Origin of the sequence: Streptomyces inusitatus, assembly GCF_014651115.1 — a bacterium.
GTDB classification, from domain to species: Bacteria; Actinomycetota; Actinomycetes; order Streptomycetales; family Streptomycetaceae; genus Streptomyces; species Streptomyces amakusaensis.
In genome coordinates, this window is sequence record NZ_BMWG01000007.1 from 171,033 (window position 1) to 286,375 (window position 115,343).

The following is a 115,343-nucleotide window of genomic DNA, read 5'->3' on the forward strand; positions in this document are numbered from 1 at the left end:
GTGACGGTCTCCATATCCGCGAACGGCATCAACGCGGTCGACAACTTCGCCGCCGACGCCGGGGCGCAGGCCCGTTCGTCCCTGGTGCGGCTGCATCTGGCGCGCTGGGCGGAGTGGGGCGCGAAGCCCGCGAAGGCTCCGGAGGCGGTGCGCGCGGTGGATCCGGCGGATCTTTCGAAGGTGCTTCTGGTCGGTCATTCGCGGGGCGGTGAGGGTGTCAACCGGGCGGCTCTCGACAGTGTCTCCCCGCCGCCGAGGGCGGAGGACGGGTACCGGGGGCCGGTGGGCTGGCGGATCCGTGGCACGGTTCTGATCGGGCCGACGCTCTTCGGCCAGAATCCCGCGCCCGATGTGCCCTCGGTGACGATCCTGCCGGGCTGCGACGGCGATGTGAGCGATCTCCAGGGGCAGATGTATCTGGATGCCTCCCGGGGTGTGGGCCGGGGTACGGCGCTGCACAGCGCGGTGTACATGGTCGGGGCCAACCACAACTACTTCAACACCGAGTGGACGCCCGGCCAGGCCGAGGCCCCGGCCTTCGACGACGCCTCGGACCACGAGGACCCCGTCTGTTCGGTGAACGCGAAGAGCCGGCTGAGCGCGAAGCATCAGCAGACGGCGGGCACCGCCTATGTCGCCGCCGCGGCGCGGCTGTTCCTCACGGGTGACGACAGGGTCCGTCCGCTGCTCGACGGCTCCGGCCGCCGTGCGCCCTCGGCGGGTGCGGCCCGGGTGCTGACCCATGCCGTCGGCGGCCGTCGCACCCCGGCGATCCTGCCCGACGCCCCGCTCTCGGTGACCAACGGACGCGTGTGCCAACAGATCACGACGAGCGAGACCCGGGCCTGCCGGACGGGCTCCGAGCCCGGCCGGTCCCCGCACTTCGCGCCTTGGTCGTTCTTCGAGAACGAACCGGGCCGCAACGCGGTCAGGGCCGACTGGGCCGAGCCGGGCGCCCCGGTGAGACTGACGCCGAAGCGCGCTTTCTCCCTGGCGGGCTCCGAAGCGCTCGCCCTGCGGGTGATCGTGCCGCCGGACACCCGGGGAACCCGGCTCGACATCGCCGTCACCGACACCTCCGGCAAGCGCGTGCGCCTCGGCCGGGTCACCGTCGACGGCCTTCCGGGGCCCAGATGGACGGCCGCGCACTGGGCGAGTGAGGTCCGGGTCCCGCTGAAGGCCGCCGCCGCTGCCGGTGTCGACCTGAAGCGGATCCGCTCGCTGGAACTCACCCCGCGCAGCGCGTCCGGCGAGCTGTGGCTGATGGACGCCTGGGGCTGGCGGCCCGGCACCCCGGCGGTCCGGCCCGCGGCGCTTCCCCGCGTCGACATCGGCCGGCTGAAGGTCGAGGAGGGGGACTCCGGCACCCGTACCTACCGGGTACCCGTCCAGGTCACCGGCGAGGGCACCGGCGTCATCAAGCTGGCCGTCCTCGACCCGGACACCTACCGGTCCACGGTCCGTACCGTGAAGGTGAAGGACGGCGGCTCCGCGGAGACGGAGATCACGGTCCGGGGCAACTCCCGCTATGACATCGACCTCGGCCACGAGATCGCGGTCAAGGCCGTACGCGGCACGGCGGTCGGCGGCGCGATCGGGGGCGTCCTCGTCGAGAACGACGACCCCATGCCCACGGTCACCGTGACCCCGGTCGCCGACTCCGTCACCGAGGGCGGGAAGCTCAGCTGGAAGGCGGCCCTCTCCGAGCCCGCCGACACCACCGTGGAAACGCGGCTCGACCTCCTGCCGGTGCCCGAAGGCACGGAGCTGTCCACGAAGGATGTCGACAAGGAGTGGCTCGCCGGCATCGGCGGGGACGCGGACCCGGAGCGGCCCCTGTCCAGGGACACCCCCTCCCTCTGGGTCGCCTTCCCCGAGGGGGAGACGAGCGCCGATGTGTCCGTGCCCACGGCCGCCGACACACTGACCGAGCCGGAGGAGTCCCTGCGGATGCGGATGTCCTATCTGAAGGGGCACGAGTGGATGGAGGGCCCGCTCCTCACGGGCGGAGTCATGGACGCGCCCCGGCGCTGACCCCCGTACCCCGGCCTGGCCTGGCCCGGCCTGGCCCGGCCTGGCCCTGAACGGTAGCCGCGCCCCCCGTTCAGGCTTCCGGAAGCCGCAGCGCCAGGCCGGGATCGAGGAACCGGCGCGCGTCGTCGGTCAGGGCGCGGGGGCGGTAGCCGTGCCGGTACGCGAGTGCGACGACGGCGCAGACATGGGGGTCGAAGCAGGGGTAGCCATGGGGTTCAAAGAGATCCCACTGCTCGTCCTCCAGGGTCCAGAAGTCGACCAGGGTCTTCAGCGCCGCCTCGGTCCGCTCGTGTTCGCGCAGCGGGATGCTCGCCAGCAGGCTCAGCCAGGTCTTCTCCAGTTCGTCCGGATTCGCTTCGGTGTCCAGCGGGGCGCCGGAGCCCAGCGCCAGCTGCCAGACGACCGTCCGCGACGGTGGCTGAGGGCCGGACGGCGGGGGGAACGCGCGGAGATGTTCCCAGTCGCCGCCGAGCACCGCGTAGGCGGCGGCTTCGAAGACATCTCCGCGCAGGGCGGAACCCCAGGAGGTCAGCGAGGACCATTCACGCCAGGAGTCATGGGCCGCGCCCGCCGCGTAGAGATAGGAAGTGATCTCCAGGGAAAGATCGTGCGCGTAGAACAGGGGATCGTTGACGCTGTCGGTCGACAGGGCCCCGGCGAGCCAGTCGACGCCCTCCAGCACGGGAGCGAGCGAGGCGTCGAACCGGTCCTCCGGGGCGACTCGGCGGCGTGGCCCCGAAGGCGCGAGCAGTCCGGCGGCGTCATCGATGACCAGGGCCGCGTAGGCCCTCGGCGTCAGGACCATTCCTTCAGCCCTCCTTGGGGCTCGGCCTTGCCGCGCGCGTCCTGCTCGCCCTTCTCGGCCAACTGCTGGACGGTCTCCGCGGCCGTGGCGTCGTGCTGCGCGACCAGATTCTTGCCGGGGACGACACCGGAGAACGTGGCCTCCCCCTCATGGATGAGACGGGCCCTCAGCTTGATCTTATTACCGGCCAGTTGCGAGATATTGGCGGGATCCTGCTTCTGGATGTCCGCCGCGCTGAAGAGATAGACGAAGAGCCGCCCGACGATGCCGTCGGAGCGCTTCTCATGGGCCTCGGCGAACTTCTCGCCCTTGGCGTAGCGGGCCGAATGGATGGCCTTCTTCGACGTGGAGATGAAGGGTACGTCCATCAGCTTCCCGCCGATCTTGGGATTCTTCACCTCCTGCGAGAATTTGTTGTACGAGTTGATGTACCGCTGGAGCAGGGCGAAGTATTCGCTCTCGAACTGCATTTTCAGCTTCCCCGGCCACCACTGCATGACCGATCTCGGGCTCTTCGTCTTCTCGACCATGGTGACGACGATCTCCGCCTTCTCCAGCAGCGTGCTCTCCGGCACATCGGATCCGTCGGGCTTCGTGCTTCCCGCCATCCTCATGGCGGCGGCGCTGAAGGTGGGCTTGCCCACGAGGTTCTGCTTGAGGATCTCCTGGTACGCCTTCGGATCCCAGGTGAGCTTGAAATGGATTCCCCGGTACGCCGCGAGCATGCCGGTGATCTTGGCATCGGTCTTCGCCTCGGTGTCGGCCTTGTCCGAGGGGTTGATCCGGCCGTAGACCGCCCAGTTCTCCCCGTTCTCGAAGAGCCGGAGTTCGGCGAGTCCGTGCCGCACACGAATAACGGTGAGAAGAGGGCGGAGGATGCGCCCGGCGACAGGCCGGCCGCGGTACTTGTTGACCGCGTCGACCGCCGCCTTGAGCGCTTTGGCGAGCTGCTCCTTCTTCTTCTCCGGGCTGTCCCCCGAGCGGCCGTCCTTCCCCTTGCCCTTCCCCTTTCCCATCCCCCTGCTTCTGCTCCAGCGGGCCCACACCTTCTTCACCAGGCCGATGATCTTGTCGATGACCCAGTCCACCGCCTTGTTCACCGGCCGGGCCATGGCCTGGATGATCTGCTTGACCCGGGCCGCGATCCCGCCGAGTCCGAGCAGCGCGGCGAGGAAGCCGAGCAGGGTGGGGATGGAGCGGGCGAGGGCGCGTTCGACGAGTGAGGGGACGCCTCCGCTGCCGCCCTTGGCGATGGCGATGACCGCGTCGAGGACGGCGTTGACGAAGTCGATGATCTGGCGGGCCTGCGTGACGACGAAGGTGACGATGTCGATGATCAGCTTGACCGCGCGGACGAAGGCGGACGCGGGGTTGAGCAGGGAGAGGATCCAGGTGATCCCGGCGGTCACGATGGCGGGCGTCACATACCCGATGATGTTGTCGAGCAGGGTTCTCCGCAGGTCGCCCACACGGGTCTTGAGGTCTTCCCACATACCGGCGACGCCCCGCTTGCGGACCTCTGCGACCAGGGGGACGGCGGTCTCGGCGACCGCCACCGCACGCTCCGGCACTCGGCGGACGATACGGGCCCGGATGGCGGGCCAGGTCAGACCGAGGAGCGAGGCGAGCATGGTCAGCACGCCCCGGACGTCGAAGGCGGCCGGGATCTGGATGCCCGCCTCGGCCGCCCGGCCCAGCAGCCAGGACATGATGCCCTGCCGCAGATGAGTGCCGATGTTCTTCAGGAACTGCCGGAGCCCGGCCCCGACGGCGGAGACCAGATTGCGCAGGAAACCGATCGGGTCCGTCAGGATCATCAGGACCGCCTGGGCGGCCTTGGCGAGGACCGCCAGCAGTAGCCGCTTCAGCTCCAGGATGGTGTCGATGACGCCCATCACCGCGTCGATCGCCTTGGCCACCAGCCCCTTGTTCTTCTCCCGCTCCGCGGCGATCTCGTCGTCGACGGCCTTGAGCGCCTCGGTGTACTTGGCGGCCAGGGTGTCGACCAGCTCGGTGCCCTTGTCGTCCACGGACTGGGAGAGTTCGGCGAACTTGTCGGAGAACTCGGCGGCCGCCTGTCTGCCGATCGACCGGAGGTCGGCGGGCAGCTTCCGCACCGCGTCCTGGATCTCGGCACGGCCCCGCGCGATCCGCAGCTTGGCCCGGTTCAGCTCCCCGGCGATCACAGTGGCGACATCGGCGATGACCTGCCGCATCCGGCGGAGATAGCCGTCCCTGGCCTGCTCGAAGATCTTGTCGGCCTCGGCGGGCAGCCCGGCGAACAGATCCCGTACCCAGCGCCACGCGCCGTCGAGGCCCGAGTACCGCCGGTCCTTGTACTCGTCCATCTTCCGCCGGTGCTCGGCGGTGAAGGCCTCCCTGGCCTCCTTCTCCCCCTGGGCGAACCGGTCGTCGACCAGCTTGTCGAGACCGCCCAGAATTCCTTCCACCTCCGTCTTCATCGTGTCGAAGACGCCTTGCAGCACCGCTGTGACCTGGGCCCGCTTCTCCTCGTCCCGCCCCTTGGCGCCGGTCTTGCCGACATCGACCCGCTGCCCGGTCAGCGCCCGGCCGGCCCCCATCGCACCCATCGCCGCGCCGCCGAGGCGTCCCGCCCGGTCCGTGGCGGCCCGCAACTCGCCCGCCTCATGCCCGCGCAGCCGCCCGGGAGCGGCGGCGGAGTGCTGTTCGGCGGCCTTCTTCCCGCTCAGGGCCTTGGCGAAGGCGGGCTCATTGGCGCGGCGCAGCTGGGTCTCCGTCACCTTCGCGTCCGCCATGTGCCGGTCGACCTGCTCGGGCCCCGCCGACATGTCGGTGGCCGAGGCGGGCAGCCGGTCCGGGACCGCGTTCCTCGCGTCGGGCGCTCCCGGGGCTCCGGGCGGGCGGTCGGCCGTCAGCGGGACCACGGTCTTCGGCACCGCCGCCGAGGTGTCGGGCGCGGCGGCGGTCGTGGTGGCGATCTGCTCGGCGGACTCTGTCTTTCCCGCGCCGACCTGGCCCCGCACCTCGGTGCGTACCTCTTCGGCCTTGCCGGAGCCGGCGAACTTGTCCGCCTCGTCGAGGTTCTTCGGCGCTCTGTCGGCGATCGCCTTCTCGACGGCCCTGATGAACGCGGCCTTGTCGAACTCGCCCGGCCGGGCCTCGTTCATCTTCTCCGCGTTGGCGGTCTTGCCCTGCGCCTCGGCGTCGTCCTTGGGCGGCAGGGCCGCCGCCGAGGCCGCCGAGGCCTCGGTGTCCGGCGGCCGGTGGGAGGTCGCCACCGAGCGCTTCTTGCGGTGGACCTCCTTCTTCAGCGCGCCGAACTTCGGATCGGACTCGGGCCCCCGCCGACGGCCCCCCGCCCCGGCGAACCCGGCGACCCCGGCGGTCTTCGCCGAGGCGGCCCGCGCCGGGGCCGGTGCCGAAGCTCCGTCCGTGGCGGCCCGTGCCGCCGCTGCGGCGGGCCGTGCTCCGCGGGCCGCAGCGACCGCCCCATTGCCGACCGTGTTCTGCGCGGGGAGCGAGGACCGCCCCGTCGGCGGCGCGGCGGCCTGTCCCGCCTCCGTGGCTGTCCCGCCCGCCAGCGCCGCCGCCGTCGCGGCCGCGTTGGACAGGGGGAAACGCGGCCGGGGCGCGGGTGTCCGTACCGCCGCGCGGTTCCCGGGTACGACGGAGAGCGCGGCCGTGGCCCCCGGCCGCGGCGCGTGCGTCTTCGGCGATGCCATCGAAAAACCGCCTCCCCGCGCTCTTCCCGCCGGCCGGTGGTGAGGTGGTTCATGACCGGCGGGCGCTCCCCGTGCCAATCTGGCAGTGCCGCCGTGGCGGGGCCGTCACCGCGACGACACCGACGGGTCGCGGCGGGCGCTCACCCCACATGGATCCTGGGCCGCCGGGCGGGATCCGGCTCCGCGCGGCGCAGGACCTCGCGGGTGACCGGCGCGGTCTCGCCCTGGCCGAGGAAGAGGAAGCTCAGCAGATGAGCGACCGGCGACCCCTCCGTCCAGGTGAAGTACGCGTGCGGGACCCGGCCCGTGCGCTCCCGGATCGCGAGCAGGACGGCCGCGATCGTGTTGGGCACGGTCGAGCCCTCCACCCGCAGTCTGCGCACGCCGTACTTCTCGTCGCCGCGCACCAGCAGATCCGCCGTGAAGTCGGACGAGTCCCGTACGAACGCCTCCAGGAAGAGCACCGGCCGGCCGCCCGGGATATGGGTCTCCTGCCGCTGGCTGTACTCCTTGACGCGGTACTCCGCCGTGCTGTGCTCCGACGGCTCGTTGGCGATGATCCGCAGTGGGCCCGAGGCGACCATGTGGTCGATGTAGTGGGCCGCCGTCTCGTCGAAGACGACGTCCGCCGCGCGCAGTTCGAACGCGCGGTGCACCCGTGAGGCGAAGGACGTCAGCAGGATGGCGACGATGAACAGCGATGCGATCTTGATGCCGTCCGGGCGTTCGATCACATTGGCGACGGTGGTGTAGAGGAAGACCGCGGTGATCGCGCAGAACCCGGCGGCGGCCCGCCGATGGCCCCGGCGGCGGGCCGCGACCGTGGAGGCGAAGGCCGCCGAGAGCATCAGGACCAGCACTCCGGTGGCGTACGCGCCGCTCTGCTTGTCCACGTTCGCGTCGAAGTAGAGGGTGATGCCGACCGCGATCGTCACGAACACCAGCACCAGCGGGCGTACCGCCCTCGTCCACTCGGGGGCCATGCCGTACCGGGGCAGGAATCTGGGGACGAGATTGAGCAGGCCGGCGAGGGCCGAGGCCCCGGCGAACCACAGGATGCAGATGGTGGAGATGTCGTAGGCGGTGCCGAAGACCTCGCCGAGATGGAGGTGGGCGAGATAGGCGAGCGCCCGGCCGTTCGCCGGGCCGCCCGCCTCGAAGTCGGCCTGGGGGATCAGCAGGGTCGTCGCGAGGCTGGAGAGCAGCAGGAAGCAGCTCATGATCAGCGCGGCGGTGGTGAGCAGCTTGCGGGTGTCGCGGATCCGGCCGGCGGGGTTCTCGTACGTGTCCGAGGCGTCCCCCCGGATCTGCGGCATCACGGCGACGCCGGTCTCGAAGCCGGACATGCCGAGCGCCAGCTTCGGGAAGACGAGCAGCGCCACCCCGACCATCACCCAGGGGGAGGAGTGCTCGGCGGTCATGGCGTCCCACCAGTTCGGGACCAGCACCGGTTCGGAGACGACCTGCCAGGCGGCGGCGGCCAGCACCACCACATTGAGGGAGAGATAGACGGCCACCAGGACCACGGCGATGCCGATCGCCTCCCGGAAGCCCTTGAGGAAGACCGCGCCGAGCAGTCCCAGCAGGACCAGGGTGATCCAGAGGTTGCCGCCGTGCACCCATTCGGGGGCGAAGGGGTTCTCCACCACATGCGCGGAGGCGTCGGCGGCCGAAAGGGTGATGGTGATGATGAAGTCGGTCGCGGCGAAGCCCAGCAGGACCAGCACCAGCAGCTTCCCCGACCACCAGGTCAGCAGCCGCTCCAGCATGGCGATCGAGCCCTCGCCGTGCGGTGACTCCCTGGCCACCCGGCGGTAGACCGGCAGCGCGCCCAGCAGGGTCAGGGCCAGCAGGACGAGGGTGGCCAGCGGGGAGAGCAGGCCGGCCGCGAGCGCCGCGATGCCGGGCTGGTAGCCGAGGGTGGAGAAGTAGTCCACGCCGGTCAGGCACATGACCCGCCACCAGCGGTGGCCCTTGTGCTCGGCGGGCGGGGTGCCGTGCGGCCCGGGAAGGCGGGCCGAGGTCTCGCTCAGGCCGTCCAGCAGCCAGGCACGGCAGCGGCGGGCCGCACCCCCCGGGCCGCCGGGCCCCGATTCGGAGCCGGGTCCCGGGCCGGGGTCGGGCCCGGTTCCGGTTCCGGTCCGCGTGCCGGTCATGAGCGCGCACTCTCCCTGTCCCCGCCCGGACGACGCCCGGACGGATCCTCTCTCCGGGCCCTCGACGGGCGGTTCTGGGCCATCCTCACCCGGGCGCTCATCCCCGGCAGCCCGTACAGGTTGCGTCAAGAGCGCGGCCGGTGCCGTAAGGGACGCATCAACGGGGGCCGTGCGGCCGTCCGCAAAGGGTTTCCTCGAACAGTCAGATTGTCCGAGCAGGTCGGTATCCGGCGGATCCGTCCGCAGGTACGTTTCCGGCCGGCCGAATCCTCATCCATTCAGGAGTTCGCGATGGCCGATGTGGCCTTCGTTTTGATCACGATCGCGGTTTTCGCGTTGGTGGCTGTTGTGGCCAGGGGGGTGGCGAAGCTGTGACTGCCGAAAATGTGGTCGGTCTGATCGTGGCTGTCGCCCTGCTGGGCTATCTCGTCCTCGCTCTTGTGTACCCGGAGAGGTTCTAGCCCGGATATGAGTCCTGTTCTTGCCGGTGTGCTTCAGCTGCTGGCTCTGATGGCCGCGCTCGGCCTGGTGTACCGCCCTCTGGGCGACTACATGGCGCGTGTCTACTCCTCCGACCGGCATTGGCGGGTGGAGAAGTGGATCTACAAGGCGGTGGGTGCGAACCCCGACACGGGGATGCGGTGGCCCGCTTATCTGCGGGGGGTGCTGGCGTTCTCCGCGATCGGTGTCCTCTTCCTCTATCTGTTGCAGCGGGCCCAGGGGTCGCTGCCCGGTTCCCTGGGTTTCCAGTCGATCGACCCCGACCAGGCGTTCAATACGGCGGCGTCTTTCGTGGCGAACACGAACTGGCAGTCGTACTACGGCGAACAGGCCATGGGCCACGTCGTGCAGACCGGCGGACTGGCCGTGCAGAACTTCGTCTCCGCCGCGGTGGGCATATCGGTCGCGGTGGCCCTGGTCCGCGGTTTCGCCCGGTCACGCACGGGTGAGTTGGGGAATTTCTGGGCCGATCTGGTCCGCGGCACGGTACGGATCCTGATCCCGATCTCCGTGATCGCGGCGGTGCTGCTGGTGGCCTGCGGGGCCATCCAGAACTTCGCCGGGATCCACGGAGTGGGGCAGTTCTCCGGCGGTGTCCAGGAGTGGAACGGCGGCGCGGTCGCCTCGCAGGAGGCGATCAAGGAGCTGGGCACGAACGGCGGCGGTTACTTCAACGCGAACTCCGCCCACCCCTTCGAGAACCCGAATGGACTCTCCAATCTGCTGGAGGTGTTCCTGATCCTGGTCATCCCCTTCTCGCTGACGCGGACCTTCGGCCGGATGGTGGGAAGCGTCCGGCAGGGATATGCGATCCTCACCGCGATGGTGACGATCTGGGTCGGTTTCACCGCGCTGATGATGTGGACGGAGTTCGCCCACCCGGGCCCGGCGTTCCAGTCGGCCGGCGGTGCGATGGAGGGCAAGGAGACCCGGTTCGGAATCGCCGGTTCGGCCATCTTCGCGGTGGCGACGACCCTGACGTCCACGGGCGCGGTGAACAGCTTCCACTCCTCGTACACCGGTTTCGGCGGCGGTATCACCATGCTCGGCATGCAGCTGGGCGAGATCGCGCCGGGCGGAGTCGGATCGGGGCTCTACGGAATGCTCGTGATGGCCGTGATCGCGGTCTTCATCGCGGGACTGATGGTGGGCCGCACACCGGAATACCTCGGAAAGAAGATCGGCACCCGGGAGATCAAGTTCGCGGCGCTCTACATTCTGGTCACACCGGCCCTGGTCCTCTGCTTCACGGCGGCGGCGATGGCGCTGCCCACCCCGGGCGACTCGATGACCAACTCCGGCGCGCACGGCTTCTCGGAGATTCTGTACGCCTACACCTCGGGCGCGAACAACAACGGTTCGGCGTTCGCGGGGCTGAACGCGGACACGCAGTGGTTCAACACGACGATCGGTCTGGCGATGCTTCTCGGCCGGTTCCTGCCGATGGTGTTCGTCCTCGCGCTGGCGGGCTCGCTCGCGGAACAGAACCCCGTACCCGAGACCTCCGGAACGCTCCGCACGGAGAAGCCGCTCTTCAGCGGTCTCCTCGTCGGCACGATCCTCATCATCACCGGTCTCACCTACTTCCCGGCCCTGGCGCTGGGACCGCTCGCCGAAGGGCTCGCGTCATGAGCAGCGACACACAGAACTCCGGGGTGACCGGTTCCGGAACCACCCGGACCGCGGAATCCGGCCAGGCCCCGATACCCGCACAGAGACCGGAGTCCGGACAGCCGTCCGGCCCGGCCCCCCAGCCGGACCCGTCCGGCTCGGGCCGGGTCGCGGGAGGCGTGTTCGACCCGGGGCAGCTGCTGAAGTCGTTCCCGGAGGCGGTGCGCAAGCTCGACCCCCGGGTGATGGTGAAGTCGCCGGTCATGTTCGTGGTGCTGATCGGATCGGTCGTCACGACCGGCCTGGCGATCAGCGATCCGGGGAATGTCTTCGGATGGGCGATCACGATCTGGCTCTGGCTGACCACGATCTTCGCCAATCTCGCGGAGGCGGTCGCCGAGGGCCGGGGCAAGGCCCAGGCCGACACCCTGCGCAGGGCGAAGACCGACACGGTCGCCCGCCGGCTGAAGGACGGCGTGGAAGAAGCCGTTCCGGGGACCGGTCTCGGCATCGGGGACCTGGTGGTCTGCGAGGCCGGCGACATCATTCCCGGCGACGGGGACGTCGTGGAGGGAGTGGCCTCGGTCGACGAGTCCGCCATCACGGGCGAGTCGGCACCGGTGATCCGCGAGTCCGGCGGTGACCGCAGCGCGGTCACCGGCGGTACGAAGGTCCTCTCCGACCGGATCGTTGTGAAGATCACCACCCGGCCGGGCGAGACCTTCATCGACCGGATGATCAGCCTGGTCGAGGGCGCCTCCCGGCAGAAGACCCCCAACGAGATCGCCCTCAACATCCTCCTGGCCTCGCTGACGGTGGTGTTCCTGCTGGCGGTGGTCACACTGCGGCCGTTCGCCGTCTACGCGGGAGCCGGGGAGGAGACGTCGCTGATCGTGCTGACCGCCCTCCTGGTCTGCCTCATCCCCACCACGATCGGCGCGCTGCTGTCGGCGATCGGGATCGCGGGCATGGACCGCCTCGTCCAGCGCAATGTGCTGGCGATGTCGGGCCGTGCCGTGGAAGCGGCGGGAGACGTGTCCACGCTGCTGCTCGACAAGACCGGAACGATCACCCTGGGCAACCGTCAGGCCTCGGAGTTCGTCACCGTCGACGGAGTCCGGGAGAGCGAACTCGCCGAGGCGGCGCAGCTCTCCTCGCTCGCCGACGAGACCCCGGAGGGCCGCTCGATCACCGCCCTCGCCACCCGGAAGTACGAGGTGCCGGAGCGCCGTCAGGAGGATCTGAAGGACGCCGAGTGGGTCATGTTCACCGCCCAGACCCGGATGTCCGGTGTCGACACCGGCGGGCGCGGCGTCCGCAAGGGGGCGACGGCTTCGGTGGTGTCCTGGGTGCGGGAGCACGGCGGAACCGTCTCGGACGAGACCGACCGGGCCGCCGACCGGATCGCCGGCGCGGGCGGCACCCCCCTCCTGGTCGCCGTCCGCGACGCGGACGGGGCCCGGGTCCTGGGCGTCATCCACCTCAAGGACGTCGTCAAGGACGGCATGCGGGAACGATTCACCGAACTGCGGCGCATGGGCATCCGCACCGTGATGATCACCGGCGACAACCCGCTCACCGCGAAGGCGATCGCCGAGGAGGCCGGCGTCGACGACTTCCTCGCCGAGGCCACCCCCGAGGACAAGATGGCCCTCATCAAGCGGGAGCAGGCCGGCGGGAAGCTCGTCGCGATGACCGGCGACGGCACCAACGACGCCCCGGCGCTCGCCCAGGCCGACGTCGGCGTGGCGATGAACACCGGCACCTCGGCCGCCAAGGAAGCCGGGAACATGGTCGACCTCGACTCCAACCCGACCAAACTCATCGAGATCGTGGAGATCGGCAAGCAGCTCCTCATCACCCGGGGCGCGCTCACCACGTTCTCCATCGCCAACGACGTCGCGAAGTACTTCGCGATCATCCCGGCGATGTTCGCCGCCGCCTACCCGGGCCTGGACAAGCTGAACATCATGCAGCTGTCCTCACCCGACTCGGCGATCCTCTCCGCCGTCATCTTCAACGCGCTCGTCATCATCGCGCTCGTCCCCCTCGCCCTCAAGGGCGTGCGGTACCGGCCGTCCGGCGCGGACGCCATGCTGCGCCGCAATCTGACCGTCTACGGACTGGGCGGGCTGATCGCCCCGTTCATCGGCATCAAGATCATCGACCTGATCATCTCCCACCTCCCTGGCATCGGGTGACCTCCATGAACACCTCCGTACGCAATACCGGACGTCTCCTGACCGCCGCGCTCCGCGCCCTGCTGGTGCTGACCGTGGTCTGCGGGATCCTCTACCCCCTCACCGTGACCGGGGCGGCGCAGCTCCTCTTCCCGGGCAGGGCCAATGGCTCCGAGGTGAAGACCGACGACGGCAAGGTGGTCGGGTCCTCCCTGATCGGGCAGTCCTATCTGCTGCCGAAGAAGGACCCCGACGACCCCGACGAGGTGGCCGAACCCGACCTCCGCTGGTTCCAGCCCCGGCCCTCCAACGGGCTCGGAACCAACTCGGTCAACACCCAGTACTCGCTGATCCTGTCCGGCGCGACCAACCGCTCCGGCGACAACGAGGATCTGATCCAGTGGGTCAAGGACGCGAAGGAGGCCGTCGTCCGGGACAACTCCGTCCCCGGCCACAAGGTCCGGCCCGCCGACGTCCCGGCCGACGCCGTCACCTCCTCCGGATCCGGCCTCGACCCCCACATCTCCCCGGAGTACGCGAAGCTCCAGATCCACCGCGTCGCCGAACGCCACAACCTCGGCGTCGAACGGGTCGAGAAGCTCGTCGCCGACCACACCGACGACCGGATCCTCGGCTTCATCGGGGAACCCCGGGTCAATGTCCTCCAGCTCAACATCGCCCTCAAGAAGCTGACCGGGGTGTAGCCCCGGCGTGCGGTCCACCGCCGCGCACCGGCTGAGGCACTGGCTCCGGCCGGCGGCCGTTCAGCCGGTGCGCAGCCGGTCGCCCGGTGTCGGGAGGCCGGGAGGCTTGTATCCGTCATGGTCCTTGGGGTCGTGGGCGCGCCCGTCGTCGAGCAGTTGGTCGGGAAGGAGGAGGACACGGGCCGTGCCGGACAGGTCCGGGTCCGGGGCGGAGTTGGGCCCGAGCGAGGAGTCGCCCTTCTCCACGCCCGGGCTGTCGATGTTGTACACATTGATGGGGCCGCACAACAGCACGACATCCGCCGAGTCCACCGCGCACGCGGCGAGTTCGATCCTGACTTCCACCAGGTCGTCGGTTTTGGTGATGTCGTAGGTGAAGTGCACCGCGTTTCCCCGCTCGGGCACCTGGGGGTGCGGTGCCACCTCCCAGCCCGTGACCCTGACGGTCAGAGGGTAGGTGTCATCGCCCCGGACCACGGTGACCTCGGTTCCCGCCGGACCGGGTGGGCTCTCCCCGCGATTCCCCTCCTCCCAGACGCACCCGGCGAGGGCGGCGGCCGCACAGACCGCCATCGCCGCCCGCGCCGCCGCGCGGGCACGCCCACGAGTTCGCTGTGCCACTTCCACTTCCGCTCCCCTTCGCTCGTGCTCCCCGGCCGACCCCGGGCCGCTACTCGTCGCCGAGCGCGTCGACCAGCGTCGCCAGCGCCCGCGCGAGGGACTCCAGCCCCGGGCCGGGCGGTCCGCCGGGCTCCCGCATATAGGTGTCACGGCGGATCTCGATCATCAGCGCGCTCACCCGGCGGTCCGCGCCGTAGAACTCCAGGGGCACATACGTACCCGCGAAGGGGGAGTCGGTCCCCGTACCGCCGAACCCCGCGAACGCCTCCTCGGCGCGGGCGAGCAGCCCCGGCGGGGTGTGGAAGGCGTCGGTGCCCAGGCAGACGGGCGGGCGGGGGCCCTCGCCGTGCAGTTCGTACGGGAGCCGGGCGGTCGGGTACGAGTGGACGTCGACGACGACCGCGCGCCCGGTCGCCGCCAGCCGGCCGGCCACCGCCGCCGTCATGGCCCGGGCGTACGGGGTGAAGTACCGGTCGATCAGCGGCTTCGGGTCCGTCCCCGGGGGCCGCAGCGGCTCGCCGTGCGTGGTCCGGGTGTAGACCGCGCCCATGCCGGCCGAGAGCATCTCCTCGCGCTCGTCGGGGAACCGCTCGGGGTCCACGACCAGCCGCGAGAGCCCGTTGACGAACCGCCAGGGGGTGACCGCGCAGCCGTGCGCCGCGGCGGCGGCCAGCTCCGCCGTGTGCGCGTCGGTGATGTGGTCCAGCTCCTCGTCGAGCGCCCGGTCGTCGAGCGCGATCCCGGCGCGCACCGGCGCGGGAATCCTTCGGGAGGAGTGGGGGACATGCAGGATCACCGGCGATTTCGCGGAGCCGGGGAGCAGTTGGAAGGGTTTGGGCTCAGCGGTCATGGAGTGTCTCCGGGCTCGCGGTCGAAGGCTTGCTGTGTCGAGCCGGTAACTCCCACCTGCGCCGGGCGGTTCCCCGGGCCCGGCGGCCCCACGGCGAAGCCCCCGCCCGCTCCCGGAGAGGGGGCGGACGGGGGCTTCACCCGTGTGTACGGTTCAGTCCTTCTTCCCCGGTTCGCCCTCGGCGGGCGCGGGCGGAACCGTCACCGCGGGCGGGGCCGGCGGGGCGTCGACGGCGGTGCTCACGGACGGGTCGACGGCGGTGTCCGCGGACAGGTCGACAGACAGGTCGACGGACGACGGGTCGACGGACGGGTCCACGGCGGTGCTCGCGGACGCCGAAGCGGCGGTCTCCTTCCTCCGGGAGCGGGACTCGCCCAGGCGGGTCAGCAGCGGCTCGGTCCAGCGCGCCGCCAGCGGGCCCACGATCACCAGGATCAGGACGTACGCCGTGGCGATCGGACCGATCCTCGGCTCCGTGGCGACGGCCAGCCCCGCGATCACGATCGAGAACTCGCCGCGCGCCACCAGTGCGCCGCCCGCCCGCAGCCTGCCGCGCGGACCGATGCCCGCGCGCCGGGCCGCGTACCAGCCGGTGAGGATCTTGGTGCCGGCCGTGACCACGGCGAGCAGCAGCGCGGGCAGGATCACCGGCGGGATCTGGGTGGGGTCGGTCGACAGACCGAAGAACACGAAGAACACGGCGGCGAAGAGGTCCCGCAGCGGGGTGAGCAGCTTGCGCGCGCCCTCGGCGACCTCGCCCGACAGGGCGATGCCGACCAGGAACGCGCCGACCGCGGCGGAGACCTGGAGCTCCTGGGCGACACCCGCGACCAGCAGGGTCAGCCCGAGGACCACCAGCAGCAGCATCTCCGGGTTGTCGGAGGAGACCGCGCGGCTGATCAGCCGGCCGTGCCGCAGCGCCAGATAGAGGACGATGCCGACCGCGCCCAGCGCGATCAGCAGGGTGACGCTGCCGCCCGCCAGGCCCACACCCGCGAGGAGCGCGGTGAGCAGCGGCAGATACACCGCCATCGCCAGGTCTTCCATCACGAGGATGCCGAGGACCACCGGGGTCTCCCGGTTGCCGAGCCGCCCCAGATCGGTGAGGACCTTGGCGATGACGCCGGAGGAGGAGATCCAGGTGACACCGGCCAGCGCGACCGCGGCCACCGGACCCCAGCCGAGCAGCAGGGCCGCCGCCGCGCCTGGCAGCGCGTTGAGCGCGAAGTCCACCGCGCCCGACGGGTACTGCGTCTTGAGGCTGCCGACCAGCTCGGAGGCGCTGTACTCCAGACCCAGCAGAAGCAGCAGCAGAATGACGCCGATCTCCGCGCCGACGGCGACGAAGTCCTCGCTCGCGCTCATCGGCAGCAGCCCGCCGGTTCCGAACGCGAGCCCGGCGAGGAGATAGAGCGGGATGGGGGAGAGGCCGATGCGTCCGGCGACGCGGCCTATCAGCCCCAGGCAGAGGATGATCGCCCCGAGTTCGATGAGCAGGGCGGTGGTCTCGTGCACGATCAGCCTCCGGCGATGATCTCGGCGAGCGCGTCCACGCCCTCGCGGGTGCCGACCGCCACCAGGGTGTCCCCGATGGCGAACCGGAACTCCGGTCCCGGCGAGGGGTGCGCGCTCGTCCGGCGCAGCACGGCGACGATCGACGCGCCGGTGCGGCTGCGCGCCTGTGTGTCGGCGAGCAGCCGGCCCGCGTACGGGGAGCGGGAGCCGACCGGGATGTGCTCGGTGACGAGGTCGATCCCGTCGGTGCGCACGGCGTCGATGGGGGCCGGGTCGATCAGATGCGCCAGCGCGGTCGCCTCGTCGGACGAGAGCGGTACGGCCAGTTGGCAGGCGTCGGGGTCGTCGGACGCGTAGAAGCCGAGGAAACGTCTGCCGTCGTGGTGGACGACCACCGAGATGTGGCGGCCCTCCTCGGTGGTGAAGTCGTACTGCGTACCGACTCCCGGCAGTGAGGTGCGACGGGTGCCCATGCTCGCCTCCCGAGGCGTGGGTCGTCCTCTCACCGTGGGCGGGTGAGCGGTGGATGGGGTTGATGTGTATCGGCCATTCTACGGAAGTGGATCAGGCCAGGTCGTCGGCGGGTCGGCGGTGCGGGCCGGTTCGGACGCCCCGTACTCGACTACCCCGGCCGTCACTTCCGTACCCGGCCCCGGGTGACGCGGTCTCAGGAGAGGAGGGTGCCGCCCGCCCGGTCCAGCACCCGGACGACCCGCTCCCAGGTGGGAATGTCCCGTTCTGTCGCGGGCAGTTCGGTCCCCTCGCCCGCTCCCCAGCCGATCGCGAGCGCGACCGGGTCCTCGCCCGTCGCCGCGCTCGCCGCGAGCGCCGCCGCGCCGGTGGCGACCGGTTCCCGGCCGTGGGGGAGCAGCAGCGGGCGGCCGGAGAGACGGCGCACGGTCTCCACCCAGTGGCGGCCGGCGGCCCCGCCGCCGATCAGCCGCAGCGGGACGTCGGCGGCCCCGGGCCCGGCGGGGTCCTGGCCGCAGGCGCGCGACACCTCGTCCAGGGCGCGCAGCACGGTGACGACCGCGCCCTCGTAGGCGGCTCCCAGCAGTTGTTCGCGGCTGGTGATGTGGCGCAGCCCGGTGAGGAGCCCGGAGGCGGCGGGCAGATCGGGGGTGCGCTCCCCGTCGAGGTAGGGGAGCAGGACCACTTCGCCGCCGGGCTCGGCCGCCTCGCGGTCCAGACCGAGGAGGGCGGCCATCTTGTCGACGGCGAGCGTGCAGTTGAGGGTGCAGCCGAGCGGGAGGAAAGTGCCGTCGGTCGCGGCGAATCCGGAGAGCGCGGGGGAGACGGGCCGGGCGCGGGTGGCCGCGTACACCGTCCCCGAGGTGCCCAGGCTGAGCACCGGACGGCCGAGGAGCCCCGCGCCGCCGAGGCCCAGACCGACCGCCGCGGCCATGTTGTCGCCGGTGCCCGCCGCGACGGCGATGCCCGGCAGAAGTCCCAGCGCGGCGGCGGCCGACGCGGTGAGCGGGCCCACCCGGGTCGCCCCAGTGGGGGCGATCTCGGGCAGCAGCACCGGATCCAGGCCGATGTGCTCCAGGGTGCGGCGGTCGTACGCGCCGGTCCCGGTCGCGTACCAGCCGGTGCCCGACGCGTCGCCGGGGTCGGTGACCGCGGTGCCGGTGAGCCGCTCCGTGAGGAAGTCGTGGGGCAGGCGCACGGCGGCGGCCGCGTCGGCGGCGCGCGGCTCGTGCTCGCGCAGCCACTGCCACTTGGCGGCCGTGACAGCGGCGACCGGCACCGATCCGGTACGGGCGGCCCAGCCGGCCGGACCGCCGAGCACCCGGGCGAGGGCGGCGGCCTGCGGGGCCGCGCGGGTGTCGTTCCACAGCGCCGCGGGCCGCAGCGGACGCCCGGACCGGTCCAGCACCACCAGCCCGTGCTGCTGCCCGGCGACCGCGATGCCGGTCACGGCGGCGGCCGGGACACCGGCCCCGGCGAAGCCTTCGGCGACCGCCTCGCACAGCGCCCGCCACCACCCCTCGGGGTCGCTCTCCCGGGCCCCCGCCTCCCCGGTCACCCGGTGTTCGGCCCGCCCCGCGGCCAGGATCCGGCCGGTGGCCGCCTCGACGAACACCGCCTTGGCGGACTGGGTCGAGCTGTCCACGCCGATGACGACCTCCGGTGCCGGCATTCCGTCGCCCTCCGTCTTTTTTGGCCGCGGTCCAAACAAATGACGCCGAGCCCCTTCATACGGGGAGGCGGCTGTGCTTCATTCATCGGGAAGGGCGGGGAAAAGGCAAGGAGAAGAGAGCAGAGAGCACGGACCGAGCGAAGGCGGTCACAGCGATGACGGACGGCATCACCCCGGCGGCGCGCCCCGGCCCCGGCACGCGCGATCTCACCCCCGTACCCGGTGACCGTTTCAGCTTTGGCCTCTGGACGGTCGGCTGGCAGGGCCGTGACCCCTTCGGCGACGCGACCCGGCCGCCCCTGGACCCGGTCGAGACGGTGCACCGGCTGGCCGGCCTCGGGGCGTACGGCGTCAGCCTCCACGACGACGACCTGATCCCCTTCGGCGCCTCCCGCTCCGAGCGCGAGGCCCGGATCGCGCGCTTCCGCGCGGCGCTGGACCGGACCGGTCTGGTGGTGCCCATGGCCACGGTCAATCTCTTCACCCACCCCGTGTTCAAGGACGGCGGCTTCACCGCCAACGACCGCGGCGTACGCCGGTACGCGCTGCGCAAGACCCTGCGCGCCATCGATCTGGCCGCCGCGCTCGGCGCTCGGGTCTTCGTCGTCTGGGGCGGCCGGGAGGGCGCGGAGTCCGGCGCGGCCAAGGATGCGCGCCGGGCCCTGGACCGGCTGAAGGAGGCGTTCGACCTGCTGGGGGAGTACGTCACCGAGCAGCGCCTCGACCTCAGGTTCGCCATCGAGCCCAAGCCCAATGAGCCGCGCGGCGATCTGCTCCTGCCCACCGTCGGCCACGCGCTCGCCTTCATCGAGCGGCTGGAGCGGCCCCGGCTGTACGGGGTGAACCCGGAGGTCGGCCATGAGCAGATGGCCGGACTGAACTTCCCGCACGCCGTCGCCCAGGCGCTCTGGGCGGGCAAGCTCTTCCACATCGACCTCAACGGGCAGAACGGCGCGAAGTACGACCAGGACCTGAGATTCGGCGCGGGCGATCTGCGCTCCGCGTTCTGGCTGGTGGACGTGTTGGAGTCGGCGGGTTACGACGGTCCCAGGCACTTCGACTTCAAGCCGCCGAGGACCGAGGACGCCGACGGCGTGTGGGCCTCGGCGGCGGGGTGCATGCGCAACTATCTGATCCTGCGCGAGCGGACGGCGGCCTTCCGCGCCGATCCCCGGGTCCGCCTGGCCCTGCGCGCGGCCGGGCTGGACGAGCTGGCCCGGCCCACCGCCCCCGACGGGCTCCCCGGACTGCTGGCCGACCGCGCCGCGTTCGAGGAGTTCGACGCGGACCGGGCGGGGGAGCGCGGCACCGCCTTCGAGGAACTGGACCAGCTGGCCCTGGACCATCTGCTGGGCGCGGGCTGACAGACACGACCTAGTGCTGTGACCGGAAAGGTTTGCCGTGGGCCGGTGAACCTTTCCGGTCACAGCACTAACCCGCCGGGACGCGTTCCCCGTACGCCAGGGGGTCCGTCAGCACGTCCCGCACCACCAGTGCCGCCGCGCCCCTGGCCGCGTCCGCCGCCGGGGAGGAGGCGCGGAGCCGGACGCCCTGGCAGGGCCAGAGGCCGGAGACGACCCGGGCGGAGAGTTCGGCGGCGGCGCGCGGGATCAGCCAGGGGGCGAGGGGGCGGTAGATCCCGCCGAGCACCACCGCCGCCGGGTCGAAGAGATTGACCGCGCCGGAGAGCACCCGGCCCAGCATCAGCCCCGCCCGCTCCAGCGCCGCGAGCGTGCGCTCGTCGCCCGCGCGGGCCCGCCGCTCCAGCTCGGCGACGGCGCTCGCGCCATGGGTCTCCTCGACGCCGGCCGCCCTGAGCATCGCCGACTGTCCCGCGTACTGCTCCAGACAGCCGCGTGCGCCGCAGCGGCACTCGGGGCCCTCGGCGGACGCCATCGCGTGGCCGATCTCCCCGGCGAAGCCGTGCGCCCCGCGCAGCAGCTCCCCTTCGAGGACGAGAGCGCCGCCGACGCCGATCTCGCCGGAGAGATAGAGAAAGGTGCGTACGGGGCCCAGCGCGCCGAACCACAGCTCGGCGAGGGCCGCGAGATTGGCCTCGTTCTCCGAGCGGACCGGCAGCGCGGGCAGCCGGGGGCGCAGCGCGGCCAGCGCGGTGGCGAAGGGGCCCTCGGCCGGGACGCCCGACCAGCCGAGATTGGGGGCCTGGCGGACCGTGCCGCAGGACACCAGGCCCGGCAGGGCCAGCGCCGCGCCGACCGGGCGCAGCTCCTGCTCCCCGGCCGAGGTTAGCGCCCGGGCGGCGGTCCGCGCCGCGCGGTGGAGCACCTGCGCGGGCGTGGCGTCCCGGTTGTCGAGGTGTTCGACGAGGCGCACCCGGTCGGTGCCCGCGAGGTCGACCACGCAGACGCAGACATAGTCGACGTTGATCTCGACGCCGAGCCCGGCGACTCCGGTGCGGGCCACCTTCAGCACGGTGCCGGGGCGGCCGGCCTGGCCGCTGAAGGTCTTGCCCGACTCGGAGAGGAAACCGCACTCCAGCAGCTGTTCCACCAGGGAGGAGATCGCGGCGCGGGTCAGTCCCACCCGGGCGGAGACCCCGGCCCTGGTGGTCTCGCCGGAGTCCTTGACCGCTCGCAGCACCAGGCTGAGATTGTGGCGGCGCACCGTGTCCCGGCCCGCCTTGGGCTCCAGGGGGTCCCGGCTCACCGCGCCGTTCAGTCTGGCGCGAGCGGTCTTCTCCACGGATCAGCCCTGGGGCCCGCGGTATCCCAGGGACGCCTCGATACGCCCGGCGAGCCCCTCCCGCCGCTTGGGGCCGCGGCCGGTGGAACCGGCGAGCCAGGAGCGGCACTTGCTGCCGAGCAGCAGTCCAAAACTCTCGGCCTCGTTCTCCTCGCGCTGGTCGAAGCGGGTTCGCGCGGCGACCTTGAGGACCGTGGCCTCAAGGTCGGCCTCGTCCGAGAGCAGCCGTGCCGCGACCGCCGCGCCCCCGATGTCGTGGGTGCAGTGGCCGGCGTTCATGTGCCACAGCTCATGGCCGAGGATGACCAGCTGGTGGTCGGGGGCGGTGCGCTCCTCGATGACGATCAGGTCCTGGTCCTTCATGTCCAGCCAGAGACCGCTGGCGGTGCCCGGGGGGAAGGTGGCCATCCGGTAGCGCACCGGACGGCCGCGGCGGCCGCTCATCTGGCCGCACAGGGCGGCGTAGAGATCGGCGGGCTCCGCCGGGGCCGGCAGAGTGAGTCCGGCTACCAGCTCGCCGCAGAGCCGACGCATCTCCTTGCCAATGCTCACCGTTCTCCTCTCCCCCGCACCAGCCGCCTGCACATGTGCGGCCTCAACCCTGCACTGACATCAGCCCGTTTCTGAAGTCATCTTTCCGTCGGCTTTGGCGAATCTCGTGGTTCCACCGGCTTGACGCTCTCCAGCAGCAGATCGAGCCATTCGGTGACCTTGTCCCGGTGCTTGTCGGTGGGGAGCTGGGCGGCCCGCCAGGCGATGCCCCGCACACCGTGGTCCTGGAGCAGCCGCTCCAGCGGATCGACGTCCCCGGCGCAGTTCTGGAGCAGCCGCTGCTCGGTGCGCTGGAGCGCGCTGTTGAGCGCGTCGGCGTCCCCGGCGGTGAGAAAGCCCGCGTGGACCCGGAAGAACCGCTGGATCGCGTCGCAGTGCTCCATCGTCGGGCGGCGGTCGCCGTTGATGAGCGCGCCCGCCTGCTGCCGGGACATCCCGGCCCCGTCGGCGATCTCCTGCTGGGTGTACCGGCGGCCGTTGGGTTTGAGCCGCGTGCGCCGCAGCAGGTCGAAGCGCTGGAGGAACCTTGCCTGGAGGTCGGGTTCGCCCGCGGCGCGGCCTTCCAGCAGCGCGCCGACCACCTCGGGAGGCACGCCCGAGGCATCGGAGAGTTCGTGCACGTCGAAGACATCACTGTGGCCCAGCCCCAGTCTGCCTGCGAGTTCGGTGACGCGGGCGACCGAAGCCGCCAGCGGGCCTGCGGCAGCCGGGCCCGGAACCGAGAAGCCGTCTGTCACCAGTGGGTCTCCTAGATCACGCGAGATGGCTCCGCACACGGTTGGCTGCCCGGAGATTAACTGTTTCCCGGACGTACAGCCAGGACTTGCCACAGCTGTGGCGCGATCTATGCGTTCAGCGCCGCCGAATGCCACGATAGTTGACATGGCCGCTCTTCCGGTAGCAGGATCGCCGGGCGGGGTGAAGATCCAAAGGGCGCTGCCGCAGCGGTACTTCGAGAAGGGTGGCGTTCTCGATGACACATGAGGCGGGTTACGACCGTTCTGGTGTCCAGGTGCGCCGGGGGTGCGTCGGCACCGGCCGGGGCACGCTCCGGTCGAGAAGACTGACCGACATACTGCGCGAGCGCAGGGAAGAGCTGGGACTGAGCGTGGCGGAAGTCGCCGCCCGGCTCGACATCAGCACCGGCGTCTACGACACCTGGGAGGGCACGCCCTCCGAGGACTGGACCGAGGACCGGCTGTACGCGCTGGTCAAGGCCCTGGAGATGACCGATCAGCAGGGCGGCTGGCTGTTCCGGCTCGCCATAGACCGGGAGCCGCCCGCGGCCCTGGCGGGCCGGTCGGTGCGGACCGCCTCCCCGATGGGCCCGGCCCGGCCGTCCGGCCCGGCCTTCCCGTCCGGGCTGATGCGGCCGTACGCCCCGGTGGCGCCGCCGGTGCGGCCCCCCGAGCCCGCGGGCCCGGTGCGGACCCCGCTTCCGCAGGATCCCGGGGCCCAGGACTATCTGCGGGATTACGCGGCGATGATGGACGCCGTCCCGCTGCCGTCGGTCCTCTTCGACCGCCGCTGGGACGTGGCGCACGTCAACCCGGCCTTCCAGGCGCTCTTCCAGGGCATGGGGGAGCACCCCACCGCGATGCCGGACCAGAACTTCCTGCGCTTCGTGCTCTTCCACCCGGACGCGGGCGCGGTCCTCGGCGACCGCGAGACGAGCTGGTGCCTGCCGCTGCTGGCGCAGCTGGAGTCGGCCCTGGAGTGTTACGAGGACGACGGTGTGCTTCAGGCCATTCGCGGGGAGATCGCGGACGACCCGATCATGGACGCCGCCTACCGCTGCGGGCTGCCGCACTGGATGCGGGTGGCCGGGGCCGCCGCCGTCCACCACGACGGGGCCCTGCGCCCCCTCCACCACCCGGACCCGAGGTACGGGCGGTCCGAGTGCCGGATCGTGGACGAGACCCCGGCGACCCTCCAGGACCGCGGCTACACCCGGATGACGATGGTGCTGCGCGAGCGCAGGACCGGCTCCACGCCCAACCCCCGGCGGGGCAAGTCCCATCTGAGAGCCGTCTCCAGCAGCTGAGGCCCGACCCGTAAGCCTTCGCGAGCCCTGTACGCCCCCGGTCGCCGCCGGGGGCGTACTCGCCGTGCGCCCGGGCCCGTCGGCTGTGCCCGGCGGCCGGACCCGGACCGGGTCCGGACATGAGAGTGGCGGTACGCCAGGGCCCCCCAGCCCCGGCGTACCGCCTTCCTCGGCCCGTCGCTCCGGCCACCCCCCATACCCCGCGGCCGGACCCGGACCGGGTCCGGGACCAGGCCCCCGGCTTCCCCCGCGCGGGGGCCTGGTCCCTCCCCCTGATTCCCCCGTGTGCTCAAGGCCGGCGGGCCGCTTCGGCCCGGCGGGGTCCACACCGTCAGCGCAGCGACGCGACGGCCCATTCCGCCGCCACCGCGAGGGCGACACAGGCTCCCAGGGCGACGGTCGCGACGCGGGTGCGCCCCTGCCGGCTCAGCACCAGCGCACTGCCCGAGAGGATCAGGGCTATGCCGTAGAAGCCCACGGTCAGGAACGAGTGCGTGCTGCCGATTCTGAGAACGAGCGCCGCTCCCACCGCGGCCATGACGACCACGGAGAGGACGGTGCGGACATGACGTGCCTGACGTGGGGTGAGCCCTTGGCGTTCCGGGCCCAGGTTCGCTTCCGACATGCCCGGAAGGGTATCCGCACCGGCTCCGCTCAGGCGGTCGGAGACGGCGGCCGAGGTGCTCACGGCGGTCATGCGGGCCCGCCGACGCCGGCGGTCCACAGGGGAGCCGTCCCGGTCAGCTGACAGGCCATCAAATAGAGTGGGATGGGCGGTGTGTAGGGACTGTTGTCGTCGGGCCAGCTGATCAGCCGGGGATCGGTCCCCGGCACCTGTGCCCCCTTGGCGTAGTGCGAGGGCAGTGGCCAGGTCAGCTCCAGGTCGGAGCCGGCCGGGACGATCCACCACCACCAGTCGGAGTCCGCGAAGACGCAGCCGTTGCGCGGCAGCCGCCCCAGCAGACGGAATCCGTGGCGGGCGGGGAAGCCCACCGCGTCACAGCCCAGTGTGGGCACGATCGAGGACGGCAGCTCCAGCCGGACCAGCCCGCCGCCGCGGAACTCGCGCCCGCCCCGGATCGAACGGGGCGCGAGATGCCTCAACACGACCGCTCCGTACCGAAGGGCGACCCCGAACGGCGGGGGTCGGACCCCGGTGTCTGCGAGGCCCCCGAGCCCTCGGCGCGCGCCGACTCGGCGCGGGCGTGCGGTCTGCGGGCCTCCGGCGCTCCGGCGCGGCCCGGGCGGGCCGAGAGCCTCGGCGGCTCGGCCGCCGCCGGGAGGTCCGCCCCGTACGGACCGGCGGTGTGGGCCAGCTCGGCCCAGACGGTCCGGCCGCTGCCCCGGTGGCCCGCGTGGGCACCCCAGGCGCTGGACAGGGACTCCACCAGCAGCAGCCCCCGGCCCCGCTCCTCCGCCGCCTTGGTGTGGCACACATGCGGGCCGGTGGGGGCGCACCCCTGGTCCCGCACACTGATCCGCAGCCGCTCGACGCCGTTGAGCAGCTCGCAGGAGATGAGATGGCTGCCGCTGTGCACGACCGCGTTGGTCACCAGCTCGGAGACCACCAGCATCGCCGTGTCGTGCACATCGCCGCCTATGCCCCAGCAGTGCAGCCGGTCACGGGCGAGCTTGCGGGCTCTGGAGACGTACTCGACGCGCGCCGGCAGCTCGAAGCCGTACCTGTGGTGGTCGGCCCCCGAGCACGGGTCCATGAGTGGGGCGTGGAGCGCGTCACGGTTCACCCGACCACTGTCGCTCTGAAATGGACACCTTGGCAAGAGCCACTCTGAATTTTTCAGAGTGGGCATATTCATCGTTGCGGGCGCGTGGCAGACTGCTCGCATACAGCACAGTGGGGAGGTCTCGAAGTGAGCGAACCGCGGTCCGCCCCCACCGTGGGGCAGGTCGTCCTCGGCAAGCGCTTGCAGGATCTGCGCGAGCGGGCCGGGCTCAAGCGCGAGGAAGCCGCCAAGGTTCTTCGCGTCGCCGCGGGCACCATCCGCCGCATGGAGACCGCCGAGGTCGCGTTGAAGATCCCGTACGTCCAGCTGCTGCTGAACGCGTACGGCATCGGCGACGAGGAGTCGCGCGGCTTCATCGAGCTGGCCGAGGAGGCGAACAAGCCCGGCTGGTGGCAGCGGTTCCACGATGTGCTGCCCGGCTGGTTCAGCATGTACGTCAGCCTGGAGGGCGCGGCCAGCCTGATCCGCTCCTACGAGCCCCACTTCGTGCCCGGTCTGCTCCAGACCGAGGAGTACGCGCGGGCCATCATGCTCAGCGGCGCGGTCGGACAGACCGATCCCGAGGAGATCGAGCGCCATGTGGCGCTCCGTATGGAGCGGCAGGCGCTGCTCACCCAGCCGGGCTCCCCCCGGCTGTGGGTGATCATGGACGAGACGGTCTTCCGCAGACCCGTCGGCAGCCCCGCCGTGATGAGAGGCCAGATCGACCGGCTGCTCGAAGGCGCCCAGCTGCCCCATGTCACCCTTCAGGTAGCCGAATTCGCCTCCGGGCACCACCCCGGCACCTACGGGCCCTTCGTGCTGTTCCGGTTCGCCGTCCCCGAGCTTCCGGACATGGTCTACAGCGAGTATCTGACCGGCGCCGTCTATCTCGACGCGCGCCCCGAGGTCGCCTCGCATCTGGAGGTGCTGGACCGCATGGCGGCCCAGGCCGCGACCGCACAACGCACGAAGGAGATCCTCAAGGGTCTCCGCAAGGAGCTGTGAATGGAACACATCTACAACGGGATGCCGGCCACCGAGCTGGGCGACGTGGGCTGGCACAAGCCGTGGAGCGGGGGCAACGGCGGCAACTGCTTCGAGACGATGAAGCTCGCCGACGGCCGGGTGGCCGTGCGCCAGTCCGCCGACCCCGACGGCCCCGCGCTGATCTACACCCCCGGTGAGATAGCCGCGTTCATCCGGGGAGCCAAGTCCGGACAGGCGGACTTCCTGCTCACCTGACGGACGGACCGGAACCGGGAAGTCATGCGTTCCAGCGATCACTTATCGGCCGCCGTCCCCACGGCGGGACACCTCGGAGAACGGCGTGCGGGCACCCTCCCCGCACGCCGTCGTCGTTCCCCCGCCGCGCGGGGAGCCCGCCCGGCGCCGCGCTACCGTGGAAGGGCCGCCGATCTTCCAGGAGGGTGAGCATGAAAGACCGGGAAACCGCCTCCGATGCGCCGGGCGGCTTCGTCCGCGACGGGATCTGGCACTCCGTACCCCCGCTGCCCGCCGCGACCGGACCGGCGCAGGCACTCATCCTCGTCGACGCCCAACGGGCCTTCCTGACCGGGAGCGACGCCGTGCCGGACGCGGAAGAGCTCGTCGAGCGGCTCTCCGCGCTGCTGGACCGGGCCAGGGCGGCCGGCGCGCTCGTCGCGCACCTGCGCAACGACGGCGAACCGGGAGCCGCGGACGAGCCCGGCACCCCCGGCTGGGAACTCCACCTCCCCGTACGGCTGTCGCCCGACGAACACCTCGTACCCAAGGACGGCGACGACGGCTTCGAGGGAACCGCGCTCGGCGCGCTCCTGGACGAGCGCGGAGTGCGCCGGGTGGCGATCGCCGGCGTCCTCTCCGAGATGTGCGTCAGCGCCACCGCGGCCGCCGCCCTGGAACACGGACTCGAAGTGGTGCTGCCCCGCGACGGGCACGCCACCTACGGCCTGGACGCCATCCCCGCCTCCGTCGTCTCCCGCGTCGCCGAGCACGCCCTCGGCTCCGACCCCGAGTTCGTCCTCTCGGCGGACGCCGTCGCCTTCACCGCGCCGCGCGGCCGCTGAACGACATCGTCCGCCCGGATGCACCCTCTCGGTGGATCCGACCTGTTTCACCGCGATAAGGGTGATTCGCGTGGTAGACCGGAAGCGGAACGGCGGCTGAGGTCAGGGGTGCGGCGGTGCGGACACGGCGACTGGTCAGCTACAGCGACGCGGTGACGATCCTGACGGGAGACAGCGCGGGGCTGGCCGCCGCCGACCGGATGCTCGGCGGGGCGCTGACGGTGGCGACCGGCGGGGTCAGCGACGTCCTGCTGAGCGCCCTCGACGCCCAGGGCCGGATCCTGCGGCTCGGCCGCGATCTCACCGCCGGACTGCGGGACAACCTCCACGGGGCCGACCGCGCCACCCGCACCGAACGGATCGCCGCCGCCCACACCGTACTGGTGATCACCGCCTTCTTCGACGCCCTCGGAGAGGAGGGCAGCCTCCCCTTCCGGCTGGAGGAGCTGGAACTGACCCGCGACGAGCAGATCGCCATCGCGGGCGGGGCGGGCCGCGACCTCCTGGCCGCACTCCTCACCACGGGCGCGCCCCAGCCCGCGCCCCACACGCCCTACGAGAGCCTGCTCGACGAACTCCGCCACTGGTACTGGGCGCGCGGCGACGACCTCACCGACTTCATCCATGGACTGGCCGTCTGGGACGGCCTCACCGACCGGCAGCGCGACGCCGTCGACCACCTCTTCAGTGACGGCGTCTTCGCCTGGACCGCCGTCGAGTGCTATCAGGAGCTGTACGGCAGACTCGCCCTGGAAGTCCCCGAATTCGGGCTCTGGTCGGGCCGGCTGGACCACCAGGCCACCCGGGTCGCCGTCCGCCAGGCGCTCGGCGGCATCGAGAGCGCCCTCGCCGGACTCAGCTCCCCCAGTCCGCTCAGGGCGGTCGCCGACTCCCTCGCCACCGGCTACCGCGCCGCCCTGCCCCGGCCGATGCTCTCCGAGGGCCAGGCCCCCACGGGCGTCCGGCTGCCCACCCTCGGCGAGGGCTATGTCGACCCCGACTTCCGGGTGCGCCCCGTCCTCGACGGAGCCCAGGGCCCGGCCGAGGAGGGCTGGTGGGAATCCGCGCCCGTACGCTCCGACCTCACCGAATATCTGGCCGGCACCCTCACCACCGTCGCCGCCGCCACCGCGCCCCTGATCGTCCTCGGCCAGCCCGGCGCGGGAAAGTCCGTACTGACCAAGATCCTCGCCGCCCGGCTCACCGGCGTGGGCTATCTGCCCGTACGGATCGTGCTGCGCGAAGTCCCCGCCGACACCGACATCCAGGACCAGATCGAGCACGCCGTCCGCACCGAGACCGGCGAACGCGCCACCTGGCCCGAACTGGTGCGGGCCGCCGGCGGGGCCGTCCCCGTACTCCTCTTCGACGGATTCGACGAACTCCTCCAGGCCACCGGCGTCAGCCAGTCCGACTTCCTCATCCGCGTCGCCCGCTTCCAAGAACGCGAAGCCGACCAGGGACGGCCGGTGTTCGCCCTGGTCACCAGCCGCACCGCCGTCGCCGACCGGGCCCGCTACCCCGACGGGGCCGTCGCCCTGCGGCTGGAGCCCTTCAACCGCCCGCAGATCGCCCGCTGGCTCCAGCTGTGGAACCGGCTCAACGAACGCTCCCTCGCCGAACGCGGACTGCGCCCGCTGACCGCCGACATCGCCCACCGCCACCAGGCCCTCGCCTCCCAGCCGCTGCTGCTGCTGATGCTCGCCCTCTACGACTGCACCGACAACGCCCTGCGGCGCGGCGCGGGCGGCGACGAACCCCTCGGCGAGGCCGAACTCTACGAGGAGCTGCTGGCCTCCTTCGCCGTGCGCGAGGTCAGCAAGTCGGCCGTCGCCTGCACGACGGGAGAGCTGCGGGAGCGCGCCGAACAGGAGTTGCAGCGGCTCTCGCTGATCTCCTTCGGGATGCTCAACCGGCACCGCCAGTGGATCACCTCCGCCGAGGCGGAGGCCGACCTCGCCGCCCTCCTCGGCAGACCCGAGCCCGCCCAGGACGGCTTCCGCGCCCCCCTGGGGCAGGGCGAGATCGCGCTCGGCCGCTTCTTCTTCGTCCAGCGCGCCCAGGCGGTCCGCGAGGGCCGAAGGCTGGCCACCTACGAGTTCCTGCACGCCACCTTCGGCGAGTACCTCGCCGCCAGGCTCGCCGTACAACTGCTGGCGGGCCTGCTCGACCAGCGGCCCGCGCTCGCCCTCGGCCGGGTCGGCGTCGACGACGACCTGCTCTACGCGCTGCTCTCGTACGCCTCGCTCGCCTCCCGGCAGATGCTCCGCTTCGTCGGCGCGCGGATCGACGGGATCGCGCCCGACGCCCGCCACCGGCTCGGCGAACTGCTGCTGGTCGTGATGGCCGACCACCACAACCGCACCGAGCACCACTACACCGGCTACCGCCCCGGCGTCCGCGCCACCGCCGCCCGCCACGGCGTGTACTCCGCCAATCTGCTCATCCTCACCCTGCTGGTCACCGGGGGAGTGCGCGCCAGCAGACTCTTCCCCGACGTCCAGACCTGCGCCGCGATGTGGCACCGGCGGGTGCAGCTGTGGCGGGCCGCCTTCACCGAACCGGAGTGGACGGATTTCGCGCTCGCCCTGAGCGTCCGGCGGATCTGGGACGGGGAGGACCGCGACCTCGACATCCGCCCCGCCCAGGAGCTGCCGGACCCGCCCGAACCGGTCGACGTGTACTGGCTGCACGGCCTCTCCCCGGCCCACGAGGACCGAAGCCGCGCCGTCAACCGGGTCCGCCCCTACGCCGAGCAGATCCGGCACAAGACGGCGGTCTCCTCAGGCGCCGACGACGCCATCGTGCTCCACGCCGTCGACCCCCTCCTCACCTGGCTCGCCCCCGCCGTCACCACCTTCGTCGGCACCCCCGACGGCACCGCCGTCTCCGTCGCCCACGGCCTGACCTCGCTCTGGCTCGCCAGCGGCCTGGGCGCGCCGGAGGACGAACTCGCCGCCCAGTACGAGCACTGCGCCACCTTCATCGGCCCCGGCGGCGGACTCGACGACACCTCCCAGCGCTGCGTCATGCGCCTGATCCTCCGACAGCTCGCCACCGACGCGGCCCGGCTCCCGGCGAGCGTCGCCGCCCGGGTGCTGGCCGCCGTCGAATCGGGCGCGCACGACACCGTCGGAGTCGCCCTGATGGCGCGCGTCGCGCTGAGCGTCCTGGAGGCCCACGGCGAGGACACCGGGGTACGGGAGTGGGCCGAGGCGGCCCTCGCCCACGCCTCGGCCGCCTGCCCCGACCGGCTCCTCGCGCTCTGGTCCGAACGGCAGGGCTCCGCCGACGCGCGCGCGGCGCTCGGGGCGGCCGTCGCCGAACTCCTGGCCACCGGCTCCCGGGAACAGCTCGCCGCGGTGGACCCCGCCCTGCTCGACCGCGCCCGCCGGTACGCCGCCGACAGCCCCGGCCGCCGCCCGGGCCCCCTCTGCCCCCAGCCGAGGGCCGAGGAACCACAGCCCCGCCGGCCGGACCGCGGCCGGGACGGCCCGGGGCGACCCCGGCCCACGGGCGCGGGACAATGAACCCATGTCCCGACGCACCCCCCGCACCCGGCGCGCCCCCGCCGACGCCCTCACCGCCGTGTCCCCCTGCCCGTGCGGACTGCCCGCCGCCTACGGCGAGTGCTGCGGGCGCTTCCACCGGGGGGAGGCCGCCGCGCCCACCGCCGAACTGCTGATGCGCTCCCGCTACAGCGCCTTCGCGGCCCAGGACCCGGCCTATCTGCTGCGCACCTGGCACCCCGCCACCCGGCCACAGACCCTGGAGCTGGACCCGGCCATGCACTGGAGCGGCCTGGAGATCACCGGAACCACCGAGGGCAGCGCCTTCCACACCACCGGGACCGTCACCTTCCGGGCCCGCTACCGCCACCACGGAAAGCGCGGGGAACTCTGCGAACGCAGCACCTTCGAGCGCGTGGACGGCGCCTGGGTCTATGTCGACGGCTCCTTCCTGGACTGACCCGGCCTGCGTTGCTTCGAAGACGCTCCCTCGGCGAGATCCTCCGCCAGCAGCCGCTTGGCGATCGCGTCGGCGGCGGCGCACAGCTCGGGCCCCGGCGGGCGGCCCAGATCGCGCTCCAGCTGATCCTCCAGCCACCGCTGCCAGGCCCGGGTGATCGCCGCCGCCTCCCGCCGCCCCGCCGCCGTGTGCGAGAAATAGTTCCCCTCCCGCGTCAGATACCCCTCGTCCACCATCCGGGCGAAGACCGGGACCAGCACCTCCGGCGGCAGCCGGCGGCGCGCCGCGATCAGCCCCGCGCTCGCGTGGCCGACCGTGCGGGTCATCACCTCCACCTCCATCACCGCCCACGCGCCCGCGACATCCAGCCGGGTGTCGGAGCCGGTGACGACCCGGCGCGCGGTGTCCGCCCCCGTCCGCGCCACGATCGTGGCCACGGCCCCCTCCAGCAGCTCGGCCGAGTCCCCGGCGGTCGTCGGCGAGGAGAAGGCGTCGCCCATGTCGGTGGAGGCGATCCGGGCCGTGTCGCGCAGCGGCACCTCCTTCAGGAGGAGCGAGACGACCAGACCCAGCACGGCCACCGGCACCGTCCACAGGAAGACCGTGTGCAGGGTGTCCGCGTACGCCGTCACGATCGGCTCCCGCAGCTCGGGCGGCAGCCCGTGCAGACCCTCCGGGGAGCGCGCCAGCCGGGCGATCACCTCCGGGTCCGCGCCGCTCGCGCCGGCCGCCTCGGCGACGCCCCGGGTGAGGTTGGGGGTGAGGGCGTTGGCGTAGATGGTGCCGAAGACCGCCGCCCCGAAGGCGCTGCCCAGGGTGCGGAAGAAGGTGACGCCGGAGGTCGCGGTGCCGAGATCGGCGTACTCCACGGTGTTCTGCACGGCGATCGTCAGCACCTGCATCGCCAGCCCGATGCCGGTGCCGAGGACGAACATGTACAGCGATTCCAGCCATGCCCCGGTGCCCGGACCCATCAGGGAGAGCAGATACAGGCCCACGCCCATCACCAGGGTGCCGACGATGGGGAAGATCCGGTAGCGGCCGGTCCTGCTCACCGCGTTGCCGCTGAGGACGGAGGCGATCAGCAGTCCGGCGACCATCGGCAGGGTGCGCACACCGGAGAGGGTCGCCGAGTCGCCGTCCACGTACTGGAGATAGGTCGGCAGGAAGATCAGCGCGCCGAGCATCGCGAAGCCCACGATGAAGCTGAGCACGGAGCAGACGGTGAAGACGGGGTTGGCGAACAGCCGCATCGGCAGCATGGGTTCGGCGGCCCGGGTCTCCACCAGACAGAACAGCGCCAGCGCGAGCAGCCCGCCCGCGAAGAGCCCGATGACGACCGGCGAGCCCCAGGCGTACTCGTTGCCGCCCCAGCTCGTCGCCAGGATCAGCGCGCCCGCGCCGACGGTGACCAGCGCGATGCCCGCGTAGTCGATCACCGGGCGGCCCGCCGTGCGCACCGAGGGCATGGTGCGGGCCGCCGCGAAGACGACGGCGATCGCGATCGGCACATTGACGTAGAACGCCCACCGCCAGGTCAGATGGTCGGTGAAGAGCCCGCCGATGAGCGGCCCGATCACCGTGGAGATGCCGAAGACGGCCCCGATCGCGCCCTGGTACTTGCCCCGGTCGCGCAGCGGGATCACATCGGCGATCAGCGCCATCGAGGTGACCATCAGACCGCCCGCGCCGACGCCCTGCACCCCGCGCCACACGATCAGCAGCGTCATATTGGTGGCCAGGCCGCAGAAGAACGATCCGGTGATGAAGACGACCGCCGAGATCTGGAAGATCAGTTTCCGGCCGAAGAGATCGCCGAACTTGCCGACCAGCACCGTGGCGACGGTCTCCGCCAGCAGATACGAGGTGACCACCCACGACATGTGCGCGCCGCCGCCCAGCTCCGCGACGATCGTCGGCAGCGCGGTGCCCACGATGGTCTGGTCGAGGGCCGCCAGCAGCACCCCGAGCATGATGGTGCCGAAGACGATGTTCCGCTGCCGCGCGTCGAGCACGGGCGGCAGGGCGGCGTCGGCCGCGCGCTCGGAGGTCGTCCCGCTGCCGGTGGTCACCCAGACAGCGTCACACCGTCGTCGGCCCGCCGCATGCGGTGGGAGTCCGCCCGGAGTACGGGTACGGGTACGGGTACGAGTACGAGGGTGTACGGGTCAGTAGCGGCTGCCCGGCCTGATCACCAGCCGGGGGTGGTGCGCGGCCAGCACCTTGTTGGCCCGGGCCAGCACCGAGAGGGCCTGCTCGCGGTCGGCGCGGTCGTCGGCGCAGAGCGGGTCGCGGAAGAGGCCCACCTCGCGTACGGCGGTGTCCGCCTCGATCTCCGCGCGCAGCACATGGGCGGGCATACAGGATCCGATCAGCACGGCCACCCGGTCGGGGATGGGCACGGGAATGAGGGGGGAGGCGGTCACGTCGTCATCCTTCTCTGCTGCTTCAGCGGCCCGCGCCGGCGCACCGGCGGGGTCTGTCCCCCCATTGGAGCGGAGCGGCGTCCGCGTCCGGCGGCGGGAGTGTCCCGATGGGGCAACCGCCGTCGGCGGCCCCGGATGAATTCCCGCGGCGGGCCCGGCGGACGGGTCCCGGTCGTGGGCGATGCGGCTGCCCGCCGGTTCCCCGTTCGCCGCACCGCGGACGGGGAGTGCCGATCACGGGCCCGTGGGGCGGGCCGGGGATCCGGCGCGCGGCGGGACCGCGCGCGGCCCGCCCGGGCTGTGCCCCGGGCAAGCACCGGCGACACACCATACGCGAATGCCCCGCCCTCACCCGAATCGATCAAGTGGCGCGCCCCGGAGGGCGGTTGGCCGCTTCGCTACAGGCGCCCGCTCCCGCCGTACCAGCGGCCGTAGCGGGAGCCCAGATACGCGGCCGAGCAGCCGTGCAGCAGAACGCTGAGCGCCACGGTCACGGCGATGACGCCGCTGAGGGTCTCCGTCCCCGGGAGCGCCTCTTCGAAGGCGATCAGCCCGAACACCACGGACGCGAGTCCGCGCGGCCCGAACCAGCCGATGTAGGCGACGGTGGGCGGGCGCAGCCCGGCGCCCGCGAGGGCGAGGACGACGGGGAGCATCCGGACGACGGTGAGGCTGAGCAGCGCGTAGAGAAGCATCCGCCAGTCGGCGTGCCGCAGGACGGGGCCGAGGACCACCGCGCCGAACAGCAGGAAGCTCAGCGCGGTCAGCAGTTCGCCGAGGCGGTCGGTCAACTCGACCTCGTGGCCGACGCTCGCGTCGGCCGCGGCGTCGGTCCCGGCGGCGGCGGTCGCGGTCGCGGGGCGGCCCGCGGCCGCCTTGGCGCGTCCGACGGTGCCGAAGGCGAGTCCGGCGGTCCAGGCCCCGATGAAGCCGCTTCCGTCGACGGCGACACAGAGCGCGTAGGCCGCGGCGGGCACCAGCAGCACCAGGATCTGCCGCCAGGCGGGGGTGCTCGCGTCCCGCGCCGCCGACCGGCCGAGGAGTTCGGCGCCCAGCCATCCGGCCGCCAGCCCGATGGCCCCGCTGGCCACGAGGGCGAGCAGGAAGACGGCGGCCGGGCCCTGGTGTTCCGCGTGGCCCTCGCCGGCCGCCGCGAGGGCCAGCAGGAAGAACGGCAGCGCGATGCCGTCGTTGAGGCCGGACTCGACGCTCAGCCCGTGGCGCACCGGCGCGGGAACGCGCTCGTCCGAGACCGCCTGCTGTCCGAGCGCAGCGTCCGTGGGGGCCAGGACGACGCCGATCACCGCCAGTTCCCACAGGCCGAGACCGGGCAGCACGGCCCATGCCAGCAGCCATCCCAGCGCCATGGTGAGCGGCAGCCCGATCGCCAGCAGCCGTACCGGCAGCGAGCGCTCGCGGCGCAGATCCCGCCGCCGGACGGCGGAGGCCCCGGCGAAGAGCACCAGCGCCAGCGCGCTCTCCAGCACCGCGCGGGTCACCTCGGCGTCCTGGCCCCGGTCGACGAGATCGAGCCCCAGCGGGCCCATCGCCAGTCCGCCGGCGACGCAGACCATCGGGCCGGAGACCACCGTCGTCGACAGTCTGCGCGACACCACCGCGTACCCGGCGAGCAGGGCCGCCGCCACGACGACGGCCCAGGGGTTCACCGCGCCCCCCGTCTCAAGGCCCCGCCAGCACTTCGGCGAGGTCGTACCGCACCGGCTCCTCCAGCTGGGCGTAGGTGCAGCTCGCCGGGGTGCGGTCGGGACGCCAGCGCCGGAAGCGCGCGGTGTGGCGGAAGCGGTCGCCCTCCATGTGGTCGTAGGCCACCTCCACCACCCGCTCGGGGCGCAGCGCCACCCACGACAGATCCTTCTTGCCCGTCCAGCGGCTCTTCGCGCCGGGCAGCCGGGCCCCCTCGTGGGCGCTCTCCTCGGCCCAGGCCGCCCAGGGGTGTCCGTCCGGGGGGTCCATCCGCAGCGGTTCCAGCTCCTCGATCAGCTCCGCCCGCCGCTTCATGGGGAAGGCGGCGCAGACGCCGACGTGCTGGAGCGCTCCGGTGTCGTCGTACAGCCCCAGCAGCAGCGAGCCGAGGATCGGACCGCTCTTGTGGAAGCGGTATCCGGCCACCACGACGTCCGCCGTCCGCTCATGCTTGATCTTGAACATCAGCCGGGCGTCCGGCCGGTAGGGCAGATCCAGCGGCTTGGCGACGATCCCGTCGAGCCCGGCCCCCTCGTACTGCTCGAACCAGCGCTCGGCGACGGCCGGGTCGGTGGTGGCGGGGGCCAGATGGACCGGGGGAGCGGCGGGGCGGAGCGCCTCGGTGAGCAGGGCGCGCCGCTCGAAGAGCGGGGTGTCCAGCAGGGCGGTGTCGCCGAGCGCCAGCAGATCGAAGGCGACGAAACTGGCCGGGGTCCGCTCGGCGAGCGTCCGCACCCGGGAGGCGGCGGGGTGGATCCGCTCGGAGAGCCGGTCGAAGTCGAGCCGGCCGCCGTGGGCGACGACGATCTCGCCGTCGACCACGCAGCGGCCGGGCAGATTGGCGGTGAGGGCCTCGGCGAGTTCGGGGAAGTAGCGGGTGAGCGGCTTGCCGGTACGGGAGCCGATCACCAGCTCGGAGCCGTCGCGGTGCACGATCGCCCGGAAGCCGTCCCACTTGGCCTCGTACTGCATCCCGGGCGGAATCGTCTTCACGGCCTTCGCGAGCATCGGTTTCACGGGCGGCATCACCGGCAGATCCATAAAGGAATTGTCCGATATGCAATGAATGTCGGCACGGCATACGCTGACCCACATGGCCGGAGCGGTGGAACTGGAAGTGGGCACCCGGACCGTACGCGTGTCCAATCCCGACAAGGTCTACTTCCCCGAGCCCGGCTACACCAAGCTCGACCTCGTCACCTACTACCTCGCCGTCGGCGACGGCATCACCCGCGCCCTGCGCGACCGCCCCACCACCCTGGAGCGCTACCCCGACGGAGTGACCGGCGAGTCCTTCTTCCAGAAACGCGCCCCCAAATACCTCCCCGACTGGATCCCCACCGCCCACATCACCTTCCCCAGCGGCCGCTCCGCCGACGAGCTGTGCCCCGCCGAACCCGCCGCCGTCGCCTGGGCCGCCAACCTCGGCACCGTCACCTTCCACCCCTGGCCGGTACGGCGCGAGGACACCGACCACCCCGACGAACTGCGCATCGACCTCGACCCCCAGCCCGGCACCGACTACGCGGACGCCGTGCGCGCCGCCCACGAGCTGCGCGCCGTCCTCGATGAGGCCGGGCTGCGCGGCTGGCCCAAGACCTCGGGCGGGCGCGGCCTCCACGTCTTCGTCCCCATCGAACCCCGCTGGACCTTCACCCAGGTCAGACGGGCGGCGATCGCGGTGGGACGCCGGCTGGAGCAGCGGATGCCGGACCGGGTCACCATCAAGTGGTGGAAGGAGGAGCGCGGTGAGCGGATCTTCGTCGACTACAACCAGACGGCCCGCGACCGCACCATCGCCTCCGCCTACTCGGTGCGCCCCCGCCCGCACGCCCCGGTCTCCGCGCCGCTGCGCTGGGAGGAGATCGACGACGCCGTCCCCCGGGACTTCGACATCGTCTCGATGACCGCCCGGTACGCGGACGTCGGCGATGTCCACGCCGACATGGACGAGCACCGCTTCAGCCTGGAGACCCTGCTGGAGGCGGCCCGCCGCGACGAGGCGGACCACGGCCTCGGCGATCTGCCCTATCCGCCGGAGTACCCCAAGATGCCGGGCGAACCCAAACGCGTCCAGCCGAGCCGCGCCCGCCGCCCGGAGTGACGGCGGACGCGGCTCCTGCCGGCACCGGCACCCCGCTACAGCTCCTGGATCCGGATGTCGCGGTACGAGATCACATCCGCCGTGCCGTGGACCTGGAGCCCGATGTACCCCGACGCGTAGCGCCTGCCGTCGCTCCCCGGGTCCCCGCCGCGCGGCGGGACGAAGTCCTGGCCGCCGGTGTTCTCGAAGCTGTTGATCAGCACACCGTCGCGCAGCACCGAGTACGTCTGGCCGACCACCCGGATCTCGTAGTCGTTCCAGGCGCCCTTGGGCGTCACCCCGGCCCCGGCCAGCCCGACCCGGTCGAAGCCGTACACCGAACCGGTCTTGTACAGGTCTCCGTCGGGCCGGTCGAGGATCTGCACCTCATGGCCGAACATGACGGCCACCCACTCGGGGCGCGGCTCCTCCGGGTGGTCGTGCACCCCGGGGAAGCGGACGAGGACCCCGCTGTTGGCGTTCCCCCCGCCGGGGGCGTCGTCCCGCCACTGGAGCTTCAGCGAGAAGTCCCCGTACCGCCGCTGGGGGAACCACAGCATCCCCATGCCGCCCCGGTCGGTGCCGCTGGTCATCGAACCGTCGGGGTTGAGGGCGAAGGAGCCGCCGCCCACGTGCTGCCAGCGGTCGAACGAGGAGCGCGTGCCGTCGAAGAGGCTCCGGTAGCCGGTGTTCTGACCGGGCCGGCCGATGCCGGACCGCTCGGCCGCCGCCCGGATCTCCCGCCGCTCCCGCGCGTCCAGCACACCGTCCGAGAGCAGCCCGTCCAGGACCGTGCCGACGTGCTTGAGGAAGAGCGCGTGCGAGGACCAGGACTTCTCGTCCTCGATCAGCTCGTTGACCGTGCAGCGGGACCGGGTCATCCGGTTGGGCACCCCGCTGTCGACCGTACCGACGATCACGGTGAGCCGCTCGTCCCACTCGGGGCACCCGGGAGCCGGCACCCCGCCGCCCTCGGCTACCGTGAAAGTCGTCCGCCGCGCCTGTGAGGTGTTGCCCGCCCCGTCCGTCGCCCGGTGCAGCACCGTGTGGAAACCCACCCGGTCGACGAGCACCGGAGCCGTGTAGGCCAGATAGGGGCCGCCGTCGAGCGAGTACTCGACCCTCGCGACCCCCGAGCCCCCGGTGTCGGCCGCGTTCACCGTCACCCGCGCACTCGTCACATGGGCACCGTCCGAATTCAGCCGCCCGGCCACCTCGGCGGCCGTCACCGGCGGCTCCCGGTCCGGCGCGGGCGTCGCGACCACGGTGAAGTGGACGGACTGTTCGGCGGAGGTGTTGCCGTCGCGGTCGGTGGCCCGGTAGCGGATGGTGTGGGTGCCGGTGGTGTTCACCACGACCGGTGCGGTGTACGCCTGCCAGGGCCCGTCCGCCCCCGTCGCGTACTCGATTCGACCGACCCCCGAACCGGTGTCGGACGCGGTCACGGTCACGGTGGCCGTGTCCAGATACCGCCCCTGGTCGTCGCGTTCGCCGCCGACCGTCCCCGAGGTCTCCGGAGGGGTGGTGTCCCCGCTCGGCGGGGCCGCCACGGTGAAGTGGACGGACTGTTCGGCGGAGGTGTTGCCGTCGCGGTCGGTGGCCCGGTAGCGGATGGTGTGGGTGCCGGTGGTGTTCACCACGACCGGTGCGGTGTACGCCTGCCAGGGCCCGTCCGCCCCCGTCGCGTACTCGACCCGGTCGACGCCCGAGCCCTCGTCGGTCGCGGTCACCGTCACGGTGGCGTGGCCGAGGTACGCGCCGTCCGTGTCGCGGTCGCCCTCGACCCTCGCCGAGACGGCGGGCGCGGCGGTGTCCCCGCCGGTGTTCTCCGTGACGGTCAGGATCCCCCGCATCGCCCCATGGCCGGGAATGGCGCAGTGGAAGCGGTACCGCCCGGGGGTGAGGGTCACCTCCGCCGTGTACCGGCCGCCCCGCGCGTCGTCGGGCGAGGCGAGGATGTTCAGGGGTACGTCGCTGTTGAACTCCGGGTCCGACACCTCGAAGGTCAGGGTGTGCGGCATCCCCGTCGTATTGCCCGTCGCCCGGCTGTTCTCGAAGACGATCGCCGTCCGCCCCGCCACCGCCGTGGCGGGGGCGGAGAGATAGCGGTCCACCGGATCCCCGGCCGTCCAGGTCAGCACCTGCTCCGCCGCCCGGGCCCCGGATCCGCCCGGCACGGGCCGGGCGGCGGCCGACCCGGTCAGCCCGGTCAGCAGCCCGGCGACCAGCGCCACCGACGCCACCAGCGCCGTCCACAGCCGCCCCGGCCCCTGCCCCTGCCCCGGCCCTTGCCTCTGCCTCTGCCTCTGTCTCTGCCTCGACGGATGCCTCATCGGGTCGCCGCCTTCCGCGCCAGCCGGTCCGCGGCCGGGGTGGGTCCGCCGCCGTGGTAGGTGATCCGCCAGAGCGCCGACCGGGAGTCCGAGGTGAAGAACCCCCGCCCGTAGTCCAGGACATAGAGCGAACCGTCCGGCGCGAACTTCCAGTCCATGAGATTGCGGATGCCGTTCGCCCCGACCGGGACGATCCTCTTCAGGGACTCGGCGTGCACCGGGACACCGCCCCTGCCCACCGTCCTGGGATCGGTGAGCACCGCGTGCCGCGGCTGGTCGCCGTCGTAGAAGTCGCCGACGAACCACTTGCCGTCCCAGTACGCGGGCCACTTCACCGCGCTGGCGCTCGCCGCGTCGTGGCGGTAGACGGGGCCGTTCATCGCCGCCTGCCCGCCGCCCTTGAGCCAGGGCAGCAGCAGCTTCTGCTCGGACAGCAGATAGGAGGGGACGCCGTTCGCGTCGCGCGGGAAATCGGGGCCGCCGCCCTGGGGCGCGTACCAGACGGTGTTGGAAGTGACCGGCGGCAGCCGCACCAGCCCGTCGTTGTTCGGGGACTCGTTCCTGGGGGCGGCGCAGTCGTACCAGCCCCGGGGGACGGCCGGATCGGGCAGGGCGCGGTCCCGGTAGGGCTGGTTGTTGCCCATGCAGAACGGCCAGCCGTGGTTGCCCGCCCGGGTGATCGCCGCGAAGGTGTCGTACTTCGCCGGACCCCACACCGGGGACGGCGAACCGGCGTCCGGGCCGACCCACCCCGCGTACAGGATGTCCGTCCGGCGGTCGACGAAGATCCGCGCCGGGTTGCGCACCCCCATCACATAGATCTCGCCCCGGGTCTTCCCGCCGCCCTCGTCAGGCTCCCGGCCGGTGAAGAGATTGCCCTCGGGGAGGGTGTAGGCGCCGTCGTCCTCGGGGTGGATCCGCAGGATCTTCCCGTTCAGATTGTTGGTGTTGCCGGAGGTGCGCCGGGCGTCGGCGAAGGACAGACCCCGGTACGCGGGCTCCGGATTGTTGCCCGAGTAGCCGCCGCTGAAGCCGGAGGAGTTGTTGTCCCCGGTGGCGATGTAGAGATTCCCCCGGGAGTCCCAGGCCATCCCGCCGCCCGCGTGACAGCAGCTGTGGATCTGCACCTGCCAGGAGAGCAGCACCTTCTCACTGGCGAGGTCGAGCAGGCCCGAGGCGTGGTCGAAGGTGAAACGCGAGACCCTGCGGTCGGCCGTCCGCCGCTCGCGGTCGATCCGCTCGTGCGGTGTGTAGTGCAGATACACCCGGCCGTTGGAGCTGAAGCGGGGGTCCAGCTCGATGCCGAGCAGCCCCTCCTCATTCTTGACCAGCTCACCGCCGCCGCCCTTGTTGCCGAAGACGCTCAGCTCCCCGGCGAGGGTGACCCGCTTCGTCGCCGGGTCGTACACATGGATCTGGCCCTTGCCCCTGCCGACGTCCGGGCTGTTCCAGTCGGTGACCACGGGCCGGCCGGCGTCCGCGCCGCCCCGCCCGATGTAGAACACCTTCCCGTCGGGCGCGACGACCAGGCCGTGCGGCTCCCCGATCTGGTCGTTGAGCCCCGGCTGATTGGGCCGGGTGACCCGCTCGGCCGTGTAGTTGGCGTCGATCGTCGCCGAGCAGTCGGCGCGCGAGAGCCGGGCGGTCCAGGCCAGCGCGCCGCGCAGATGCTCCCGGAAGTCGGTCTCGGCGAAGCTGTCGGCCGTACCGCCCATCCCGGTGTAGAAGGAGCGCCCGCCGTCGTAGTCGCGACACCAGGAGATCGGGTGGTCCCAGCCGTTCGCCCCGGGGCCCGGGGTGTACGAACTCTCCCTGACCCGGGCCACCGTGTGCACCCGGCCCGAGGGGTTCACCGCCCAGTCGAACCACTTGTCGGGCCGCTTCCACTGGAGCGGCAGCCCCGCGGTGGCCGGATGCCGGCGGTCGCCGACCTCCACCACCGCCCGCGACACGGCGCTCGCCGCCCCCGCCGGGCGGGCGCCGACCAGCCCGGTGAACCAGTCGGAGTACGGTTCCGTCCTCGCCGCGTCATGGATGCCGAGGAAGCCCCCGCCCGCCTCCATGTACGCCTCCAGGCCCGCCTCCTGCTCCGGGTCGAGCACATCGCCGCCGCCGGTGAGGAAGACCACCGCGTGGAAGGAACCGAGCCGCGCCGCGTCGGTGAAGACCGAGGGGTCGTCCGTGGCCCTCGTCGCGAACCGCCCGGCGGCCGGGCCGCTCAGCCCGATGGACTCGATCGCCGCGATCCCCGCATCGACCACCGGCGACTCGGCGGTCGCGGAGGCGTGGAAGACCAGCACCGTGACCTCCGCGCCACCCGGCGGCGAGGGAAGGGACAACGTTGTCCGTCTCGGTTCCGGCGGCTGCCCTGCGGACGCCTCCGTACCCCCGGCGAGCAGGGAGACGGTCAGGGCCCCGGCTCCGAGAAGCGCCGCCAGGGCGCGTCCCGGCGATCTCGACCCGCGACGCGGTGTGCGCTGCATGGGCCACCCACCCCTCTGTGGTGATGACAACAGCACTGGAAGCTAGACCTCTTCGCCCGCCTCGCCAAGAGGTAAGGACGCAAAAGAACGAACTTTGTCCTGAGCGTGGAAAAACGAGGGACCCCCGGCTACCGTATGGCCGTCCCGGGCCCGAAGACCCGTCAATGACCGGGATGGAGCGGAGAGTTCGGCATGGACGTGGGCATGGACATGGACGTGGACATGGGCCGACGGAGCTTCGGCCGGAGGCTGCTGGCGGGCGGCACCGCCGCGGCCGCCGGGGTGACATCGTTGTCGCTTCCTGGCTCCCCCTTGACCGGGACCACCTTCGCCGCCGGCGCGCCGAGGACCGCCCCGGCGGGCGGCCGGGTGCGCCATCTGCGGCTCTACGCGGAGCGGCTCGCCGACGGGCGGATGGGCTACGGCACGGCGAAGGGCGCGGCGACCGTCCCCGGCCCGCTGATCGAGCTGAGCGAGGGCGACACCCTCCACATCGAGTTCGAGAACATCACGGACGTCGCCGTCAGCCTCCACGCCCACGGCGTCGACTACGACATCGCCAACGACGGCACCCGCCTCAGCCGCAGCCATGTCGAGCCCGGCGCCACCCGCACCTACACCTGGCGCACCCATGCGCCGGGCCGCCGCGCCGACGGCACCTGGCGGCCGGGCAGCGCGGGCTACTGGCACTACCACGACCATGTGGTCGGCACCGACCACGGCACGGGCGGCATCCGCAAGGGGCTCTACGGGCCGGTGGTCGTCCGGCGCGCGGGCGACATCCTCCCCGACAAGCAGTTCACGATCGTCTTCAACGACATGACGGTCAACAACCGGCCGGCGCACACGGGCCCCGATTTCCGGACCACGGTGGGTGAGCGCGTCGAGATCATCATGATCACGCACGGCGAGCTGTACCACACCTTCCATCTGCACGGTCATCGCTGGGCCGACAACAGAACCGGTCTGCTCCAGGGCCCCGACGACGTCAGCCGGGTGATCGACAACAAGATCACCGGCCCGGCCGACTCCTTCGGCTTCCAGATCGTCGCGGGCGAGAACGCGGGCGCGGGCGCGTGGATGTACCACTGCCATGTGCAGAGCCACTCGGACATGGGAATGGCCGGGCTCCTGCTGGTCGCGAAGCCGGACGGCACGATCCCGGGGTACGAGCCCCACCACGGCCCCTCCGGTTCCCGCTGATCTCCACCCCTCCGTATCGGATGCGGATGCGGTCCCGTCCGTTCCGCAGCAGACTCGAAGGAGAGGGCCGAACGCGACCCCCCGCCCCGAGGAGCGCGCCCATGCTCACCACCCGGTATGTCACCGGCTCCCCCAACTGGCTCGATCTGGGGACGCCGGACGTCGCGGCGGCGGACCGCTTCTACCGGGGGCTGTTCGGCTGGATCTTCGAGTCGGCAGGCCCCCAGGCCGGCGGCTACGGAATGTTCCGGCTGGACGACACCACCGCGGCGGGCGGCATGACCGTGCCCCCCGAACAGGCCCCGGCCTCCTGGCACGTCTACTTCCAGTCCCCGGACGCCGACGCCACGGCCGAGGCGGTGCGGCTGCACGGCGGCACGGTCCTCTTTGAACCCATGGACGTCTTCGACTTCGGCCGCATGGCCGCCTTCACCGACCCCTCGGGCATCGGCTTCGGCGTCTGGCAGCCCCGCGACTACAAGGGCCTCGGCGTCGTCGGCGTCCCCGGCAGCCTCTGCTGGCTGGAGCTGTACACCCCCGACACCGACGCGGGCCTCGCCTTCTACACCCAGGTCTTCGGCTGGGAGACCTCCTCGATGCCCTACCCCGACGGATCCGGCTCCTACCCGCTCGCCCACCCCTCCGGCACGGGCGGGGAGGCCATGTTCGCCGGAGCCGTCCCCGTCTCCGCCGACCCCACCGGCTCCGGCCCCCACTGGCTGCCCTACTTCGCCGTCCTCGACTGCGACGCCACCGCCGCCCTGGCCCGCGAGACCGGCGGCACCGTGCACCTGCCCCCCGTCGACCTGCCCGGCGTGGGACGATTCGCCCGGCTCACCGACCCCGCCGGGGCGAAGTTCGCCGTGATCCAGGGCGAGCCCCAGCCGGAGTGAGACCGTCCGCCGGGGACGTTGATGCTTCATTGAGCTGCCGTTTATCCGACTGGTGAAGGGTGAACGGCATGCCGATCACGCCGATCAACACCACCGTCGACGACGACCTCTCCTGGCAGGAAACCGCGCTGTGCGCGCAGACCGGACCGGAGTTCTTCTTCCCGGCCCCCGGCTCCTCCACCCAGGAGGCGAAGCTGCTGTGCGGGGCGTGCGAGGGACGGGTGGAGTGCCTGGAGTACGCACTGCGGCACGACGAGAAGTTCGGGGTCTGGGGCGGCATGTCCGAGCGCGAGCGCGACCGCCTCAAGCGCGCCCGAGCCTGACCTCCGCCCTCCCCCCTCACGTCCTCCTGACCCTCCCCCCCTTCACCAACTCCGCCCGCTCCGCGAGCACATCCGCCGCCGTCCCCCCTCCCGGCGCGCCGCCCCCGGGGGGCTCGGGGACCACCCGTACGGGGAAGTGGCCGCCGACGGGGGAGATGACGCCGCCGTAGCGGGGGTCGCCGGCGAACCAGATGAGGTCGGGGGAAGGGTTCTGTTTTTTGGCGAGGTCACCGGAGTGGAGCGCGAGGCGCAGAACGGGTGTGTACGCCTCGGAGAACTCGATCACGATGGCTTTCGGGCTCTCCACGCTCCGGCGCGGATACGTGCACGGGTACGCCTGCCATGGATACAGGGCGAGGATCCTGGCCATCCGCCGGGTGCGCCGGAGCGCCAGGCCGGTCACGAAAAGACATGGCGGATAGCAGACAGCGAGGATCACCAGGAATCCGGGCAGCTGTGAAGGCGTCTGCACGGTGGCGCACCAGCCGGCCCCCGCTCCCAGGAGGACCACGGCGATCAGCCAGGATGTCCGCCTGGCGACCAGGCGCCGGTGGCCCTCCGCCGTCGCGGGGTGCCGGAGGGCGCTGGAGAGCGGTGGGCGGTGCGGTCCCGGGCTCATCAGAAGAGGTCCCGGATTCGGGAGGTGGGACGTGGCGCGGGCTCCGGGGTCTCCACCGGCTCGGAGAAGCTCATGGTCTGGCCGATCCCTTCGAGGATTGATGTATACGCTTCGGAATTGCGGACGGCGGCGCTCGTGAGGTCGGCCACGGCGATGTGCTCCCCGGTGGGGCACGGAATCGTGAGCCGGGCCTGGAAGACGCCTTCGAAGTCCGCGGTGATGCCCAGCTCTTCCAGCGACTCGTCCGGTGGACTCACCAGAGTTCCGGCGACGAGTGCGGCCGGCAGTCCGCTGGAGAGTGTGAGGAGCCGTCCGGTGCTCTCGCTCCAGAGCGGGGAGTTCATCTGGGCGAGTGCGCACTGGGCGACTGCCAGCCCGGCCGTCCGTGACGCGATGCCCGCCATCGACAGCGAGAACAGGGAGACCGAGGCACCGTGCTCCCCGTCGGGATGAACGCCGATCGACATGTGCGCGGTCTCGCTGGTCCACATCGCGGCCAGCAGGTTCGTCAAGGTGCGTGTGTCCCGGAGCGCGGGGCCCAGAAGGCCGGTTCCTTCGAGAAGGGGTGTCAGGACCGGAGACGCGGATCGTTCGATCAGGGGGAGGTCGAGCGCGTCCAGTGAGTGGTAGCCGGGTGGAAGCCGGAACCAGAGCGGTGGAGCGGGAGTCGGCACAGGGTTTTCCCGTCGGTCGGGTTCAGCGGTTCAGTGACGTCCATACGCGGGCCGCCTTGGCGGCGGAGCCAGGGCCGTCGTCGAGAGCGGCCCGGGCTCCGTCCACGGCGGTCGCACCGTGCGAGACCGTCTCGTCGTCGCTCCAGGGGCCGTAGTGACTCATGGCTGTCGCGGCGCCCGACGCGGGGAGGGCGTACTTCACCGTTCTCTGTACCGGCTCGGGTGTGCGCCGCAGGGCCCAGGAAGTCAGTGGGTTCTCCACCTGGCGCATCTCGTCCATGGCGGAGACCGTTCCGTTCCCGAAGCCCTGAGCGCCCGCGCGTGTCGTCGTGGTGATTCCGGAACCGGCGACCGCCTGGGCGGTGTGCGCCGCCGCCGTCGCTGATTTGGCGCCTTGGGCGATCGACGCCAGGCCGGGAACCGACCCGAGGGCATCGCCCGTCAGGGTTACCGCGTTGTCCCAGAATTCGGCGTCGAACTCACCTTTGGTGAAGCCGTTCTTGAGTGACCGCTGCACCTTGGGGTCGGTCGAGTGGAGCGCGAGCGCCCCGAGGCTGGCACCCGTCGCGACGAAGAGCAGGGCCAGCCCGGCGGGCGCGAAGAACGGTCCGATCACCAGGGCGAGGAATCCGGCGATGGCGGAGACGTCCGACAGCAGGTCCCCCAGATCCTCCTCCACCCACTTCAGAACCTTCCCCAACACCCCCGGCTCCTCCGGAGCCAACCTCTCCACCGCCTCGTCCAGGGACTTCGCGATGCGTCTTGCCCGCGCGTGGTGTTCCTCCTCCAGTTCGCGGGCGAGGCGGAGGACGGAGTCCAGGGCGTCCTGGGCGTCGGTGACGGCGGTGGTGGCGGTGCGGAGGGTGTGGGGTGGGGTGGAGGGGGCGGCGCGGAGGTGGAGTTCGTGGGTGCGGGCGTGGGTGAGGGTCTGGGCGCAGAGGCCGGCGCGGGTGTCGTAGCGGCGGGCGGTGGCCTGGAGGCTGAGGAGGTCGTCGTGCCAGCGGGAGAGTTCGCGGGCGGCGTGGGAGACGGAGCGGTGGGCGTCGCGGAGGTAGCGGGGGAGTTCGCCGTCGAGGGCGGTGCGGAAGGCGTCGGCGGCCTGGCCGTGCCAGAAGGAGCTTTCGCCGAGGAGCTGGTCGAGCAGCCGGTGGGCGGTGGCGAGGGAGGCGGCGGAGGAGGCGAGCCCGGTGCGGAGGGCGGCGATCGCCGGGGGGCTGCCGGGGGTCGGGTTCCAGCCGAGGTGGGGGTGGTCACTCATGGGGGGCCACCGCGCGGAAGGAGGCCGCGACGGCCGCGTTGACCTGGGTGTAGCCCTGGTGGCTGAGCCGCACCCCGTCGTGGATCGAGGCGATCCGGTCCCGTAAGCGCTCGGCCCCGTACGCCCAGCGCTCCTGGAAGGCGTCGCAGGCCGTGTCCAGCTCGCCGGTGCCCAGCTGGTCCGCGCGGGCCCGGCTCAGGGCCCGTCCGGCGTCGGTGAGCGAGGACAGTGACCGCCTCAGCGCACGCGAGAGACGGTCCAGTTCATCGGTGTCCACCTGGAGATCCATGGCGGAACACCCTGGCAGATCATCGGGCCGGCTCCCCAACCGCTGTCCCCCGCACGGGTGACGGGGGAGACCGGCCGGTGGGTTCAGCCGGCGGCGCGGGCCGCCATCCGGGCCTTGCGGGCGGCGAGCTTCTCGTCGAACTTGCTGGCCTCGGAGTCCAGGCCGTTCATGTACAGACCCAGCTCCTCCTGGGCCTTGAGCCCCTCGGGGCCGAGCCCGTCGATCTCCAGGACCTTGAGGAAGCGCAGCACCGGGGCGAGGACGTCGTCGTGGTGGATGCGCATGTTGTAGATCTCGCCGATGGCCATCTGGGCGGCTGCCCGCTCGAAGCCGGGCATGCCGTGGCCGGGCATCCGGAAGTTGACGACGACGTCCCGCACCGACTGCATGGTCAGATCGGGGGCGAGCTCGAAGGCGGCGCCCAGGAGATTGCGGTAGAAGACCATGTGGAGGTTCTCGTCGGTCGCGATCCGGGCCAGCATCCGGTCGCAGACGGGGTCTCCGGACTGGTGGCCGGTGTTGCGGTGGGAGACCCGGGTGGCCAGCTCCTGGAAGGCGACGTACGCCACCGAGTGCAGCATCGAGTGCCGGTTGTCGGACTCGAAGCCCTCCGCCATGTGCGCCATCCGGAACTGCTCCAGCTTGTCCGGGTCGACGGCGCGGGAGGTCAGCAGATAGTCGCGCATCACGATGCCGTGCCTGCCCTCCTCCGCGGTCCAGCGGTGCACCCAGGTGCCCCACGCGCCGTCGCGGCCGAAGAGGGTGGCGATCTCGTGGTGGTAGCTGGGGAGATTGTCCTCGGTCAGCAGATTGACCACGAGGGCGATGCGGCCTATGTCGGTGACCTTGGACTGCTGCGGCTCCCAGGCCTCGCCGTCCTCGAAGACGCCGGGGAAGTTGCGCCCGTCGGTGAAGGGGACGTACTCGTGCGGCATCCAGTCCTTGGCGACCTTGAGGTGCCGGTTCAGTTCCTTCTCCACGACCTCTTCCAGCGCGTACAGCAGCCGTGCGTCGGTCCACGTGTCCGAGCTGCCGAGGTGGGGAGAGGTGATGGTCACGGGTGGCTCCTGAAAACGGGGAGAAGTACCTACGGGTTCGTAGGTTACGAAACCGTAGGTTAAGGGCGCTGTAAGCCCGCTTCCAAGTCGGCCACCTGTTCGTCTCCCTCCCGGCCGATCACAAAGGGTTATGAACCCCAGGTCAGGGCCTTGGCCGACCGGCGCGCGGCATACTCTCCGCGCTCCAGGAGGAGTCGGGGCGACACGCGTCACACCCCCTTTCGGGTCACTCGGACCGTCCGGCGGGCCCCAGGGCCCGGCGCAGATACTCCGCGGTGAAGGACTCCGGGTGCCCCAGCAGCCGCGCCGGGGTCCCCTCGAAGACCAGCTCGCCGCCGTGCTTCCCGCCGTCCGGCCCCAGATCGATGATCCAGTCGGCGCGCTTGACCACTTCCATGTCGTGCTCCACGCAGATCACCGAGTTCCCCGCGTCCACCAGCCGGTCCAGCAGCCCGAGGAGGGTGTCCACATCGGACAGGTGCAGCCCGGTCGTCGGCTCGTCCAGGACATAGACGCTGCCCGTGCGGTGCAGCTGGGTCGCGAGTTTCAGCCGCTGGCGCTCCCCGCCGGAGAGCGAGTTCAGCGGCTGGCCGAGGGTGAGATAGCCGAGCCCCACCTCGTCGAGGGTGCGCAGCTTCCGCAGCGCCGCCCGGTCCGCGAGCCCGGTGGCGGAGTCCGAGAAGAAACCGGCCGCGCGGACCGCCGTCATGTCCAGGACATCGACGATGGAGCGGCCGTCCACCCGCAGCTCCAGCACCTCGTCCTTGAAGCGCCGCCCCTCGCACACCGGACAGCCGGTCGTCACCGGATCCATGAACGCGAGATCGGTGTAGATCACCCCGCGCCCCGCGCACTCCCGGCACGCCCCCTCGGAGTTGAAACTGAAGAGTCCCGGCCGGACGCCGTTCTCGCGGGCGAAGACCTTCCGTACGGTGTCCATCAGGCCCAGGAACGAGGCGGGCGTCGACCGGGGGGACGCGGTGATCGCGCCCTGGTCGATCACGACCGCCTCCGGGTACGCCGCCGTGAACACCTTCGACACCAGGGTCGACTTGCCGGAGCCGGCGACTCCGGTGACCGCCGTGAGCACACCGGTGGGGAAGCGCACATCGATGCCCTTGAGGTTGTGCAGATCGGCCCCGGTCACCGGCAGCCAGCCGGAGGGCGACCGGAACGACTCCTTCAGCGCGGTACGGCGGCGCAGCCGGCGGCCGGTGCGGGTGTCGGCGTCCCGGAGCAGCGCCCCCGGCCCCTGGTAGACGATCCGCCCGCCGTCCGCGCCCGCTCCCGGGCCCATGTCGACCACATGGTCCGCGATCGCGATCACATCCGGGTCGTGCTCCACCACCAGCACGGTGTTGCCCCGGTCCCGCAGCCGGACCAGCAGTTCGACCAGACGGCCCACGTCGCGCGGGTGCAGACCCACGCTCGGCTCGTCGAAGATGAAGGTCAGCCCGGTCAGCGAGGAGCCCAGATGGCGCACCGTCTTGAGGCGCTGGCCCTCGCCGCCGGAGAGGGTGGTGGTCTCCCGGTCCAGGGACAGATAGCCGAGCCCGATGTCCACCAGCCGCTCCAGCCGGCTCCGCGCGGCGGCGGCGACCGGGCCGGCCACCGGATCGTCGATCCGGCCGAGGACCTTCACCAGGTCGGCCACCTCCATACGGGTGTAGTCGGCGATGCCCAGCCCGTCGATCCGGGTGGCCAGCGCCGCCTCGTTCAGCCGGGCCCCGCCGCAGGCCGCGCACGGCAGCCGGGTCACGAAGCGGTCCGCCGCGGCCCGGCGCTTCTCGGAGAGGTCGGCGGTGTCCCGCTTGAGATGGAGCCGGGTGAACCGACTGACGATCCCCTCGAACCGCGCCTCGGCCGAGCCCGACTTCATCTCCAGCCGGACTGTGAAGCCGGACCCGTGGAGCAGCAGCTCCCGGTCCGCCGCGGAGAACTCGCCGACGGGCCTGTCCGGATCAAAGCGGCCGGACTCGGCGTACAGCTTCCACTCCCAGCCGCCCACCGAGAGCCCGGGCAGCAGCAGCGCGCCCTCGTTCAGCGACTTGGTCCAGTCGACCGCCCGCTCGACATCGAGATGCAAGGTCTGGCCGATGCCGTCGCAGACCGCGCACATACCGGACGGATCGTTGAACGAGTACGCGGTCGCGGTCCCCGCGCTCGGCGAGCCGTGGCGCGAGAACAGCACCCGGAGCACCGAGTTGATGTCGGTCATGGTGCCGACGGTCGAGCGCGCGTTGCCGCCCACGGGACGCTGGTCCACCACGATCGCCACCGACAGCTCGTCGATCTCCTCGGCCTGGGGCCGCTCGTGCTTCGGCAGCCGGTTTCTGATGAACCAGGAGTAGGTCTCGTTGAGCTGCCGCTGCGACTCGACGGCGATGGTGTCGAAGACGATGGAGGACTTGCCCGAGCCGGAGACGCCGGTGAAGACGGTGATCTGGTTTCTGGGCAGGGTCAGGGAGACGTCCTTGAGGTTGTTCTCCCGTGCCCCGACGATGACGATGTTCCGGTTCATGCCGCCGAAGCTAGCCGGGAATCCAGACATCTTCTGTCTGGATTCCCGGCAGGATTCACAAGGGACCCACTACACCTCCGGCCGGTGCAGCCTGCCCGCGCGGACGTCCTCCGCGGAGATGTCGTGGAGACCGTCGTCCAGCAGCAGCCAGCGGGTGATCCCGATCGACTCCAGGAACGGCACATCGTGGCCGGCCACGACGAGTGCGCCCTCGTACCCCTCCAGCGCCGCTGTCAGCTTCCGGACGCTCGCCATGTCGAGATTGTTCGTCGGCTCGTCGAGCAGCAGCAGCCGGGGCGCGGGATCCGCCAGCAGCTGGGCCGCCAGGGCGGCCCGGAAGCGCTCGCCGCCGGAGAGTGTCCCGGCGGGCTGATCGGCACGGGACCCCTTGAAGAGGAAGCGCGCCAGCTGCGCCCTGATCCGGTTGTTGGTCGCGGTGGGCGCGGTACGGGCGACATTCTCGGCCACGCTCAGCTCGTCGTCGAGGACATCGAGCCGCTGGGGCAGGAAGCGGAGCGGTACGTGTGCCGTCGCCTCGCCCGCGACCGGGGCCAGCTCGCCCGCGATGGTGCGGAGCAGGGTGGTCTTGCCCGCGCCGTTGCGGCCCACCAGGGCGATCCGCTCCGGGCCGTGGATCTCGAAAAGGCCCTCGACCCGGCCGCCGTGCCGCAGTTCGAGACCGTCCAGCCGCAGCACGCCCTGGCCGGGGTGGACCGCGGTGTGCGGCAGCTCGATCCGGATCTCCTCGTCGTCGCGGACCGCCTCCACCGCGTCGTCGAGCCGCTCCCTCGCCTGGGCGAGTTTCTCGTTCTGAAGGACCTGGTAGCGGCCCGCCGAGACCTGGGCGGTGTGTTTGAGGCCGTTCGCGACGATTTTCGGCACCCGCTTCTGCTCCTGCATCTTCTTCCCGAACCGCTTCCGGCGGGCCAGCTTGACCTGCGCGTCCTCCAGATCGCGCCGCTGCCGCTGTACATCGGCCTCGGCGACGCGCACCATGCGCGCGGCGGCCTCCTGCGCCATGGCGAGGGCCTCCTCGTACGCGGTGTAGTTGCCGCCGTACCAGGTCACCTCGCCGTCGTGCAGATCGGCGATCTGATCGACCAGCTCCAGGAGTTCACGGTCGTGACTGACCACGATCATCACCCCGGGCCAGGAGGCGACCGCGTCGTACAGCCGCCGCCGGGCGTACAGGTCGAGATTGTTGGTGGGCTCGTCGAGCAGCAATACGTCCGGCCTGGCCAGCAGCAGCGCGGCCAGCCGCAGCAGCACGCCCTCGCCGCCCGAGACCTCGCCGATGGTGCGGTCGAGACCGATCCGGCCGAGGCCGAGCTGTTCGAGGGTGGCGCGGGCGCGCTCCTCCACGTCCCAGTCGTCGCCGACGGCCGTGAAATGCCGCTCGCTCGCGTCACCCGCCTCGATGGCGTGCAGCGCGGCGCGGGTGGCGGCGATGCCCAGCACCTCGTCCACCCGCAGCGCGGTGTCGAGGACCACGTTCTGCGGCAGCCAGCCGATCTCGCCGGTGACGCGGACGGTGCCTTCGGCCGGGGTCAGCTCCCCGGCGAGCAGTTTCAGCAGTGTTGACTTGCCCGACCCATTGAGGCCGATGAGCCCCGTACGCCCGGGGCCGACGGCCAGCTGGAAGCCGTCGAAGACCTCGGTGCCGTCGGGCCAGGCGAAGGAGATCGAGGAGCAGAGAACATGAGGTGCGGTGGTAGCCAAAACGGGTCTCCCGGTTGCGTGGAGTGGATGGGGGCAACAGGTGGAGACACCGGGGGTCGCGTACGACGGGGCCGAGGATTCGCCGAGGGTCACGGCAGGGGACGGAGAGTGTCCCGGCCGGAAGGAACGGCTCGAACGCCGAGGTCGCACACATCGCGCACACGCCGGATACGGCGGTGACGCACGGTGTCCCAAGACCTCAGACGAGCAACGTCCTTCTCCAATCGGCGGCAACAGAAGCGGTTCCACCGTAAGGAGGGGCGGGGGCGGGTGTCAAAGGATTAATTTCCGGCCCCGGCGGATCCCGGCCCCGCACGCACCACCGGAGGTCGGTCAGCGGGCGTCGCGCAGCAGCTCGGTCAGATCCTGGTCCAGATCGAGAAGGAGGTGCTCATGGCCGCCGGGGACGATCCCCTCGGCGCGCCGCAGAAACCGGCGCAGCTCGCTGGTGCGCACATGCACCAGTGCCACCCCCTCCTGGGCGTGGAACTCCAGCACCGTACGGCCGTAGCCGTACGGCGCCACCCTTACGTCGCCGACCCCGGCCGACTCCTCGATGCCGGCCGCCAGCAGCTCCCGCCCGAACCGCCAGGTGATGTCGGTCCCCTCCAGCGTCGCCTGCGCCGGGAAGTCGATCCGTACGGCGAAGGGGTCCTTCCGGTCGTAGCGGAGCGTGGCCGGAACGGTCTCCATCCGGGGCGCGGAGGCGACCAGTCTGGCCTGCACGGCCTGTTCGATGACGGTGGACAAAACCGGCTCCTTCTCACGCGGCTGACGTAAAACGCACTCAACGGACAGTGGAAGAGACGTCGGGCGGGACCGTCGCGTCATCGTGTGGCCGGGTGAGCTGTGTCACCGCCCGGTACGGGAGTGCCCAGGCCGCCCCGCCCCTCTGGACGGGCTCCGGCGGGTGGGCTAGCTTCCAGCGCCATGACGTCCATGGGGAAGACGAGACGAATGGTGTCGGCAGTGGTGTGCGCGGCGGCGGTGGCCGCCGTGCTCGCCGCTCCGGCACGGGCCACGCCCGCGCCCGCGCCGACGGCGGCGGCGGACGAGGGCCGGGCGGGTCCGGGGTGGAGCCTCAAGGAGACCGGCACGGACGCGCGCTTCCGGGGGCTCGCGGCCGTCAGCCGCAGCACCGCCTGGGTCGCGGGCTCCCGGGGAACCGTGCTCCGGACCGCCGACGGCGGGCGCACCTGGCGCGATGTCTCACCGCCCGAGGCGCGCGGGCTGGAGTTCCGCGACATCGAGGCCTTCGACGGCGACCGGGCCGTGGTGCTCGCCATCGGGGAGGGCGAGGCGTCCCGCGTCTACCGCACCACCGACGGCGGAAACACCTGGACCGAGACGTTCCGCAACACCGATCCCAGAGCGTTCTACGACTGCGTCGCCTTCTTCGACCGCCGCAACGGCCTCGCCATGAGCGACCCCGTGGACGGCAAGTACCGCATCCTGTCCACCCGCGACGGCGGCCGCTCCTGGCAGGTGCTGCCCACCGCCGGGATGCCCGAGGCCCAGCCGGGCGAGGCCGGGTTCGCCGCCAGTGGGCAGTGCCTGGTCACCTCGGGCGCCAAGGACGTCTGGCTGGCGACCGGCGGCGGGGCCACGGGCCGGGTGCTGCACTCCGCAGACCGGGGAGTGACCTGGACCGCCGCCGAATCGGGCATCCCGGCCGGGGACCCGGCGCGCGGAGTCTTCGCGCTCGCCTTCCGCGACCGCGCGCACGGCATAGCCGTCGGCGGCGACTACCGCACCGGACAGCCGTCCCTCCGGGCCGCCTCGGTCACCCGCGACGGCGGCCGCACCTGGCAGGGGTCGGCCCAGCCGCCGCCCGCCTACCGCTCCGGTGTCGCCTGGCTGCCCCACACCCCCGCGACCGCCCTCGCGGTCGGCCCCACCGGCACCGATCTCACCCTGAACGGCGGCCGCACCTGGCGCACCGTCGACACCGGCTCGTACGACACCGTCGACTGCGCCCCCGGCTTCGGCTGCTGGGCCTCCGGTGAGAAGGGCCGCGTCGCCCGTCTGGAGGCGGGCGCCGAACCCCGGGACCGGCCGTAGGACCACTCCCGCCGGGTATTCCGGGAAGCCCGCACCCGGAATACCCGGCGGTCCGATATCCGTATCTTCTCTCTGGCGACACGCGACACGCGACACGCGACACGCGACACCGTGGCACGTGGCACACGGTCCGCACCACGACCAGAGACGGAAGAACCCCCTATGGCCCCCGACACCCTTTCGCCCGCCGTCACCACCGCCCGGCCTGCCCGGGCCGCCCGGGCACGAACATGGGCCTGGTACGGCGGGCTGGCCTGCACCGCGCTGACAGCCGGTCAGCAAGTCCTTCTGATCGCCGGGGGCGGCGGCCTCCTCCCCGGATGGCAGCCCTGGCCGCTGCTGCTGCTCGCCGCACCGCTGCTGTGGTGGGGCCGGGGCCGCCGCCGCGCTCCGGCCGCCCGGCACGAGCGGCTCCGGGCCGTCGCCGCCCGCGTCCCGGGACGAGCGGCCTTAGCCCTGGTCCTCGCCATGGCCGTGGCCGTGTGGGCCGCGCTCCAGAACCATGAACCCTGGATCGGGCACGAGGAGTCGGTCTACGCGAACAAGGCCCGCTCCTGGGCCGACCCCTCGACGCCGGCGGCGGGCTGGGGCCCCTACCGCCCGCCGGGACTGCCCCTGCTCGGCTCGCTGGCGCTGCGCGTCCACGCCGATGTCGGGGCCCTGCGCGCGGTCGGTCTGCTGCTGGTGCTGGCCACCCTCACCCTGGGATACGCGATCGCCGCCCGCTGGACCACCCCCCGGCGCGCCGCCCTGGCCATGCTGCTCGTCCTCGGCGGACTGGGCTTTCTACGCAGGATGCCGGCGTTCCTCAACGACACGGGCAGCACCGGCCTGTTGCTCGTCACCGTCTTCATCCTGGTCAGGACCGTCGAGAACCCCGGACCCTCCCGTGCGCTCCTCGCCCTGCCCCCGGTGGTGCTCGCCGCGTTCTATCTCCGCTTCGGAGTGGTGGGCAATCTGTGCGCCATCGCCCTGGCCGCCCTGCTGGCCTACGGCCCGCGCGCCTGGCTCGCCCACGGACGGCGTCTCGCGGCGGCGGGCGCGGTCATCCTGCTGGGCCTGACACCGCACTTCGTGTACGCCACCCAGGTCACCGGATGGCCCCTCGGGCTCATCACCTGGGCCACTTCCCAGGCCGAGCGGAGCTTCATGGGCGACGGACTCCTCTACTACCTGGCCATATTCCCCTACCGGCTGGCCGGGGACCTCGGAGCCGTCGTCATGTTCGCCGGGCTGGCGGCGACCGTCCGCGCGGCCCGGGCCCTGCGCGCCGCCCGCCGCGAACACGGCGCGCCCGCGGGCCCTGCCGGTCCTGTCGGCCCTGCCGGCCCTGCGGTGAGGGACCGCCGGATTCTCTTCCTCGGCGCCACCGCCGTGCTCGTCCCCGTACTCCTCGGATTCGCGACCGACGGCGAGCCGCGCTTCATCTACCTCTCCGTCATCCTGCTGACCGTCCTCGGCGTCGACGCCCTCGCGACCCTCGCCGACGGTGTGGCACGCCCCGTCCTCGCCGCCGTCACGGCGCTCGCCCTGCTCGCCGTCCCCGCCACCGCCCAGGTCGTGGCGCACGGAGCGATGCCCGGACCCATGTCCCAGCACCGCTCCACCGTCCCGGTGGCCCGCGCCCTGGCCGCCGCCGGGGGCGCGCCCTGTCTGCTGGTCACCGGGTACGAGCCGGAGAGCGGCTGGTACTCCGGGTGCGACGCGATGACCTACCGCCAGTACCGCGCCCTGGACGGACCGCCGTCCGGCACCCGCGTCAGCTTCATACGCTACGAACGGGGCCGCCTCCAGCCGAGCGCGGCGGGGGTCGAACGCCTCGTCGGCGGCCGCCCGTCCGAGAAGCGGCGCATCCCCACCGAGGGCGTCCTCGGCACGGCCACGGTCGTCACCGTCGGATGACACCGGCCCGCGCCCGTCCGGCGGAGCGTCAGAAGCCCACGGCGGTCAGCGAACGGTGGTGCCTCGGGTTCTCGATCTCGTCGACGAGCGCCACAGCGAGGTCCGCGTAGGAGAAGACGGCCGTGTTCTCCCCGGCGGGCAGCACCCGGCTGTCGCCGGTCCGGTAACGGCCGGTGCGCGCCGCCCCGTTGTCCAGGACGACGGGCGGCGGGGCGAGCACCAGCCAGTCGACGCCGGTCTCGGCGGAGCGGAGCGCTTCGAGCCCGGCCGAGTGCCCGAGGGAGAAGGCCCGTGCCTCCGCGGGGAAACCCGGGGTGTCGTGGAAAGGCACCCCGGGGGCGGTCTCCAGCGTGGTCCCGATGCCGATCAGGACCAGCCGGCCGACCTCGGCACGGGTCAGACCTTCCAGCAGGGCGCGCGCGGCGTTCACATAGAACAGCTCCGACGGGGTGTCGAGCCGGGCGGCGGCGTTGATCGCCGCGTCATGGTCCGCCGCGACCGCCGCGACGCCGGCCGCCAGGGTGACGTCCCCGGCGGCCACGACGACACCGGGGCCGGTCAGATCCCGGTGCCCGGCCGGATCCCGTACGACCGCGGTGACCTCGTGGCCCCGGGCGACCGCCTCGGCGACCGCGTGGCGGCCCGCTCGTCCACCGGCTCCGAAGATGACGATTCTGCTCATGAGGGCTCCGCCCGACCGGGCCGGCGGAGTGCCGGCCGACGCGGTGAACGCTAGGCGGCGGCCCCTTGGTTACCGCAAAGATAGTTACGTACCCTCGCCAGGGTGAGCCAACCACTCGACCCCGAGATGTTCGCCGGATGCACCCACGCCGCCCCGCCGATCCGCGTCGGCGGCAAATGGACCGCGAAGGTCATCAGATGCCTGGAAACCGGCCCCCGGCGCTTCTCCGAGCTGCGAGTCCCGCTGCGCGGCATCACGCCGAAGGTGCTGACCGAGACGCTGCGGGCGATGGAGCGGGACGCGCTGATCACCCGTACCGTCCACGCCGAGATCCCGCCGAGGGTCGAGTACGAGCTGACCCCCCTCGGCCGCACGCTCCTCGTGCCCTTGAACGCCGGCTGCGCGTGGGCCCAGGCGCATCTGACCGAGCTGCTCGACGCCCGGGACGCGCACGACGCCCGCGAAGTGGTACCTGAGATGTAGAACCTGGGGCGGGTAATTCATTGTCCCTCCTTATGGAGACCGATAAGGAAATTACCCGGCCGGGTCCTTGATGAGTACTGCTTGATTTGTACATCACGTGAACTCTGGGAGCCCGTCGTGGAATGGGTCAATACTGCGGATCGATGGATGGGGCGGAGAATTCTCCGCCCCGCCGATTCGATTGTCTCCAGGGAGAGATGTGAGCAGAAGCAGGAAAAGAGCGTTTGTCTCCATCACGGCTGTAGCGGTGGCCGTCGCACTGTCGGCGGGAATGGCCGGACCGTCCTCGGCCGAGGGGAGCGCCGGGAAACGGGCCGTGGGGGAAGGGTCTGTGGGATCCGGGCAGAAGGGCTTACCCGGGCATCGGATCACGCTGATCACCGGCGACCGGGTACAGGTCGACGCCCGGGGCCGGGTCGTCGGCGTCGAGCCCGCCCAGGGGCGCGAGAAGGTGCCCATGCACACGCGGACGGGGCAGGGGCGCACCCTGGTGATCCCCGCGGACGCGCAGCGGCTCATCAGCGACGGCACGCTCGACGAGCGCCTCTTCGACATCACCGAACTGAACAGCCGCGAGAGCCGGGCGGTCTACGGCGACGGCGTCAAGGTGATCGTCGGCTACCGGGGCACGGCCGGCCGGGAGGCCGGGAGCGGGATCCGCGCCGCCGCCGGGACCACGGCCCGAAGCCTCGCCTCGCTGAACGCGGACGCCGTCACCGTGCCCGCCCGCGACGCGGCCGCCTTCTGGGAGACCCTCACCCGTACCGCCGACGGCGGGCACGGGCGCACCGCGGCCGCCGGGGTCGACCGGATCTCGCTGGACGGGGTGTACACGGCTCGCTTTGACCCCGGTAAGGCTCGGGCCGATGCGGCCGGGTCCGGGGCGCGGGTCCGGCGGGCGGGGTACGACGGCACCGGGGTGAAGATCGCGGTACTGGACTCGGGGGTCGACGGGACCCATCGGGATCTCGCGGGCCGGGTCGTCGCCGAGCGGAACTTCTCCCGCTCCCCGGACAGCGAGGACCGTTACGGGCAGGGCACTCAGGTCGCGTCGGTCGCGGCGGGCACCGGGGCGGCGTCGAACGGTGTTCACCGGGGGGTGGCCCCCGGGGCCGAGGTGCTCAGCGGCAAGGTGCTGGACGACGGGGGCAGCACCACGGTTTCGGCGGTCATCGCCGGGATCGACTGGGCCGTGGCCCAGGGCGCGGACATCGTGAATCTGAGCTTCAGCGCGAGCGGCCGGCCCGAGAGTGACCCGCTGGAGACTCATATCGACCGGGTCACCGCCGAGCGGGGTGTGCTGTTCACCGTGATGGCGGGTGACCGGGGCCCGAAGCCGCGCTCGATCGAATCACCGGGCCGGACGGAGGGCGCGCTCACCGTCGGCGCGGTGGACGGGCAGGACCGGCTCGCCGGCTTCTCCGCCGTCGGTCCAGGTCTCGGCGGCGGGATCAAGCCCGATCTCACCGCCCCCGGTGTGAACATCACCGCGGCTGCCACCGCCGGCACCCCGAACCAGAATCCACCCGGCTATGTGCCCCTCTCGGGTACGTGGATCGCCGCCCCGCACGTCGCCGGTGCCGCGGCCCTGCTCAAGCAGCGGCATCCGAAGTGGAAGTCCGCCGAGCTGAAGAGCGCGCTGACGGGCTCGGCGAAGAACGGCACGCACCAGCACACGCCGTTCGAGCAGGGGACCGGCCGGGTCGCGGCCGATCGGGCCCTGGAACAGCGGGTGTTCGCCGAGCCGTCGACCGTGACGTTCGGAACACAGCGCTATCCGCACACCGACGACACCCCCGTGACCCGCTCGATCGCCTACCGCAACATCGGCGGCGAGGACCTCACCCTGGATCTGACGGTGACCTCGGTCGGACCGGACGGCAAGCCCGCTCCGGAGGGCTTCCTCACCCTCGGCCGGAACCGGATCACCGTCCCGGCGGGCGGCACCGCCTCGGTGGAGCTGACGGCGGACACCCGGCTCGGCGGGGACGTCAACGGCGTCTACGCCGCGACCGTCGTCGCGAGCGGCGGCGGCCAGAGCGTGCGTACCACCGCCGGTGTGGAGCGCGAGGTCGAGTCGTACGATCTGACCGTCCGGCACATCGACCGGCACGGGCAGCCGGGCCGGGACTTCAGGACCTGGATTCGCCCGGTCGGCACCGGGGGCAAAATAGACAAGGACTGGCTGAGGCCGGGAGACGGGTCCGGCACTGTCACCACCCGGCTGCCCCGGGGCGCGTACACGCTGGATTCCGTCAATGAAGTGGATCCCCTTGATTCCACCAAGGGTTTGGACGTGCTTTCGCGGCCCGAACTCTCCGTGGACCGGGACATGACGCTCACCGTCGACGCCCGCACTGCCCGGCCGGTCGACATCACACCCCCGGACGCCGGGGCGAAGCCGTTCAGTGTGTCGATGCACAACAGAATAAAGGTCCCCGGATTTGACTCGATCGGCAGCTCCTTGGCTCTCCCCTCCTTCGAGAACTTCAGGACCGCGCACCTGGGGCCGGACATCACCGACGGTTCGCTCACCCAGTCCTGGACCGGCCACTGGAGCAAGGGGGATTCGGTTCAGTACAGCACTGTCCACGGCGGTGTCGTCCAGCGGCTCGCGACCGGCCATGTCAAGCGCTTCAAGGACCGGGACCTTGCCAAGGTACGGCTCCGACTCGGCGCATCGGCCCCCGGCAAGCGGGCCGGTGTCTGGGTGATCGGCGATCTGCCCCACCAACTGCCCGGCTTCGCGCGCACCATGCCGCCTCAGCGGGCTCCCGGTGTCCGGACCCTGTATCTCTCCGGCGGCGACGGAGCCACCTGGACGCTTTACGCCAGTCAGTTCGGCGAGATCAAGGGCAAGGCCGAGGACGAGCCCGAGACCACGTACCACCTTCCGCGCGACGAGACATTCCGGCCGGGGAAGACCTACACGAGAACGATGAACACCCCGGTCTTCGCACCGCGGATCACCGAGGGCGAGGGAGTCTTCCGTGAGGAGGACAGCATCACCGGCGCGCTGCGGGTGTTCTCGGACGGCGCCGGAAACTACGGAGGGTCCAAATACTCCTCGGTGAAGACCACCCTCCACCGGGGCAAGACCAGGATCGGTGAGAACACCGATCCCCTCACCGGCGACGAATCGTTCGCGGTCGGCCCCGCCGACGCCCCCTACACCCTGTCCACCTCCGTCACCCGCTCGCCGGAGCTGGCGAAGGCCGGCAGCCGTATCGACGCGAGCTGGACCTTCCGTTCGCAGCGGCCCGGCACGGAGGAGAAGGTGGCGCTGCCGGTGTCCGTCGCCCGGCTGAAGGCGGCCGTAAGCCCGGACGGCACCGCTCCGGCGGGCCGTACCCAGCGGGTGCCGGTCACCGTGCAGGGCGCGGCGGCGGGCGGGAACCTTCGCTCGCTGGAGGTCTCGGCCTCCTACGACCACGGCAGGACCTGGAAGAAGCTCCCGGTCACCCGGGGCGGGGTGACGGTCGGGAATCCGGCGAAGGGCAAGGCGATCACCTTCCGTTCGGTGGTCACCGACAAGAAGGGCAACAAGGGGACCGTGACGCTCTACAACGCCTACTTCGGCAAGTAAATCCCCTTTTCTCCCGCTGAGCGTTGATCCCCGTCGTCGGGTCCGAGCCCGGCGGCGGGGATCAGCCCGTGATCCTGCCGAGCACCAGCATCAGGACCAGCAGCACCGTGAGTACCGCCAGACCGATGCAGCCCGCCCGGCCGCCGCGCCGGGCCGTGAAGATCCCCAGAACCGTCACCAGTGTGGCCAGTGGCACTCCGTACCGCGCGATCGCCGTCAGCGTGCCGATGAAGCGGACGGAGCCCCGGACGCCGTCCTGGCAGGAGTCGCAGGCGATCGCGAGCAGTGGTCCCACCAGCCACACCAGACCGCCGAAGACCACCACCGCGAAGGCGAGAAGGACCAGCAGGCTCTTGGGGAGAGGGGCCTCGAAGGGGTCGGGAGCGGCGGCTTCGGCAGCGGTGCCGGTATCGGTGTCGGTGTGATCCATGGGGCGGACGCTACGCAGCCTTCCGCCCGACCGGTATCCGCGCCCGTACTCAGCCGACCGGGCCCCGCACCCGAGTACCCCCGCCCTCCGGGGTGTTCCGGGCCCGCAGCAGCTCGAACACGCTGGAGAAGCTGTCCTGTCCGTGCCCGTCGGCCGACCGCCGGTCCAGCAGGGCCTTGAGGGGATCGTGTACGTCGGTGGCGACGCCGCCCGCGGCGCTGAGCCGGATGAGGTTGTCGACCGCGACCCGGTTCAGATCGACGGTGGAGACGCCCTCCGCGTACGCCCCCGACCCCGCCTCCCGTGCCAGCTCGGGAAGGAAGGCGGCCATGCCGTTGAGCCATCGGGCCGCGAGCGGGGCGAGGACCTCGGGCGGGGTGCCCACCGAGTCGAGCAGCGCGGCGGAGTGCAGGAATCCGGCGAGGGCGGCGTAGCCGGTGCCCAGCACGGCGAGGTCGTGGATCTCCGCCGCGCCGGGGTCGGCGCCGAAGTAGTGCGCGGGCGACATCACCTCCAGCTCGGCACGGAAGGAGGTGAAGGCCTCCTGGGAGCCGCTGTAGAGGAAGAAGCCGTCAGGGGTCGCGACCGTCTGGGGAAGGGCCATCATGGCCCCGTCGAGATAGTCGGCGTCGTGCTCCGCGACCCAGGCGGCGATCTCCCGGGCCTCGTCGGGGGTGCTGTTCGCCAGGTTGACCACGGTTTTGCCGGGCAGCGCGGCGGCGGCCGGGCCCAGCGCCTGCCGTACCGCTTCGGGGCCGAGGAGGGGCACGACCACCAGCGGGGCGGCCGCCACGGCCCCGGCGGCGGTGGCCGCGCGCAGAGCGCCCCGCGCCACCAGGGGGTCCGCCTTCGCGGCGGTACGGTTCCACACGGTCACCCGGTGACCGGCGTCGAGGAACGCGCCCGCGATCGCCGCGCCCATCCGGCCGAGCCCGAGGACCGTCACGGGCTGCTTCGTACGCTCAGACATTCCGCTCGCCCTTCGCGATGGTCGCGACGACGCTCGCGACACCGCTCGTGCCGTGGCCGTCCGCCGCCGCCCGCTCCAGCAGGCTCTTGAACAGGTCCGGCACCTCGGTGCCGATGCCCCGGCTCCCGCTGGTGTGCTGAAGATGGTCCATCGCCGCCCGGTGCACCTCCACGGTGCCGTCGTCGTCCGGGAATACGCCGTCCTCGATCTGACGGGCGTGCTCCGTCATCAGCGAGGTGACGAAGGACATGTGCTCCCCCGCCACCGCCGTGAAGACGGTCGGGTCGACGCCCGCCGTGCCCACCAGCGCGACGGAGTGGTAGAAACCGGCGAGTGCGCCCCAGACCAGGCCGAACAGTGCGGTGTCGTACACCGGGGCCAGCGCCGGGTCGCCGCCGAGGTACACCGCGTTGCCCAGGCTCGCCAACTCCTCCCGGTGCGCGGCGAAGGCGTCCTCGGAGCCGCTGAAGACGAACAGCGCCTCGGGGCGGCCGACCAGCCGGGTGCCGCTCATGGCGGCCCCGTCGAGATAGCCGACGCCGTGCTCCGCCGCCCACCCGGCCACCCTGGCGGCGTCCTGGGGAGTGCCGGAGGTCAGATTCACCAGCGTCCGGCCGCGCAGCCGGTCCGCGACCGGGCCGAGCAGGCCCTCGACGGCCGGGTAGTCCGGCAGGCACACCACGACCAGAGGGCTCGCGGCGACCGCCGCCGCCGGATCGGCCGCCGGGGCGGCTCCCTGCGCCGCCAGGGCGTCGGCCTTCGCGGCGGTACGGTTCCACACGGTCGTGGTGTGGCCCGCGCCGAGGAACGCCTGGGCGAGCCGGGTCCCCAACTGGCCCAGGCCGATCACCGACACCGCCGACTGCTCGTGGTTCTCGTTCACGTTCTCGTTCACGGTCACTCCTCGACTCCTTCGCTTCTGAGCCGTTCTCTTCGGCCGGGTCCCACCTTCCCCGTCCGCGCTGTCGGGCCCCTGTCGGACCGCTGTCGGCCCCGCACGGCTACCGTGCGGTCATGTACTTCTCCGTGCTGGGCCCCCTCACCGTCTCCACGGCGACCGGCGAACGGGTCGACGTCCCCGAGGCGAAAGTCCGCGCGCTGCTGGCCGCCCTCCTCGTTCACGAGGGACGTACGGTCTCGTCCGACCAACTGGTGGACCAGCTGTGGGGCGAGCACGCGCCCCGGAACCCGGCCGGGGCCCTCCAGACGAAGATCTCCCGGCTGCGCGCCGCGCTGGCACGGGCCGGGACGGGGGCCGGAGCGCTGGTGGAGTCGAGGGCTCCGGGATATCTGCTGCGGACCGCGCCCGAGCGGGTGGACTCCCGCCGGTTCGCCGCCCTGACCGCCGAGGCGTACGACACCGGATCCCCGCGCGCCAGGGCGGATCTGCTGACGGACGCCCTGGCGCTGTGGAAGGGGGACGCCTTCGCCGGTCTGCGAGAGGTCGAAGTCCTCCGCACGGCGGCCGAGGTGCTTGAGGAGCAGCGGCTGACCGCGCTGGAGGCACTCGCCGAAGCCCGGCTGGAACTGGGCGAACACCACGCGCTCACCGGGGAGCTGGGCGAGCTGGCGGACCGTCACCCGCTGCGGGAGCGGCTGCGCGCCGTCCACATCCGGGCGCTGTACCGGGCCGGCCGGCAGTCCGAGGCGCTGGCCGCCTACACCGGGCTGCGGAAACTGCTCGCCGACGAGCTGGGGGTGGACCCCGGCCCGGAGCTGGCCGCGCTCCACCGGTCGATCCTCCGGCACGACGACGAGACGCCCGAGCGGGCCCCGGCCGCCCGCGAACGCGGTGACAGCGCCCTGCCGGCCCCGCTCACCGGGCTCATCGGCAGGGCGGAAGCGGTGTCCGCCGTGACCGGACTGCTCACCGCGCACCGGCTGGTGACGCTCACCGGTCCCGGAGGCGTCGGCAAGACCCGGCTGGCCGAGGAGGTCGCCCGCCGGGTGGCCGCCGACCGCCCCGACGGCGTCCGGACCGTCGGCCTCGCCGGATCCATGGACGTCGCCGAGCAACTGAGCGCCGCCCTGGGCATCCGCGAGGAGGGCGCGGCGGGCATCGAGGACGCGCTGCGCTCCCGGCGGCTCCTGCTGCTGCTGGACAACTGCGAACATGTCATCGACTCGGCCGCCGACGTCATCCGCCGGATCCTGGCCGCCGCTCCCGGGCTGAGCGTCCTGGCCACCAGCAGGGAGCCGATCGGGCTGGCCGGGGAGACGGTCTGGACGGTGCCGCCCCTGCCACAGGCCGACGCCGAGCGGCTGTTCGCCCAGCGCGCCGCTGCCGCCGCCCCCGGATTCACGGTGACCGCGCGGAACGCGGAGGCCGTCGCGGAGATCTGCCGCCGCCTCGACCGGATACCCCTCGCCCTGGAACTCGCCGCCACCCGGGTCCGCGCGCTCGGCGTCCACCAGCTCTCCGCCCGGCTGGACGACCGGTTCCGGCTGCTGGCGGGCGGCCGCCGGGGCGTGCCCGCCCGCCAGCGGACCCTGCGCGCGATGATCGACTGGAGCTGGGAACTCCTCGGCGAGGACGAACGGACGGTTCTGCGACGGCTGTCCGTCTTCGCCGACGGCTGCGCCCTCGAAGCGGCCGAGGCGGTCTGCGGCGGCGAAGACGGCGAAGACGGTGACGGTGGTGACGGTGGTGACGGTGGCGACCAGGACGTTCTGACCCCGCTGATCCGGCTGGTGGACCGCTCACTCGTCACGGTGGCCGACGGCCCCCGTTACCGGCTGCCGGAGTCCGTGGCCGCGTACGCCCTGGAACGCCTCGCGGAGGCGGGCGAGTCCGAGACCGTCGGCCGGCGCCACCACGCCCACTACGCCCGGCTGATGGAGCGGGCCGGGGCCCGGCTCCACGGCCCCGAACAGCTGGGCCTGCTGACCCGTCTCGACCAGGAGAGCGCCAATCTGCGCACGGCGCTGGAGTGGGCCGTACGGAGGAAGGACACGGCCGGGGCGGCCCGCATGGCGCTCGCCTCGACCTGGTACTGGTTTCTGCGCGGCCGTCTCAGCGAGGCCCGGCGCTCGCTCGGCGACACTCTGCGCGTCATCGGGGAGACGGGGGACGCGGGGGAGAGCGGGGAGGCGCGGAGTCTCGCCCTGTGGCACGAGGGCTTCGCCCTGCTGGCCGGGGATGCCCGGAAGGCTCCGGTACCCGGGGCCGGGGAAGCGGAGGAGCGCGCCGACGACCCGGACCCGAAGGCCGGCACGGCGCGGGCGCTCTGGTTCCTCGGCGACGCCGCGCTCAGGGCGGGGGAGGACCTGGCCCGCAGCGAGACCCTCGTGGACCGGGCCCTGACCGGCTTCCGCACGAACGGCGACCGCTGGGGAACCGCCGCCGCGCTGAGCACCCGGGCCACCCAGTCGCTGCTGCGGGGCGACCTCGCCGCCGTGCGGAGCGACGCGACGGACGCCCAGGCGCTCTTCGAGGAGCTGGGCGACCCCTGGGGGCAGCTCCAGACCGCCTATCCGCTGGCGGCACTCGCCACCATCAACGGCGACTACCCCCACGCCGAGCGACTGCACGAACAGGGTCTCCGACTCGCCGAAGAGCTGGGATTCCGGGCGGACGCCGCCGACCGGCTCACCGGACTCGGCCGCGTCGCCCTGCTGACCGGCGACTTCGCCCGCGCCGCCGAACTCCACCGCGACGCCATGGCCCGCGCCGCCGAGCACGGTTACGCGGCCGGGGAGATCCACGCCGAGATCGGCCTCGCCCTCGGGGCCCGCCGCGCCGGCGATCTCGACCTCGCCGAGAAGCATCTCCGCAAGACCCTCGCCTGGCACCGCGAAGTCGACTTCGGCCCCGGCCCCGCGCTCCTCCTCGCCGAACTCGGCTTCCTCGCCGAACAGCGCGGCGACGCCACCGAGGCCCTCACCCTGCACCGCCGGGGCCTCACCGTCGCCCGCGCCGGCGGCGACCCCCGGGCCGTCGCCCTCGCCCACGAAGGCCTCGCCGGAGCCCACTCCCTCGCCAACCACCCCACGCGCGCCGCCCGCCTCCTCGGCATGGCCTCCCGCGCCCGCGCCGCCTCCGGAGCCCCCCTGCCCCCGGCCGAGCGAGCCGATGTGGACCGCGTCACCGCCCGTGTCCTCGCGGCCCTGGGCAGAGAGGCGTTCACCGCCGAATTCTCGACACCCGACGCCCCGGAAGACGTCTGGGCGGACGGACAGGGCTTCGAAAGCGTGACCTAGGCGGGCGGCGACTGGCGGTAGGCGGCGAGCGCCGGGGCGGTGCGCGTCGTGAAGAATTCGGTGATCCGGTACGCGCACACCCCGCCCACGGTGAAGGGATCGGCCGCCGCGATCTCCTCGATCCGCGCGCGGTCGTCGCCGACGGCCAGGATCACCCCGCCGTCACGGGGGTTCTTGCGCCCCGAGGCGATGAACACACCCTCCTCGTAGAGCGCGTCCAGCCAGGCGAGATGCGCCTCCATCAGCGCGTCGGCGCGCTCGACGGGGGCGGTGTACGTCAACTCCAGTACGAACATGACCGCCAGGCTACGCCACCTCGGGCGAGGCCCCGGGGGGCCCGGACGGACGGCACCGAGGCGGCGCGCGAGGCGCGGCGCGCATAGTGTGGGGGCACCATGACGATCATCGACATACCCGAGGGCTGGCCCGCCGACGAGGCCCGCGCGCTGGCAGTGCAGGACGAACTCCGCGCCCGGGTGGTCCTGGACGAGACCGGGCCGGAGCCCGGCACCGGCACGGTGGCCGGGGTGGATGTGGCGTACGACGACGTCCGGGGTGTCGTCGCGGCCGCCGCCGTGGTCGTCGACGCCCGGACGCTCACCGTCGTGGAGGAGTCCACCGCCGTCGGCAAGGTCGCCTTCCCGTACGTCCCCGGGCTGCTCGCCTTCCGCGAACTGCCGGCGGTGCTCGCCGCGCTGCGGTCCCTGACCCGTGCCCCCGGGCTGGTGGTCTGCGACGGCTACGGCCGGGCGCACCCGCGCCGCTTCGGACTCGCGAGCCATCTCGGCGTACTCACCGGACTCCCGTCCATCGGCGTCGCCAAGAACCCCTTCGTCTTCGGTCACGGCGAACTCGGCCCGCACCGGGGCGACACCGCGCCCCTCCGCGCCGACGACGGGGAGGAGGTCGGCCGGGCGCTGCGCACCCAGCCGGGCGTCAAGCCGGTCTATGTCTCGGCCGGCCATCGGACCGCCCTCGACACCGCCTGCGCGCACACCCTCCTCCTCGCCCCCCGCTACCGGCTCCCGGAGACCACCCGCCGGGCGGACCGGCTCTGCCGCGAGGCCCTGGCGGCGGCCGTCCTCTGAGGGGCGGCGGCGTCAGCGCCGGGCCGCCACCCGGAAGCGGATCCCCGCCGCCTGGAGGCGGTTCAGCAGTGCGTCGCCCATCGCGGCGGCGGAGGTGACCTGCCCGGAGGTCTTCGGCAGCTCGTCGAAGGCCAGGCACAGCGCGGACTCGGCGAAGATCTTCGCCGTCTCGTCGTACCCCGGATCCCCGCCCGACACCTCCGTGCACACCGTCCGGCCGCCGCCCTCGCCCACGAACCGCACCGAGAACCAGCTCCGCGCCCGGCGCTCCTCGTCGGGGCCCTCGCCCGGCTTGAGCCGGTCCGAGAACCAGCGCCGGGCGACGGGAAGCTGAGCCAGGCCCAGCATCGCGCCCACCGCCGCGACCCCGCCCACCGCCATCGGGAGCGTCTTGACCGCCGCGTAGTGCCGGTAGCGGAAGTCCGGGCCGTACCGTTCGAGCGCCCGCGCCGAGCGGGTGATGATCTGCCCGTCGAGCAGCGGCAGCGGCAGCGCCCAGGCGTCGGCCTCCCGGCTGTAGCGGGGCCCGCCGATCGGCGACCGGGCCCGCCGCCCCACCAGCCGGGGCTCGTGCAGCCGCCGCTGCCGCCCCGCCCGCAACGACTGCCTGCCCCGGCTCATCACATTGAGCGCGGAGGCGAACGTCCCGCCCGAGAAGGTCCCGTTGGAGCTGACGAAGCCGTCGACGCGCAGCGGCACGCCCTCGGGCAGCTGCGACACGGTGAAGTACACGCCCAGATCGCCGGGCACGGTGTCAAAGCCGCAGGCGTGCACCAGCCGCGCCCCCGTCTCGCGGGCGCGCGCCTCGTGGTGCACATACATCAGATCCACGAACTCGGGCTCACCGGTCAGATCGAGATAGTCGGTGCCCGCCTCCGCGCACGCGGCGACCAGCGGTTCGCCGTACCAGAGATAGGGGCCGACCGTCGTCGCCACCACCTCGGCGGAGCCGGCGAGCCGCCGCAGCGCCTCCGGGTCGTCGGCGTCCGCCTCGATCAGCGGCAGCTCCGCGCAGCCGGGGTAATCGGCGGCGAGAAGGCCGCGCAGCCGTTCCAGCTTCGCCCTGCTGCGGCCCGCGACGGCCCAGCGGCACCCGGCGGGCGCGTGCGCCGCGAGATACCGCGCGGTGAGCACGCCGACGAACCCTGTGGCCCCGTAGAGCACGATGTCGTAGGGACGCCTCGCGCGACCGGTTCCGTCCTGCCTGTTCACTGGCTCCTCCGGCGTTCCGTTTTTCGCGCGCTGTGGTCAGTGGCTGAGGCTAGCGCGCGGGAGCACCCGCGAAGAAGACGCGAATCGGGCCGAGGGCCCTGGTGACTTTCCCGCCGCGACCCGCCGCGAACGCGCCGTAACCCGCCGCGAACCGGTCCCGTCGGGGGTGAATCAGGGGCCCCGCCCGGGCCCGCCCCTTGTATGTACTGAAACGTGTTCTTACCATCGCTGGTGTTACATCAGTTGTGTCATATCCAAGCTGGGGGCTCGATGAGCACGACCGCGACCACGACGGAACCGACGGGGAACGGCCCGCTCGCCGGGGTCCGCGTCGTGGAGCTGGCGGGCATCGGACCCGGTCCGTTCGCCGCGATGCTCCTCGCCGACCTCGGGGCCGATGTCGTCCGTGTGGACCGGCCCGGCGGCGCGGGGCTCGCCATCGACCCGGCGCGGGATCTCACCAACCGCAACAAGCGCTCCGTGCTGATCGACCTCAAGACCGACGACGGCCCCGCCCAGGTGCTCGACCTCGTCGAGCGCGCCGACATCCTGATCGAGGGCTACCGGCCCGGCGTCGCCGAACGCCTCGGCGTGGGCCCGGAGGCCTGTCTCGCCCGCAACCCCCGGCTGGTGTACGGGAGGATGACCGGCTGGGGCCAGGACGGGCCGCTCGCCGACCGGGCGGGCCACGACATCGCGTACATCGCGGTCACCGGCGCCCTCGGCATGATCGGCCGGCCCGACGAGCCGCCGGTCGTCCCCGCCAATCTCGTCGGCGACTACGCGGGCGGCTCGCTCTATCTCGTCATCGGCGTCCTCGCGGCCCTCCAGCACGCCCGGGCCGAAGGCGGCGCGGGCCAGGTCGTGGACGCCGCCATCGTGGACGGGACGGCCCATCTCACCACCATGATCCACGCGATGATGGCGGCGGGCGGCTGGCAGGACCGGCGCGGGGCCAACCTCCTCGACGGCGGCTGCCCCTTCTACGGCTGCTACGAGACCGCCGACGGCGGATACATGGCGGTCGGGGCGCTGGAGAAGCGGTTCTACGACGAGTTCGTCAGCCTCCTCGGCATCGCCGACGACGCCCCGGCCCGCAAGGACTTCTCCCGCTGGGACGAGCTGCGCACGGTCGTCGCCGCCGCCTTCAAGACCCGTACCCGCGCGCAGTGGGCGGCCGTCTTCGACCGGACGGACGCCTGTGTGGCCCCCGTGCTGTCGCTCGCCGAGGCCCCCCGGCATCCGCATCTCGCCGCCCGGGGCACCTTCGTGCACCACGGCGGGGTGACCCAGCCCGCCCCCGCGCCCCGCTTCTCGGCGACGCCCGGCGCTGTCCGCACCGGCCCCGCGCTGCCCGGCGCGGACAGCGCCGAAGTCGCCCGCGACTGGGGCCTGCCCTCGCGCACCGGGTGACGGCCGCCCCCGTACCCCGTCCGACCCGGCCCCCGCCCCCGTACCCCCGAAAGGCTGTCGACGTGAGCACCGAAGCGTATGTGTACGACGCGATCCGCACCCCGCGCGGGCGCGGCAAGGCCAACGGCGCGCTGCACGGCACCAAGCCGATCGATCTCGTCGTCGGTCTGATCCACGAGCTGAGGGACCGTTTCCCCGGGCTCGACCCGGCGGCCGTGGACGACATCGTGCTCGGTGTCGTGGGCCCGGTCGGCGACCAGGGCTCCGACATCGCCCGGATCGCCGCCATCGCGGCGGGGCTCCCCGACACGGTGGCCGGGGTGCAGGAGAACCGCTTCTGCGCCTCGGGCCTCGAAGCCGTCAACATGGCGGCGATGAAGATCCGCTCGGGCTGGGAGGACCTGGTGCTCGCCGGCGGGGTGGAGTCGATGTCCCGGGTGCCGATGGCGTCCGACGGCGGCGCCTGGTTCGCCGATCCGATGACCAATCTCTCGGTCGGATTCGTCCCTCAGGGCATCGGGGCCGATCTCATCGCCACCATTGAGGGCTTCAGCCGCCGCGATGTCGACGAGTACGCCGCCCTCTCCCAGGAGCGCGCCGCCGAGGCGTGGAAGGACGGCCGCTTCGCCCGCTCGGTCGTCCCCGTCCGCGACCGGGCCGGGCTGACCGTCCTCGACCACGACGAACACCTGCGCCCCGGCACCACCGCCGACAGCCTCGCCGCCCTCAAACCGGCCTTCGCGACCATCGGCGACCTGGGCGGCTTCGACGCCGTGGCGCTCCAGAAGTACCACTGGGTCGAGAAGATCGACCATGTCCACCACGCGGGCAACTCCTCCGGCATCGTGGACGGCGCGGCGCTCGTCGCCGTCGGCTCGAAGGAGACCGGCGAGCGGTACGGGCTCACCCCGCGCGCCCGGATCGTCTCCGCCGCCGTCTCCGGCTCCGAGCCGACCATCATGCTCACCGGCCCCGCCCCCGCCACCCGCAAGGCGCTGGCCAGGGCCGGGCTGACGATCGACGACATCGACCTCATCGAGATCAACGAGGCGTTCGCCGGGGTGGTGCTGCGCTTCGCCCGCGATCTCGGCGTCTCGCTGGACATCGTCAACGTCAACGGCGGCGCGATCGCCATGGGGCATCCGCTGGGGGCCACCGGGGCGATGATCCTCGGCACCCTCGTGGACGAACTGGAGCGCAGGGAGAAGCGGTACGGCCTCGCCACGCTCTGCGTCGGCGGGGGGATGGGGATCGCCACCGTGATCGAGCGCGTCGTCTAGCCGCCGCCCGAGCCCTCAGCCCCTTCCGACCGGACGACCTCCTGGAGAGACCCCGCCATGAGCGCGAGCACGGAACCGATCACCAGCCCCGAGCACCCCGAGCACACGGGGACCGCCGCCATCCGCTGGGAGCGGGACGAGAGCGGTGTCGTCACCCTCGTCCTGGACGACCCCCGGAACTCCGCCAACACCATGAACCAGGCGTTCCGCGACTCCCTCACCGCGATCGCCGAGCGCGCGGAGGCCGAGCGCGACTCCATCCGGGGCATCATCGTCACCTCCGCCAAGAAGACCTTCTTCGCGGGCGCCGACCTCAAGGACCTGATCAGAATCGGTCCGGGCCAGGCCCAGGAGGCCTTCGACGCCTCCATGGCCGTCAAGCACGCCCTGCGGCGGATCGAGACCCTCGGCAGGCCCGTCGTCGCCGCGATCAACGGCAGCGCCCTGGGCGGCGGTTACGAGATCGCCCTCGCCTGCCACCACCGCATCGCGCTCGACGCGCCCGGCTCCCGGATCGGCCTGCCCGAGGTCACCCTCGGACTGCTGCCCGGCGGTGGCGGGGTCACCCGCTCCGTACGCCTCCTCGGCATCGCCGACGCCCTGCTCAAGGTGCTGCTCCAGGGCGTCCGGCACACCCCCCGGCGGGCGCTGGAGAACGGGCTGGTCCACGAGGTCGCCACGACCGCCGACGAGATGCTCGCCAAGGCGCGCGCCTTCATCGACGCCCACCCCGAATCCGCCCAGCCCTGGGACGCCAAGGGGTACCGCATCCCCGGCGGCACCCCCGCCACCCCCCGGCTCGCCGCCGAACTGCCCGCCTTCCCCGCCAATCTGCGCAAGCGGACCGGGGGCGCGCCCGGCCCCGCGCCCCGGGCCATCCTCGCGGCGGCCGTCGAGGGAGCGCAGGTCGACTTCGAGACCGCGCAGACCGTCGAGGCCCGGTACTTCACCGAACTGGTCACCGGACAGATCGCCAAGAACATGATCCAGGCGTTCTTCTTCGACCTCCGGGCCGTCAACTCCGGGGCCGCCCGCCCGGCGGGCGTCGAGCCGCGCCCGGTGCGCCGGGTCGCCGTCCTGGGCGCGGGCACCATGGGCGCGGGCATCGCCCACTCCTGCGCCCGCGCCGGGCTCGACGTCGTCCTCAAGGACGTCTCGCTCCAGGCCGCCGAGCGCGGCAGGGCGCACTCCGCGCGCCTGCTCGACGCGGCGGTCGCCCGGGGCCGTACGACCCCGGCCGAGCGCGACGCGGTCCTCGCGCGCCTCACCCCGACCGCCGACCCCGCCGATCTCGCCGGGTGCGACGCGGTGATCGAGGCCGTCTTCGAGGACACCGCCCTCAAGCGCCAGGTGTTCCGGGAGATCCAGGGGATCGTCGAGCCGGACGCGCTGCTCTGCTCCAACACCTCGACCCTGCCCGTGAGTCTGCTCGCCGAGTCCGTCGAGCGGCCCGCCGACTTCATCGGGCTGCACTTCTTCTCCCCGGTCGACAAGATGCCCCTGGTCGAGATCGTGAAGGGGCGGGCCACCGGCGACGAGGCGCTCGCCCGCGCCTTCGACCTGGTGCGGCGGATCGGCAAGACGCCGATCGTGGTCAACGACGCGCGCGGCTTCTTCACCTCGCGGGTCATCGGCAGGTTCATCAGCGAGGGCGTCGCGATGGTCGGCGAGGGAGTCGAGCCCGCCTCCGTCGAACAGGCCGCCGCCCAGGCCGGCTACCCGGCCAAGGTGCTCTCGCTGACGGACGAGCTGACGCTCACCCTGCCGCGCGCGATCCGCGAGGAGAACCGCCGGGCGGTCGAGGAGTCCGGCGGTATCTGGACCGGGCACCCGGCGGACGCGGTCGTCGACCGGATGGTGGACGAGTTCGGGCGCACCGGCCGGGCCGGCGGGGCGGGCTTCTACGACTACGGCGAGGACGGCGAGCGCGCGGGGCTCTGGCCCGGGCTGCGCACCCACTTCACCCGGGCGGACGCGGAGTTCCCGTTCGCCGATCTGAAGGAGCGGCTGCTCTTCTCCGAGGCGCTGGAGAGCGTGCGCTGTCTGGAGGAGGGCGTGCTGACCTCGGTCGCCGACGCCAACATCGGCTCGCTGCTCGGCATCGGATTCCCGCCGTGGACCGGCGGGGTGCTTCAGTACATCGACGGGTACGAGGGCGGCCTGCCGGGTTTCGCCGCCCGGGCGCGCGAACTGGCCGCGCGGTACGGCGAGCGGTTCGAGCCGCCCACGCTGCTGCTGGCGAAGGCCGGGCGCGGGGAGAGCTTCGGCGGCCAGGACGGGTAGCAGTCGGCGGGCCGGGGCCCGGGGTCTCACACCAGCCGCTCGGCGGTCTCCAGAAACGGCCGGGAAACGTCCTTCGCACCGTGGTGGAGGGTGTAGAGCCCGGTGGAGACGCGCTCCAGGAAGCCCCACTCCCAGACGGCCCGCTCGTCCACCCCCGTACCGCCCGCCAGCAGTTCGCAGTACCGCCCGGCCAGCGCCCCCGCGTCCCCCGCCAGCAGTTGCGGGCACCAGTCCCGCAGCACGACCCCCAGGTCGTAGGCCGGATCGGCGAGAAACCCCTCGGGGTCGACGAAGACGAACCCCGACTCGGCCCCGGCCCGGGGCACGGGCGCCCGCAGCGCGTTCCCGGGGTGGGGATCGCCGTGCACCAGCACCGAACGCGCCGGGTCGAACGCGGCCGCGCGCCGCTCGGCGAAGAGCAGCGCCCGGTCCACCACCCGCCGCGAGCAGGGGCGGCCGAGCTCCTCCCACAGCCGGGCGACCAGCCGCCCCAGCCGAGCGGCCTTCTCCGTCCCGGGGCCCGTCGGCACTCCGGCGGGCACGGGCGTTCGCCAGGCCTCCCGCAGGGTCTGGCAGAGCACCTCGATCGTCCGCTCGGGGCCGAGGTCCGACTCCGCCAGGGACGGCCCCAGCGGTTCCAGGAGCAGCGCGCTCCGCCCGGCGTCATGGGCGAGCAGCCGCGCGTACCCCCGCCCTTCCGCCGCACGCAGCACCCGCGCCTCGCCGAGCCCCTCCGGCCCCGGGAACGCCAGCTTCAGCACGGCGTCCCGCCCCTCGGCGGTCCGCACCCGCACCACATGCGCCTCGCTGCCGCCGTCCAGTGCTTCGACCGCGGTGATCGACCACCGCTCCTCCAGGGAGGCCACCAGCGCGCCGAGCCCGGCGAGCCAGCGCTCACCCCCGGGGCCGAGCGCGGCGGCCTTCCGCCGGACCAGCGACGGCACTTCGGGTACGTATCGAGTCATCCGCCGATCATCACGGACCGGACGCGGGAGCGGCCACCGAGTTGTCGCGGGCGGGGGGCGGGGCCGGGTGTTCCGCCGTGTCCTCGCCCCCGGTGCCGAACGCGGTCCGCAGCTCCTCTCCCAACGACCGCTGGAAGGCGGTGACCAGGGCCTGGACCACCAGCGGGCGCATGGGCGCGGAGCGCGAGCGCATGGCCGCGACCTGCTCCGGATCGGGCTCCCGCTCGCGGTACGGCTCCCACACCTCGTCCCGGAAGAGCCGGGTCAGTTCGCGGGCCGCCGAGCGGGTGTGCTCCGCGAGCACGGTGCGGGCCGCGAGGATCGTCTCGTACCCGATGGGCACGTCCAGCAGCCGCACCCCGAGCCGCAGCAGCCCCGGGTCGACCAGATAGCACCCGGGTTCTTCCGCGCGCCGCAGCGCTCCCATCGCCGCGAGCCGGTCGACGTCCTCCTCGGCCAGGGGCCGGCCCGCCCGCCGCTCCAGCTCGGCGTGGGCGGTCCGCTCGGCGGGATCCGGTGCCCAGGAGGCGACCAGGGCCCGGTGCAGGGCCAGCTCATGGGGGCTCAGATCCTCCGGGAGCCGCTCCAGATAGCGTTCGATCGCGGCGAGCGTCATCCCCTGGTGCCGCAACTCCTCGATCAGGGCCAGCCTGGACAGATGCCCCGGGCCGTAGCGGCCGACCCGGCGCGGACCGATCGCCGGGGGCGGCAGCAGCCCCCGGCTGCCGTAGAAGCGGATGGTCCGGACCGTCACCCCGGCCCGCGCGGCCAGCTCGTCGACGGTGAGAGTCGGTTCCTCGGCCTCGGTCGCCATCGCCGCACCTCGCTTTCCCCGGCCGGTCCTCGATCGGCGCCCGGTGCAACAGTATTGCTGTCGCACCGCCCCGGTGAAAGGCGTGGCAGCGGCAGGTCCGGGGCGGGGCCGGGCGGCCCCGCCCCGGACCGGCGGGGTCAGTACACGTTGACGCCGTACGCGCCGAGCGCCTCGTTCACCGGCTGGTGAATGGCGGAACCGGCGGTGCCGCTGCACCCCGAGCTGCCGGAGTGGATGCCCAGGGCGGTGGAGCCGGAGAAGTGGGCGCCGCCGCTGTCGCCGCCCGCCGAGCAGGCCGTGGTGCGGACCATGCCGTAGACCGGGCCGTCGCTGTAGTTCACGGTGACGTTGACGGCGGTGACCCGGCCGCTGGTCAGCCGGGTGGTCGAGCCGCTCTTCTGGATGGCCTGTCCCACGATCGCGTCGGCGGAGGAGGTGATGTCCGCCGAGGAGCCGTTGTAGAGGTTGACGGTGCCGGGGGGCTGGGAGCCGTCGGTGTACCGCACGACACCGTGGTCGGCGGTCGGGAAGGTGCTGCCCTCGACCGTCCCGATCGACGGGCCGCCGGAGGTCGCCGACCAGCTGGTCGCCAGGTTGGTGCAGTGACCGGCGCTCAGGAAGAAGTAGTCGGTGCCGTCGGTGGCGTTGAAGGCGGCCGAACAGCGGTAGCCACCGCCGTAGATCGCGTCCCCGCCCAGCACCTCGCGGGTGAGGACACCGGGCACCCGGTCGATCCGCACGGCGTCGCCGAGGACCGCGGCCACCGCCTTGAGTCTGGCCAGGGAGCGGGCCGAGACCGACTGGTCGGCCTCCACCACGACCTGGTTGACGGAGGGGTCGATGCCCCAGGAGGTGCCGGTGATCTTCGCCCGGGACTCCAGTACGGCCATGACGTCCTGGAGCTGGGCGGTGTCGCGTTCGACGATCTCGGCGCGCGCGCCCTGGGCGCGCACCTCCTCGGCGGCGGCCGCGTCGGTCACGGTGACCACCAGCTCGCCGGTGGCGGGGTCGAGATAGGAGCCGCCGGTGTTCTCGCCGAGGGAACGTTCCAGCCGGGTGTCGAGGGCGTACTGGGTGGCGGAGGCGGTGACACCGGGCTCCGGCGTCGGTTCCGGGGCGGCTCCGGCGGTTCCGGCGCCGAGGCCGAGGGCGGGGAGGGTGAGCAGAACGGACAGGCAGATGCGCGCGCGAAGCGTGCGTCTCATGGAGGCTTCTCCTTCGGGATGGTCCGTGGGGGGTGCCGAGAAGCAGGGGCCGGCAGAGTCCGGCTCGCCGGATTCAATGTGGCATGGCCCTGTCATGCACACAAGGGTGCATGGAATCATCGGTTCCGCTCGCCGTCCGCGGGGAAACCCCTACCGTCCGATCACCGGGTAGTGGTCGGAGAGATGGGTGTACGTACGGGTCCGCCCCCAGGCGGAGACCGTCCACGGCGCGCTCCGCTCCTCGATCACCTCATTGGCCCAGCCCGCCGGCCTCGCGTGCCCGGCGCGGTGCAGGACGTAGTCGAGATCCTCGCGGGGATCCTCCGGATAGCGCTCGGCGGCGATCGAGTTCCGCGCGGTGTCGAAGGAGTACGGGTGCCCGGTGCGGGCGTCCGCCCCGGCCAGCCCCGCGTCCGCGAGCATCGAGGCGTACTCCGCGCTCCGCGAGTCCACATTCAGATCGCCCGCCACCACCACCTGTTCGGACGCGGGTATCGCCTTGCGGTCGAGGAAGGAGTCCAGCTCGCGGAATTGCCGGGCCCGCACCCGGGCCGCCTCGCCCGCGCGGCAGCCCGGGTCGGTGGACTGAGCGTGGGTGCCCACCACATGCGCCCGGACCCCGTTCACATCGAGCACCGCGTACACGAAGCCCTTGTTCGACCACCAGTCCGAGCCGCAGCCGTCCCGGTAGACGTACTGCTCCCGGCGGACGACGGGCCACTTGCTCAGCACCGTCACCCCGCCGTCCTCCGGCGTCAGGGCGGAGTACGCACCGCCGGTGTCGTCCCAGCCCGAGGTGGACCGGCCCAGCACCGGCGTCTGATGCGGATAGCGGTCGGCCGCGTGCCGCTTGAGCGCGTCCGACGAGGAGTTGTCGAAGGCCTCCTGGAGCACTACCACGTCATGGCCCTGGAAGAAGGGCGCGGCGGGGATCGCGGACGCCCGGTGGTCCTGCCCCCAGTGGGGGGAGACGGTCCTGGAGAACAGGAAGGCGTTGTACGACAGCACCGAGAGCCCCGGCGTACGGCCCTCCGCCGGAGCGGGGGCGGAGGCGGGGGCGGAGGCGGCGGCCGGGACCGCCGACCCGGCGAAGGCGGTCGCGGCGAGCGCCACGGCCAGGGCGGGGGCGGTGAACCGGCGGAGCGAGGGTCGCCGCATGAGGACTCCTGACGTCGAGGAGGGGGTGAACGGCCATCAAAGCAGCACCAGTTACCGTCGGGTAATACCCAGGTGTCCGGAATCTTGCCCGCACATCACGATCCGTCCCGCGCCGCCCGCCCCACCGCGCACCGCGGTCCTCCCGCCCCCTGTCGCCGCGTCACCACCGGGGAGTACGGTCCGCCCATGCCGATAGGTGCGCGGGTCACCCGCTTGACGTACAGATCGCTCGTGGCGGCGGCCTCGGCCGCCCTGATGTCCATGCTCCTCTCGCCGCCCGGCGCGCAGGCCGCCCCGGGACCGCTGCGGAGCGAGCCCGTCCACTCGTACGAGAACGCGATCCGCGAGTCCGTCTGGGTGGACACCCGGCTCGACGGCGACGGCGACGGACGGGGAGACCGGGTGGCCGTCGACATCGTCCGGCCCCGGGAGCCCGCGAGCCAGGGCCGGCGGATCCCGGTCATCATGGACGCCAGCCCCTACTACGCCTGCTGCGGCCGGGGCAACGAGAGCCAGCGCAAGACGTACGACGCCCGCGGGAACCCGGTCCTCTTACCCCTGCACTACGACAACTACTTCGTCCCGCGCGGCTATGCCTTCGCCGCCGTCGACCTCGCCGGAACCAACCGCTCCGACGGCTGCGCCGATGTCGGGGGCCGCTCCGACATTCAGTCCGCCAAGGCCGTGGTCGACTGGCTGGGAGGCCGCGCCAAGGGCTACACCAGCCGTACCGGCGACGAGCGCGCCCGGGCCTCCTGGAGCAACGGCGACACCGGGATGATCGGCAAGAGCTACGACGGGACCATCGCCAACGGCGTCGCCGCCACCGGTGTCGAGGGCCTGAGGACCATCGTCCCGATCGGCGCGATCTCCTCCTGGTACGACTACTACTTCGCCCAGGGCGCGCCGCTCTTCGGCTCGGGACCCGACTGGCTCTCCCGCTACGTCGGCAGCCCCGGCGCCCGCGAGCGCTGCGGGGCCGTGCGGCAGCGGCTGATCGACGGCGCTCCGCGCAGCGGCGATCTGACCCGGCTGTGGCAGGAGCGCGACCATGTGCCCGACGCCGACCGGGTGAGGGCCAGCGTCTTCGCCGTCCACGGCATGCAGGACCTCAATGTCCGCGCCAAGCACTTCGGACAGTGGTGGGACGCGCTCGCCGACGCGGGCGTGGAGCGGAAGGTCTGGCTCTCCCAGGCCGGCCATGTCGACCCCTTCGACTTCCGGCGCGCCGAGTGGGTGGACACCCTGCACCGCTGGTTCGACCACTATCTCCTCGGCTACGACAACGGCGTCGAGGACGAACCCATGGCCGACATCGAGCGCGCACCCGACCGCTGGTCCACGGACCGTCACTGGCCGCCGCGCGCCACCGCCGTCACCACCGTGAGCCCCGGCGAGGGCACGGTCCCGGGCGTCGGCACCCTCTCGCCGAAGCCCGCCCGCCCCGGCGCGGCCGAGACCTTCACCGACGACCGGAGCCTGGACGAGATCGACTGGGCCTCCGCCGTCGACCGCCCGACCCCGGCCAAGGCCGGCTTCGTCACCGGCCCCCTCACACATGATCTGCGGCTCTCCGGATCCTCCGCGGTGAAGGTCACCGTCACCCCGAACACCGAGACCGCCCATCTCTCGGCGGTCCTCGTCGACCTAGGACCGGCTGTCATCCGCGACTACGCGGCGTCCGGCGAGGGCATCACCACCCTTCCCGAGCGCACCTGCTGGGGGGCGAGCGCCCCCGGCGACAGCTCCTGCTACAAGGAGACGAAGGCCCGCACCAAGGCCGTCGACCTCACCGTCTTCAGCCGGGGCTGGGCCGATCTCGGCACCTACGCCGACGCGGGCAGGGGCCGTCCGCTGACCCCCGGCAAGGCGCACTCCATCACCCTCGACCTGCACGCCGCCGACCATGTGGTCCCGGCAGGCCACCGGCTGGCGCTGATCCTCGCGGGCACCGACCGGGATCTGATCGAACCTCCGGCGAGCACCCCGACGCTCACCGTCGACCTCGCGCGCACCTCGGCGAGGCTGCCGGTCGTCGGCGGCGCGCCCGCCTTCGCCCGCGCCGCCGGACCCTCGGCCGCCGCCCCCGCCGGGGACGGGGCCGGGCTCGAAGGCGTCGCCGGTCCGCGCCCGCTCCGGCCGGTCCCGGGAGGCGAGGCCCGATGAAGCGGCGCGACCGCGCGGTCGCGGTCACCGCGCTGGCCGCCGCGCTCGCGGCGCCCCTGATCACCGCCCCCGCCCAGGCCACCCACAGTCCGCCGCGCACCGGTTTCGAGCGGAGCGAAGGGGCCCGCTGGACCAGCGAGGCCGAGGAGCGGGACTTCCTCGCCTCCGTCGACCACGCGAGCGACCGGGTCTCGGTCTCCCGGATCGGCACCACCCGGCAGGGTCGGCCGATCCGGCTCGTCAGCGTCGGAAACCCGCGGGCCGCCGTCTCCGTACTGCTGGTCTGCTCCCAGCACGGCGACGAGCCCGCCGGCCGGGACGCCTGTCTGACCACCGTCCGCGACCTCGCCTTCGACCGGGACCGCGACACCCGCCGACTGCTGGAGCACACCCGGGTGCTGGTCGTCCCCACCGCCAACCCGGACGGACGGGCCGCCGACAGCCGGGGCAACTCCGACGGCGTCGACATCAACCGCGACCATCTCGCGCTCAGGACCGCCGAGGGGCGGGCGCTGGCCTTCGCCGTCCGGGACCGGCGGCCGGACGTCGTCTACGACCTGCACGAGTACGGCGCGACCCCGCCGTACTACGACAAGCAGCTGTTCGACCTGTGGCCGCGCAATCTCAACACCCACCCCGAGGTGCACCACGAGTCGAAGACCCTCTCCGGGCGGTACGTCCGCGCGGCGGCGCGCGAGGAGGGCTACACCACCGGCACGTACGGCATCTGGACCGACCCGGAGACCGGGGACCCGATCCGCCAGGTCGCGGGCGACGGTCAGGAGCGCATCCTGCGCAACGCCTCGGGGGTCAAGAGCATGATCGGACTGCTGGTGGAGAGCCGGGTCGACCCGCTGACCGAGGAGGAGAAGGCGGACGAGGCGCTGAACAACCGGCGCAGGGTCGGCAGTCAGCTCATCGCGGTGGACGGGCTGCTCACCTTCGCGCGGGAGCGGCGCGCCGAGATCGCCGGGGCGACCTCGGCGGCCCGGCTGGAGGGGCTGCGGGACCGGGGCCCGGTCCATCTCGGCGGCGCGGACAACGATCCGGCGGGCCCCGGCGAGATCCTCGCGGACCCGCCCTGCGGCTATCGGCTGGACGCCGCGCAGTACGAGCGGGTCCGGGACGAGCTGGCGCTGCACGGAGTCGTGTCCAGGCCCGACGGCGACGGGGTGTTCGTGCCCCTGCGCCAGTCGCGGCGGAAGCTGATTCCGCTGCTGCTGGACTCCCGGGCGACATTCCATCTCACAAAGGGACATCCCATTACCGCCTGTTGACCCCGGTCATGTGCATTACCTGTGGTAGGGGGTAGCGGGAGCACAAAGCAGTTCGTTCCGCGCAAACCCTGAAAGGCGCCACTCGTGTCGCACGAAAAAGGACCGGACGACCGGGGAGCGAGGCCCGAGAAGGCCGAACTCCCCGGTCATCCCCAGGAGACCGGGCACCCTTCGACGGACCGCGTGGTCTTCGGAGTCACCGCCGTTCTCACCCTGGCCTTCGTGGTCTGGGGATCGATCGCCACCGACGCGCTGCAGGACATCTCCAGCGCCATGCTGAACGGGCTCATCCACAACGGCGGCTGGGCCTTCGTGCTCGGCGCCTCCGGCTTCGTGGTCTTCGCCCTCTGGCTCGCCGTCAGCCGCTACGGCAAGATCCCGCTCGGCCAGGAGGGCGAGGGGCCCGAGTTCCGCACGGTCTCCTGGGTCGCCATGATGTTCAGCGCCGGCATGGGCATCGGACTGATGTTCTACGGGGTGAGTGAGCCGCTCGCGCACTTCATCTCCCCGCCGCCGGGGACCGACCCCCAGGACGCGGGGGACAAGATGGAGATCGCCATGGCGACCACCCTCTTCCACTGGACGCTCCACCCCTGGGCGATCTACGCCGTCGTCGGGCTCGCCATCGCCTACAGCACCTTCCGCCGCCGCAGGCGGCAGACGATCAGCGCCGTCTTCGAGCCGCTGATCGGCGAACGCCACGCGCACGGCGGAGTCGGCCGCTTCATCGACATCCTGGCGATCTTCGCCACCCTCTTCGGCTCCGCCGCCTCGCTCGGCCTCGGCGCGCTCCAGATCAGCAGCGGGTTCAATGAACTCGGCTGGATGGAGAAGACCGGCACCGGACTGCTCGTGGGCATCATCGCGGTGCTCACCGTCGCCTTCGTGGTCTCCGCCGTCTCCGGGGTCGAGAAGGGCATCCAGTGGCTCTCCAACACCAATATGGTGCTGGCGCTGGTGCTGGCCCTGTTCGTCTTCGTCGCCGGACCCACCATCATCGTCCTCGATCTGCTCCCCACCTCGATCGCCTCCTACTTCGGCGAACTCCCGCAGCTCGCCGGGCGCACCGAGGCGACCGGCGGCGAGGGCGTGGCCGACTGGCTGGGGAGCTGGACCGTCTTCTACTGGGCCTGGTGGATCTCCTGGACGCCCTTCGTCGGCATGTTCATCGCGCGGATCAGCCGGGGCCGGACGATCCGTCAGTTCGTCGGCGGAGTCATCCTGGTGCCCAGCACGGTCAGCCTGGTCTGGTTCGCGGTCTTCGGCGGGGCCGCGATGACCCTCCAGAACGACGGCCGGCTCGGCGACAAGGCGACGCCCGAGGGCCAGCTCTTCGCGGTGCTCCAGCAGTTCCCGATCCCCACCACGATGAGCCTGCTGGTGATGGTCCTGGTCGGCATCTTCTTCGTCTCCGGCGCTGACGCCGCCTCGGTGGTGATGGGCACCCTCTCCCAGAAGGGCACCTTCGAGCCCTCCCGGATGGTCGTCGTCTTCTGGGGCGTGGTGACCGGCGCGGTCGCGGCGATCATGCTCCTCATCGGCAACGGCACCGGCGACGCCCTGGCGGGCCTCCAGAATCTGACGATCCTCGTGGCCGCCCCCTTCGTCGTCGTGATGGTGGGCATGTGCGTGGCCCTGATGCGCGATCTGCGCCACGATCCGCTGATCGTGCGCGGCGAGATGGGCACCGAGATGGTCGAGTCGGCGGTGATCGCGGGCCATGAGAAGTACGACGGCGGCTTCGAGATCCGCATCGGCCCCGGCGACGGCCCTGCGGACGGCCGGGACCCGGTGGGCCCGAAGTAGCCGTAGCCGTACCGAAGCGGCCGTACGGAACCGGCGGGCCGGGCCCGCCGGTTCCGTACCCCCCTCTCGAAGCGCGCGGCGGTGCTACGGGGTACGGGTCAGCCGCCCGGCACCAGGGCGGCCGCCGCCCGGGCGCAGCCCCACGCCACCGTGACGCCCGCGCCTCCGTGGCCGTAGTTGTGGACCAGCGTCCCGCCGCCCGGCAGGGTCTCCCGCTCGATACGGACCCCGGCCGCCCGGGCCGGGCGCAGCCCCACCCGATGGGCCAGGATCCGGGCCCCGGCCACCTCGGGGCGTATCCGGGCGCAGCGCGCCACGATCGCCTCCGCCGTCGCGGGCACCGGCTCCGTGCCCCAGTCGCCGTCCTCCGCCGTACCGCCCAGGATCAGCCGGCCCGGCTGCGGCAGCAGATACGTCGTACGCGACGACTCCCCGTCCGCCACGACGAACCATGTCTCCACGCCCGGGTTCTCCACCACCACAAGCTGACCCCGCACCGGCCGCACCCCCTCGTCCGGGGCCAGCTCCCGCGCGCCGAGCCCGGCGCAGTTGACCACCGTCCCCGCCGCACCCGCGGCCGTGGCCGCTTCGACGGCCTCGGCCGGTGAACGCACCGCGCGCAGCTCCACCGAGCCGCCCGCCGCCTCCAGCCGCCGCCGCAGCCACCCCAGGTGAGCAGGCATGTCAACCAGCGGCACCCGCGCCCGTACCCCCTCCGTGTGTCCGCCGGGCAGCTCATCGGGGCGAGCCGCGCGCAAGCCCGCCACCTGCGCCGACCACGCCCCCAGCGCGGTGGGCGACTGCCCGGCCAGCACTCCCGGGACCAGCCGTACGCCCGTCTCGTCCGGCCGCCGCGAGAACTCCTCGTACACCCGCAGGGTCGTCGCCGCCCAGTCGGCGACCTGCTCCTTCGGCTCGATCCGGTACGGCCACCACAGCCCGCCCGCCACCGCCGACGTCGTCCGCTCCGCCTCCTCCCGGGTCCAGACGCGCACCCGCAGACCGCGTTCCGCCAGCACCACGGCGGTCGTCAGCCCGCTGACCCCGCCCCCCACCACGATCACATCGCCGCTCATACGGCGACCGTAGCGAAGCGGCACCCCGCCCCGGCACCGCCGGCGGCCGGGGATACTCGGCACATGTCTGCCGAGTACGCGACCTTCGGGCTGGCGCCGGTGATGCGGACCGGGGGAGTCCTGTCGGACGGCGCTCAGCCCGCGCACCGGGATTTCATGGACTTCATCGTCGACGGGCGGCCCCTGCTCCTGCTGCTCAGCGACTCCGGCGCGGTCTCCCCGCTCGCGGCCGACGTCCGCCCGGTGATCCTCACCGACCGGGTGCCCGCCCTGCTGCTGGAACGGCCCGCTCCGCCGGGCGGCGGACGATGCCCTCTCTACGGCTGCCCCGAGTGCCGGTCGCTGGAGTGCGGCATGGTCACCGCCGTCGTCGAACGGGCCGGGCCGGACGTCATCTGGCGCGATTTCGCCTGGCAGACCTCCCTCCACCCCGACCCGGACCCCGACGGCTACCCCGGAACGGGCCCCTTCCGCTTCCGCGGCGACCTCTACCGCGCCGCCCTGAGACCCCTGACCGACGGCAGCGCCACCGGCAGACAGCCGATTCCCCCGGAGGGGCGAGGTCTTCCGCGCACGGAGGGGTGGGCGAGCCGCGCTTGAGACGGCTCGCCCACCCGCCGGCCCCCGGGGCCGGTGCGTCAGGAGGCGGGCTGCTCTCCGGCGGCTTCGTGGATCCGGGCGCGGGCGGTGTCGGCCTGTTCCTGGATGCGCTGCTCCACATGGGCGGGGACGCCCTGGTCGTGGAAGTGGGTGACGAGGCTGTCGAGGGTGGCGTCGGCGCGTTCGAGGTCGCCGGCCTTGGCGTGGACGGTGGCGAGGCGGCGGAAGGCGGCGTTGAGGGTGAGGTTGTCGAGGCCGGTGTCGGGGTCGGCGCTGGAGGTGGTGATCGCCTCGGTGAGCTGGGTGACCGATTCGGCGATGTCCGGCTGCCGGACCTGGAGGCGGCCGTCGCCGATGGTCTGGAAGTGGCGTCCGGCGTTGGCGCCCCGCGCGAGGCGGGCGTACGCCGTGAGCGGGTGGTCGCCGTGACGCTCGATCACTTCCTGGAGGGCGTCATTGCCGCTGGTGAGGTGGGGTGCGTCGGAGCCGAGGAAGGCGAGAAGGGTGCCCTGGTCGTCGCCGGTGAGAAGCTCGCCGACTTCCTGGTCGGCGCGGTCGAGGGGGGTACGGACCCGGATGGTCCGGGTGGGCGAGACCGTACGGGCGCCGTCGAGGCCGGTGTGGACGGCGGTGACCTGGTAGGTGCCGGGCTCGGCGAAGTAGAGGCCGTCGCTGCCGTAGCCGAGATAGGCGGTCTCGTAGACGGCGGGGTTCGCCTCGGTGAGGGTGACGGTCCGCTCCTGGGGTCCGTGTCCGGAGCAGGAGCGCGCGATGGGACGGAAGGCCCGGATGCGGCCATAGGGGTCGGTGATCACGATCGTGGTGCGCTCGGCCTTCGGGCCGATCGCCGCGGCCACGGTCACGTCCCCGGTCACCCCGGTGCGGGAGAGACGGAGTTCGGCCATGACGGGTTCGCCGTAGCCGAAGTACTGCTTTCCGCCCAGGGAGAGGGTCAGGCCGGGGTCCTCGGGGGCACCGGGCAGGACGAGAGCCTCAGGGGAGGGGGCGGGGTTGACGAGGGCGGAGTTCGCGGCGAAGTCACTGCCGCCGGGCACGATGTGGCGGTAGAAGCCGTGGCGGAGGTGGCGCAGTTCGTCGTCGGTGAAGGAGAGGGGGAAGTCCTGCCAGAAGTGCCCGGCCTCGGCGCGGGCGCCGTTGGCGTAGTACGACGGGTAGTTCATCCAGGAGAGATCGGCGTAGCCGTTGTTCGAGCCCAGCGGGGCCGGGGGTGTCCCGAGGTGCTTCTGCCAGGAGTGCAGCAGATTGAAGACGTGTCCTAGTTCATGCACATAGGCGAACATCTCGACGGCGCCGCCGATGCTGTTGTTGTCCCGCAGGTTGTGGTTGAAGATGGCCATGCCCTGACGGTGGCTGCCCGTGGCATCGAACATGATTCCGGCCGCGTCGTAGACGTCGGAGCTCCGGCTGGTGACGAAGGCCCAGATCTTCCACTGCTCCACATCGCGGTGAAGGCTGAAGTTGGCGGTCATGGCGGCGTGCAGCTCGGCGATGGACCACTGGAGATCGGCGCCGGAGGTGTTGGCCACCGTGTTGACCTGGCCCGCGTTCTTCAGCTCGATTCCGGCCTCGGCGTAGGCGGAGGCGACGGTCACCACCCGGTTGCGGTAGCCGCGCGGCCCCTGGTGGCGTGAGGTGTCATAGCTCTGGAAGACGGTCTCTCCCGCGATGGCATCGGTCTCCAGCTCGACCGACCGCAGCGCCGGGCCCACGTAGTTGCAGCTGAAGTATGTCTGGGCGCCGCCGGGCGCGTCGAAGATGATGACGGAGTTGCCGCTGCCGCTGTTCACGGCGAGCCGGGGGAGCGTGAGGGTGAGGTTGGTCAGGGGCGAGTTGTTCGCCCAGGACAGACCCGGCTGGTGGAGGAGGAAGCGGTTGGAGCTGGGTATGACGGTCAGCTCGGCGGTGGTGCGGAAGGAGTCGGTCCAGGTGTCGCCGGTGAAGAGATCGCCGCTGATCACGCCCAGTGGCCGCTCGCCCTCCAGGTCGACGCGGAGTTCGATCCGCTGGTTGCCGTTGGCGCCGGTCCAGCGGCCGGTGACCGGGCGGATGGGCGTGCGGTAGGGCTCGGGGAGCGCGGCCAGCCCGGGGACCCCGAGCCGGTCCAGTGCCCCGGAGGCCAGGACGCCGGTCTTCCAGTTCAGCAGAACGCCCTGGGTGCCCTTGATCAGCAGGCTCTGCCGGGTCCCGTCGGGCGCGGTCTTGTACGCCGCGACATGGTCCAGGTTCTCGCGGAAGTCCTGCGGCAGCGCCGCCCAGCCGGCGGCCCCCGAGGCGTCCGGGCCCTCGCTGATCAGCGCCTCGCGCACCACCCCGGTGGACCAGTTCAGGGTGAGGACCCGCCCGCCCTTGAAGAAATACGTCTGCCGTGTTCCGCCCGCCCCGTCGGGCGCCGGTAACAAGGCGTCTATCTGCGAGCGGTAGCCGGCCGGGAGCGCGGTGCCCCAGTTCCCCAGCGTGGTCCACGGCGCCTCGCCCAGGCTCCGCCCCTGCTCCCAGTCGTACCGCTCGACGCTGTCGCCCCAGAAGAACAGGCCCTGCAAGGACTCCCCGGGGCGGGACAGCAGCAGCGCGCAGTCGCTGTGCGCCAGCCGTGTGACGCCGTTCAGCTTCGGCACGATGGCGTTCATGTGCTCCCAGCTGACCAGCCGCTGCTCGCTGACCAGGGCGCCCTCGCCGCCCCGCCCGAACAGCAGCCGCCACTCGCCGCCCGCCGGATACGCCTGGACCCAGTTGTAGCCGGTTGTCTTGTACCGCATGAACCCCATGCCCCGTACTCCTCTCAGAGAAGGTGAAAGCGGACCCGCCCCGGGCAGGGGGAAGCAGCCCCCCTCCCGGGCGGCGGGTAAAGAAACGGTTCTGCCGAGCGCTGCACAGCAGACCACACCCCATCCGCACCGGAAATCGAACAGAGAGTGCATTGCTGTCGCACAGAGACGGAATGGCTCATACCTCCCGGATGCCGGGAGGTCCGCGCTCCCGGGGGCTCGGAGTGAGCCCTCCACCACAGCCCCGCCCGCTCCGGAAGAACGACCTGAACCCATTCCCTGAAACCAGCGGCCCCCGCCGCACACCGAGCCACACCCGCCCACCCGGCACCAGCCGAGACCCCGAACGCCCCGGCCCCCACCCGGGCGGACGACACCGCTTCGAAAACCCTCCCTTAGGATCGGGAGTCTGATGACTGCCACCCTCGTCGCCAAGGATCTCGCCGCAGGCCACGGCGACCGCTCGCTCTTCACCGGCCTCGATCTCGTCGTCGCGCCCGGCGATGTGATCGGTCTCGTCGGCGTCAACGGAGCCGGGAAATCCACCCTGCTCCGGCTGCTCGCCGGGCTCGACCGCCCCGAGCACGGAGAGCTGAGGCTCTCGCCGCCCGCCGCGACCGTCGGCCACCTCCCGCAGGAGCCCGAGCGCCGCGCGGGCGAGAGCGTACGGGAGTTCCTCGCCCGCCGCACCGGCGTCGCCGCCGCCCAGACCGCCATGGACGAGGCGACCACCGCCCTGGTCGAGGGCGCGCCCGGCGCGGACGACGCCTACGCCACCAGCCTGGAGCGCTGGCTCGCGCTCGGCGGCGCTGACCTGGACGAGCGCGCCGAGGACACCGCCGCCACGCTCGGACTCACCGTCGGCCTCGATCTGCCGATGACCGCGCTCTCCGGCGGCCAGGCCGCCCGCGCGGGCCTCGCCTCCCTGCTGCTCTCCCGCTACGACCTCTTCCTCCTGGACGAGCCCACCAACGACCTCGACCTCGACGGCCTGGACCGGCTGGAGAGCTATGTGCGCGGACTGCGCGCCGGGACCGTCGTCGTCAGCCACGACCGAGAGTTCCTCACCCGCACGGTCACCAAGGTCCTCGAACTCGACCTCGCCCAGCAGCAGGTCACCCTCTTCGGCGGCGGATACACCGCCTATCTGGAGGAGCGGGAGACCGCCAAGCGGCACGCCCGCGAGGAGTACGAGGAGTACGCCGACAAGAAGTCCGCGCTGGAGGGCCGCGCCCAGATGCAGCGCGGCTGGATGGACAAGGGCGTCAAGAACGCCCGCCGCAAGGCGGGCGACAACGACAAACTGGGCCGTAAATTCCGCAGCGAGGCCAGCGAGAAGCAGGCCGCCAAGGCCCGCCAGACCCAGCGCATGATCGAGCGCCTCGACACCGTGGACGAGCCCCGCAAGGAGTGGGAGCTGCGGATGGAGATCGCCGCCGCCCCCCGCTCGGGCTCCGTCGTCGCCACACTCCGCGAGGCCGCCGTGCGGCGCGGCGGCTTCGCCTTCGGACCCGCCTCGCTCCAGATCGACTGGGCCGACCGCGTCGCCATCACCGGAGCCAACGGCTCCGGCAAGTCCACCCTGCTCGCCGCCCTGCTGGGCCGGCTCCCCCTGGACTCGGGCTCGGCCCACCTCGGCCCGGGTGTCGTCGTCGGCGAGGTCGACCAGGCCCGGGGCCTCTTCCACGGCCCCCAGACCCTGCTGGACGCCTTCTGCGCCGCCGTCCCCGACACCGAGCCGGCGGAGGTGCGCACCCTGCTGGCCAAGTTCGGGCTGAAGGCGGCCCATGTGCTGCGCCCGGCGACCACGCTCTCCCCGGGGGAGCGCACCCGGGCCGCGCTCGCGCTGCTCCAGGGCCGGGGCGTCAACCTCCTCGTACTGGACGAGCCCACCAACCACCTCGACCTCGTCGCGATCGAACAGCTTGAGTCGGCGCTCGACTCGTACGACGGCACCCTGCTGCTGGTGACCCACGACCGCCGGATGCTGGAGGCGGTGCGCACCACCCGCCGTATCCAGGTGACGGACGGAAGGATCACCGAGAGCTGAGACGGCGGGGGGGGGGCGGGGGCGCCCCCCCCCCCCCGGCCCCCCCCCTGTTCGCCCCCCCGCCCCCCCCCGCGGGGGGCACCCCCCCCCGCCCGGGGCCCTCCGCCCCCCGCGGCGCAGCGCGTCGGCCATCGCGCTGTTCGCCGGGGGCGGCCCCTGCCGCTCGCCGCGCCCGCCGCCCTGGCGCTCACCGCCGCGTCCGCCACCGCCGCCGTCCTGCCGGCCGCGCTGCCGCTGTTGCTGCTGCTGCGGACGGCCGCCGCCGCGCTCCCGGCGGCCCCGGCCCGCCCCGCCGGCCTGCTCCGGGCCGTCGGCGGACTTCGGGGCCGCCTCGTCCTCCAGACGCAGTGTCAGCGAGATCCGCTTGCGCGGGATGTCGATGTCGAGAACCTTGACCTTCACCACGTCGCCCGGCTTCACCACATCGCGCGGATCCTTGATGAAGGTCCTGGACATGGCCGACACATGCACCAGACCGTCCTGGTGGACGCCGATGTCGACGAAGGCCCCGAAGGCCGCCACATTGGTGACCACCCCTTCGAGGACCATCCCGGAGGAGAGATCGCCGATCTTCTCGACGCCCTCCTTGAAGGTCGCCGTCCGGAAGGCGGGCCTCGGGTCGCGCCCCGGCTTCTCCAGCTCCCGCAGGATGTCCGTCACGGTCGGCAGACCGAAGGACTCGTCCACGAACTCGCCCGGCCGCAGCGACCGCAGCACCCCGGCGTTGCCGATCAGCGAGGCGACCTCGCCGCCCGCCGTCCGCGCCATCCGGCGCACCACCGGATACGCCTCCGGGTGCACGCTGGAGGCGTCCAGCGGGTCCTCGCCGTCCCGGATCCGCAGAAAGCCCGCGCACTGCTCGTACGCCTTGGGGCCGAGCCTGGCCACCTTCTTGAGCGCCTTGCGGGAGTGGAAGGGCCCGTTGGCGTCCCGGTGGGCCACGATGTTCTCGGCGAGCCCGGCGCTGATGCCGGAGACCCGCGACAGCAGGGGCGCGGAAGCGGTGTTGACGTCGACCCCCACGCCGTTCACACAGTCCTCGACCACCGCGTCCAGCGAGCGCGAGAGCTTCACCTCGGCCAGGTCGTGCTGGTACTGACCCACCCCGATCGACTTGGGGTCGATCTTCACCAGCTCCGCCAGCGGGTCCTGGAGCCTGCGCGCGATGGAGACCGCCCCGCGCAGCGACACATCCAGCTCCGGCAGCTCCTGCGAGGCGAAGGCGGAGGCCGAGTACACCGACGCGCCCGCCTCCGAGACCATCACCTTGGTGAGGTTCAGCTCCGGATGGCGGGAGATCAGCTCACCGGCGAGCCTGTCGGTCTCGCGCGAGGCCGTGCCGTTGCCGATGGCGACCAGATCGACCGAGTGCTCCTTCGCGAGCCGGGCCAGCTTCGCCAGCGACTCGTCCCACCGGTTCGCCGGCACATGCGGGTGGATGGTGTCCGTGGCGACGACCTTGCCGGTCGCGTCGACGACGGCGACCTTCACCCCGGTACGGAAACCGGGGTCGAGGCCGAGCGTGGCACGGGTGCCGGCGGGCGCGGCGAGCAGCAGATCCCGCAGATTGGCCGCGAAGACCCGTACCGCCTCGTCCTCGGCCGCCGTGCGCAGCCGCAGCCGCAGATCGATGCCGAGATGCACCAGGATCCTGGTCCGCCAGGCCCAGCGGACCGTGTCCGCCAGCCACTTGTCGCCCGGGCGGCCCCGGTCGGCCACACCGAAGCGGCGGGCCACCATGGACTCGTACGCCGAAGGGCCGTCCACGGCCTCCTCCGGTTCGAGGGCCAGATCGAGGACATCCTCCTTCTCGCCCCTGAGCATGGCGAGCACCCGGTGGGAGGGCAGCTCGGTGAACGGCTCGGCGAAATCGAAGTAGTCGGCGAACTTCGCCCCCGCCTCCTCCCTGCCCTCGCGGACCTTCGCGGCGACCCGGCCGCGCGTCCACATGCGCTCGCGCAGCTCGCCGATCAGGTCGGCGTCCTCCGAGAACCGCTCGGTGAGGATCGACCGCGCGCCCTCCAGGGCCGCCGCGCCGTCCGCGACACCCCGGTCCGCGTCCGCGAAGGCCGCGGCGGCGGTCAGCGGATCCGCCGACGGGTCGGTCAGCAGCCGGTCGGCCAGCGGTTCCAGCCCCGCCTCACGGGCGATCTGCGCCTTGGTCCGGCGCTTGGGCTTGAAGGGCAGATAGATGTCCTCCAGGCGCGCCTTGGTGTCGGCGGCCAGGATCCGCGCCTCCAGCGTCCCGTCCAGCTTGCCCTGCTCGCGCACGGACTGAAGGATCGCGGTCCGCCGGTCCTCCAGCTCCCGCAGATAGCGCAGCCGCTCCTCCAGCGTGCGCAGCTGCGCGTCGTCGAGCGTCTCGGTCGCCTCTTTGCGGTAACGCGCGATGAACGGCACGGTCGAACCGCCGTCGAGCAAGTCGACGGCCGCCCTGACCTGACGCTCCCGTACGCCGAGTTCCTCGGCGATCCTGCCTTCGATGGACGTCGTCACGTTTCCCCGACTCGCCTTCTCCTGCTGGCTGTGCTTGAGACTGCATTGTGCCGGGTGCGCGGTGAAGATGTCGCCTTTAGGCCGTGTCCTCGAAGCCCCCGGAGCAGGCCCCGGGCCCGTCGGCGCCGTGGGGCCCTACGGTTTCTCCTGTACTACCGGCCCCAACCGGCCTTTTCCATACCGCGGTCACCGCGGTCACCGTCATCGAAGGGGAGACACCGTGCGTATCGCCGTACTGCTCTACGACCGCTTCACCACCCTCGACGCCGTCGGCCCCTATGAACTCCTCGGCCGGATACCCGGTGCCGAGACCGTCTTCGTCGCCGGGGAGGCCGGACCGGTCCGCAATGACCAGGGCTCGCTCACGCTGGTCGCCGACCGGAGCCTCGCCGAGGTGCCGGACCCCGACATCGTGCTGGTGCCGGGCGGCCCGGGCTCGGACGCGGCCGGGCGCGACCCGGAGATTCTCGACTGGCTGCGCACCGCCGACGCCACCAGCACCTGGACCACCTCGGTGTGCACCGGCTCGCTGGTGCTCGCCGGGGCCGGACTCCTCACCGGCCGCAGGGCCACCACGCACTGGCTCGCCATGGACGAGCTGACCCCGCTGGGCGCGGTGCCGACGCGCGAGCGGGTCGTCTTCGACGGGAAGTACGTCACCGCCGCCGGGGTCTCCGCCGGCATCGACATGGCGCTGCATCTGCTCGGCCGGATCGGCGGCGACGATCTCGCCCGGACCGTCCAGCTGCTCACCGAGTACGATCCGCACCCCCCGTACGACGCCGGATCCCCCGACAAGGCCCCGCCCGAGATCGTCGCCCACTGGCGGGCACAGCCTCGGAACACCCCCGACCAGGGCTGACCGCTCTCACTCCCACCAGGTGAAGCGAGGCGCGCGCCGCTCCAGGAAGGCGGCGACGCCCTCCGCGGTGTCGCCGCCCGGGGCGGCCTGCTCCGCCGCCCGGGCGGCCCAGTGGGCGTCCCGGCCCGGGCGGCCCGCCGCGAACTCCTTGGCCGCCGTCTGCGTCAGCGACGAGCGCCCGACGAGGACCGAGGTGAACGCGGCGACCCGCTCGTCCAGCCCGCCGGCGGGGAGCACCTCGTCCACCAGCCCGGTGCGCAGCGCCCGTGCCGTGTCGATCAACTCGGCCGAGAACAGCAGATATTTGGCCGTGGACGGCCCGGTCAGCGCGACCAGCCGGCGGGTGGCGGAGGCCGGATAGACGATTCCCAGCCTCGCCGGGGTGACCCCGAAGGACGCGCCCTCCTCCGCGAACCGCAGATCGCAGGCGGCGGCCAGCTGACAGCCGCCGCCCACGCAGTGGCCGCGCACCGCGGCGAGCGTCGGCCGGGGGAAGGCGGCGAGCGCCTCCTCGGCGCGCACCGCCAGCTCCTGCGGGGACTCGCCGGGCCCGTGCGGCCCCGGCAGCGAGGATATGTCCGCCCCGGCGCAGAACGTCGGCCCGTCGCCGGTGAGCACCAGGGCCCGTACGGCCCGGTTCCCGGCGAGCGAGTCGAGCAGCTCCGGCAGCGCCTTCCACATCCCGGTGGTCATCGCGTTGCGCCTGGCAGGGTTGCTGATCACGACCGTGGCGACGCCGTCGGCGACGGTGTGCGTCAGCCGCGGCGGGGATTCCGGCTGCTCCATGCGCCGGATGCTATCCCGCCCGCCCGGACTTACGATCAAGAAGGGGTACGAGGGGGGTGCGGCGAGGAGGAGACGATGGCCGATACCGTCCAGGGTCCCAAAGAGCTGAAGCGGGGCTTCGGCCTGCTGGCCGCCCTCGGAGTGATTCTCGTGATCGCGGGCGTGGTGGGGCTCGTGTACACGGGCTTCGCGACGCTCACCTCCATGCTCCTCTTCGGCTGGCTGCTGCTGATCGGCGGGGTCGTCGGCCTGGTCCAGGCGGTCCAGTCGCGCGGCAGCGAGTACTTCTGGCTGGCCGTGGTGGTCGCCGCCCTGAACATCGCGGCGGGCGTGGTCGTCATCCGCCACCCCGAGGGGTCGGCGGAGACACTGACCCTCTTCGCCGCGCTGCTCTTCCTGACCGGCGGGCTCTTCCGGCTGGTCGGCTCGCTGGTGGTGCGCGGGCCGCAGTTCGGCTGGACGCTCTTCCAGGGCGCTTTTCTGCTGCTGCTGGGGATCCTGGTGCTCGGCAACTGGCCGGAGAGCAGCCGGTACGTCCTGGGGCTCTTCTTCTCGCTGGCGCTGCTCTTCGACGGGCTCGGGCTGATCGCCATCGGCGTCGGCGGCCGCCGGATCGTCGGCGCGGTCACTGACCCGGGGCCGGGGCCGGGGTCCGGTCAGGGGCCGGGATCCGGTCCTGAGCCCGGCCCTGGAAGCGGTACGAGTGCTTCCGGTAATGCCCCGGGTGACCGGCCATAAGCAGTCGTACAACTGCCCCTGTCATACGCGCTCGGTCAGAAAACGCCGATTGCCACTGATTTCTGTTCAGTGCCCCGGTCCGGGGCGGCTCGCTGCCAACACTTGCTCCCCAAGAAGAAGCGGGGCAGTCGAGCCGAGGGTGGGTGCCGGATCCATGGAGAGCCGCGGGAGTGTCCCCGCCCGGCCACGGTCGTGCGAGGGGGTGTGGAGATTCACGGCCCCGGCGACCGAGGCGTCGGTGCCCAGGGCCCGGCACACCGTCCGGGATCTGCTGCGCCGCCAGGGTGTGCCGACGGGCGATCCCGTCGTCCACGGGCTGTTGCTGATCGTCTCGGAGCTGGTGACCAATGCCGTCCGGCACGCGGCCCCGCTCTCGCCCGAACTCTCCGTCGAGCTGGCCGTCCGGGCCGGCCGGATCAGGGTCTCCGTCGAGGACGACCACCCCTGCCGGCCCAGGGCGCTGGAGTCGGACTGCCGGCGGACCGGCGGACGCGGGCTGATGCTCGTACGGGAGATCACCCGCGAGGCGGGCGGCCGTCACCATGTCGAGCGGACCGCGCGGGGCGGCAAGGTCGTCTGGGCCGAGCTGCCACTGACCCCGGTGCCGCTGACCCCGGTGCCGCCGCCGGGAGCGGGCCCGGCGGCGGCACCGACGGCGTTCACCAGCCGCCGGCCGGGCCCGTCAGCTCCCTGATGGCGGGGCGCGCGGCGTCCAGCACGGTGTGGAACCAGGCGGAGAACGGGGCCGAGGCGTCGCGCTCGGCCAGCTCCGCCGGGGTCACGAAGGCCGTCTCCCCGACCTCCTCGGGATCCGGCCGGGGCGCGGTCCGCGTCAGTCCGACGAAGAGATGGTTGTACTCCTGCTCCACCAGGCCCGATGCCGGGTCCGGGTGGTTGTAGCGGACCGTGCCGGCCTCCGCGAGCAGCGAGGGCGACAGCCCCAGCTCCTCATGGGTGCGCCGGGCGGCGGCGGCGAAGGGAGCCTCGCCGGGGTAGGGATGGCCGCAGCAGGTGTTCGACCAGACGCCGGGGGAGTGGTACTTCCCCAGGGCGCGGCGCTGGAGCAGCAGCCGTCCCCGCTCGTCGAAGAGGAAGACCGAGAACGCCCGGTGCAGCAGCCCGGGGGCCTGGTGGGCGGTGAGCTTCTCCGCGGTGCCGATGGTGGTGCCGTGCTCGTCGACCAGTTCGAGCAGGATCTCCGGTGGCGCACCGGTGGCTCTCGACGCGCTGTCCGTCGACGGGCTGTCCGTGGCGGTGGCCGGTGAGGTCGGTGAGGTCGGCATAACCATCCTTCGCTGAGGTCCTCGCCCTGAGGGGCCTGCCCAGTCTGCCGTACAAAAGCGGCTTGTCCTCACTTCGAACGGCCGGGCATGTCCTCCCCGGGCGTCAGTGACAGAGACTGGCCTCGTGCTCCGCGTGGCCGGCGGGCTCCAGCTGGAAGGTGCAGTGCTCCACGTCGAAATGCGATCCTAGGCAGCCCTGAAGGTCGTGGAGCATCCTCTCGTGGCCCATGGAGTCGAGCACGCTCTGGCTCACCACCACATGCGCGGAGAGCACCGGCATCCCGGAAGTGATCGTCCAGGCGTGCAGATCGTGGACGTCCTCCACCCCGGGCAGTGCCACTATGTGCGCCCGTACCTCGTCCATGTCGACGTCCTTGGGCGCGATCTCCAGCAGTACGCGCAGCGTCTCGCGCAGCAGCTTGACCGTGCGCGGCACGATCATCAGCGCGATCAGCAGCGAGGCGATCGGGTCGGCCGCCTGCCAGCCGGTGGTGAGGATCACCGTCGCCGAGACCAGGACCGCGACCGAGCCCAGCGCGTCGTTCAGGACCTCCAGATAAGCGCCCCGCACATTGAGGCTGTCCTTCTGCCCGCGCATCAGCAGCGAGAGGGAGATCACATTGGCGATCAGGCCGATCAGGCCGAAGACGATCGTCAGCCCGCCCGCGGTCTCGGTGGGCGTGATGAACCGCTGGATCGCCTCGTACACCACATAGGTGCCGACGCCCAGCAGCAGCAGACAGTTGGCGAGCGCCGAGAGGATCTCGGCGCGGGCGAGGCCGAAGGTGCGGTTGGCGCTCGCCGGCCGGTTGGCGAAGTGGATGGCCAGCAGCGCCATGGCGAGGCCCACCGCGTCGGTGGCCATGTGGGCCGCGTCGGCGACCAGGGCGAGCGAACCGGTGACGAACCCGCCGACGATCTCCAGGACCATCACGCCCAGGGTGATCCCCAGGGCGATCCGCAGCCGCCCCCGGTAGGCCGCGGCGGCGGTGCCGGTCGGCGGCGGTCCTCCGTGTGTGTGTCCGTGGTCGTGCCCAGCCCCCATCGAAAACGCCTCCCAGTCGTCGGAGATCGGTCTGATTCCGACCTCAGTCAACTACGGGTGGGGGGTATGGGCAACACGGCACTGAACACCGTTGTCATATCGCCTGACCTGCGGAAACGATCCGCAGGTCGATCCGCAGGTCAGCGCGGTGCGAGATCATTTCGGACCTGCCGGGCGCGCCGCGGGGGACAGCCGCCGCGCACCCGGTCCGGTCATCCCGCGAAGGCCGGGACGGTCCGCCCGGGGAACACCCGGACGGTCTCTCCCGCGGCGGCCGGGAGGCTCATCGCGCGCGGGCCTCGGGGTGCCGCAGGCACCAGCCCTCCCACGCCGACTCGACCATCTCGCGCACCCCGCGCGAGGCCGTCCACCCCAGCTCCTCGCCGATCAGCCCGACCGAGGCCACCGCCTTCGCCGCGTCGCCCGGACGGCGCGGCTCGACCACCGGCTCCACCGCCCGCCCGGTGACCTCGCCCACCAGGGAGGCCAGCTCCCGCACCGAGACCCCCTCGCCGCGTCCGATGTTCACCGTCAGATCGCCCGGCGTCCGCTGCGCGGCGAGCCTGCGGGCCACCGCCAGATGAGCGTCGGCGAGATCCGCCACATGGATGTAGTCGCGGATGCAGGTGCCGTCCGGCGTCGGATAGTCGTCGCCGAAGATCCGCGGCGCCTCGCCCCGGGTGATCCGGTCGAAGAACATCGGGATGATGTTGAAGACCCCGATGTCCGACAGCTCGGGGGCGGCCGAGCCGGCCACATTGAAGTACCGCAGACACGCCGTCGACAGGGAGTGCGCCCGCCCGGCCGCCCGTACCAGCCACTCCCCGGCCAGCTTGGTCTCGCCGTAGGGGTTGATCGGGACGCAGGGGGCCGACTCCGGGATCAGATCCAGCTCGGGCACTCCGTACACGGCCGCCGAGGAGGAGAAGAGGAAGGTGCTCACCCCGGCCTTGACGACCGCCTCCAGCAGCACGGTCAGCCCGTGCACATTCTCCCGGTAGTACCGCAGCGGCTCCTCCACCGACTGCCCGACCTGCTTCTTGGCCGCGAGATGGATGACCCCCGTGATCTCGTGCTCCGCCAGGGTCCGGTCCAGCAGCTCCCGGTCCAGGACGGCCCCCCGTACCAGCGGAACCCCCTCGGGCAGTCGCTCGATCACGCCGGACGACAAGTCGTCCAGCACGACGACCGGCTCGCCGGCCTCCGTCATCGCCCGCGCCACATGCGCGCCGATGTATCCCGCTCCACCTGTTATCAGCCACGTCATACCGTCAGCCTATGGCCTGGCCCCCGGATCGCCCCGGGCCCGCGCCGATCATGAGCGCGGCCCCGGGCCCGCCCGGGATCGCGCCGTTCTCCCGGGGGGCGGGTTTGTGGGCCGGGGCACTGATCGACGATGATGATCTCCGACTGGGCCCCCGCCGGGGTTCCGTCACGGCGACCGGTGCCCGATCGGGGCGTAAACGGCCAGTGAACTCCCCTCTGAGCGCATCCGATAGCCTCTGCCGAAGCCTTGCCGACGTGCTGCCGCCCGAGTGACGGGCCGGGCCGTCGCGCACCCACACCCTCGGTTCCAAGGAGTGAGTTCGTCTGTCGACCGCCATCCTCACCGGTCCGCCCGTGCCCGGTTCGTCGCTTGAGGGCGATCTGCGGTCGCTGGGCTTCGACGTACGCGTCTCCCCCGGAGCCGACCGGACCGCCGAGCTGCTCGCCGAGGTCCCGGGGGCCGACCGGGTCGCCGTCGTGGACGCCCGCTTCGTCGGGCACGTCCACTCGCTGCGCCTCGCGCTGACCGACCCCCGCTTCCCGGCGGCCGCCGTCCCCGGCGCGCTGACCGTCCAGCCCGCCGGCCGCGCCGCCCTCACCAGGGCGCTCGCCCGGGCCGGCGAGCCGGACACCGCGCGGGCGGCGGCCGGGGCCCCGGCCGCGATCTCCTCCGACACCGTGCTGCCCGATGTGCTCGCCCAGGGGGTGGAGACCGACGGCACCCCCGTGCACCGGCCCGATCTCGGCTCCCTCGTCGCGACGGTCCCCGGCGACCCCCAGGCGCGCAACGAGGCCCGGCAGGCCGTCCTGGCCGTCGACGACGAGGCCGTACGGCTGCGCTCCTCGGTCAAGGCCCGTGACGGCTTCTTCACCACCTACTGCGTCAGCCCGTACTCGCGGCACATCGCCCGCTGGTGCGCCCGCCGGGGCCTCACCCCCAACCAGGTCACCACCGCGTCGCTGATCACCGCGCTGATCGCGGCGGGCTTCGCCGCGACCGGCACCCGGGCCGGCTTCGCCGTGGCCGGTCTGCTGCTGCTCCTCTCCTTCGTGCTGGACTGCGCCGACGGCCAGCTCGCCCGCTACTCCCTCCAGTACTCCACGATGGGGGCCTGGCTCGACGCCACCTTCGACCGGGCCAAGGAGTACGCGTTCTACGCGGGCCTGGCGCTCGGCGCGGCGCGGGCGGGCGACGACGTGTGGGCGCTGGCGCTCGGCGCGATGGTCCTCCAGACCTGCCGCCATGTCGTGGACTTCTCCTTCAACGAGGCCAACCACGACGCGGTCTCCAACACCAGCCCCACCGCCGCCCTCTCCGACAAGCTCGACAGCGTCGGCTGGACGGTGTGGGTGCGCCGGATGATCGTGCTCCCGATCGGCGAGCGCTGGGCCATGATCGCCGTGCTGACCGCCGTGACCACCCCCCGGATCGTCTTCTACGCGCTCCTCGTGGGCTGCGGCTTCGCCGCCTGCTACACCACCGCCGGACGGCTGCTGCGCTCGCTGACCCGCAAGGCCACCAGGACCGAGCGCGCCACCCGGGCGCTGGCGGAGCTGGCCGACTCCGGGCCGCTCGCCGAGACCGTCGCCCGGGCCGCCCGCCCGCTCGCGCGCCGGCTGCCCGCGATCGCCCCGCCCGTCATCGCCCTGCTGGGCGGCGGCGCGCTGGCCGCCACCGCCGCGCTCAGCCCGTACGGGTCCCTCTGGCCGCTCCTCGCCGCCGTCGGCTATGTCCTCACCTCGGGCCTCGCCGTCGCCCGCCCGCTGGGCGGCGCGCTCGACTGGCTGGTCCCGCCCGCCTTCCGGGCCGCCGAGTACGGCACGATCCTGGCCCTGGCCGCCCGCGCCGACGTGGACGGGGCGCTGCCCGCCGCTTTCGGCCTGGTGTCGGCGGTCGCCTACCATCACTACGACACGGTCTACCGCATCCGGGGGGGCACCGGGGCGCCGCCGCAGTGGCTGGTGCGGGTGATCGGCGGGCACGAGGGCCGGATCCTGGCCGTCGCGCTGCTGGCCGCACTGGTCACCGCCACCGACTTCACCATCGCGCTGACGGCCCTGGCCGTCGTCGTCGCACTCGTGGTGCTGGTGGAGAGCATCCGCTTCTGGGTGTCCTCCGCCGCGCCCGCCGTACATGACGAAGGAGAACCCGCATGATCGGCCTTGTCCTGGCCGCCGGTGCCGGACGGCGTCTTCGCCCCTACACCGACACGCTTCCCAAGGCCCTCGTGCCCGTGGGCCCCGAGCTGGACGGGGTCTCCAAGACCGTCCTCGACATGACCCTCGCCAACTTCGCCGAGATCGGTCTCACCGAGGCCGCGATCGTCGTCGGCTACCGCAAGGAGGCCGTCTACGAGCGCAAGGCCGCGCTGGAGGCCGCGTACGGCCTCAAGCTGACCCTCGTCGAGAACGACAAGGCCGAGGAGTGGAACAACGCCTACTCCCTGTGGTGCGCCCGTGACGTCCTGAAGCGGGGCGTCATCCTCGCCAACGGCGACACCGTCCACCCGGTCTCCGTGGAGCGCACCCTGCTCGCCGCCCGGGGCGACGGCAAGAAGATCATCCTCGCCCTCGACACGGTGAAGAACCTCGCCGACGAGGAGATGAAGGTGATCACCGAGGAGGGTCTCGGCGTCCGCCGGATCACCAAGCTCATGGACCCCGCCACCGCCACCGGCGAGTACATCGGCGTCACCCTGATCGAGCCCGAGGCCGCCGAGGAGCTGGCGGACGCCCTCAGGGCGACCTTCGAGCGCGACCCCGACCTCTACTACGAGGACGGCTACCAGGAACTGATCGACCGAGGCGTCACCGTGGACGTCGCCCCCATCGGGGACGTGCCGTGGGTGGAGATCGACAACCACGACGACCTCGCGAAGGGCCGTGAGATCGCGTGCCTGTACTGACCCGGCTCATCCCTTCGCCGGTCGTCGTCGACATCCGGCGGGGAGCGCTGGACGATCTGGCCGGCCTCCTCGCCGACCAGCGGATCTCCGCGTCCGGGAAGCTCGCCGTCGCGCTGAGCGGCGGCTCCGGCCGCGCGCTGCGCGAGAAGCTGGAGCCGGCGCTGCCGGGCGCGGACTGGTTCGAGGTCGCCGACGGCACCATCGACTCGGCCGTCCGGCTCGCCGACGCCATCAAGGGACAGCGGTACGACGCCGTGGTCGCCCTCGGCGGCGGCAAGATCATCGACGTCAGCAAGTACGCGGCGGCCCGGGTCGGCCTGCCGCTGGTCTCCGTCGCCACCAATCTGGCGCACGACGGCATCTGCTCGCCGGTCGCCACCCTCGACAACGACAACGGCCGGGGCTCCTACGGCGTACCCACGCCCATCGCCATGGTCATCGACCTCGATGTGATCCGCGACGCCCCGGCCCGGTTCATCCGCTCCGGCGTCGGCGACACGGTCTCCAATCTGTCGGCGATCGCGGACTGGGAACTCTCCCACCGCGTCAACGGCGAGCCCGTCGACGGACTCGCCGCCGCCATGGCCCGCACGGCGGGGGAGTCCGTACTGCGCCACCCCGGCTCGGTCGCCGACGACGAGTTCCTCACCGTGCTCGCCGAGGCGCTCGTCCTCACCGGCATCGCCATGTCGATCAGCGGTGACACCCGCCCGTCGTCCGGCGCCTGCCACGAGATCAGCCACGCCTTCGACCTGCTGTATCCGCAGCGCGCCGCCAGCCACGGCGAACAGGTCGGACTCGGCGCGGCCTTCGCCATGCATCTGCGCGGGGCCCACCAGCAGGCCGGGCTCTTCGCGGAGGTGCTGCGGCGGCACAGCCTGCCCGTGCTGCCCGCCGAAATCGGTTTCTCCGTCGACGAGTTCGTCGCGGCCGTGGAGTACGCCCCGCAGACCAGGCCGGGCCGCTTCACCATCCTTGAACACCTCGACCTCACCACCGACCAGATCAGGGACGCGTACGCCGACTATGCCAAGACCATCCGTAGCTGAGCTCCGCCCGGTCGTTCACCCGGAGGGAGTGAAGGACCGGAGAAGCGGCGAGCACTGGGCCGGACGCCTGTACATGCGGGAAATCTCGCTGCACATCGACCCGTATCTGGTGAACACCAGGATCACGCCCAACCAGCTGACCCACCTCATGATCGTGGTGGGGGTCATCGGCGGCGCGGCCCTGCTGATCCCCGGGCTGACCGGCGCGATCCTCGCCGCCGTCCTCTTCCAGCTCTATCTGCTGCTCGACTGCGTCGACGGCGAGGTCGCCCGCTGGCGCGGACAGACCTCCATCACCGGTATCTATCTCGACCGGATCGGCCACTACATCTGCGAGGCCGCCCTCCTGGTCGGCTTCGGAGTCCGCGGGGCCGACGCCTTCGGCGACGGCCGCCCCGAGTGGCTGTGGGCCTTCCTCGGCACGGTCGCCGCCCTCGGCGCGATCCTGATCAAGGCCGAGACCGACCTCGTCGACGTCGCCCGCCAGCGCAGCGGACTGCCGGCCGTCAAGGACGAGGCCTCCGTACCCCGCTCCTCCGGTCTGGCGCTCGCCCGCCGCGCCGCCGCCGCCCTCAAGTTCCACCGGCTCGTCGGCGGGATCGAGGCCAGCCTCTTCATCCTGGTGATGGCCGTCCTCGACACCGTCCAGGGCGACGGTCTCTTCTTCACCCGCCTCGGCATCGCGGTCCTCGCCGGCATCGCCGTCGTCCAGACCCTGCTGCACCTGGTGTCGATCCTGGCTTCGAGCAGGCTGAAGTGACGGCGGACCTCAGGCTGGGCGCGGTGATCATCACCATGGGGGACCGCCCCGATGATCTGCGCGCCCTGCTGGACTCGGTCGCCGGGCAGGACGGCGACCGGGTGGAGGTCGTCGTCGTCGGCAACGGCTCCCCCGTCACCGGGGCGGACGACCTCCCCCCGGGCGTGCGCACCGTCGAGCTGCCCGAGAACCTGGGCATCCCCGGCGGCCGCAACGCGGGCATCGAGGCGTTCGGGCCCGCCGGGTCCGAGGTCGACGCCCTGCTCTTCCTCGACGACGACGGTCTCCTCCCCGGGACCGACACCGCCGAGCTGGTGCGCGAGGCCTTCGCCGCCGACCCGGAGCTGGGCATCCTCTCGTTCCGGATCGCCGATCCGGAGACCGGCGCCACCCAGCGCCGCCACGTCCCCCGGCTGCGCGCCGCGGACCCGATGCGCTCCTCGCGGGTGACCACCTTCCTGGGCGGCGCGAGCGCCGTGCGGACGAAGGTGATCGGGGAGGTCGGACCGCTGCCCGGCGAGTTCTTCTACGCCCATGAGGAGACCGACCTCGCCTGGCGGGCGCTGGACGCGGGGTGGATGATCGACTACCGCTCGGACATGGTGCTGCACCACCCCACGACGGCCCCCTCCCGGCACGCGGTCTACCACCGGATGGTGGCCCGCAACCGGGTCTGGCTCGCGCGCCGCAACCTTCCCGCGCCGCTGGTCCCCGTCTATCTCGCCGTCTGGGTGCTGCTCACCCTCGCCCGCCGTCCCTCGGGGGCCGCCCTGAAGGCCTGGGCGGGCGGATTCACGGAAGGCTGGCGAACCCCCTGCGGTCCCCGCCGGCCCATGAAGTGGCGAACTGTGTGGAGGCTCACCCGACTGGGCCGGCCTCCGGTGATCTGACAAGCTTGGGCCTTGAGAGCTCCGGGCGCACTCCGGGATTCCGGCGACGACCCGGAGCCGCGCCCCCACTGCCGCGCATCTCGAAGACGAAAGTATCCCTTGTGAGTGACACATCCCCTGACGGTGCGATCACGATGACCGCCCGGCCATCGGCCGACGATGCCCTGTCCCCGGCGCAGCTCGCCGCCAAGTACGGTCTTTCGGTCAGCGGCGCCCGCCCGGGACTGGCCGAGTATGTGCGTCAGCTCTGGGGCCGGCGACATTTCATCCTGGCCTTCTCGCAGGCCAAGCTGACCGCCCAGTACAGCAAGGCCAAGCTGGGCCAGCTCTGGCAGGTGGTGACCCCGCTGCTGAACGCGCTGGTCTACTACCTGATCTTCGGACTGATCCTCGGGACCCGGGGCGGGATGTCCGACGAGGTCTTCGTGCCGTTCCTGGTGACGGGTGTCTTCGTCTTCACCTTCACCCAGAGCTCCGTGATGTCGGGCGTACGGGCCATCTCGGGCAATCTGGGGCTGGTGCGGGCCCTGCACTTCCCGCGCGCCTCGCTCCCCATCTCCTTCGCGCTCCAGCAGCTCCAGCAGCTGCTGTTCTCGATGATCGTGCTGGTCCTGATCGTGATCGGCTTCGGCAGCTACCCCACGCTGTCCTGGCTGCTGATCATCCCCGCGCTGGCGCTCCAGTTCGTCTTCAACACCGGCCTCGCGCTGATCGTGGCCAGGCTCGGCAGCAAGACGCCCGACCTCGCCCAGCTGATGCCGTTCATCATGCGGACCTGGATGTACGCCTCCGGCGTGATGTTCTCCATCCCGCTGATGCTCAAGGACAAGCCGTCCTGGATCGCCGATGTGCTCCAGTGGAACCCGGCCGCCGTCTACATGGACCTGATCCGCTTCGCGCTGATCGACGGCTACGGCTCCTCGAACCTGCCGGACCATGTCTGGGCGCTCGCGCTGGGCTGGGCGCTCGTGTTCGGCATCCTTGGTTTCGTGTACTTCTGGAAGGCTGAGGAACGGTATGGCCGTGGCTGAGAACAACACCGGGCGAATCCCCACCGTCATCGCCGACGACGTCCACATCGTCTACCGCGTCCACGGCTCGGCCGGCGGCCGGGGCAGTGCCACCGCCGCGCTCAGCCGGATCCTGCGGCGCAAGAAGGGCGAGCAGCAGCGGGGCGTGCGCGAGGTGCACGCCGTGCGCGGCGTCTCCTTCACCGCCTACCGGGGCGAGGCGATCGGTCTGATCGGCACCAACGGCTCCGGCAAGTCGACGCTGCTGCGCGCCATAGCCGGACTGCTGCCCACCGAGCGCGGCCATGTCTACACCGACGGCCAGCCCTCGCTGCTGGGCGTCAACGCGGCGCTGATGGGCGATCTGACCGGCGAGCGCAATGTGATCCTCGGCGGACTGGCCATGGGCATGTCGCGCGAGCAGATCCGCGACCGCTACCAGTCCATCGTCGACTTCTCCGGGATCAACGAGAAGGGCGACTTCATCACGCTGCCGATGCGCACCTACTCCTCCGGCATGGGCGCGCGGCTGCGGTTCTCCATCGCGGCGGCCAAGGACCACGACGTCCTGATGATCGACGAGGCCCTCGCCACCGGTGACCGCAAGTTCCAGATCCGCTCCGAGCAGCGCATCCGTGAGCTGCGCAAGGAGGCCGGCACGGTCTTCCTGGTGAGCCACAGCAACAAGTCGATCCGGGACACCTGCGACCGTGTGCTCTGGCTGGAGAAGGGCGAGCTGCTGATGGACGGGCCCACCGACGAGGTCCTCAAGGCGTACGAAAAGGAAACCGGCAAGTAGTTACCAGAACGAGACCAAGGGGCCGGCGACGGAGCCGGTCCTGATCGAGGCCCCCGCTTTGACATCCGGGCGGGGGCCTTATCGCGTCCTGTCATATGACGGCCGCGCATCGGCCGTGACCACGGCGATACGGGCCCCGGAGCGTCATGGCGAAGATCAAGACCGGGGCCATGAGGGAAGGTTGACCGCGAGTGCGGCGCTCTTGCAGGGACCGCGACGCCCGGACACATGACCCGGGCGTCGCGCAACGTAAGCTGGACCGGTGCGGAATCACGGCAAGTGGGGCGATACGTCCCCGATGCCCGGGCCGACGGGCGGACCTCGCGCGGTCGGGAAGACCGGCGGCGTGTCCGAAATGGGATGGATTGGATCGGCAGTGTAGAACGGGAGATGTGACGGCAATGATCGGATATCTCCAGCCCCGCGAGACTTTCGCCGTCCCCGCCCCAGGCAGCCACCGATGACCGCGACCCGGCCGACGCGCCCGGCGGACCCCGGCGCGCGCGGCACCCTCGACAAGGCCACCGCCGAGAACTTCCCCGTGGCCCCCTTCTTCCTGCCGCGCGCCTCGCGCGAGCACATCATGGCCCTCTACGGCTACGCGCGGCTCGTCGACGACATCGGCGACGGCGACCTCGCGCCCGGCGGCGCGGACGCCCGCCATCTCGGCGTCGACCCCGCCGACGCGGACGACCGGCTGATCATGCTCGACGCCTTCGAGGCGGATCTGCGAAGGGTCTTCGCCGCACCCGGCGACGGCCCCGACGGCTCCTCCGACGGCTCCGGCGACGGGCCCCGGCACCCCCTGCTGCGCGCGCTGCGCCCCACTGTCCGCGCCCGCTCCCTCACCATCGAGCCGTTCCTCGGCCTGATCGAGGCGAACCGCCAGGACCAGCTGGTCACCCGCTACGAGACGTACGACGAACTCCTCGCCTACTGCGAGCTGTCCGCCAACCCCGTCGGAAACCTCGTCCTCCAGGTCGGCGGAGTCCTGAGCCCCGAGCGGGGGGGCCCCCCGGGCGGCCTCTGCACCCCGCTCCCCAACGCGCGGCGCCCCCCGGGCGGCTCCGCGGGCCTCCCCCCCCGCCCGGTCTATCTGCCCGCCGAGGACATGCGGCGCTTCCACGTCAGTGAGACCGATCTCTCGGCCGCGACCGGGAACGCATCCGTCCGCGCCCTCGTTGCCTACCAGGCGGACCGTGCCCGCCGTCTGCTGGACGAGGGCGCGCCGCTGGTGGGCAGCGTCGACGGCAGACTGCGGCTGCTGCTCGCCGGATTCGTCGCGGGAGGGTACGCAGCCCTCGCCGCGATCAGGTCCGCCGGACACGACGTACTGCCCGGCCCGCCCAGAACCGCCAGGACGCGACTGCTGCGTGAAACGGGAGCCGTCCTGCGAAGAACGCGTAAAGAGAGGTGAGCCGGACCATGGAGCAAACCACCCAGATGCCGGCACCGGTACAGGCCGCGTACAGCTACTGCGAGGCCGTCACCGGACAGCAGGCGCGCAACTTCGCGTACGGCATCCGACTCCTGCCGCCCGACAAGCGGCAGGCCATGTCCGCGCTGTACGCGTTCTCGCGACGCGTGGACGACATCGGCGACGGCGATCTCGCCCCCGACGACAAGCGCTCCCGGCTGGAGGCCACCCGGGAGCTGCTGGAGCGCGTCCGCCGCGACGAGGTCGCCGAGGACGACACCGACCCGGTCGCGGTCGCCCTCGCGGACACCGCGCGGCGCTTCCCGCTGCCGCTCGGCGGGCTCGACGAACTCATCGACGGCGTCCTCATGGACGTCCGGGGCGAGACCTACGAGACCTGGGACGACCTCAAGACGTACTGCCGGTGCGTCGCGGGAGCCATCGGACGGCTCTCGCTCGGAGTCTTCGGCACCCAGGAGGGCGCGCGCGGCGCCGAGCGCGCCGCGGAGTACGCGGACACCCTCGGGCTCGCGCTCCAACTCACCAACATCCTGCGGGACGTCCGCGAGGACGCCGGCCACGGGCGCACCTATCTGCCCGCCGACGACCTCGCCAAGTTCGGCTGCTCCGACGGCTTCCGTTCGTCGAGCCCGCCGCCGGGAGCGGACTTCGCCGGTCTCGTCCACTTCGAAGTGCGGCGGGCCCGCGCCCTCTTCGCCGAGGGGTACCGGCTGCTGCCGATGCTCGACCGGCGCAGCGGCGCGTGCGTCGCCGCGATGGCCGGCATCTACCGGCGTCTCCTGGACCGCATCGAGCGCGACCCCGAGGCCGTCCTGCGCGGCCGGGTCTCGCTCCCCGGCCGGGAGAAGGCGTACGTCGCCGTCCGGGGGCTCTCCGGCCTGGACGCCCGGCACATCAGCAGGCAGACCCTGAGGGGGCGCGCGTGAGAGGCCACCACATCAGCGGCGACGGGACGAGCCCCCGGCGCGCCGTGGTCGTCGGCGGCGGGCTCGCCGGCGTCACCGCCGCGCTCCAGCTCGCGGACGCGGGCCTCGCCGTCACCCTGCTGGAGAGCCGTCCCCGCCTCGGCGGGCTCGCCTTCTCCTTCCGCCGGGGCGAGCTGACCGTCGACAACGGCCAGCACGTCTATCTGCGCTGCTGCACCGCGTACCGCTGGTTCCTCGACCGGATCGGCGGCACCGCGCTCGCCCCGGTGCAGGACCGCCTCGACGTACCCGTGCTCGACGTCGGCCGCCCCGGCCGCCCGAGGCTGGGACGGCTGCGCCGCACCGCGCTGCCCGTACCGCTGCACCTCGCGGCCAGCCTCGCCACCTATCCCCACCTCAGCCTCGCCGAACGGGCCTCCGTCGGCCGCGCCGCGCTCGCGCTCGGCCGGCTCGACCCCGCCGACCCGGCGCTCGACGGCATCGACTTCGCCACCTGGCTCGGCCGCCACGGCCAGTCCCGGCGGACCATCGAGGCCCTGTGGGACCTCGTCGGCGTGGCGACGCTCAACGCCACCGCGCCCGACACCTCCATGGGCCTCGCCGCGAAGGTCTTCAAGACCGGACTGCTCACCGAGCCCGGCGCGGCCGACATCGGCTGGGCCCGGGTGCCCCTCGGCGAACTGCACGACACCCTCGCCCGCAAGGCGCTCGAAGCCGCCGGGGTCCGGGTGGAGACCGCCGTCAAGGTGCGCGGCATCGAGCACGACCCGGCGGCCGAAGGCCCCGGCTGGAGCGTCGAGACCGACGGCGAGCCCCTGACGGCCGACACCGTCGTCCTCGCCGTCGCCCAGCGCGAGGCCCACGCCCTGCTGCCGGACGGCGCGCTCGCCGACCCCGACCGGCTGCTCGACATCGGCACCGCGCCCATCCTCAACATCCATGTCCTCTACGACCGCAAGGTGCTGCGCCGCCCCTTCTTCACCGCGATCGGCAGCCCCGTCCAGTGGGTCTTCGACCGCACCGAGGCCTCCGGGCTGACGGACGGCCAGTATCTGGCGCTGTCGCAGTCCGCCGCCCAGGACGAGATCGACGCGCCCGTCGCCGAGCTGAGGGCCCGCTATCTGCCCGAACTGGAACGGCTGCTGCCGCCCGCGCGGCACGCCAGGGTGAACGACTTCTTCGTCACCCGCGAGCGCGCCGCCACCTTCGCGCCCACCCCCGGCGTCGGCAGGCTGCGCCCCGGCGCGGTCACCCGGGCGCCCGGGCTGTATCTGGCGGGCGCGTGGACCGCCACCGGCTGGCCCGCGACCATGGAAGGCGCCGTACGCAGCGGATTCACCGCGGCCGACGCGGCGCTCCGTGCTCTCGGCCGCCCCCATGCACATCCGCTCAAGGAGGCGGCGTGAGCCCGAGTACCGGAACAAGAGGAGAGACCGTGCCGACTGTGCCTTCGGCGAACCCGGCTGATGACACCGCAGCGGGCGTCGACATCGCCGCGCTGCTGGAGCGCGGACGCGCCATGTCGACGCCGGAGCTGCGCGCCGCCGTCGACCGGCTCGCATCCCCCATGGACACCGTCGCCGCCTACCACTTCGGCTGGATCGACGCCCACGGCCTGCCCGCCGACGGCGACGGCGGAAAGGCCGTGCGCCCCGCGCTCGCGCTGCTCTCCGCCGAGGCCGCCGGAGCCCGCCCCGAGGTCGGCGTCCCCGGGGCCGTCGCCGTCGAGCTGGTGCACAATTTCTCGCTGCTCCACGACGATCTGATGGACGGCGACGAGCAGCGCCGCCACCGCGACACGGTGTGGAAGGTGCACGGCCCGGCGCAGGCGATCCTCGTCGGCGACGCCCTCTTCGCGCTCGCCAACGAAGTCCTGCTGGAACTGGGCACCGTGGAGGCCGGCCGGGCCACCCGCCGGCTGACCGCCGCCACGCGCAAGCTCATCGACGGCCAGGCCCAGGACATCTCCTACGAGCACCGCGAGCGGGTCACCGTCGAGGAGTGCCTGGAGATGGAGGGCAACAAGACCGGCGCCCTGCTCGCCTGCGCCGTCTCCATCGGCGCGGTCCTCGGCGGCGCGGACGACCGCACCGCCGACACCCTGGAGGAGTACGGCTACCACCTCGGCCTCGCCTTCCAGGCCGTCGACGATCTCCTCGGCATCTGGGGCGACCCGGTCAGCACCGGCAAGCAGACCTGGAGCGATCTGCGCCAGCGCAAGAAGTCCCTGCCCGTCGTCGCCGCCCTCGCCGAGGGCGGGCCGGCCTCCCGCCGGCTCGGCGAACTGCTCGCCGCCGACGCCAAGAGCAATGACTTCGCCAGCTTCTCCGAGGAGGAGTTCGCCACCCGGGCCGCGCTCATCGAAGAGGCCGGCGGCCGCGAGTGGACCTCCCAGGAGGCCCGCCGTCAGCACGCCGTCGCCATCGCCGCGCTGGACGGCGTCGAGCTGCCCGAGCAGGTCAGGGCGCAGCTCGTGGCGCTCGCCGACTTCGTCGTGGTCCGCAAGCGGTGAATCCGCCCCACTCGACCAGAGGGAAGAAACTCGTGGAAGAGGTGACACACACCCCCGCCGCGACATCCATCATGTCTTCCATATGAATCGCAGTCGCCGGCCGGCGACCGGGCAACCGGAAGCCGGCCGACGGACACCCCCGGCACAGCAGCGCATCACGCATCACTGCACGGTAAGGGGAAGCCATGACAGCGACGACCGATGGAAGCGGCGGGTCGGCACGGGCCAGTGGGGCCACCGCCGAAGAGAAGATCTATCTGCATCAGCCCGTGGAGACGCGCCCCTCCGCGGACGCCAACGCTCCCGAGGACGGGTCTGTACAGCTCCGTACGGGTACCGGTACCGGGACGACGGAGGCCGGGGAGCTCGGGGAGCCGCTCGCGAGCGATCCGCCCGGGATCGCGGCCCGCGCGGTCGCCCGGGCGGTCGACCATCTGCTGAGCAGACAGGACGCCGAGGGCTGGTGGAAGGGGACGCTTGAGACCAATGTGACGATGGACGCCGAAGATCTCCTGATGCGTCAGTTCCTCGGCATCCCGGACGCCCGCGTCACCGAGGCCGCGGCCCGTTTCATCAGGGGCGAGCAGCGGGAGGACGGCACCTGGGCCACCTTCTTCGGCGGCCCCGGCGAGCTGTCCGTCACCATCGAGGCGTACGTCGCCCTCCGGCTCGCCGGGGACGCGCCCGACGATCCGCACATGGCCCGGGCGTCCGCCTGGATCCGCGAGCGCGGCGGGATCGCCGCCTCCCGGGTCTTCTCCCGGATCTGGCTCGCGCTCTTCGGCTGGTGGCGCTGGGAGGACCTCCCCGAGATGCCGCCCGAGCTGATCTTCCTCCCCTCCTGGTTCCCGCTGAACATCTACGACTTCGGCTGCTGGGCGCGGCAGACCATCGTGCCGCTGACCATCGTCTCGGCGAAGAGGCCGGTCAGAGCCGCGCCGTTCGCCCTCGACGAGCTGCACACCGACCACCGCGATCCCAACCCGGCGAAGCCGCTCGCCCCGGCGATCAGCTGGAGCGGCTTCTTCCAGCGGACCGACCGGCTCCTCCACCGCTACCACCGGATCGCCCCGCGCGCCCTGCGCGGCGCGGCGGTCCGGGCGGCGACGAAGTGGATCGTCGAGCGGCAGGAGAAGGACGGCTGCTGGGGCGGGATCCAGCCGCCCGCCGTGTACTCCCTCATCGCCCTGCACCTGGTCGGCTACGACATCGGGCACCCGGTGATGCGGGCCGGGCTGGAGTCGCTGGACCGGTTCGCCGTCTGGCGAGAGGACGGCGCGCGGATGGTGGAGGCCTGCCAGTCACCCGTCTGGGACACCTGTCTCGCCACCGTCGCACTCGCCGACGCGGGGGTGCCCGCCGACCATCCGGCGCTGGTCAAGGCGGCCGACTGGATGCTCGGCGAGGAGATCGTGCGCCCCGGCGACTGGTCGGTGCGCCGGCCGGGACTCGCCCCCGGCGGCTGGGCCTTCGAGTTCCACAACGAGACCTACCCCGACATCGACGACACCGCCGAGGTCATCCTCGCCCTGCGCCGGGTCCGCCACCCCGAGCCCGCACGGGTCGACGCGGCCGTCGCCCGGGGCGGACGCTGGACGCTCGGCATGCAGTCCGGCGACGGCGCGTGGGGCGCGTTCGACGCCGACAACACCAGCCGGTTCCCGGGCCGGCTGCCCTTCAGCGACTTCGGCGAGGTGATCGACCCGCCGTCCGCCGACGTCACCGCGCATGTCGTGGAGATGCTCGCCCACGAGGGCAGGGCGGACCACCCCCGGGCCCGGCGCGGGATCCGCTGGCTGCTCGACCACCAGGAGCCCAGCGGGGCCTGGTTCGGCCGCTGGGGGGTCAACCACGTCTACGGCACGGGCTCGGTCGTCCCCGCGCTGATCGCCGCCGGGATCCCCGCCTCGCACCCCGCGATCCGCCGCGCGGTCCGCTGGCTCGAATCCGTCCAGAACGACGACGGCGGCTGGGGCGAGGATCTGCGCTCCTACCGCGAGGAGACCTGGGTGGGCCAGGGCGAGTCCACCGCCTCCCAGACCGCCTGGGCGCTGATCGCGCTGCTCGCGGCGGGGGAGCGGGGGAGCGCCGCCGTCGAGCGGGGCGTCGGCTGGCTGGCCGCCGCACAGCTCGCGGACGGCTCCTGGGACGAGCCGCACTTCACCGGGACGGGCTTCCCCTGGGACTTCTCCATCAACTACCACCTGTACCGGCAGGTCTTCCCGCTCACCGCGCTCGGCCGCTATGTGCACGGGGAACCCGTCCTCGCCGCACACCGTCAGGGGAGCTGATGCCCTGGGACCCGGCCGTCGCGCCGGGGCCCGGCCCCGGAGCGCCGCTGCTGATCGTCTGCGCCCTGGGCATCGAGAGATTCGCCCTGCTGCGCGGCGAGGCCCGCCACCGGGCGGCCTCCAGGCCGGTCACCGCGACCGGTCCGGCCTCCGGGCCGGTCACGGGTCCGGAGGCCGGACCTGTCGTCACCGGTCCTGTCGTCGCGGGGGTGTCGGCCGGCTCCGTCACCGTGCTCCGCACCGGCATGGGCCCGCGCAACGCGGAACGCGCCGTACGCGCCGCGCTGAACCAGGACCCGCTGCGGCACGCGGCGGTGCTCGCGGCGGGCTTCTGCGGCGGCCTCGCCCCCGGGATGCGCCCGGGCGACCTCGTGGTCGCCGACGAGACCCGGCACGGGACCGTCGCCGTGCCCTGCACCGACCCCGGCCCCCTGGCCCGGGCCGTCGCCGGGGCCGCGCCCGGCCACCGGGTCCACACCGGCCCGCTCACCGGCACGGACCATGTCGTACGAGGACCCGAGCGGGCCCGGCTGCGCGCCGCCGGGGCGATCGCGGCCGACATGGAGAGCGCCGCCGTCCTGCTGGCGGCGGTGCGCGCGGGCCCCCGGCCCGTTGCCGCCGTCCGGGTGATCGTGGACGCTCCGGAGCACGAACTGGTCCGCATCGGCACAGTACGCGGTGGAATATCTGCTTTCCGCGTTCTCCGTTCCGTCCTTCCCGCGTTCCATGAATGGCACCGTTCTTTGCCGCTCCCCAGGAGGTGAGCTAGATGGCCATGCCGCTCCGCCAGACCATCCGGGTAGGGACCTACCTCTTTGAACAGAAACTCCGCAAGCGCGAGAAGTTTCCGCTCATCGTCGAACTCGAACCCCTCTTCGCCTGCAATCTGAAGTGCGAGGGCTGTGGGAAGATCCAGCACCCGGCCGGAGTCCTGAAACAGCGCATGCCGGTCGCCCAGGCGGTCGGGGCCGTGCTGGAGTCCGGAGCGCCGATGGTCTCCATCGCCGGCGGGGAACCGCTGATGCATCCGCACATCGACGAGATCGTGCGGCAGTTGGTGGAGCGGAAGAAGTACGTCTTTCTCTGCACCAACGCCATGCTGCTGCGCAAGAAGATCGAGAAATTCACCCCCTCCCGGTATTTCGCCTTCGCCGTCCACATCGACGGACTCCGCGAACGCCACGACGAATCGGTCGCCAAGGAAGGGGTGTTCGACGAGGCCGTGGAGGCGATCAAAGAGGCCAAGAAGCGCGGATTCCGGGTCACCACCAACTCCACCTTCTTCAACACCGACACCCCGCAGACCGTCATCGAGGTCCTGA

General features: G+C 72.3%; 92 protein-coding genes and 1 pseudogene (2 of these 93 cut by a window edge). 48 read left to right on the forward strand and 45 right to left on the reverse strand.

Annotated elements, in window-relative coordinates; genetic code table 11:
* Window positions 1–2,034: the 3' portion of an alpha/beta hydrolase gene (locus tag IE247_RS14595; protein ID WP_190123515.1), read on the forward strand. Its footprint begins 729 nt before the window's first position; only the last 2,034 of its 2,763 coding nucleotides appear in the window; its start codon lies off the left edge, out of view; it ends in the stop codon at window positions 2,032–2,034.
* Between the two features lie 70 nt (window positions 2,035–2,104).
* Here the strand turns inward: IE247_RS14595 and IE247_RS14600 are convergent, their stop codons facing one another.
* The 3 genes from IE247_RS14600 to IE247_RS14610 all read right to left on the reverse strand — a co-directional run bounded on the left by IE247_RS14600 (window position 2,105) and on the right by IE247_RS14610 (window position 8,699).
* Window positions 2,105–2,839 (reverse strand): hypothetical protein, encoded by a 735-nt coding sequence (locus IE247_RS14600; RefSeq protein ID WP_190123516.1) that lies wholly within the window; start codon window positions 2,837–2,839, stop codon window positions 2,105–2,107.
* Complete coding sequence (locus tag IE247_RS14605; RefSeq protein WP_229869117.1) at window positions 2,830–6,543, reverse strand: phage tail protein; 3,714 nt, start codon at window positions 6,541–6,543, stop codon at window positions 2,830–2,832. Before IE247_RS14605 ends, IE247_RS14600 begins: the two co-directional genes overlap by 10 nt.
* A 140-nt stretch (window positions 6,544–6,683) precedes the next feature.
* A complete protein-coding gene (locus IE247_RS14610) occupies window positions 6,684–8,699 on the reverse strand; it encodes an amino acid transporter (RefSeq protein ID WP_190123517.1) in 2,016 nt (671 codons plus the stop codon).
* Between the two features lie 207 nt (window positions 8,700–8,906).
* Here IE247_RS14610 and IE247_RS14615 point away from each other — a divergent pair, with 207 nt between their 5' ends.
* The 5 genes from IE247_RS14615 to IE247_RS14635 are packed head-to-tail and all read left to right on the forward strand — an operon-like array spanning window position 8,907 to window position 13,695.
* Window positions 8,907–9,074 carry a hypothetical protein gene (locus IE247_RS14615; RefSeq protein ID WP_190123618.1) on the forward strand — a complete coding sequence of 56 codons (168 nt, stop codon included), beginning with the start codon at window positions 8,907–8,909 and terminating at the stop codon, window positions 9,072–9,074.
* Window positions 9,071–9,160 carry a K(+)-transporting ATPase subunit F gene (gene kdpF / locus IE247_RS14620; RefSeq protein ID WP_190123518.1) on the forward strand — a complete coding sequence of 30 codons (90 nt, stop codon included), beginning with the start codon at window positions 9,071–9,073 and terminating at the stop codon, window positions 9,158–9,160. The genes IE247_RS14615 and kdpF overlap by 4 nt, the downstream gene beginning before the upstream one ends.
* Before the next feature lie 7 nt (window positions 9,161–9,167).
* A complete protein-coding gene (gene kdpA / locus IE247_RS14625) occupies window positions 9,168–10,832 on the forward strand; it encodes a potassium-transporting ATPase subunit KdpA (protein WP_190123519.1) in 1,665 nt (554 codons plus the stop codon).
* Window positions 10,829–13,012: a potassium-transporting ATPase subunit KdpB gene (kdpB, locus tag IE247_RS14630; RefSeq protein WP_190123520.1), complete on the forward strand. Its 2,184-nt coding sequence runs from the start codon at window positions 10,829–10,831 to the stop codon at window positions 13,010–13,012. The genes kdpA and kdpB overlap by 4 nt, the downstream gene beginning before the upstream one ends.
* Window positions 13,013–13,017: 5 nt before the next feature.
* Window positions 13,018–13,695, forward strand: coding sequence for a potassium-transporting ATPase subunit C (locus IE247_RS14635; RefSeq protein WP_190123521.1), 678 nt, complete (start codon window positions 13,018–13,020; stop codon window positions 13,693–13,695).
* 60 nt (window positions 13,696–13,755) lie between these two features.
* Here the strand turns inward: IE247_RS14635 and IE247_RS14640 are convergent, their stop codons facing one another.
* From IE247_RS14640 to xylB, 5 genes are all read right to left on the reverse strand, one after another.
* Window positions 13,756–14,316 carry a hypothetical protein gene (locus tag IE247_RS14640; protein ID WP_190123522.1) on the reverse strand — a complete coding sequence of 187 codons (561 nt, stop codon included), beginning with the start codon at window positions 14,314–14,316 and terminating at the stop codon, window positions 13,756–13,758.
* Between the two features lie 49 nt (window positions 14,317–14,365).
* Entirely contained in the window at window positions 14,366–15,166 is an 801-nt protein-coding gene (locus IE247_RS14645) for an N-formylglutamate amidohydrolase (RefSeq protein ID WP_190123523.1), read from the reverse strand.
* A gap of 153 nt (window positions 15,167–15,319) precedes the next feature.
* On the reverse strand, window positions 15,320–16,681 hold the full coding sequence (locus tag IE247_RS14650; RefSeq protein WP_190123524.1) for a cation:proton antiporter: 1,362 nt from the start codon (window positions 16,679–16,681) through the stop codon (window positions 15,320–15,322).
* 2 nt (window positions 16,682–16,683) lie between these two features.
* A complete protein-coding gene (locus IE247_RS14655; RefSeq protein WP_190123525.1) occupies window positions 16,684–17,154 on the reverse strand; it encodes a cation:proton antiporter regulatory subunit in 471 nt (156 codons plus the stop codon).
* Window positions 17,155–17,348: 194 nt separating this feature from the next.
* Window positions 17,349–18,824 (reverse strand): xylulokinase, encoded by a 1,476-nt coding sequence (xylB, locus tag IE247_RS14660; protein ID WP_190123526.1) that lies wholly within the window; start codon window positions 18,822–18,824, stop codon window positions 17,349–17,351.
* Window positions 18,825–18,979: 155 nt separating this feature from the next.
* On the opposite strand from xylB, the gene xylA reads away from it, so the two are divergent.
* Window positions 18,980–20,188 carry a xylose isomerase gene (gene xylA / locus IE247_RS14665; RefSeq protein ID WP_190123527.1) on the forward strand — a complete coding sequence of 403 codons (1,209 nt, stop codon included), beginning with the start codon at window positions 18,980–18,982 and terminating at the stop codon, window positions 20,186–20,188.
* Window positions 20,189–20,255: 67 nt separating this feature from the next.
* Here xylA and IE247_RS14670 read toward each other — a convergent pair whose 3' ends face one another.
* The 3 genes from IE247_RS14670 to IE247_RS14680 all read right to left on the reverse strand — a co-directional run bounded on the left by IE247_RS14670 (window position 20,256) and on the right by IE247_RS14680 (window position 22,816).
* Window positions 20,256–21,527 (reverse strand): ROK family protein, encoded by a 1,272-nt coding sequence (locus IE247_RS14670; RefSeq protein ID WP_373305560.1) that lies wholly within the window; start codon window positions 21,525–21,527, stop codon window positions 20,256–20,258.
* 3 nt (window positions 21,528–21,530) lie between these two features.
* Entirely contained in the window at window positions 21,531–22,061 is a 531-nt protein-coding gene (locus tag IE247_RS14675; RefSeq protein WP_190123605.1) for a toxin-antitoxin system, toxin component, read from the reverse strand.
* 95 nt (window positions 22,062–22,156) lie between these two features.
* A complete protein-coding gene (locus tag IE247_RS14680; protein ID WP_190123528.1) occupies window positions 22,157–22,816 on the reverse strand; it encodes a helix-turn-helix domain-containing protein in 660 nt (219 codons plus the stop codon).
* 236 nt (window positions 22,817–23,052) lie between these two features.
* Here IE247_RS14680 and IE247_RS14685 point away from each other — a divergent pair, with 236 nt between their 5' ends.
* Window positions 23,053–24,123: an MmyB family transcriptional regulator gene (locus IE247_RS14685; protein ID WP_190123529.1), complete on the forward strand. Its 1,071-nt coding sequence runs from the start codon at window positions 23,053–23,055 to the stop codon at window positions 24,121–24,123.
* Between the two features lie 331 nt (window positions 24,124–24,454).
* Here the strand turns inward: IE247_RS14685 and IE247_RS14690 are convergent, their stop codons facing one another.
* From IE247_RS14690 to IE247_RS14700, 3 genes are all read right to left on the reverse strand, one after another.
* Entirely contained in the window at window positions 24,455–24,748 is a 294-nt protein-coding gene (locus tag IE247_RS14690; RefSeq protein WP_190123530.1) for a hypothetical protein, read from the reverse strand.
* Between the two features lie 68 nt (window positions 24,749–24,816).
* A complete protein-coding gene (locus IE247_RS14695; protein ID WP_229869118.1) occupies window positions 24,817–25,230 on the reverse strand; it encodes a hypothetical protein in 414 nt (137 codons plus the stop codon).
* Window positions 25,224–25,868 carry an ATP-binding protein gene (locus IE247_RS14700; protein WP_229869119.1) on the reverse strand — a complete coding sequence of 215 codons (645 nt, stop codon included), beginning with the start codon at window positions 25,866–25,868 and terminating at the stop codon, window positions 25,224–25,226. The genes IE247_RS14695 and IE247_RS14700 overlap by 7 nt, the downstream gene beginning before the upstream one ends.
* Before the next feature lie 126 nt (window positions 25,869–25,994).
* Between IE247_RS14700 and IE247_RS14705 the strand changes: the two genes are divergently transcribed.
* From IE247_RS14705 to IE247_RS14725, 5 genes are all read left to right on the forward strand, one after another.
* Window positions 25,995–26,855: a Sco1979 family transcriptional regulator gene (locus IE247_RS14705; protein WP_190123531.1), complete on the forward strand. Its 861-nt coding sequence runs from the start codon at window positions 25,995–25,997 to the stop codon at window positions 26,853–26,855.
* On the forward strand, window positions 26,856–27,092 hold the full coding sequence (locus IE247_RS14710) for a DUF397 domain-containing protein (RefSeq protein ID WP_190123532.1): 237 nt from the start codon (window positions 26,856–26,858) through the stop codon (window positions 27,090–27,092).
* Between the two features lie 191 nt (window positions 27,093–27,283).
* The gene (locus tag IE247_RS14715; RefSeq protein ID WP_190123533.1) at window positions 27,284–27,916 is read left to right on the forward strand and encodes an isochorismatase family protein; all 633 of its coding nucleotides are present in this window, start codon (window positions 27,284–27,286) and stop codon (window positions 27,914–27,916) included.
* Between the two features lie 116 nt (window positions 27,917–28,032).
* Window positions 28,033–31,446: an NACHT domain-containing protein gene (locus tag IE247_RS14720; protein ID WP_190123534.1), complete on the forward strand. Its 3,414-nt coding sequence runs from the start codon at window positions 28,033–28,035 to the stop codon at window positions 31,444–31,446.
* A gap of 4 nt (window positions 31,447–31,450) precedes the next feature.
* On the forward strand, window positions 31,451–31,885 hold the full coding sequence (locus IE247_RS14725) for a YchJ family protein (RefSeq protein WP_190123535.1): 435 nt from the start codon (window positions 31,451–31,453) through the stop codon (window positions 31,883–31,885).
* Here the strand turns inward: IE247_RS14725 and IE247_RS14730 are convergent.
* The 4 genes from IE247_RS14730 to IE247_RS14745 all read right to left on the reverse strand — a co-directional run bounded on the left by IE247_RS14730 (window position 31,858) and on the right by IE247_RS14745 (window position 37,056).
* A complete protein-coding gene (locus IE247_RS14730) occupies window positions 31,858–33,957 on the reverse strand; it encodes an MDR family MFS transporter (protein ID WP_268247195.1) in 2,100 nt (699 codons plus the stop codon). The two genes, IE247_RS14725 and IE247_RS14730, sit on opposite strands and share 28 nt — an antisense overlap.
* A 96-nt stretch (window positions 33,958–34,053) precedes the next feature.
* Complete coding sequence (locus IE247_RS14735) at window positions 34,054–34,311, reverse strand: hypothetical protein (protein WP_190123536.1); 258 nt, start codon at window positions 34,309–34,311, stop codon at window positions 34,054–34,056.
* Window positions 34,312–34,709: 398 nt separating this feature from the next.
* Window positions 34,710–35,978: a cation:proton antiporter gene (locus IE247_RS14740; RefSeq protein ID WP_190123537.1), complete on the reverse strand. Its 1,269-nt coding sequence runs from the start codon at window positions 35,976–35,978 to the stop codon at window positions 34,710–34,712.
* A gap of 13 nt (window positions 35,979–35,991) precedes the next feature.
* Complete coding sequence (locus tag IE247_RS14745) at window positions 35,992–37,056, reverse strand: ATP-dependent DNA ligase (RefSeq protein ID WP_190123538.1); 1,065 nt, start codon at window positions 37,054–37,056, stop codon at window positions 35,992–35,994.
* A gap of 52 nt (window positions 37,057–37,108) precedes the next feature.
* Between IE247_RS14745 and ligD the strand changes: the two genes are divergently transcribed.
* Entirely contained in the window at window positions 37,109–38,119 is a 1,011-nt protein-coding gene (ligD, locus tag IE247_RS14750) for a non-homologous end-joining DNA ligase (RefSeq protein WP_190123539.1), read from the forward strand.
* Window positions 38,120–38,154: 35 nt separating this feature from the next.
* Here ligD and IE247_RS14755 read toward each other — a convergent pair whose 3' ends face one another.
* Both IE247_RS14755 and IE247_RS14760 read right to left on the reverse strand, forming a co-directional pair.
* The gene (locus IE247_RS14755) at window positions 38,155–40,431 is read right to left on the reverse strand and encodes an OmpL47-type beta-barrel domain-containing protein (protein WP_190123540.1); all 2,277 of its coding nucleotides are present in this window, start codon (window positions 40,429–40,431) and stop codon (window positions 38,155–38,157) included.
* Entirely contained in the window at window positions 40,428–42,914 is a 2,487-nt protein-coding gene (locus IE247_RS14760; RefSeq protein ID WP_190123541.1) for a ThuA domain-containing protein, read from the reverse strand. The genes IE247_RS14755 and IE247_RS14760 overlap by 4 nt, the downstream gene beginning before the upstream one ends.
* A 222-nt stretch (window positions 42,915–43,136) precedes the next feature.
* Between IE247_RS14760 and IE247_RS14765 the strand changes: the two genes are divergently transcribed.
* From IE247_RS14765 to IE247_RS14775, 3 genes are all read left to right on the forward strand, one after another.
* On the forward strand, window positions 43,137–44,117 hold the full coding sequence (locus tag IE247_RS14765; protein WP_190123608.1) for a multicopper oxidase domain-containing protein: 981 nt from the start codon (window positions 43,137–43,139) through the stop codon (window positions 44,115–44,117).
* 101 nt (window positions 44,118–44,218) lie between these two features.
* Window positions 44,219–45,010, forward strand: coding sequence for a VOC family protein (locus IE247_RS14770; protein ID WP_190123542.1), 792 nt, complete (start codon window positions 44,219–44,221; stop codon window positions 45,008–45,010).
* Window positions 45,011–45,078: 68 nt separating this feature from the next.
* Window positions 45,079–45,333 carry a WhiB family transcriptional regulator gene (locus IE247_RS14775; RefSeq protein ID WP_190123543.1) on the forward strand — a complete coding sequence of 85 codons (255 nt, stop codon included), beginning with the start codon at window positions 45,079–45,081 and terminating at the stop codon, window positions 45,331–45,333.
* Between the two features lie 16 nt (window positions 45,334–45,349).
* Here the strand turns inward: IE247_RS14775 and IE247_RS14780 are convergent, their stop codons facing one another.
* The 8 genes from IE247_RS14780 to ssgD form a co-directional block, all read right to left on the reverse strand.
* Window positions 45,350–45,952, reverse strand: coding sequence for a hypothetical protein (locus IE247_RS14780; protein WP_190123544.1), 603 nt, complete (start codon window positions 45,950–45,952; stop codon window positions 45,350–45,352).
* Window positions 45,952–46,464 carry a hypothetical protein gene (locus IE247_RS14785; protein WP_190123545.1) on the reverse strand — a complete coding sequence of 171 codons (513 nt, stop codon included), beginning with the start codon at window positions 46,462–46,464 and terminating at the stop codon, window positions 45,952–45,954. The genes IE247_RS14780 and IE247_RS14785 overlap by 1 nt, the downstream gene beginning before the upstream one ends.
* A gap of 184 nt (window positions 46,465–46,648) precedes the next feature.
* A complete protein-coding gene (locus IE247_RS14790) occupies window positions 46,649–47,884 on the reverse strand; it encodes a hypothetical protein (RefSeq protein ID WP_190123546.1) in 1,236 nt (411 codons plus the stop codon).
* Complete coding sequence (locus IE247_RS14795) at window positions 47,877–48,173, reverse strand: DUF6317 family protein (protein WP_190123547.1); 297 nt, start codon at window positions 48,171–48,173, stop codon at window positions 47,877–47,879. The genes IE247_RS14790 and IE247_RS14795 overlap by 8 nt, the downstream gene beginning before the upstream one ends.
* Before the next feature lie 83 nt (window positions 48,174–48,256).
* Window positions 48,257–49,231, reverse strand: coding sequence for an acyl-ACP desaturase (locus IE247_RS14800; protein ID WP_190123548.1), 975 nt, complete (start codon window positions 49,229–49,231; stop codon window positions 48,257–48,259).
* Between the two features lie 226 nt (window positions 49,232–49,457).
* Window positions 49,458–51,752, reverse strand: coding sequence for an ATP-binding cassette domain-containing protein (locus IE247_RS14805; protein WP_190123549.1), 2,295 nt, complete (start codon window positions 51,750–51,752; stop codon window positions 49,458–49,460).
* Between the two features lie 69 nt (window positions 51,753–51,821).
* Window positions 51,822–53,471 (reverse strand): ABC-F family ATP-binding cassette domain-containing protein, encoded by a 1,650-nt coding sequence (locus tag IE247_RS14810; RefSeq protein WP_190123550.1) that lies wholly within the window; start codon window positions 53,469–53,471, stop codon window positions 51,822–51,824.
* 333 nt (window positions 53,472–53,804) lie between these two features.
* Window positions 53,805–54,221 carry a spore wall synthesis regulator SsgD gene (gene ssgD / locus IE247_RS14815; protein ID WP_190123551.1) on the reverse strand — a complete coding sequence of 139 codons (417 nt, stop codon included), beginning with the start codon at window positions 54,219–54,221 and terminating at the stop codon, window positions 53,805–53,807.
* A 180-nt stretch (window positions 54,222–54,401) separates the two neighbouring features.
* Here ssgD and IE247_RS14820 point away from each other — a divergent pair, with 180 nt between their 5' ends.
* A complete protein-coding gene (locus tag IE247_RS14820) occupies window positions 54,402–55,532 on the forward strand; it encodes a WD40/YVTN/BNR-like repeat-containing protein (protein ID WP_190123552.1) in 1,131 nt (376 codons plus the stop codon).
* A 162-nt stretch (window positions 55,533–55,694) separates the two neighbouring features.
* Window positions 55,695–57,434, forward strand: coding sequence for a glycosyltransferase (locus IE247_RS14825; RefSeq protein WP_229869120.1), 1,740 nt, complete (start codon window positions 55,695–55,697; stop codon window positions 57,432–57,434).
* Window positions 57,435–57,462: 28 nt separating this feature from the next.
* Here the strand turns inward: IE247_RS14825 and IE247_RS14830 are convergent, their stop codons facing one another.
* Window positions 57,463–58,116 (reverse strand): NAD(P)-dependent oxidoreductase, encoded by a 654-nt coding sequence (locus IE247_RS14830; RefSeq protein ID WP_190123553.1) that lies wholly within the window; start codon window positions 58,114–58,116, stop codon window positions 57,463–57,465.
* Between the two features lie 126 nt (window positions 58,117–58,242).
* Here IE247_RS14830 and IE247_RS14835 point away from each other — a divergent pair, with 126 nt between their 5' ends.
* Entirely contained in the window at window positions 58,243–58,599 is a 357-nt protein-coding gene (locus IE247_RS14835) for a winged helix-turn-helix transcriptional regulator (protein ID WP_190123609.1), read from the forward strand.
* Between the two features lie 331 nt (window positions 58,600–58,930).
* Complete coding sequence (locus tag IE247_RS14840) at window positions 58,931–62,185, forward strand: S8 family peptidase (protein WP_308433232.1); 3,255 nt, start codon at window positions 58,931–58,933, stop codon at window positions 62,183–62,185.
* A 61-nt stretch (window positions 62,186–62,246) separates the two neighbouring features.
* Here IE247_RS14840 and IE247_RS14845 read toward each other — a convergent pair whose 3' ends face one another.
* The 3 genes from IE247_RS14845 to IE247_RS14855 are packed head-to-tail and all read right to left on the reverse strand — an operon-like array spanning window position 62,247 to window position 64,480.
* Window positions 62,247–62,615 carry a hypothetical protein gene (locus tag IE247_RS14845; RefSeq protein ID WP_190123554.1) on the reverse strand — a complete coding sequence of 123 codons (369 nt, stop codon included), beginning with the start codon at window positions 62,613–62,615 and terminating at the stop codon, window positions 62,247–62,249.
* Between the two features lie 49 nt (window positions 62,616–62,664).
* Window positions 62,665–63,585 carry an NAD(P)-dependent oxidoreductase gene (locus IE247_RS14850; RefSeq protein ID WP_190123555.1) on the reverse strand — a complete coding sequence of 307 codons (921 nt, stop codon included), beginning with the start codon at window positions 63,583–63,585 and terminating at the stop codon, window positions 62,665–62,667.
* Window positions 63,578–64,480 (reverse strand): NAD(P)-dependent oxidoreductase, encoded by a 903-nt coding sequence (locus IE247_RS14855; protein ID WP_190123556.1) that lies wholly within the window; start codon window positions 64,478–64,480, stop codon window positions 63,578–63,580. Before IE247_RS14855 ends, IE247_RS14850 begins: the two co-directional genes overlap by 8 nt.
* Window positions 64,481–64,599: 119 nt before the next feature.
* Here IE247_RS14855 and IE247_RS14860 point away from each other — a divergent pair, with 119 nt between their 5' ends.
* The gene (locus tag IE247_RS14860) at window positions 64,600–67,785 is read left to right on the forward strand and encodes an AfsR/SARP family transcriptional regulator (RefSeq protein ID WP_190123557.1); all 3,186 of its coding nucleotides are present in this window, start codon (window positions 64,600–64,602) and stop codon (window positions 67,783–67,785) included.
* On the opposite strand, the gene IE247_RS14865 is transcribed toward IE247_RS14860, so the two are convergent.
* Complete coding sequence (locus IE247_RS14865; protein ID WP_190123558.1) at window positions 67,782–68,081, reverse strand: YciI family protein; 300 nt, start codon at window positions 68,079–68,081, stop codon at window positions 67,782–67,784. The two genes, IE247_RS14860 and IE247_RS14865, sit on opposite strands and share 4 nt — an antisense overlap.
* Window positions 68,082–68,180: 99 nt before the next feature.
* Between IE247_RS14865 and IE247_RS14870 the strand changes: the two genes are divergently transcribed.
* Window positions 68,181–68,873: an endonuclease V gene (locus IE247_RS14870; RefSeq protein ID WP_190123559.1), complete on the forward strand. Its 693-nt coding sequence runs from the start codon at window positions 68,181–68,183 to the stop codon at window positions 68,871–68,873.
* 12 nt (window positions 68,874–68,885) lie between these two features.
* Here IE247_RS14870 and IE247_RS14875 read toward each other — a convergent pair whose 3' ends face one another.
* Window positions 68,886–70,085 (reverse strand): saccharopine dehydrogenase family protein, encoded by a 1,200-nt coding sequence (locus IE247_RS14875; RefSeq protein ID WP_190123560.1) that lies wholly within the window; start codon window positions 70,083–70,085, stop codon window positions 68,886–68,888.
* 270 nt (window positions 70,086–70,355) lie between these two features.
* Here IE247_RS14875 and IE247_RS14880 point away from each other — a divergent pair, with 270 nt between their 5' ends.
* The 3 genes from IE247_RS14880 (at window position 70,356) to IE247_RS14890 (ending at window position 75,061) form a co-directional block, all read left to right on the forward strand.
* On the forward strand, window positions 70,356–71,498 hold the full coding sequence (locus IE247_RS14880) for a CaiB/BaiF CoA transferase family protein (RefSeq protein ID WP_190123561.1): 1,143 nt from the start codon (window positions 70,356–70,358) through the stop codon (window positions 71,496–71,498).
* A 62-nt stretch (window positions 71,499–71,560) separates the two neighbouring features.
* Window positions 71,561–72,778, forward strand: a complete 1,218-nt coding sequence (locus IE247_RS14885) for an acetyl-CoA C-acetyltransferase (protein ID WP_190123562.1) — start codon at window positions 71,561–71,563, stop codon at window positions 72,776–72,778.
* 57 nt (window positions 72,779–72,835) lie between these two features.
* Window positions 72,836–75,061, forward strand: coding sequence for a 3-hydroxyacyl-CoA dehydrogenase NAD-binding domain-containing protein (locus IE247_RS14890; protein WP_190123563.1), 2,226 nt, complete (start codon window positions 72,836–72,838; stop codon window positions 75,059–75,061).
* A gap of 26 nt (window positions 75,062–75,087) precedes the next feature.
* On the opposite strand, the gene IE247_RS14895 is transcribed toward IE247_RS14890, so the two are convergent.
* The 4 genes from IE247_RS14895 to sph form a co-directional block, all read right to left on the reverse strand.
* Window positions 75,088–76,026: an aminoglycoside phosphotransferase family protein gene (locus tag IE247_RS14895; RefSeq protein ID WP_190123564.1), complete on the reverse strand. Its 939-nt coding sequence runs from the start codon at window positions 76,024–76,026 to the stop codon at window positions 75,088–75,090.
* Between the two features lie 10 nt (window positions 76,027–76,036).
* On the reverse strand, window positions 76,037–76,840 hold the full coding sequence (locus tag IE247_RS14900; protein ID WP_190123565.1) for a MerR family transcriptional regulator: 804 nt from the start codon (window positions 76,838–76,840) through the stop codon (window positions 76,037–76,039).
* 137 nt (window positions 76,841–76,977) lie between these two features.
* Window positions 76,978–78,045: a S1 family peptidase gene (locus IE247_RS14905; protein ID WP_190123566.1), complete on the reverse strand. Its 1,068-nt coding sequence runs from the start codon at window positions 78,043–78,045 to the stop codon at window positions 76,978–76,980.
* A 150-nt stretch (window positions 78,046–78,195) separates the two neighbouring features.
* Window positions 78,196–79,203 (reverse strand): sphingomyelin phosphodiesterase, encoded by a 1,008-nt coding sequence (sph, locus tag IE247_RS14910; RefSeq protein ID WP_190123567.1) that lies wholly within the window; start codon window positions 79,201–79,203, stop codon window positions 78,196–78,198.
* Window positions 79,204–79,389: 186 nt separating this feature from the next.
* Here sph and IE247_RS14915 point away from each other — a divergent pair, with 186 nt between their 5' ends.
* The 3 genes from IE247_RS14915 to IE247_RS14925 all read left to right on the forward strand — a co-directional run bounded on the left by IE247_RS14915 (window position 79,390) and on the right by IE247_RS14925 (window position 84,452).
* The gene (locus IE247_RS14915) at window positions 79,390–81,369 is read left to right on the forward strand and encodes a Xaa-Pro dipeptidyl-peptidase (RefSeq protein ID WP_190123568.1); all 1,980 of its coding nucleotides are present in this window, start codon (window positions 79,390–79,392) and stop codon (window positions 81,367–81,369) included.
* Complete coding sequence (locus IE247_RS14920; protein WP_190123569.1) at window positions 81,366–82,646, forward strand: M14 family metallopeptidase; 1,281 nt, start codon at window positions 81,366–81,368, stop codon at window positions 82,644–82,646. Before IE247_RS14915 ends, IE247_RS14920 begins: the two co-directional genes overlap by 4 nt.
* Before the next feature lie 84 nt (window positions 82,647–82,730).
* On the forward strand, window positions 82,731–84,452 hold the full coding sequence (locus IE247_RS14925) for a BCCT family transporter (RefSeq protein ID WP_190123570.1): 1,722 nt from the start codon (window positions 82,731–82,733) through the stop codon (window positions 84,450–84,452).
* A gap of 98 nt (window positions 84,453–84,550) precedes the next feature.
* On the opposite strand, the gene IE247_RS14930 is transcribed toward IE247_RS14925, so the two are convergent.
* A complete protein-coding gene (locus tag IE247_RS14930; RefSeq protein ID WP_190123571.1) occupies window positions 84,551–85,528 on the reverse strand; it encodes an FAD-dependent oxidoreductase in 978 nt (325 codons plus the stop codon).
* A 63-nt stretch (window positions 85,529–85,591) separates the two neighbouring features.
* On the opposite strand from IE247_RS14930, the gene IE247_RS14935 reads away from it, so the two are divergent.
* Window positions 85,592–86,128, forward strand: coding sequence for a hypothetical protein (locus tag IE247_RS14935; protein WP_190123572.1), 537 nt, complete (start codon window positions 85,592–85,594; stop codon window positions 86,126–86,128).
* Between the two features lie 38 nt (window positions 86,129–86,166).
* On the opposite strand, the gene IE247_RS14940 is transcribed toward IE247_RS14935, so the two are convergent.
* Window positions 86,167–88,914 (reverse strand): tetratricopeptide repeat protein, encoded by a 2,748-nt coding sequence (locus tag IE247_RS14940; RefSeq protein ID WP_190123573.1) that lies wholly within the window; start codon window positions 88,912–88,914, stop codon window positions 86,167–86,169.
* Window positions 88,915–89,326: 412 nt separating this feature from the next.
* On the opposite strand from IE247_RS14940, the gene IE247_RS14945 reads away from it, so the two are divergent.
* Window positions 89,327–90,964 (forward strand): ABC-F family ATP-binding cassette domain-containing protein, encoded by a 1,638-nt coding sequence (locus IE247_RS14945; RefSeq protein ID WP_190123611.1) that lies wholly within the window; start codon window positions 89,327–89,329, stop codon window positions 90,962–90,964.
* Between the two features lie 81 nt (window positions 90,965–91,045).
* On the opposite strand, the pseudogene IE247_RS14950 reads toward IE247_RS14945, so the two are convergent.
* Window positions 91,046–93,460, reverse strand: a pseudogene (locus IE247_RS14950) (Tex family protein); the annotation flags it as partial.
* A gap of 220 nt (window positions 93,461–93,680) precedes the next feature.
* Between IE247_RS14950 and IE247_RS14955 the strand changes: the two are divergent.
* Window positions 93,681–94,322, forward strand: a complete 642-nt coding sequence (locus IE247_RS14955; RefSeq protein ID WP_190123574.1) for a DJ-1/PfpI family protein — start codon at window positions 93,681–93,683, stop codon at window positions 94,320–94,322.
* A 6-nt stretch (window positions 94,323–94,328) separates the two neighbouring features.
* Here the strand turns inward: IE247_RS14955 and IE247_RS14960 are convergent, their stop codons facing one another.
* Window positions 94,329–95,108, reverse strand: a complete 780-nt coding sequence (locus IE247_RS14960) for an enoyl-CoA hydratase/isomerase family protein (RefSeq protein ID WP_190123575.1) — start codon at window positions 95,106–95,108, stop codon at window positions 94,329–94,331.
* Window positions 95,109–95,183: 75 nt separating this feature from the next.
* On the opposite strand from IE247_RS14960, the gene IE247_RS14965 reads away from it, so the two are divergent.
* Window positions 95,184–95,846: an HdeD family acid-resistance protein gene (locus IE247_RS14965; protein ID WP_229869121.1), complete on the forward strand. Its 663-nt coding sequence runs from the start codon at window positions 95,184–95,186 to the stop codon at window positions 95,844–95,846.
* Window positions 95,847–96,000: 154 nt separating this feature from the next.
* Complete coding sequence (locus IE247_RS14970) at window positions 96,001–96,540, forward strand: ATP-binding protein (RefSeq protein WP_190123576.1); 540 nt, start codon at window positions 96,001–96,003, stop codon at window positions 96,538–96,540.
* Here the strand turns inward: IE247_RS14970 and idi are convergent.
* The 3 genes from idi to galE form a co-directional block, all read right to left on the reverse strand.
* Window positions 96,506–97,129: an isopentenyl-diphosphate Delta-isomerase gene (idi, locus tag IE247_RS14975; RefSeq protein WP_229869122.1), complete on the reverse strand. Its 624-nt coding sequence runs from the start codon at window positions 97,127–97,129 to the stop codon at window positions 96,506–96,508. The genes IE247_RS14970 and idi overlap by 35 nt on opposite strands.
* A gap of 103 nt (window positions 97,130–97,232) precedes the next feature.
* A complete protein-coding gene (locus tag IE247_RS14980) occupies window positions 97,233–98,174 on the reverse strand; it encodes a cation diffusion facilitator family transporter (protein WP_190123577.1) in 942 nt (313 codons plus the stop codon).
* 283 nt (window positions 98,175–98,457) lie between these two features.
* Window positions 98,458–99,441, reverse strand: a complete 984-nt coding sequence (galE, locus tag IE247_RS14985; RefSeq protein ID WP_190123578.1) for a UDP-glucose 4-epimerase GalE — start codon at window positions 99,439–99,441, stop codon at window positions 98,458–98,460.
* A 323-nt stretch (window positions 99,442–99,764) separates the two neighbouring features.
* Between galE and IE247_RS14990 the strand changes: the two genes are divergently transcribed.
* The 14 genes from IE247_RS14990 to hpnH all read left to right on the forward strand — a co-directional run.
* Window positions 99,765–101,597, forward strand: coding sequence for a DUF5941 domain-containing protein (locus IE247_RS14990; RefSeq protein ID WP_190123613.1), 1,833 nt, complete (start codon window positions 99,765–99,767; stop codon window positions 101,595–101,597).
* On the forward strand, window positions 101,594–102,346 hold the full coding sequence (locus tag IE247_RS14995) for a phosphocholine cytidylyltransferase family protein (protein ID WP_190123579.1): 753 nt from the start codon (window positions 101,594–101,596) through the stop codon (window positions 102,344–102,346). Before IE247_RS14990 ends, IE247_RS14995 begins: the two co-directional genes overlap by 4 nt.
* Entirely contained in the window at window positions 102,334–103,395 is a 1,062-nt protein-coding gene (locus IE247_RS15000) for an iron-containing alcohol dehydrogenase family protein (RefSeq protein ID WP_190123580.1), read from the forward strand. The genes IE247_RS14995 and IE247_RS15000 overlap by 13 nt, the downstream gene beginning before the upstream one ends.
* Complete coding sequence (locus IE247_RS15005; protein ID WP_190123581.1) at window positions 103,373–104,155, forward strand: CDP-alcohol phosphatidyltransferase family protein; 783 nt, start codon at window positions 103,373–103,375, stop codon at window positions 104,153–104,155. The genes IE247_RS15000 and IE247_RS15005 overlap by 23 nt, the downstream gene beginning before the upstream one ends.
* 35 nt (window positions 104,156–104,190) lie before the next feature.
* Complete coding sequence (locus IE247_RS15010; RefSeq protein ID WP_190123614.1) at window positions 104,191–105,045, forward strand: glycosyltransferase family 2 protein; 855 nt, start codon at window positions 104,191–104,193, stop codon at window positions 105,043–105,045.
* A 101-nt stretch (window positions 105,046–105,146) separates the two neighbouring features.
* Entirely contained in the window at window positions 105,147–106,076 is a 930-nt protein-coding gene (locus IE247_RS15015) for an ABC transporter permease (RefSeq protein WP_190123582.1), read from the forward strand.
* On the forward strand, window positions 106,069–106,854 hold the full coding sequence (locus tag IE247_RS15020) for an ABC transporter ATP-binding protein (RefSeq protein WP_190123583.1): 786 nt from the start codon (window positions 106,069–106,071) through the stop codon (window positions 106,852–106,854). The genes IE247_RS15015 and IE247_RS15020 overlap by 8 nt, the downstream gene beginning before the upstream one ends.
* 460 nt (window positions 106,855–107,314) lie before the next feature.
* The gene (gene hpnC / locus IE247_RS15025; protein ID WP_190123584.1) at window positions 107,315–108,271 is read left to right on the forward strand and encodes a squalene synthase HpnC; all 957 of its coding nucleotides are present in this window, start codon (window positions 107,315–107,317) and stop codon (window positions 108,269–108,271) included.
* Between the two features lie 8 nt (window positions 108,272–108,279).
* Window positions 108,280–109,218 carry a presqualene diphosphate synthase HpnD gene (gene hpnD / locus IE247_RS15030; protein ID WP_190123585.1) on the forward strand — a complete coding sequence of 313 codons (939 nt, stop codon included), beginning with the start codon at window positions 108,280–108,282 and terminating at the stop codon, window positions 109,216–109,218.
* Window positions 109,215–110,624: a hydroxysqualene dehydroxylase HpnE gene (hpnE, locus tag IE247_RS15035; protein WP_373305561.1), complete on the forward strand. Its 1,410-nt coding sequence runs from the start codon at window positions 109,215–109,217 to the stop codon at window positions 110,622–110,624. The genes hpnD and hpnE overlap by 4 nt, the downstream gene beginning before the upstream one ends.
* 38 nt (window positions 110,625–110,662) lie before the next feature.
* On the forward strand, window positions 110,663–111,730 hold the full coding sequence (locus IE247_RS15040) for a polyprenyl synthetase family protein (protein WP_190123616.1): 1,068 nt from the start codon (window positions 110,663–110,665) through the stop codon (window positions 111,728–111,730).
* A 185-nt stretch (window positions 111,731–111,915) separates the two neighbouring features.
* Entirely contained in the window at window positions 111,916–114,021 is a 2,106-nt protein-coding gene (gene shc / locus IE247_RS15045; protein WP_229869123.1) for a squalene--hopene cyclase, read from the forward strand.
* Window positions 114,021–114,785: a phosphorylase family protein gene (locus tag IE247_RS15050; RefSeq protein ID WP_190123586.1), complete on the forward strand. Its 765-nt coding sequence runs from the start codon at window positions 114,021–114,023 to the stop codon at window positions 114,783–114,785. The genes shc and IE247_RS15050 overlap by 1 nt, the downstream gene beginning before the upstream one ends.
* Window positions 114,786–114,790: 5 nt before the next feature.
* On the forward strand, window positions 114,791–115,343 hold the 5' portion of the coding sequence (hpnH, locus tag IE247_RS15055) for an adenosyl-hopene transferase HpnH (protein WP_190123587.1). 470 nt of this gene lie beyond the right edge of the window; 553 of the gene's 1,023 nt are visible here — the first part of the coding sequence; it begins with the start codon at window positions 114,791–114,793; its stop codon lies beyond the right edge, outside the window.

Coding starts and splice junctions, on each gene's coding strand:
- IE247_RS14600 (WP_190123516.1), bottom strand. CDS start 2,839: ATGGTCCTGACGCCGAGGGCCTACGCGGCCCTGGTCATCGATGACGCC.
- IE247_RS14605 (WP_229869117.1), bottom strand. CDS start 6,543: ATGGCATCGCCGAAGACGCACGCGCCGCGGCCGGGGGCCACGGCCGCG.
- IE247_RS14610 (WP_190123517.1), bottom strand. CDS start 8,699: ATGACCGGCACGCGGACCGGAACCGGAACCGGGCCCGACCCCGGCCCG.
- kdpA (WP_190123519.1), top strand. CDS start 9,168: ATGAGTCCTGTTCTTGCCGGTGTGCTTCAGCTGCTGGCTCTGATGGCC.
- kdpB (WP_190123520.1), top strand. CDS start 10,829: ATGAGCAGCGACACACAGAACTCCGGGGTGACCGGTTCCGGAACCACC.
- IE247_RS14635 (WP_190123521.1), top strand. CDS start 13,018: ATGAACACCTCCGTACGCAATACCGGACGTCTCCTGACCGCCGCGCTC.
- IE247_RS14645 (WP_190123523.1), bottom strand. CDS start 15,166: ATGACCGCTGAGCCCAAACCCTTCCAACTGCTCCCCGGCTCCGCGAAA.
- IE247_RS14655 (WP_190123525.1), bottom strand. CDS start 17,154: ATGGGCACCCGTCGCACCTCACTGCCGGGAGTCGGTACGCAGTACGAC.
- xylB (WP_190123526.1), bottom strand. CDS start 18,824: ATGCCGGCACCGGAGGTCGTCATCGGCGTGGACAGCTCGACCCAGTCC.
- xylA (WP_190123527.1), top strand. CDS start 18,980: ATGACGGACGGCATCACCCCGGCGGCGCGCCCCGGCCCCGGCACGCGC.
- IE247_RS14675 (WP_190123605.1), bottom strand. CDS start 22,061: ATGCGTCGGCTCTGCGGCGAGCTGGTAGCCGGACTCACTCTGCCGGCC.
- IE247_RS14685 (WP_190123529.1), top strand. CDS start 23,053: ATGACACATGAGGCGGGTTACGACCGTTCTGGTGTCCAGGTGCGCCGG.
- IE247_RS14690 (WP_190123530.1), bottom strand. CDS start 24,748: ATGTCGGAAGCGAACCTGGGCCCGGAACGCCAAGGGCTCACCCCACGT.
- IE247_RS14710 (WP_190123532.1), top strand. CDS start 26,856: ATGGAACACATCTACAACGGGATGCCGGCCACCGAGCTGGGCGACGTG.
- IE247_RS14715 (WP_190123533.1), top strand. CDS start 27,284: ATGAAAGACCGGGAAACCGCCTCCGATGCGCCGGGCGGCTTCGTCCGC.
- IE247_RS14725 (WP_190123535.1), top strand. CDS start 31,451: ATGTCCCGACGCACCCCCCGCACCCGGCGCGCCCCCGCCGACGCCCTC.
- IE247_RS14745 (WP_190123538.1), bottom strand. CDS start 37,056: ATGGATCTGCCGGTGATGCCGCCCGTGAAACCGATGCTCGCGAAGGCC.
- ligD (WP_190123539.1), top strand. CDS start 37,109: ATGGCCGGAGCGGTGGAACTGGAAGTGGGCACCCGGACCGTACGCGTG.
- IE247_RS14755 (WP_190123540.1), bottom strand. CDS start 40,431: ATGAGGCATCCGTCGAGGCAGAGACAGAGGCAGAGGCAGAGGCAAGGG.
- IE247_RS14760 (WP_190123541.1), bottom strand. CDS start 42,914: ATGCAGCGCACACCGCGTCGCGGGTCGAGATCGCCGGGACGCGCCCTG.
- IE247_RS14765 (WP_190123608.1), top strand. CDS start 43,137: ATGGGCCGACGGAGCTTCGGCCGGAGGCTGCTGGCGGGCGGCACCGCC.
- IE247_RS14770 (WP_190123542.1), top strand. CDS start 44,219: ATGCTCACCACCCGGTATGTCACCGGCTCCCCCAACTGGCTCGATCTG.
- IE247_RS14775 (WP_190123543.1), top strand. CDS start 45,079: ATGCCGATCACGCCGATCAACACCACCGTCGACGACGACCTCTCCTGG.
- IE247_RS14780 (WP_190123544.1), bottom strand. CDS start 45,952: ATGAGCCCGGGACCGCACCGCCCACCGCTCTCCAGCGCCCTCCGGCAC.
- IE247_RS14790 (WP_190123546.1), bottom strand. CDS start 47,884: ATGAGTGACCACCCCCACCTCGGCTGGAACCCGACCCCCGGCAGCCCC.
- IE247_RS14795 (WP_190123547.1), bottom strand. CDS start 48,173: ATGGATCTCCAGGTGGACACCGATGAACTGGACCGTCTCTCGCGTGCG.
- IE247_RS14805 (WP_190123549.1), bottom strand. CDS start 51,752: ATGAACCGGAACATCGTCATCGTCGGGGCACGGGAGAACAACCTCAAG.
- IE247_RS14820 (WP_190123552.1), top strand. CDS start 54,402: ATGACGTCCATGGGGAAGACGAGACGAATGGTGTCGGCAGTGGTGTGC.
- IE247_RS14825 (WP_229869120.1), top strand. CDS start 55,695: ATGGCCCCCGACACCCTTTCGCCCGCCGTCACCACCGCCCGGCCTGCC.
- IE247_RS14830 (WP_190123553.1), bottom strand. CDS start 58,116: ATGAGCAGAATCGTCATCTTCGGAGCCGGTGGACGAGCGGGCCGCCAC.
- IE247_RS14835 (WP_190123609.1), top strand. CDS start 58,243: ATGTTCGCCGGATGCACCCACGCCGCCCCGCCGATCCGCGTCGGCGGC.
- IE247_RS14845 (WP_190123554.1), bottom strand. CDS start 62,615: ATGGATCACACCGACACCGATACCGGCACCGCTGCCGAAGCCGCCGCT.
- IE247_RS14850 (WP_190123555.1), bottom strand. CDS start 63,585: ATGTCTGAGCGTACGAAGCAGCCCGTGACGGTCCTCGGGCTCGGCCGG.
- IE247_RS14860 (WP_190123557.1), top strand. CDS start 64,600: ATGTACTTCTCCGTGCTGGGCCCCCTCACCGTCTCCACGGCGACCGGC.
- IE247_RS14865 (WP_190123558.1), bottom strand. CDS start 68,081: ATGTTCGTACTGGAGTTGACGTACACCGCCCCCGTCGAGCGCGCCGAC.
- IE247_RS14870 (WP_190123559.1), top strand. CDS start 68,181: ATGACGATCATCGACATACCCGAGGGCTGGCCCGCCGACGAGGCCCGC.
- IE247_RS14880 (WP_190123561.1), top strand. CDS start 70,356: ATGAGCACGACCGCGACCACGACGGAACCGACGGGGAACGGCCCGCTC.
- IE247_RS14890 (WP_190123563.1), top strand. CDS start 72,836: ATGAGCGCGAGCACGGAACCGATCACCAGCCCCGAGCACCCCGAGCAC.
- IE247_RS14895 (WP_190123564.1), bottom strand. CDS start 76,026: ATGACTCGATACGTACCCGAAGTGCCGTCGCTGGTCCGGCGGAAGGCC.
- IE247_RS14900 (WP_190123565.1), bottom strand. CDS start 76,840: ATGGCGACCGAGGCCGAGGAACCGACTCTCACCGTCGACGAGCTGGCC.
- IE247_RS14905 (WP_190123566.1), bottom strand. CDS start 78,045: ATGAGACGCACGCTTCGCGCGCGCATCTGCCTGTCCGTTCTGCTCACC.
- sph (WP_190123567.1), bottom strand. CDS start 79,203: ATGCGGCGACCCTCGCTCCGCCGGTTCACCGCCCCCGCCCTGGCCGTG.
- IE247_RS14915 (WP_190123568.1), top strand. CDS start 79,390: ATGCCGATAGGTGCGCGGGTCACCCGCTTGACGTACAGATCGCTCGTG.
- IE247_RS14920 (WP_190123569.1), top strand. CDS start 81,366: ATGAAGCGGCGCGACCGCGCGGTCGCGGTCACCGCGCTGGCCGCCGCG.
- IE247_RS14930 (WP_190123571.1), bottom strand. CDS start 85,528: ATGAGCGGCGATGTGATCGTGGTGGGGGGCGGGGTCAGCGGGCTGACG.
- IE247_RS14935 (WP_190123572.1), top strand. CDS start 85,592: ATGTCTGCCGAGTACGCGACCTTCGGGCTGGCGCCGGTGATGCGGACC.
- IE247_RS14940 (WP_190123573.1), bottom strand. CDS start 88,914: ATGGGGTTCATGCGGTACAAGACAACCGGCTACAACTGGGTCCAGGCG.
- IE247_RS14945 (WP_190123611.1), top strand. CDS start 89,327: ATGACTGCCACCCTCGTCGCCAAGGATCTCGCCGCAGGCCACGGCGAC.
- IE247_RS14960 (WP_190123575.1), bottom strand. CDS start 95,108: ATGGAGCAGCCGGAATCCCCGCCGCGGCTGACGCACACCGTCGCCGAC.
- IE247_RS14965 (WP_229869121.1), top strand. CDS start 95,184: ATGGCCGATACCGTCCAGGGTCCCAAAGAGCTGAAGCGGGGCTTCGGC.
- IE247_RS14970 (WP_190123576.1), top strand. CDS start 96,001: ATGGAGAGCCGCGGGAGTGTCCCCGCCCGGCCACGGTCGTGCGAGGGG.
- idi (WP_229869122.1), bottom strand. CDS start 97,129: ATGCCGACCTCACCGACCTCACCGGCCACCGCCACGGACAGCCCGTCG.
- IE247_RS14980 (WP_190123577.1), bottom strand. CDS start 98,174: ATGGGGGCTGGGCACGACCACGGACACACACACGGAGGACCGCCGCCG.
- galE (WP_190123578.1), bottom strand. CDS start 99,441: ATGACGTGGCTGATAACAGGTGGAGCGGGATACATCGGCGCGCATGTG.
- IE247_RS14995 (WP_190123579.1), top strand. CDS start 101,594: ATGATCGGCCTTGTCCTGGCCGCCGGTGCCGGACGGCGTCTTCGCCCC.
- IE247_RS15005 (WP_190123581.1), top strand. CDS start 103,373: ATGCCAAGACCATCCGTAGCTGAGCTCCGCCCGGTCGTTCACCCGGAG.
- IE247_RS15010 (WP_190123614.1), top strand. CDS start 104,191: ATGGGGGACCGCCCCGATGATCTGCGCGCCCTGCTGGACTCGGTCGCC.
- hpnC (WP_190123584.1), top strand. CDS start 107,315: ATGACCGCGACCCGGCCGACGCGCCCGGCGGACCCCGGCGCGCGCGGC.
- hpnD (WP_190123585.1), top strand. CDS start 108,280: ATGGAGCAAACCACCCAGATGCCGGCACCGGTACAGGCCGCGTACAGC.
- shc (WP_229869123.1), top strand. CDS start 111,916: ATGACAGCGACGACCGATGGAAGCGGCGGGTCGGCACGGGCCAGTGGG.
- IE247_RS15050 (WP_190123586.1), top strand. CDS start 114,021: ATGCCCTGGGACCCGGCCGTCGCGCCGGGGCCCGGCCCCGGAGCGCCG.